This window comes from Brevundimonas sp. (genome assembly GCF_044336875.1).
In the GTDB taxonomy this organism is placed as follows: domain Bacteria; phylum Pseudomonadota; class Alphaproteobacteria; order Caulobacterales; family Caulobacteraceae; genus Brevundimonas.
In genome coordinates this window covers 1-111,397 of sequence record NZ_JBIIOP010000001.1, presented here as the reverse complement: position 1 = coordinate 111,397, position 111,397 = coordinate 1, and the positions used below count along the sequence as shown (strand labels likewise).

The window sequence follows — 111,397 nt, the reverse complement described above, 5'->3', positions numbered from 1 at the left end:
CCAGGCCCGTTTCGGTCCGCGCCAGGCGATAGCGTTTCACGGTCCGGTTCTCGTAGGGCTTGGCCAGGATGGTCGAGACGGCGCGCAGTTCGCCCACGACCTGGTCGCGATCCAGCGTCAGCAGGATGAACCCCTTGGCCGCCTGGTCGCAGAACTTGACCTCCTGCGGATTGGCGGCGGCCAGGGCGACGCCCAGCGGCAGTCCGCCGACCTGGTCGCCCGGCGAGGGGCTGGAGATCGACGAGGTTCCGAACTCGACCGCGCGACGTTCGCCGGCCGTGTCGTGCAGTTCGTTGACCCAGAAGGCGTGGCTGTCGCCAGCCAGGACGATCGGCTCGACCCCGGCCTGTTTCATCGTTTCGTACAGGCGGTCGCGGCCGGCGGGATAGCCGTCCCAGCTGTCCAGGTTGAACGGCAGGCCCAGCTTGAACAACTGGATCGCGGCCTCGACCTGGGGGCGGACGTCGGCGGGCAGGGTGGCCAGCAGGCCGGCGACCTGGTCGGCAGGCATCATCTGGTCGATGTTGGGGCCCTTGACCTTGGCCATGACCACCTGGTTGCCCAGGATCTGCCAGGGGCGGCCGTCCGACTTGGAACGGCTCATGGCCTCGCCCAGCCAGCGGCGCTGGTCCTGGCCCAGCAGGTCGCGCGAGGGGGCGTTGCGCTGGGCCTCGAAGGCGGCCACATCGGGCCGACCGTCCGCCGTCATCGGCAGTTTGGCGAAGTCCAGCTGCTCGTTCCGCGCCAGCAGACGCGTCTCGACCATGTGCAGGCTGGCCAGGTCGCCGAAGTGGAAGCTGCGGTTGATCGCCTCCTTCATGCCGCCGGCCTTCGGCTCGCGGATCGGCATCCATTCGTAATAGGCGAGCAGGGCGGCGGCCTTGCGGGTGGCGAAATCGCCCTCGGTCTCGGGCTGGTGGTTCTCGGCGCCCGTCATCCAGGTGTCGTTGGCGACCTCGTGGTCGTCCCAGACGCAGATGAAGGCGGCGCGGGCGTGGGCGGCCTGCAGGTCCGGGTCGGTCTTGTACTGGGCGTGACGCGCCCGATAGTCCGCCAGGGTGACGATCTCGTGCGGCGGCTCGGGGATGCGGTTCAGGGCCGCGCCGGCGGTCATGCCGTAGTCGTCGGGCTCGGCGCCATATTCGTAGATGTAGTCGCCCAGGTGGACGACGGCGTCGACCCGTTCCAGCTTCGACAGGGCGTCATAGGCGTTGAACAGGCCGCCGGGGTAAAGCTGGCAAGAGACCACCGCCAGGGCGACGTCCGGGGTCGCCCCCTGCGGCAGGGTGCGGACCTGGCCGATCGGCGAGGTCACGCCATTGGCGACGAACCGGTAGAAATAGGTCTTGCCCGGCTCCAGGCCCTGGCCGTCCAGGTCGTGCTTGACGGTGAAGTCGCGCTCGGCCGTGGCGCGCAGGCCGGTCGAACGACGAACCACGTCGGTGAAGGCGTCGTCGCGCGCCACTTCGAGCGTGACGGCGACCTCCCCGACCGAGGCGTCGGCCGGGGTTACGCGCGTCCAGAAGACGGCCGAGGTCGTGTCCGGATCGCCGCTGGCCACCCCGTGCAGGAAGGCGACCTGGCCCGAGTAAGCGGCCCTGGCGACGGCAGGCGAAGCGGCGCCTGCGCCGATGAGGCCGAGGAGGCTGCGGCGATCCAGTTTCATCGGTCGATCCTTAGAGCTTCAGCTTGAACACGAGACCATACGACGCCGGACGCCCCGCAATGAAGGTCGGCATGCCCAGGGCGTCGCCGGTGTTGCCGGCGTCCTTGATATATTCCTCGTCGAGGATGTTCTCGCCGAAGGCCTCTACGCCCCAGTTGGTCGAATCCGGGGTGTAGCGGATACGCAGGTTCAGCAGGCCGTAGGCGTCCTGGTATTCGTCCTGGAAGCTGTCGGCGACGATATTGCTGATCTGGAGGGCGGCGATGTCGTTGTCGTCGCTGAAGAAGACCTTCGACTGCCAGGTGTAGGTCGGCTGCACCTCGATCTCGCCGCCGGACACCGGCAGGCGCCAGGTCGCGCCGATCGAGGCGGCGTTGTCCGGCGACAGGCGGAAGCGGTTGCCGTCGTAGATGCCGTTCTCGAAGCGCGAGTGGTTGTAGGCGTAGGTGGCGAAGACGTCGAAGTTGGAGGTCAGGGCGAAGTTGGCCTGGCCCTCGAAACCATAGGACTTGGCTTCACCGGCATTGGTCGTGACGGGCGTGGTGCCGACCAGGACCGTCGTCTGGAAGTTCTCGTAGTTGTACATGAAGACCGCGCCGTCGACGCGCAGGCGGCCGTTCAGCAGGGCCGACTTGGCGCCGACTTCATAGCTGTCGACCGTCTCAGCATTCACCGGGGTGAAGCGGGCCGGACCGCCGGGCGCCGAGGGCGGCGCGGCGCTGATGACTTCCGGGCGACGACCGCGCGCATAATTGGCGTAGACATTGGTGTCGTCGGTGACGGCGTAACGCGCCGTCAGTCGCCAGGTCAGGCCGTCGTCCTCGGAGTCGTAGTAGTTGAAGTCGCCATTGTTGGCGGTCGGCTGCGCGGTCAGACCGAACAGCGGAACGGCGCTGGCTGGCAGGGCGAGATAGGCCGGGTTCGCCATGGCCGTAAGCAGGGGCAGGATCTGGGCGGGCGGCACTGCGCCGCTCTGGATCGCCAGCAGACCGCCGAGAACCGAACGGCTCTGAACCGAACTGCCGAAGCCCGTGGTTTTGTCGTCGCGGGTGTAGCGGACGCCGGCCGACACTTCGAACTTGTCGGTGAAGGCATAGGTAGCGTCGGCGAAGACATCATAGGACGTCAGTTCCGAACTGTTGGTCGGCGTCTCGATGTGCGCCGGTTTCAGGTTGGCGGCGATCGGCGTGGCGAAGGCGCCGGCGCCCAGAGGCGTCAGCAGGGCGGCCAGGGCGCCGCGCGCCACGGCAGGATAGTTGGCCATCGGCAGGGTGTTGTCGCCGACGCCGGCGGGCGAGCCGTCGAGCAGGCCGGCGATCTGCGCCAGGGCCAGCCGTTCGTCGAACTGGGTCGGGGTGCGCTGATAGCCTTCCTCGTGGAACCAGCCGGCGCCGACGAAGCCGGTCAGGCGGCCGCCGTTGTCGAAGCCCAGGCGCAGTTCCTGGCTCCATTGTTCACCGTGGGTGTCCTCCGCAGCCGTCAGGATCGGCAACGACACGCCGTCGGCGTCGAAGGTCTCGTAGTTGGTGAATTCACGATAGGCGGTGGTCGAGTTCAGCGTCCAGGCGGGGTTCAGATCGAACCGCGCCAGACCCGTCACGCCCCAGACTTCACGATCCAGGCCCAGCGACTTGCCGCCGTCGAAGGCGGCGCCCGGCGTCAGGGCCGCGCCTTCCCACGGTTCCTTGCCGCCCAGCACCGCGCCCGTCGTCGGATCGGCCGGCGCATAGGCGATCGACTTGAACGAGGTGCCCGAGGCCTTGTCCTGTTGATAGTTGGCGATCACGTCGAAGCGCATGGCGTCCGACGGCGCCCAGGCGCCTGACAGGCGGAAGGCCTGGGTCTCGATGGAGTTGTAGTCCTCGCCGCCCAGCAGGTTGTCGACGAAGCCGTCGCGGGTCTTCAGGCGTGTGGCCAGACGCAGGCCGGCGGTCTCGCCGACCGGCAGGTTCAGCGCGCCTTCGGCCATCACATAGCCCTGGTCGCCCGCCTCCATATTGGCATAGGCCTCGGTTTCGCCGATCTGGGCGCGGTTCTGCACCAGGTTCACCGCGCCGATCAGGGCGCCGCGTCCGTACAGGGTCGATTGCGGCCCCTTGGCGATCTCGACCCGCTCCAGGTCGAACAGTTCGACGAACGAGCCGCGCGACTTGGAGATCGACACCCCGTCCTGGAACACCGACACGCGCGGTTCGGCCGTGGCGGCGCCGGAATCAGAGGTGATGCCGCGCATCACGAAGCCGGGATTGTTCGGCGACTGGTTCTGCACCAGGAAGCCGGGCACGAAGGCCGACAGTTCCTCGAAGTCCTGGACGCCCAGGTCCTGCAGGAAGTCGCCCGAATAGGCGGTCAGGGCGAACGGCACGTCGATGGTCTTCTGTTCGCGCAACTGGGCCGTGACGATGATCTCTTCCAGATCGGTCGCCTGTGCGTCCTGCGCCTGCGCGCCCTGCGCCAGGGCCATCACGCCCGTCAGGGCCGCAGCGGCCATCAGCCGCGTCTTCAATTCGTTCGCCATTATATTTCCCCCAAAGCTTGGCCTGAATGGCGTTCAGTAACCGGCGGTGGTGTCGCTCAGACGACGCATCGGTTTCGTATCCGCGACGGTCTGGGCGCCGAAGCGTGACAGATCGTCCGTATGCGTCACGCGCGCCCCATCGCTTGATTCGGGCTGTCTGCGCCGCTGTGAAAGCTCTACAAATGGAGATGCCTCGGCGGGACGCGGTCCGGCCGGTTCTGGGGAGAAAGATGATGAGCGGAACGGTCCTGGTCGCCGGCGGGGCGGGCTATGTCGGCTCGCACGTCTGTCTGGCCCTGTCGCAGGCGGGGTTCAGCCCGGTCGTCTATGACAATCTGTCGAACGGCCACGCCGCCTTCGTCCAGTGGGGCGAACTGGAGACCGGCGACATCCGCGACGGCGTGCGGCTGGACGAGGTCATCGCCAAACACAAGCCCGTCGCCGTCCTGCATTTCGCCGCCCTGATCGAGGTCGGGGAATCGGTCAAGGAGCCGGGCCGCTTCTACGAGAACAATGTCGCCGGGGCGATCACCCTGATCGAGGCCGCGCGGCGCGGCGGGATCGAAGCCCTGGTCTTCTCCTCGACCTGCGCCACCTATGGCGATCCGGTGCGTCTGCCGATGGACGAGACCCATCCCCAGGCGCCGCTGAATCCCTATGGCCGGTCCAAGCTGATGGTCGAACAGGCCCTGGCCGACTATTCGACCTATGCCGGGTTCCGCTCGGTCTGCCTGCGCTATTTCAACGCCGCCGGCGCCGACGAGGAAGGCCGGATCGGCGAACGCCATCACCCCGAGACCCACGCCATCCCCCTGGCCCTGCAGACGGCCCTGGGCCAGCGGCAGGGGTTCAAGCTGTTCGGCGACGACTATGACACCCGCGACGGCACGGCCGTGCGCGACTACATCCATGTGATGGACCTGGCCGACGCCCATGTGCGGGCGCTGAAATATCTGCTGGACGGCGGCGAGACGACCGTCTTCAACCTGGGCACCGGCACGGGTACGACGGTCAAGGAACTGATCGACACCATCCGCCGCACCACCAACCAGCCCTTCCCGGTCGAGACCACTCCGCGTCGCCCCGGCGACGCCCCCTGTCTGGTGGCGAACAACAGCCGGGCGCGCGAGGTGCTGGGCTGGGCGCCGACCCGGACCCTGGACGACATCGTCCGCACGGCCTGGCGCTGGCACGCGGCGGAACGGGATCGCGCGGCGGGCTAGGCTTTCGGCGGCGCCGTCGAGCCGCGCGGGGCGAAGCCGAATTCCACCATGCTCTGGGCCGGCAGGTCCGGGTCGCCGGACTTGAAACGGATCAGCAGGTCGGCGGCGACGGCGCTCATCTCGGCGATCGGCTGGACGATGGCGGACATGTCGGCGAACCGGGCCAGGGGGGTGTTGTCGAAACTGATCACCGACAGGTCGGCGGGAACCGACAGGCCGCGCGCCTGGGCCGTGCGCAGGGCGGCGTGGGCCATGCGGTCGTTGCTGGCCACCACGGCGGTCGGCGGCGTGGGCAGGGCCAGCAGAGCGTCCATGGCGACGACGCCCGATTCATAGGTGAAGTCGCCCCGCCCGATCAGGGTCTCGTCCAGGCCCCGGGGAGAGGCCGACATGACCTGGCGATAGCCGGCCAGTCGCGCACCGCTGACCGCGTATTCCTCGCTGCCCGTGATGAAGCCGATGCGCGTGTGGCCCAGGCTCAACAGATGTTCGGCGGCGAAGGCGGCCGCCTTGGCGTCGTCCATTGAGACAGCGAAGCCGTCGCCCTCGGCGATGGAGGCGATCCGGGCGAAGGGCAGGCCCAACTGGCTGAGCAGGCCGGTGATGGCCGGGTTCTCGCTGTGCGGCGGGGTCAGGATGACGCCGTCGGGGTGCAGGGCGGCGATGGCGCCGCGCACGGCCGCATCGACATGGTCGGAATGGGTGTCGACCAGTTCGAAGATCATGCGGTAGCCGTGCGCCTCGCACTTCAGCATCCCGCCCATCAGCATCTGGTCGACCCAGTCGGTGCCCTCGCCGGACTTCCAGCCCTCTATGGTCCGGTCGCGGTCGTTCAGGGCCATCAGCAGATAGGAGCGGGATCCGCCCATGCGGCGCGCCGCCAGACTGGGGACATAGCCCAGCTTGGCCACGGCGGCGCGGACCCGCTCCTGCACGACCGGCCGTACGTTCGGCTCATTGTTCATCACGCGCGAGACGGTCTGGAGCGAGACGCCCGCCTCGGCGGCGACGTGCTTGATGGTGACCGCGCGGCGCAAACTGGTGACTTCCTTATCCCCGCGCCCATTGTGTCAGGCTTGACCGTGCCGAAGCAAGCATGGTCACGCCGGCAGGGGCTGCGGGATGGGCAGGTCGACGGTCGGGGCCGGGCAGTTGGCGTCCAGGAAGTCCTGGTGCGTCGGCAGGTCGCCGACGAAGGCGCGCAATATGTCGGCGGCCCGGTCCATCTCGCGCGTCAGGCCGGTGAAGTCGATCCGGTCCACCAGGGGCGGATAGGAGCGGGGCTTCACCCCCATGCCGTCCATCACCGCGTACCAGCTGACATTGCGGAACAGCGGATCCAGGGCCTCGACCAGGGCGCCGTTGGCGCGGAAGACCTCCAGCTTGTGTTGCAGACCCTCGGGCAGGACCATGTCCCGGCACCGGCGCCAGAAGTCGGTGTCGCCCCGTCGGGTCAGGGCGTAGTGCAGGATGATGAAATCGCGGATCTCCTCGTAATCCACGGTCATCCGCCGATTGTATTCCGCCGCCAGGTTCGGGTCGCAGTCCAGGTCCGGCATCAGGCGGAAGAAGAAGTCCATGCCGCGATAGATCAGGTGGATGGCGGTCGATTCCAGCGGTTCGATGAAGCCGCTGGCCAGGCCCAGGGACAGGACGTTCTTGTCCCAGATCCGCTCGCGCACCCCGGTCTTGAACGGCACCACCATAGGATTGACCACGGGCCGGCCCTCGACCTGGGCCATCAGGGTCGCGGTCGCCTCGTCGTCGGACAGATGCCTGCTGGAGAAGACATAGCCGTTGCCGGTCCGGTGCTGCAGCGGGATGCGCCAGCGCCAGCCGAAATCCTGGGCCTGGGCCAGGGTGTAGGGGGCGGGCGGGCCGACATTCTCGGTCTGGACGGCGATGGCCCGGTCGCACAGCAGCCATTCGGACCAGTCCGTGTATCCGACGCCCAGGGTCTTGCCGATCAGCAGGGCGCGGAAGCCGGAGCAGTCGATGAAGAAGTCCGCCTCGACCGTCCGGCCCGACTTGAGCTTCAGCGACTGGACGAAGCCGTCGGGCCGCGTCGCCACGTCCTCGACCATCCCCTCGGTGCGTTTGACGCCCCGCGCCTCGGCGAAGGCGCGCAGATAGGCGGCGACCCGTTTGGCGTCGACGTGGACGGCGTAGGCGGCGCCGCCGATGGGCGTCCGCGCCGCCTTGAACGGCAGCATGAACCGGCCCTGGTCCGCCATCTGGGCGGCGGCGGCGAAGTCCATCAGCGGCCGGTCGTAGCCGTTGGCCCGCGCCTTCAGCCAGACCTGATAGAATTCGCTGATGTCCACCGGGGCGCCGATGGCGCCGAAGGGGTGGAAATAGGTCTCGCCCTTCTCGGTCCAGTTCTCGAAGCGGATGCCCAGTTTGAAGCTGGCCTGGGTCTGCTGGATGAAATCCTGCTCGTTGACGCCCAGCCGTTTCAGCATTTCCAGGAAGGGCGGGACGGTGGATTCCCCGACGCCGATGGTGCCGATGTCGTCGGACTCGACCAGTTCGATCTCGGCTAAACGCCCCTTGAAATGTTCGGCCATCAGGGCGGCGGCGACCCAGCCGGCGGTGCCCCCGCCGACGATGCAGATCTCTCTCAGGGGGCGGCGGGGCTGGTCCATGGCGGGTCTCATGCGGCTTGGTCGCGGTCGAGGGCCGCGAGGAACTGGGCGTGGTCGGGGGTGCGGGCGACCAGGTCGGCGATGTTGCGGCGCATCTCGTCCAGACTGCGCGCCAGATAGGCCGGGTCCATGGCGTCGACCGCCGGGTCGTAGTGGTCGGGATAGAGGCCGAAGCCGTCGTAGATGGCCAGCCAGCTGGCCGGGTGGAACATCTCCCAGCGATAGCGGACGAACTGGCCCCGTGCGGTCCACAGGGCGATCTTGCGCTCCAGGGTCTCGGGGATCGCCATGGCGCGGCAGTCCCGCCAGAAGTCGGTGTCGTCGCGGCGGTTCAGCTTGTAGTGCAGGATGATGAAGTCGCGGACCCGCTCCATCTCGCGGGCCGACTGATCGTTGAACTCGTCCAGCACCGGCTGGGCGAAGCGGCGGTCGGGGAACAGGGACTTCAGCCGTTCGATCCCGTTCTCGATCAGGGCGATGCTGGTGCTCTCCAGCGGCTCCAGGAAGCCGGCCGACAGGCCGATGGCGACACAGTTCTTCGCCCAGGTCTGGGCGCGCCGACCCGGCCGGAAGGGTATGCGGCGCGGCTCCATCAGCGGATCGCCCAGCAGATGGGGCGTCAGTTCGGCCAGGGCCTGATCGTCGCTGATATGGGCGCTGGAGAAGACCAGGCCGTTGCCGGCCCGGTGGCGCAGCGGAATGCCCCACTGCCAGCCGGCCGACCGGGCGGTGACGCGGGTGAAGGGGGCGGGGGCGTCCTCGGGGCGGTTGGCGCTCTGCACCGCATAGGCGGCGTCGCAGGGGAGCCAGCGGCCCCAGTCCTCGAACGCAACCCCCAGGGCCTCGCCGATCACCAGACTGCGGAAGCCGGAGCAGTCGACGAACAGATCTCCCTCGACCTCGCGCCCGTCCTCCAGCGTCAGGGCGCGCACGAAACCGTCCTCGGGTCGCAGCTCGACCGAGCGGATGCGGGCGTCGATCCGGGCGCAGCCGCCCGTCTCGGCATAGGCGCGCAGATGCTGGGCGAACAGGGAGGCGTCCAGATGCAGGGCCCAGTCGAACACCGACAGCTGCGACGGCGGATTGGGCGAGGGCAGGGTGAATTTCCCGCCCTCCGCCAGCGACGCGCCCAATGACCAGGCCGCCAGGGGCGCCGTCTCGCCGGCGCGCTGCTGTTTCAGCCAGTAGTGATGAAAGCCGATCCCCTTCACGTCCTGGCCGTACAGGCCGAACGGATGGATGAAGTCCGAGCCCGGCCCGGACCAGTCGAGAAAACGGATGCCCAGTTTGCAGGTCGCCTGGGTCGCGCGCATGACGTCTTCGTCGCGCATCCCGAGCTGGGCGTAGAAACGGCGGATGGTGGGAATGGTCGCCTCGCCCACGCCGATCGTGCCGATCTCGCTGGATTCGACGACGGTGATCTTCAGCGGGGTGGTGCGGAAATGCTGGACCAGGGCCGCAGCCGTCATCCAGCCGGCGGTGCCGCCGCCCACGATGACGACGGAACGGATGCGAGGATCGTCGATCTCGTCCATGACCTGTCCAGACTATCGGAAAAATAAGGCCGGCGACACGTTTCCGCATCGCCGGCCAGTTTGCTCAGGATCGGATCAGAACCGCGCGCGCACGCCGATCATGTAGCGGGGCTCGAACTGGTTGCGGCTCTGGAACTGCTCGGCGCCTTCCTTGAACTGCAGATAGTATTCCTCGATCTCGCCGAAGACATTGGAGCCGTTGGCGTAGAGCGTGACCATGTCGTTGACGTCATAGGTCAGGTTCACGTCCACGTACTGCGACGTGTCCTGATAGATCGGGATCGAGCCGAAGGTGCTGCTCAGGCGCGGCGTCCGGTAGTTCCAGGCGACGCGAGCCTGCAGCTTGTCGCCCTGATACCAGACGGCGGCGTTCAGCGAGTGCTCCGAGTTGTCCGGGAAGGGCAGTTCGCTGCCGTCCAGCGCCGGCGAGTTCGACGAGCTGTCCGAGTAGGTATAGCTGCCGTCGAAGCCGAAATCGGACCAGATAGGCGTGTCGATGAAGTCCGACAGGCCGATCTTGGCGCCCAGTTCGACGCCCTGCAGCTCGCCGCCCTCGCCCTGGATCGGGCGATTGATGTCGACGCAGCGCCGGATGACGCCGTCGCCGTCGGGATATTCGGCGCCGCAGGTGACGGTGCCGCGCTGAATGAAGCTGTCGATGTTCAGGCGGAAGGCCGCCACGTTGAACATCGTCGCTGGGCCGTAATAATATTCCAGCGCCAGGTCGAAGTTGTTCGAACGCCACGGGTTCAGGTCCGGACTGCCGGCCAGGCTGGCGCCGGTCACTCGGCGGATGCCGACAGGCGGCGCGGTCGGATCCTCGGGGGTCGGGCCCAACGAGTCTGCGGTCGAGACGGTGACGCCGCCGCCGTAGTTGCCCAGATCCAGCGGGATCATGGTCTTGGCGAAGGCGGCGCGCAGTCTCAGCTTGTCGCTGAAGTCGTAGGCCAGGTTCACCGTCGGCAGCCAGTCGGTGTAGCTGCGGCTGGAGAGGGTGTCGCCGATGTCGTTGTTGGTGTCGCCATAGGCGCGGACATCGCCGGTCTGGTTCTGACGGACGCGCAGTTCGGTGCGGACCATGCGCACGCCGACGTCGCCGTGCAGTTGGCCGAACTCGATCGACCCGTTCACATAGGCGCTGTCCTCATAGAGGTCGACGTCATACGAGTTGCCGGGAATGATCACATCATAGGCGTTGCCGAACACCCGTTCCTGGAAGGCGCGGGGATCGTCGAAGTCGCGCGGATCCGCCACCCACACGCCCGGAATGCCCGAGGTGACCGAGCCGAAGTCGGTCAGGAAATAGGTGTTGTTGTTCTCGCGCAGCAGGGTCGGCCGGTTGACCGTATAGCCCTGGAAGCAGGTTGCGGCGTTCGGCACCGTGCCCGCCGTACAGCTGCCGGGGGTGGCGGCGACGGCCAGGGCGGGGTTGAAGCCGGGGTTGGTCACGAACTCGCCCGACTGGCACTGTGGATTGTCCATGACCACGTCGATGGCCTTCCACTGGGCCGAGCAGCCCGCCGGATTGCCCGCGCCCTGTCCGGCGTAGAAGTCCGAGAACAGGTGGAAGTTGGTGATCGACACTTCACGGGCGCTGTGGCGAACCCCGGCGTCGATCTTCTTGACGAAGCCGAACAGCGGCGTGTCCTGGAACTCGTAGCCGCCGTCGAAGCGGACCACGGTCAGGTCGGAGTTGTTGCGCTGGTTGCCTTCCGACGAATAGGCGCCGACCGTATAGCTGTCGAGATTGGCCATGTAGTCGGACAGCGGCACATTGCCGAGCCCGCCCACGATATTGTCGCCGAAGCCGCTCCAGGCCAGGGTCGAGCCGCCGACGTCGATGTGCAGTTGCGGATCGGCGCCATAACCCAGCGGGTTCGGATTGATGTAACGGCCGCCCTGGCTGCCGACCACGCCGTTCGAATATTGCGAAGCCGGATAGAGGGCTGCGATCGAGGCGGGATAGAAGGTGCCGCGCGTCCGGTCCGCGCCCTGACGGAACAGGGTGAAGGCCCGGTCCGGTCCGTACTGCCAGTTCGACAGATCGCCCTGGACCTGACCGTTCATGCTCAGCATGGAGGCGTCGGCCTTGATGGCGCGGGCGCTGAAGGTGAAGGGGCCGCCCTTGTCGTAGTCCAGTTCCAGGTTGAAGTTCTTGGCTTCGTTGTTGGTCACCCGGTTGACGGTGAAGGAGTTCAGCCACCAGACGTCCAGGTCGTATTCCTCGACATCCAGCCAGCCCAGGCCGGTGTCGGTGAACTCGGTCGGGGTGGTCCAGCCCAGGCCGCTCCAGCGGTTGGAGACGTTCAGGCCGGCGGCGCGGTTGTACTCGTCCTGCTTGGTGTAGAAGACCTCGCCGGTCAGGCGGATGCCGTCCTCGATGTCGAACTGGAAGGCGCCGTTCAGACCGATCCGGTCGCGCTCGACCTCGCGGTGGAACATCTCGTAGCCGTGCGGGGCCAGCCAGGCGTTGCCGCTGCCGCCCCAGTCGTTGCTGCCGAACAGGCTTCCGGCGGTGCCGGCGTAGTTGTTGCCCAGGTTCGAGTTGCTCAGCACGCCCGAAACCATCACGCCCAAACGATCGCCACGCCAGTTCAGCAGGCCGTTGATCAGATAGTCGTCGCCGCGCGTGCGTTCGCCGGACTGGTATTCGGCCGCGCCCGTGACGGTCGCGCCATAGTCGAAGTCCATCGGACGACGGGTGCGCAGGTCGATGGTGCCTGAAATGCCGGACTGGGCGTTGGACACGTCCTGTGACTTGAACACGACCAGCGAGCTCATCAGCTGCGACGGCACGTCGTTCAGGTTCGGCTGGGCGCTGCCCAGGTTTCCGGCGTTCAGATACTGTTCGCCGTTCAACAGGGTGACGACCTGCGGAAGGCCGCGGATGTTGACGGTCGAGCCTTCGCCGGCGGTGCGCCGGATCTGGATGCCCGCGATCCGCTGCAGGGCGTCGGCCACGGTGACGTCGGGCAGTTTGCCGATGTCTTCCGCCGAAATGGCGTCGACCAGGGCGGTTTCCTGGCGCTTGATGTTGATGGACTGGGCCTGGGACGCGCGGATGCCGGTGACGATGATCTCGTCGACCTCGGTCGCGTCCTGGGGCGCAGGGATCGGCGACTGTTCGGCGACCTGGGCGTAGGCCGGCGCCACAAGCGCCGAACTGGCCAGCAGGGCCGCCAGCATGGGCCTCTTGTAAATTCTCATCTCGTTTTCCCTCCTCTTTGGCGCCGCGTTTTTGTTGTGCGGCATTGGCTCAAGGCTTGATGGTGGTCCCTGAAAGCGTGGCGTTCGCGCTCAACCCCGCGTCTGCGGCGTCGCGGGCGACGGTGATCCGGTAGGTTTCGGAGGCGATGCGCCAGCCGGGCAGGGCCGTGTCGTAATCGGCCAGGATGCGCGGTTCGGCGGTCAGGACGACGCGGCGAGTCTCGCCCGGCGCCAGGGTCACGCGCGCGAAGGCGGCCAGGCGTTTCGGACGGTCGCCGCCGGCGACATACAGTTGCGGAACCTCGGCCCCGGCCCGGTCGCCGGTATTGGTCACGTCGAGGCTGACGCTCAGGCCGTCGGCGTTCGACACCGTCAGGTTCGAATAGGCGAAGCGGGTGTAGCTGAGGCCGTATCCGAACGGGAACAGGGGCTTTTTCCCTTCCCGTTCGTACCAGCGGTAACCGACGTCCGAGCCTTCCGGATAGTCGACGTGGAAGCCTTGCAACTCGCCGGCCTGGGGCGCGCCGGGATTGGCGGCGGCTGCGGCCTCGGCGCTTTTCAGCGCGTCTATGCCCGGCACGGTCGGGCGGGGCGGCTGGTCGGCCGAGGCGGGGAAGGTGATCGGCAGACGGCCCGACGGATTGACCTCGCCGAACAGGATCCGGGCGATGGCCTCGCCGCCGCGCTGGCCCGGATACCAGGCCTGGATCACCGCCGGGGTCTTGGACAGCCAGGGCGTCAGCACCGGGCCTCCAGTCTCCAGCACCACCACCGTCTTGCCGTTGGCGGCGGCGACCGCCTCGATCAGGGCGTCCTGACCGTCGGGCAGGGACAGGGTCTCGACGTCCTGGGCCTCGGTCGTCCACTGGGTGGCGAAGACCACGGCGATGTCGGCCGCCCGCGCCGCAGCCGCCGCGGCGGCCGGATCCTTGCCGTCGACATAGGTGACGGTCGCGTCCGGGGCGACGGCGCGGATGGCGTTCAGCGGCGACGAGGCGTGCCAGGTGACCCGCGCGAACGAGGCCGCCGCGCCCGAGGTCAGCGGGATCTCGACCGGCGCCCCGCCGACCGACCGCACCTGGGACGAACCGCCGCCCGACAGGACGCCGACGTCGGCATGTCCGCCGATCAGCACGATCCGCTTGGCCGTCTTGGCCAGGGGCAGGACGCCGCCCTCGTTCCTCAGCAGGACGATGCCGGCCTCGGCCGCACGCTGGGCCACCTCGGCGTTCTTCGCATAGTCGATGGGCTGTTCCGTCGTGACCACGGGCGCGTCCAGCACCCCCGTCTCGATCAGTCCGACCAGAACCCGGCGCACCATGTCGTCCAGTCGCGCCTCGGGGATCCGCCCGGCCGCCAGGGCCTCGCGGAACGGGGCTTCGAAATACAGGGCCCGATCCAGCTCCTGGCCCGAGGCCTGGTCGAGGCCGGCGAGGGCCGCCTTTTCGGTCGAATGGACCGCGCCCCAGTCGGACATGACCCAGCCGTCATAGGCCCAGTCCCGCTTCAGCACCTGGTTCAGCAGGAAGTCGTTCTCGCAGGCCCAGTCGCCGTTGACCTTGTTGTAGGCGCACATGACCGAGCCGGGGTTCCCGCGCTCGATGGCGATCTGGAAGGCCAGCAGATCGCTTTCGCGCAGGGCCGCCTCGTCCAGACGGGCGTCCATGATCATCCGCCCCGTTTCCTGCGAGTTGAAGGCGAAGTGTTTGACGGTCGAGACGATGTGGTTCGACTGGACGCCCCGGATATGTTCGCCGGCCATGATTCCGGCCAGCAGCGGATCCTCGCCCAGATATTCGAAATTCCGCCCGTTCCACGGATCGCGGGTCAGGTTCACCCCGCCGGCCAGCAGGATGTTGAAGGTCTTGGCCCGGGCCTCGGACCCGATCATGGCCCCGCCTGCATAGGCGATCTCGGGATCGAAGCTGGCGGCGGTGGTCAGGCTGGAGGGCAGGGCGGTGGCCGTATCGCCCTTGCGTTGCTCGACCTGGTTGGCCACGCCCAGGCTGGCGTCGCTCTCGCGCAGATTGGGTATGCCCAGGCGCGGAACGCCGGGGATATGCCCGGCCGAGGGGATCATGTCGGCCACCGGCGCGCCGGGGGTGCGTTCGGCGAAGGGCGGGAAATAGCCGTGGATCAGCTGCAGCTTCTCGTCCTGCGTCATCCGCGCCAGCAGGGCGTCGGCGCGCGCGGCGACGGCGGATGCGGCGTGCGGAGGCGCGGGGGAACGGGCGATGGCCGACAGGGGCGCGACGCCTATGGCGACCGCCAGAACCAGACTGCTGATCGACGATAACTTATTGATCACGAACTCGGATTCCCCCTGAAATCGAACACGTACAGGCGGTCGCGCCGCCGGACACATCAGTTGGAACAGGGACGAGCAAGACCGTCGGCGGCGGCGAGAGCCGGCGTCTGGACCCGTGGTTCAACGGGCGTTTCGGTCATGTCCGAGGATAGGACGCCTGAACGTCCTCACCGTCGGCCGCAAAGGCCTCCGATCATGTTTCGCTTCCCTGTCCGTGGAGACTCTTCGGCCTCTCACGTCTCGTGATTGACATGGATTGAGAGCGTTCACAACACAAATTGGCCACCATCGAACGCCGCTTTCCGGGGCGTGATGTTCACAACAGGTTTCAGGGCGACGTGGAAACCGGTGTCATCTCAGGGTTGCGGCGTCCTGACGGATTGCGTCCGGTTCCGACGTCTCCGTGGAGCATGGGAAAGCCGCCAAGCGGCTCCGAGATTGTGTGATCCATCAAGCGTCGGAGGCTGCTCTCATGACCAAAGTGCGCGAACTGCACGGATTACCCCCTGTTTTTCGGCGTTCCTGAATCGACAGGGGCCGGCGACGCCCTCGCGCCGCCGGCCCCCTTTGCTTCGTCAGGCGATGCTGGGGCTCAGAGCACCCCGATCATCGAGGCGACCAGCGGGTGGCGGACGATATCGCGTTCGGCCAGGCGAACCACGGCGATGTCGTCGATGGCCTCCAACCGCGCCGAGATGTCGGCCAGACCCGAGATGCCCGGCAGCAGGTCGGACTGCTGCGGGTCGCCGGTGACCACCATGGTCGAATGCCAGCCCAGGCGGGTCAGCAGCATCTTCAGCTGGACGTAGGTGCAGTTCTGCGCCTCGTCGACGACGATGAAGGCGTTGTTCAGGGTGCGGCCGCGCATATAGCCGATGGGGGCGATCTCGATCAGGCCCTCGGCCATCAGGGCCTTGACCCGTTTCATGCTCAGCCGGTCCGACAGGGCGTCGTAGAGGGGGCGCAGATAGGGGGCCAGCTTGTCCTCCATGTCGCCGGGCAGGAAGCCGATCGACTCCCCGGCCTCGACGGCGGGGCGGCTCAGCACGATACGGCCGACCTTGCCCGCCTCCAGCGCCTCGACCGCCTTGGCCACGGCCAGATAGGTCTTGCCGGTGCCCGCCGGACCGAGCGCCATGACCAGATTGTGGGCGTCGATGGCCTCCATCAGTTCGGTCTGACCCACCGACTTGGGCTTCAGCGTCTTGAGGTAGCCTTGTTCGCGGTCGTCATTCGACGGATGGGGCGACCAGCCCGACCTTTCATTGTGGGGGGCGTGGAGCCGACGCACTTTCGACTCCTCGATGAACTCCCGTGAATCGAGGATACCGTTCTCACGGGACTGACGCTTCATTGCCGCACGCTTGGTCATGGACGCCTCCAGGGCATGAAAAAAGGCGGACCCGAACGGGTTCCGCCTTGGCTGGTCTTGGGGAGGAAGAGGTCGCGGCCCGCGTCGCGGCGACCGCCCGGATCGACAGCAGGGCCGTCCGCAACGGAACAGGTCCGCCGCCGAACTACCGAACCAGGATCCCAACGCGCCACGCGAAAGCCCCGACGACTGACCGGACCGGGCTTGATCCGGCTTCGGATCCGAGCCGATATGTCGGTCTCGAATCACAGCAACAGTTTGATGCTAACGTGGTTTCTGAAAGCTTAAAGCGATCTTTTCGTGAAGATGATCGGTGAACGGATGACTGCATACGCCCTGGACGACATCAGTCCTCAGCTTCCCCCTGAGGGCGAATACTGGATCGCGCCGAATGCTTCGGTCATTGGAAACGTGATTCTGCACAGGAACGCCAGCGTCTGGTTCGGCGCCGTCCTGCGCGGCGACAACGAGCCGATCACGATCGGCCAGGACTCCAACGTCCAGGACGGAGCTGTGATGCATACCGACATGGGCTCGCCCCTGACCCTGGGGCGCGGCGTGACCATCGGGCACCAGGCCATGCTGCACGGCTGCGAGGTGGGGGACTACAGCCTGATCGGCATCGGCGCCGTGGTGCTGAACGGGGTGAAGATCGGCAAGAACTGCATCATCGGGGCCAACGCCCTGCTGACCGAGGGCAAGGTCATCCCCGACAACAGCCTGGTCATGGGCCAGCCCGGCAAGGTGGTGCGCGAACGGGATCCCGAGCTGATCTCGGTGCTGCAGATGTCGGCGGACCACTATGTGCAGAACTGGCGGCGGTTCGCAGCGGGCCTGCGCGCAGTCTGAGTTCTCTACTCTTCCTCGTCATCCTAGGCCTTGTGCCTAGGATCCAGACGCCCGGTGTTCAGAGCGTGGGCGCCGTCGTCGACCGTGTTTATGGATCCTAGGCACAAGGCCTAGGATGACGGAGCTCAGAGAGACGCGAGAACCTCGCGCGCGTCGTCCCCATCCTTGGCGATCTGGGCCTTCAGCGCCTCCAGACCGTCGAACCGTTCCTCGCCGCGCAGCCAGGCGATCAGTTCCACATCCAGGGTCTGGCCGTACAGATCGCCGTCGAAGTCGAACAGCCAGGCCTCCAGCAGCGGCGTCTCCAGCGCATACATGGGGCGCACGCCCAGGCTGGCGACGCCGCCGAACCGGCGTCCGTCCGGCAGACGGGCGCGGATCGCATAGACCCCGTAGGCCGGGCGCATATAGTCGCCCAGGTCGATATTGGCGGTCGGCACGCCGATGGTGCGGCCGCGCTTGTCGCCGTGGATCACCGCGCCCCGGATGGCGAAGGACCGGCCCAGGATGGCGGCGGCGCGGTCCATGTCCCCGGCCTTCAGGGCTTCGCGCGTCGCCGAGGACGACAGTTTCAGCCCGTCCGCATCGTCCTTGCGTTCGGCGGTCGAGACGGTGAAGCCCAGCCGTTCGCCATAGGTCCGCAGGGCCTCGGGCGAGCCGGTGCGGCCCTTGCCGAAGGTGAAGTCGAAGCCGACGGCGGCGTGGCGCACGCCCAGGCCTTCACCCAGAACCCGTTCGGCGAACTCGGCGTCGCTCATGCCCGCCATCTCGGCGTCGAACGGCAGCAGATACAGGACGTCCACCCCGAGCGGCTCCAGCGCCTCGACCATCTGGTCGGCGGTCATCAGCCGAAAGGGCGCAGCCTCCTTCTGGAAGAAGCGGCGCGGATGGGGATCGAAACTGACCACGCCCAGCGGCGCGCCCAGCCGTTCGGCGGCGGCGCGGGCGTCGGCGATGACGGCCTGGTGGCCCCGGTGCACGCCGTCGAAGGCGCCGACCGCGACCGCAGCGCCCTTCAGGGCCGCAGGCAGGTCGCGCCAGTCGCGAACGACCTGCATCAGCGTTGCGAGGGTTTGCGCCGGCGAGGAACGCGGACGACGGCGACGCCGTCCATGATCATGACGTCGTTGACGAAGCCTTCGCAGCTCAGCTTGACCCGCGCGCTCTCCGGCTCGACCTCGATCACGGTGATCAGGATGCGGACGATGTCGTCGATACGCACCGGCTGATGGAAGGCCAGGGTCTGGGAGATGTAGATCGACCCCGCCCCCGGCAGAATCGTTCCGACCACGGCCGATCCGAACGAGGCGCTGAGCAGGCCGTGCGCGATCCGGCCGCGATAGGCGGTCTTGGAGGCGAAGGCCTCGTCCAGATGGACGGGATTGAAGTCGTCGGAGGCTTCGGCGAACAGCCTGATGCGGTCCTCCGTGGCGGTGACGATTTTTTCGGCGGCCATGCCGACGTGAAGTTCGTCCAGGATGTAACCACCGGACGGATGTTGCTGAACCAGATCGACCATGGATCAGGCTTTAGCTGCGGTGCGACAAAATGGCGAGCCTTACCAGGCCAGATCGAGCGCGGCGTATCGCGCATATGTTGTTTCAGCCTTCAGCAGGTCGCCGGCGCGGGCCGGATCCAGAGCGCCGTCCGGCCCCTTGGCCTTGTCGCCATGGATGCCCTGGGCGATGAACAGGCAGTCCAGCGCCTGGGCGTTGGCGCCCATGACGTCGGTGACCACGCCGTCGCCGATGCACAGGACGCGCGACCGGTCGACCGGCCGGCCCAGCAGGGTTTCGGCTTCGGTCATCGCCAGATCATAGATCGGGGCATAGGGCTTGCCGGCCATGACCACCCGGCCGCCCATCGACTCATAGAGGTCGGCCAGAGATCCGCCGCAGTAGATCAGCCTGTCGCCGCGTTGCACGACCCGGTCGGGATTGGCGCAGATCAACTCCAGCCCGCGTTCGGCGCCGACGGCGAACCGTTCACGATAATCCTCGGGCGTCTCGACCTCGTCGTTCACAGGGCCGGTGACGGAGATGAAGGCGGCGTCGTCGGCGGCGTCGGCGCGGTCCAGGCCCAGGCCGGCGTACAGGGGGGCGTCGCGCTCGGGGCCGACGATCCAGGCCGGTCCGGGCGCGCGCTTGGCCAGTTCGGCGCGGGTGGCGTCGCCGGAGGTGACGAAGGCCTTCCAGCTTTCGCGCGGCACCTTCAGCCCGTCCAACTGGGCGATCACGTCAGAGGCCGGACGCGGCGAGTTGGAGATCAGCACCACATGGCCGCCTTCGCGGTTGAACCGGGCCAAGGCCTCGCAGGCCTCGGGCCAGCTTTCGCGGCCGTTGTGGATCACGCCCCAGACGTCGCAGAGCAGGATGTCGTAGTCGCCGGCGACGGCGCCGAGGTGGGGCAGGGCGTGGGGGAGGGTCATGGAGTGTGAGTAGCGGGTTGAGCGCCCCGGTTAAACCCTCTCCCGTCGGGAGAGGGTTTGAGCGCCCGAGAGCGTCAGCGATCGGTCTTGCGCGAAAGGGCGAGGGGCACGGCGGTGCGAACTGGCCCGCCGCTCGACCCTCATCCGGCCCTTCGGGCCACCTTCTCCCAACGGGAGAAGGGCGCTGTGTGCTTAGTTGAACCGCCGACGCTGCTCGGCGCTGCGCAGGGTCGAGCGCAGGAAGTCGGCGGGGGGATCGGTTTCGGCCAGCACCTGTTCCTTGATGGCGCGGGGCTCGCCGAACAGATGGCCCTGGCCCATCGCAACATCGAGTTCGAGGATGTCGACGATCTGGCGTTCGGCCTCGACCTTTTCGGCGATGACCTCGACGCCGTAGCGGCGGGTCAGGGCGGCGAAGTCGGCGGCCTGGATGTCGGGCATGGAGCGCAGCGGAGCGCCGCCGTCCAGATCCAGCAATTGCTCGATCAGCAAATCGGCCGAGACCTTGATGAATTTCACGTCCGACCGCTGGAGGTCCGAGAAGTCCAGATCCAGGGTCTGCACCTTGTCCAGCGAGAAGCGGAAGCCCAGGTCGGCCAGCTTGGCCATGTTGCGGGCCTCGATGGCGCCGCGGGCGTCGAAGGTGGCCTGACCCAGTTCGAAGATCAGGGCCTGGTTCAGGTCGCGGTTCTCGCTGAGGAATTCGAGGAACTGGGGGAAGAAGGTCTCGTCGCCCAGCGAGGTCAGGGCCACGTTGCAGAAGACCCCGACCTTGCGGTCCTGGCGGGCCAGGCGGCGCACGATCTGGGCGCAGCGGAACAGCAGCAGATTGTCGATCGCCGGCACCAGGCCCTCGCCCTCGGCCAGGGACAGGTATTCCGCCGGCATCATGACCCGGTCGGTGGAGTCGCGCAGGCGGGTGAAGCTCTCGTAGAAGATGGTCCGGCGCTGGGGCAGGGAGACGACCGGCTGCAGATACAGGTCGACGCGGCCTTCGCTGAGGGCGTCGTGGATGGTGCGCAGCAGGACGTTGGACTGGGCCTGGCGGCGACCCTCGAAGGTTTCGACTCCGATGTTCGGCGCGGCCGACAGGCGGTGGTCGATGCTGTCGCTCATCTGCTGGACCAGGGTCTCCAGCATCCGCACCTCGCCGGTCAGGGCGTCGGTGTCCGACAGGGCGCCGCTCTCGATGGCGTGGGCCAGTTCGGTCAGGGCGCCCTGGGTCGACTCCATCGCGTCGGCCAGCAGCCGGTGGGCCTCGCGGACCTGGTCGATTTCCTTCTTCAGGGCGCGGCGGGCGGCGATGCCGGTGACGATGCCGTGGAAGGCGCCCAGCAGGCCGAGCGCGCCGAGGGCCCCCGCAACGCCTGCGCCGGCGCCCAGACCTGCACGCCACAGGAAGGCGCCCACGGTCATGCCGAGGAACAGATAGGCGAAGTAGAGAAAGCCCGTGGTTACGTTACGCATCGGCTGGCGGTGGCCACTCCCGGATGGAATCGCCTGCGAGTATCAGGCTATCAATGTCATTCGGCTAGAGCGGGGGAACAAATATCCCCGCCAAATCCAAGGGGAGACGCAATGGAACTGTTCGATCTGACCGGCAAGGTCGCCATCATCACCGGATCGTCGCGCGGAATCGGCAAGGCGATCGCCGAAAGGCTGGCCGAGCACGGCGCCAGGGTGGTCATTTCCTCGCGCAAGGCCGGGCCGTGCGACGAGGTCGCGGCCGAGATCAACGGCAAGTACGGCGAGGGGCGGGCCATAGCGGTTCCGGCCAATATCGCCTCGAAGGAAGATCTGCAGCGGCTGGTGGACGAGACGAACGCGGCCTTCGGCAAGATCGACATCTTGGTCTGCAACGCCGCGACCAATCCCTACGCCGGACCGATGGGCGGGATCGCCGACGACCAGTTCGAGAAGATCCTGCAGAATAACGTCATCTCGAACCACTGGCTGATCCAGATGGTCGCGTCGCAGATGGTGGAGCGGAAGGACGGATCGATCCTGGTGATCTCGTCCATCGGGGGCTTGCGGGGCAACGCCCTGATCGGCGCCTACAACATCTCCAAGGCCGCCGACATGCAGCTGGTGCGCAATCTGGCGGTGGAGTGGGGGCCGTCGAACGTGCGGGTCAACTGTATCGCGCCGGGCCTGGTCCAGACCGATTTCGCCAAGTACCTGTGGGAGAATCCGGAACTGCTGAAGACGGTGACGGAGCCCGCGCCGCTGAAAAGGATCGGTCAGCCGGATGAAATCGCGGGCACGGCGGTCTATCTGTGCAGCCCTGCGTCGGCCTATGTGACCGGGCAGACCCTTGTGGTGGACGGTGGATTGACGATTGCCTGGTGAAGAAACGCGCTCGAGCAGCCCGCAGGGCGGCAGCGTAAAAGATACGCGGCAGGATCTGGTCTGGCGTCTGGAGGCCCTGGCCTTCCGGACGCTGTTCGGTTTTCTGCGCTTCCTCGGGGTCGAGCGGGCCTCGGGTCTGGGCGGCTGGCTGCTGCGCACCCTTGGGCCGCTGACCGGCACCCAGAAGACGGTGATGCGTAATCTGCGCATCGCCTTCCCTGACCTGAGCGAGGCCGAATATGCGGCCCTGGCGCTGGAGCAGTGGGACCGGACGGGCCGCACCTTCGCCGAACTGGCGGTGATGGACCGGCTGACGCCGGAGGGCGGCCGGGTCGAGGTGGTCGGGATGGAGCGGCTGCACGCCCTGCGCGACAGCGGCAAGGCGGCGGTGCTGATCTCGGGCCACCTGGCCAATTTCGAGGTGATGGCGGCGGTGATCATGGCCTCGGGCGTGCCGTGCCAGGTGACCTATCGCGCCGCCAATAATCCTTACGTCGACGCCCTGATCCGCCAGAGCCGCGAGCGCTACGGCATCCGCCTGTTCGCGCCCAAGGGCGACGGGACGCGGGAACTGATGGCGGGGATGAAGCGGGGGGATTCCATCGCCCTGCTGGTCGACCAGAAATACAATCAGGGGCCGGAGGTTGAGTTCTTCGGCGAGCCCGTCAACGCCTCGCCGGGGGCGGCGCGGCTGGCGCTGAAGTTCGGCACGGTCATGCAGCCCTTGTCGGTGGTGCGTCTGCCGGGCGTGCGGTTCCGGGTGACCGCCCACGAGCCGATCGTGGTGACCGAGACCGAGGACAAGGCCGGCGACGTCCTGGCCGGAATCCAGGCCGCCAACCGGTTCGTCGAGGATCGGGTGCGCGAGGTTCCCGAGGACTGGTTCTGGGTCCACAAGCGGTGGCCCGACAAGGTCTATGCGGCGTTGGACGCCCGTCTGGCGTCGGCGACGCGGCGGAACGGGCCCGCGTAGCCCGCGATCTCGCGGCGGCGACGGCAGGGGCCGAAATAGGTCTCGGTCTTCACGAAGGGGCGCGGCTTGAAGATGACCGCATTGATCCGGTCAATGATGGCCTTCGCCGTGATCGGCTTGACCAGGAATTCGGTGACGCCGGCGTCGCGGGCGGCGTAGACGCGGCTTTTTTCCGCATGGCCGCTCATCATGATGATGGGCAGGTAGATGTTGGCGCTCTGCGCGCTGGTGCGGACCATGCGGGTGAATTCCACCCCGTCCAGCGGGTACATATTGTAGTCGACGATGGCCAGGTCGACGGGGAATTGACGCAGGATGTCGAACGCCTCGGCGCCGTTGGTCGCCTCATGCACCTTGTGGATATTGGCCGAGTGCAGGACGGTAGAGGTTATGGCGCGCATATGCTGGTTGTCGTCGACGACCAGAACCTGCAGCGATTGAAGAGATGACACCGGAGCCCCCACCCGTAGTGAGGCGCGAAGATAGGTGTTTGTCCTTAGTCTGGCAAGCGACGGTCAGGTTCAGGCAAGCTTTTCCGGGGCGTGGGCGCCGACCATCAGGGACGGGTCCAGATTGCGGTCGCGCCATTTCATGCGCCAGCACAGGTGCGGGCCGGTGGCGCGGCCGGTCATGCCGACCCGGCCCAGGGCCTGGCCGCGTCGCACCGCCTGCCCGGTGGTCACGTCCAGTTGCGACTGGTGCAGATAGCAGCTGATCAGGCCCTGACCGTGGTCGATCAGGGTCAGGCCGCCCTCGAAATGCATGCCGGGTCGAGTGAAGGCGATGCGGCCGTCAGCCGGCGCCCGGATCACGGTCCCTGCGGGGGCGGCCAGGTCGATGCCGTAATGGGGACGGGCCGGCGTGCCGTTGAGAACGCGCTGCGCGCCCCACTGGCTGGAGACGCGATAGGTCGCCAGCGGCCAGACGAAGCCGTCGCGGAAATCATCGGCGTCGGCGCGGCTGGCGAAGCCCTCGGTCTTGAGGGCGATCTCCTGCTGAATGCGCGCGAGCAGGGCCGGGTCGCTGGGCTCGACCGTCGTGGGCGGCAGGCCGTCGACGCGGGTCGAGGGAAATTCGTGGGGCGCGATGTCGAGGGTGCGGCGGGTCGAACCGCCTTCGGCGCGCACCTCGATCTCGGCGCTGCCGGCGGCGTCGCGGTCGAATCCGACAATGAACAGACCGGCGGCCGAGGCGGTCGACAGGGCCTCGCCGTCGACGAAGACCAGGGCGCGCGGTTCGGTGCGCCCCATGGCGTAGCCCCCCTGACGCCAGGCGCCGTTGAGGGCGAGGGCCGGCTCCGCCCGCGCCTGCGCCGTCGCGCCGAGCATTCGAGGGGTGGCGAGCGCCGCGCTGACGCCGAGGACCAGCGCGCGGCGCGGGATCATGCGTCGGTCATCCGGGCGATGAATTCGGCCGGGCTGAAATAGGCCTCCTGCCGGGTCGGGCTCCAGTAACGGAGGATCTCCAGCGGGATGGGCTTGTCCGTGACGGCGCAGCGCACGAACCGGCCGGGTTTCAGCACGGCGAATTCGCCGTCGCCGTAGTGAAGGGCAGCCATTGCCGAGGTCGTCGCGTCCATGGGGTCCAGTTAAGGGTGATCAGCTTGCCAGGACAAGGGGTTCTGGCTTCGGAAAGGCGTCAGGCCGTCGCCGGATTGGGCGCGGCCAGCTCGGCCTTGCGGTCGATCGCCGCCTGATGCGCCTCGGGCGTGCCGGCCGCCGGGGGCTTCGGCCTGCCGCCCATCCGGTCGGTGAACAGGAAGACGAAGGGGTTCAGCGAGATCGACAGCAGGGCGGCGGCCAGGATCAGGTCGTGGGTTTCGCGGCTCATTGCGCCCAGGGTCACGCCGAGGGCGGCCAGGATGAAGGAGAATTCCCCGATCTGGGCCAGGGCGGCCGCGACGGTGAAGCCGGTCGGCCGGTCCAGCTTGAACACCTTGGTGATGACGAGGGCGGCCAGCGACTTGCCGACGATGACGATGCCGAGGACGCCGAGAACGGCCAGGGGCTGACGCACCAGGATCATCGGGTCGAACAGCATGCCGACCGAGACGAAGAACAGCACGGCGAAGGCGTCGCGCAGCGGCAGGGACCGTTCCGCTGCGTTGTGGCCCAGGGGCGAGGCGTTCATCACCAGGCCGGCGAGGAAGGCGCCCAGTGCGAAGGAGTGGAACAGGAAATAGGCCAGCCAGGCGATGCCCAGGGCGATCGCCAGGACGCCCAGGGTGAAGAGTTCGCGCGACCGGGTGTGGGCGATGCGGACCAGCAGCCAGGGCACCAGCTTGCCGCCGACGACCAGCATGCCGGCGACGAACAGAACCACCTTCAGCAGGGTCCAGCCGACGTTGATCCCCAGGGCCGTCAGGTCGGTCTGGGTTCCGGCCGGGACGATGATCATGGGCAGCATGACCAGGGCGATGACGATGACCAGATCCTCGACGATCAGCCAGCCGACGGCGATGCGGCCGATCTCGCCCTTGACCTGTTTGCGCTCTTCCAGCGCCCGCAGCAGGACCACGGTCGAGGCGACCGACAGGGCGAAGCCCATCAGCAGGGCCTCGACGTCGCCGAGGCCGAGCACGAACCGGCCCAGACCCCAGCCGAGCGCGGTGGCCACGGCGATCTGGACCAGGGCGCCGGGGATTGCGACCTTGCGGACCTGCATCAGATCCTTGGGCGAGAAGTGCAGGCCGACGCCGAACATCAGCAGGATGACGCCGATCTCGGCCAACTGGGGGGCCAGTTCGGTGTCGGCGACGAAGCCGCCGGTATAGGGACCGACCACGACGCCGGCGACCAGATAACCGACCAGGGGCGACAGTTTCAGACGGTTGGCCAACATGCCGAACACGAAGGCGAGGACGAATCCTCCGACCAGGGTGAGAATCAGGCTGTCGGCATGCGTCATCGAGGCTCCTGTCAGGGGCAAGGGGGTGGCTTTGGGTATGCTTTGCAGTTGGGGTCGCAAGGCCGATTTGGCAAGATGACGCAGTGTCGCGTCAGCGACAATCGGCGCCGCCGCCGCGGAAGGCGCAGGCCTTACCAGCCCCGGCCGCCGCGGCTCCAGCGATCGTCGCCGCGGTAGCGGTCGTCGGAGACGTAACGGCCGTCGCGGTCATACCAGCCGTAGCCCTGCTGGTAGCGGTCGTAGCCGTCCAACTGATAGCCATGGTCGGCATACTGGCCGTCCTCCGCCTCCCACCAGTCGCGGGGGTAGGGGGTGAGCTGGCAGTCATACTGGCCGTTGCCGCCGCCCCAGGACGGGGCGTAGCGGTCGCGGTAGCGGTTCTCGAACCGGGGGCGGCACAGGTCGCGCGACCAGACGCGGTTGCCGCGCGCCTGGATGGAGGCCCGCTCCTCGGCGTAGAGGGCGTCGCGGACGCCGGCGAAACTGTTGTTGGTGACCACGGCCCGACCCGAGGCGGCGGCGACCCCGACCTGGTTCACGCGAACGCGGTTCTGATCGAACAGAAGCTCGCCGTTGTAGAGGACGGCGCCCTTGTCGCCCTTGCAGATCCGGCTGTTCGAGACCGAGACCGAGGCGCCTTCGACGGCCACGCCTTCTACATAGCCGCAGATTTTGGCGTTGGTGATGGCCGCCTGGCCATAGTCGCGCGAGGCGCGGACGATGACGCCGATGGCGCGCGGGCCGAAGCTGTTGGGCTGTTCCGAACCGATCAGGGTCACGGACGACAGGGTGGACGGGCCGCCGGCGCCGGGGGTCAGTTCGACGCCCGACTGGGATCCGGTGACGGCGACCTCGTACAGGGTGGCCACGGTGCCGTCGGCGATGATGGCAGGGGCGACGGTGCGGGCGTCGATCAGGGCGTCGCGCAGGTCCAGCAGGCCGCCGTCGGCGTAGATGGCGGCCTCGTCCCCCGCATGGCGGAAGCCGACGCGGCTCATGACGATCTCGGCGCCATAGCCGACCACGCAGGCGGCGTCCCCGGCGCGGGGCGAGGCGAAGACCAGGTCGCGGACCTCGACCCGGACCCCCTGGGACACGGTCAGGCAGGGCAGGCCGTCCGGCGCCTGCAGCGTCGGCGTCGCGGCGTCCCAGCGGCGCGGGTCGAAGCCGCTGTCGCCGATGATGGTCAGGGGCTTATCGATGTTCAGCCAGCCGACGCAGGCGCCGGCCCGGGCGCGGATGATCAGGGTGCCGCCGGGACGGACCCGCTGGACCGCGCTCTCGATCGCGCCGGAGCCGGGATTGCCGCCGCAGTCGACCAGGACGACCTCTTCCTGCAGCGGCGGGCGGGGCAGGGGACGCCAGGCCGGGCCGCGATAACGGCCGTAGTCGTAGCGGCGGTGCGACCGGGCGCGGCTGCGGGTCGGCGGGTCCAGCAGGACGCCGAAGTTCGGCCGTGTCTGGGCCTCGACCCTGGCGGCGACCTGGGCGTCGGCCGTCTCGGGCAGGACGACGAGGGCGGCGGCGGCGAAGACCGTCAGGAGCGAGGCTTTCGCCAGCGAGCGGATGTTCATGCGACAGACCCTCCCTTTCAACGGCGCTGCTGGGCGCGGGACACCTGGGCCAGAAGGGCCTGCAGGCGCGAGGCCGAGGGGCCGAAGCCCGACAGCGCGGATTCGATGCGGTAGGCGACGGCGTCGGCCTTGTCCTGATCGGCCACCCCGGCGACGCCGAGGGCGAAATAGGTGGACATGGCGAACTTGGCCTCGGGGCTGCCCTGGCGGGCCGCCTCCTCGAACCATTTGAAGGCGCGGGCGTAGTCGGCGGGCAGGCCGATGCCCTCGGCGTACATGACCGCCAGGACCAGCTGGGCCTCGGACGAGCCGTTGACGGCGGCCAGCTGGATGGCGCGCACCCGTTCGACCGCCGACAGCCGGCTTTCGGTCGCATGGCCGATCATGGCCTCGAAGGCCTCGATCTGCTGCCGCGACAGCTGATCCGGGGCGGTCGCCGCCTCTGGTGTGACGCCGAGATAGCGCAGGGCGCGACCGACATGGACGAAGGGCAGTTCGCCCTGCATCCGCGACAGGGCGTATTCATAGGCGTCGCCACGCGGCCGGCTCTCGTCCGAGAAGGGCACGCCCGAGGCCGGAGCCTCCAGCGGATAGAATTCGAACGGCGGGGTCCACTGGCGGGCCTTGGCCTCGACGAAGCCCGAATACTGGGCGCGGCCGGGCGAGGAGCGTTCGAAATCCTTCATCAGCACATAGGCGCCGACGTCGCCGGTCTGGACCGCCAGATAGTTGTAGAGATAGGCGTCGACGTCGTTGCGCTGGAACAGGTTGACCGCCGCCCAATAGCCGCCGCGACGACGCTTCTGACCGATCCCATTGTTTTCGGAGGCGCGGCCGAAGGCCTCGCGCGCCTCGCGATTGTCCTCGGGCTCTCCGAACGGGCCGTAGAGGCCGTCGTGCAGCCGGGCCAGGGTGCGATAGCCGTCGGCGTCCTGGGTCGACAGGATGTAGATGACCCGGTCGCGCACCGCCTCCTGCTCCTGGCGGCTCATGCGCGACAGCTGGCGGTCCAGCACCTGATAGGCGCGGTGGCGTTCGAAGGCGCGGCAGTCGTCATACTTGGACAGGGAGCGCAGGCCGCCGCCGCCGAACAGGCCGGAGCCCTTGCGCTCCACGCCGTTGACCGGGGCGTAGCCCTGGGCGTTGGCCAGGGCCATGGCGTACCAGACCGAGCTTTCGATCGGGTCCTCGATATTCTTGTCGGTGGCGCGCGTCGCGGCGTAACGCGACCCCAACTCCAGCTGGGCGAAGACGTCGCCGCGGAAGGCGGCGCGGCGCAGATGGCGCAGGCCCGTCTCCTGGGCGTTGAACTCCGACCCCGTGACCGAGGCGGGGCGAGGGCAGGACAGGGCGGCCTCGTTCTGACCGCCGCGACGCCAGAAGGCGGGACGGCCGTCGCCACAGCTGGCCAGGACCAGTACGGCGACCAGCAGGACCACGACCGCCAGGACGCCGCCGGCCAGAGGCGCCCGGTTGCGATACAACCGGGAGGCGCCACGATCCGTGTTGTCGAACTCCCCCATCCGCATTCCCCAAAACGACAGGCCGACAACGACGGCGAGAGGGCGAACGCGGGCCGCTCAGGCCTGATCGTTCATCATGGTTAACGCTGTTTTGCGACAAAGCGGCGCCGCAGCAAGTCCCATTTTCGACCTTGAAGAACGTTGTTGTGTTAATTCCGATGGTTAGAATTTTCGCCTCTCGCGCGAAACCTCGCATCGGCGTCGTTGGCCGCCTATATCGGGCGCGAATCGAAGGAGCCGCCCATGTCATACGTCGCCCGCGACGACCGCCCCGCCGACAAGGCGGCCCGCTATGCCGAGGTCGAGGCCGAGGTCCTGGCGGTGCTGGACGGGGAGCCGAACCTGACGGCGCGGATGGCCACGACGGCCTCGATGCTGGCCGACGCCTTCGACCATTTCTTCTGGACCGGCTTCTATGTGGTGGCGCCGGACAAGGCGGATGAACTGGTGGTCGGGCCCTATCAGGGCACTTTGGGCTGTCTGCGGATCGCCTTCGGTCGGGGCGTGTGCGGAACCGCCGCCGCGACGAGACAGACCCAGTTGGTCGAGGACGTCCATGCCTTCCCCGGCCATATCGCCTGCGACAGCCGGTCGGAGAGCGAGATCGTCGTGCCGGTGCTGGACGCCGAGGGGCGTCTGATCGCCGTGTTCGACGTGGACGCCACGACCAGGTCCGCCTTCGACGCCGAGGATCAGGCCGGGCTGGAACGTCTGCTGGCGCGAGTCTTCGCTGCGGGCTGATCCGGGCCTAGTGTGGCCCAGGACTGGAGGACAACGACATGACCACGGAACGGGTGATCGCGATCACGGGCGGCCACGGGGCGCTGGGTCGGGCGGTGCTGGAGGCCGCGCTGGCGGCGGGACTGAAGGTCGCCGTCATCGACCATGCGGCGGGACACGCGGCTCCGGACGGAGTGCTGGAGGTCGGAGGGATCGACCTGACCGACGCAGGCCAGGCGGGCCAGGCCATGGCGGCCGTGGTCGGTCGGTTCGGGCGGCTGGACGCCCTGCTGAACATCGCGGGCGGCTTCGTCTGGCAGACGACCGAGGATGCGGCCCCGGCCTGGGACCGGATGCAGGCGCTGAACGTGACCACCGCCGTGAACGCCGTGCGCGCCGCCCTGCCGTCGCTGAAGGCGTCGCCCGAGGGACGGATCGTCAATGTCGGCTCGGCCGCGGCGCTGAAGCCCGGCGCCGGCATGGGCGCCTATGGGGCGGCCAAGCTGGGCGTCCACGCCCTGACCCAGGCCTTGGCGGAGGAGCTGAAGACGACCTCGGTGACGGTCAACGCCGTCCTGCCTTCGATCATCGACACCGCCGCCAACCGCAAGGACATGCCTGACGCCGATCCGGCGACCTGGGTCGCGCCTGCGGATCTGGCCGCCGTCATCCTGTTCCTGGCCGGGCCGGAGAGCCGGGCCATGACCGGGGCCCTGGTCCCGGTCACCGGACGGGTCTGATGCGGGCCGATCTGGTCCGCAGCGTCCTGTATCTGCCGGCATCGAACGCCCGGGCGATCGAGAAGGCCCGGACGCTGGGCTGCGACGTCGCCGTGCTGGACCTGGAGGACGCCGTTGCGCCCGAGGCCAAGATCGAGGCGCGCGCCGCCGCCGTCGAGGCGGTGAGGGCGGGGGGCTTCGGACCGCGGCTGGGGGTGCGGATCAACGCCCTGGACACCGAATGGGGCGAGGACGACCTGGAGGCCCTGGCCCAGGCCGGCGCGCGCCTGATCGTCGCGCCCAAGGTCGAGACTCCGGAGACGGTGCACGCCGTGACGGCCCGCCTGCCTCAGGCCGCATTGTGGGCCATGATCGAGACGCCGCGCGCCCTGATCGCCCTGAACGACATCGCGTCGGCCGGAGGCGCGCTGGACGCGCTGATGCTGGGCGTCAACGACCTGGCCAAGGCGCTGGGGACGGGGGCGTCGCCGGATCGCGAACCGTTCAAGCCCTGGCTGGCGGCCCTGGTCGTCGCCGCCCGCGCCCACGGCTTGCTGGCCATAGACGGGGTGTTCAACCGGATCGACGACGCCGGGGGCCTGGCGGCCGAGACGGCGCAGGGGCGGCTGTACGGTTTCGACGGCAAGAGCCTGATCCACCCGTCCCAGATCGCCGCCGCCAACGCCGCCTTCACGCCGTCCGAGGCCGAGGTCGCCCAGGCCCGCGCCGTCGTCGCCGCCTTCGCCACGCCCGAGGCCGAGGGGCGGGGCGCGATCCGGGTCTCGGGGGCCATGGTGGAGCGTCTGCACCTGGCCGAGGCCGAGGCCCTGCTGGCCCGACAGGCGGCTGCGACAACCTGACGGCGCATCCCATCCACAGTTCGCGCGTTTGTTAAGCATCCTGCCCGGTTGCGACATTCGCCCGGAAAGCGAATTGAAGCGGCCTGACGCTGATTGGGACGTTGATATGGACGACCATCGCCGAACGCTCCGGCGGATACTGGGCTGGGGCGGCGCGCTGATATTCTCGCTGTTCGCCTGGGCGGCCGTGTTCTGGCTGGTGGGCGCAATCGGCGCGCACGAGAGCCGGTGCGGCGCAATAGGCCCGAACGAGGCGGCGTCATCGGAATGCGTCGCTGCGGGGCGTTGGTAGGGGCTGACGCAAAAAGGACCCGCTGCGGCGTTCCCTAACGCCCCCGGACACGTTAGGAAGCCGGCCCTTCGAGGAGCCGGGTCATGACCACGCCACAACCGCTGACGATCGGCATCGACTTCGGCACGACGAACTCGGTCGTCGCCCTGGCCGACCCTGCGACCGGGGCCGAACTGGTGCGGTTCGTCGTCGAGGGCGTGGCGGTCACCACCTTCCGTTCGGCCCTGAGCTTCCAGTTCCATGCGGCGGAGGGCGACGGGCGGCCCGAACGGGTGGTCGAGGCCGGACCCTGGGCCATCGAGGCCTATGTCGACGATCCTCACGACACCCGGTTCATCCAGTCGTTCAAGACTTTCGCCGCCAGCGCCGCCTTCACCGAGACCCGCATCCACGACCGCCGCTATACGTTCGAGGACCTGCTGGCCGCCTTTCTGCTGAAACTGCGCCATCACGCGGGGGCGGCGATGTCGGACCTGCCGCCGCGGGTGATCGTGGGCCGGCCCGTGACCTTCGCCGGCAGTCGCCCGGACGAGGCCCTGGCCCTGTCGCGTTACGAGACCGCCTTCAAGCGGCTGGGGTTCGAGGACGTCCGCTACGCCTACGAGCCGGTCGGGGCGGCCTTCTATTTCGCGCGGACGCTGAAACAGGACGCGACGGTTCTGGTCGCCGACTTCGGCGGCGGCACCAGCGACTTCTCGATCATCCGGTTCGAACAGACGCCGGGCGGGCTGAAATCCACGCCTCTGGCCCGGTCCGGCGTGGGCGTGGCGGGCGACGCCTTCGACTATCGCATCATCGACAATCTGGTGTCGCCCGAACTGGGCAAGGGCAGTTTCTACAAGGCCCTGGGCAAGACCCTGCCGGTGCCCCAGCGCTATTATTCCGCCTTCGCCCGCTGGGACCAGCTGGCCCTGCTGCGGGCTTCGCGCGACATGCGCGATATTCGCAGCCTGGCCAACACCTCGCTTGAGCCCGAGAAGATCGACCGTCTGGTCGAGGTGCTGGACGACAACCACGGCCACGCCCTGTACCGCGCCGTCTCGACGCTGAAACAGGATCTTTCGCGTCAGGAAGAGGCCGAGTTCTCGTTCGTCGCCGGCGACGTGCGGATCGAGAAGCCCGTCAGGCGCGCCGAGTTCGAGGCCTGGATCGCGCCGGAACTGACCGCCATCGAGACGGCGCTGGACGAGGCGATGCGGCTGTCCGGCCTGTCGATGGACGGGATCGACCGGGTCTTCCTGACCGGCGGAACCTCGCTGACCCCGGCCGTGCGCGCCCTGTTCCACCGCCGTTTCGGCGAGGCGCGGATCGAGACGGGCGGGGAGTTCGAATCCATCGCCTCGGGCCTGGCCCTGATCGGGCTGGAGCCCGACGTGGAGCGCTGGACCGAGGCGACGGGGGGCTGAAGTCGTCGCAGCCCTGGCCGTGTTGTCAGCGGCGGACGCGGGTTTCCAGCTCGCCGATACGGCGGGTCAGATAGGACGACTCGTCCGACGACGGCGTGTAACGACCATAGGCCGCCTCAAGACGCAGCAGATCGCCCAGTTCGACCCGCACGTCGGCGGCGTCGGCGCGGCTAAGGGCGCCCGAGTGTTCAGCCGTGGTCACCGCCGTATCCAGGGCGGTCAGCCGGGCGCGGGGCGTGGCCGCCGGCGCGGGTTGGCGCTCAGACTAGGTCTTGCGAGCGTCGATCCGATGCAGTCATTATCAACAGAAATCCGATTTTCCGGCGATCCATGGCGCCGCACTCAGCGTGTTGGAATACGCCCGGATCGGCCGCCTAATTTGGGACGGGGATGCCCACAATGCCTCGGTCGTTTTGGATGCTGCGGCTACCAACAATCTCTTCCGCCTCTCTTCGCTTCGCCTCAATGAGGGCCGCGTGCTCTTCGGGCGTATAGCAGATACGCTGTTGCAGCCGGCGGCCTGTTGGCGCCCGAGTTTCGCAAATTCGGCGTGGGCGCTGCGGTTCGGCGCGCTGTAAGGCGCCGGCTGACTGAGGTGAAACTGGAGCTGAAGCTTCAACGCCTGGTGCTGCTGGGGTCTGGGCCGCCACCTGAAGCGCGAAGGCGGAGGCGATGATGGCTGGCGCAAAAAGCATGATTTTCTCCCTTGCCGACCAACATCTCATGAAGGCGATGTTGTGGCAACCTCCGAACGCGCTAGGCGCTACCTGATGATGTGTATCAGGCTGAGCCGATCTGACGCTGTCGCATGGGGGCGCTTTCGACCTTTTATCGGGCCGAGAGAACGGCGCTCCAACGAGATGGTTGCCGCCGCACGCCGACGGCGTGGGCCCGTCATTCAGAACCGCTCGGCGTCCAGTTCTTCCGTGATCCGTTCCACCAGATGGGTCAGGACACGATTGGCGGCCGCCAGATCCTCTTCCGGCACCCCGTCCAGAAGCCGTTCGCGCAGGGCCTTGGCGCGGGGCTCGTAACGGGCGATGGCGTCCTGACCTGCCGGAGTCAGCTTCACCAGCCAGGCGCGCCGGTCCCCGGGCATGCGACAGCGGGTGACCAGGCCCTTCCTGAGCAGGACGGAGACCATCCGGGCGGCGCTGGACTCCACGATGCTCATCCGGTTGGCCAGTTCGACCTGGGTCAGGCCCGACGGTCGGGCGGCGAGTTGGTACAGGGGGATCAGGGAATTCCGGTCGTTCCCGGTCGCGAGATTGAGGGCGTCCACGCAGGCGCGCCACCGCCGACTGGCCAACGCCATCTTCAACGCGAATCTGAGCCGGGAATCGCGGGTGTCCTCGGCCGCCGGAATCATGTGCTGGGTCCGGCGATGGAAACGGCAGGTCTGGTCCAGGGCATCGTCGTGATCCAATTTCCGCACCACCCCCCGTTTCACCTGGCGGCTCGCCAAGGTTGCAAGCTTGCGTGGTGCAGGGAGCATAAACGCGCCGGTAACGGTAACAGACTGAATGTTCGCGTGAAACATCCTTAAGAAACAAAGGGGGCAGGTTTCCGGGCTGCGGATTTCCGCTGCAACCCTGGGGTCTGCACGTGGCGTCGAGGGATGCTCGTCACCGACGATCCGCTTTGCGGACCGTCCTGAATTCGATGCGGAAGCCTATGATGAAGACCCAGCAGGAAGATCTCGATCCTATCGACGTCCATGTCGGCGCGCGCATTCGCGAACTGCGCGCGGAGCAAAGGATAACCCAGGCGCGACTGGCGACCAGCTTGGGCGTCACCTTCCAGCAGGTCCAGAAGTACGAACGCGGCGTGAACCGCATGGCGGCCTCGACCCTGGTCCGGGCGGCCTCGGCCCTGGGCTGCGAGATCGGCGACCTGTTCCCGCGAGAAGACGAGGCCGGTGCGGCCACGCCCGCCCAGGTGATCAAGGAGATCGAGGGCCTGTATACTCAGATGGGACCGCGCCAACGCGAAGCCCTGCTGGTCGCCGCGCGGGCGATGGTCTTCGGCAGGCCCTGAGGGCGGCGAAGGAGAGTGGTAGGCCCGGAGGGACTCGAACCCCCAACCAGACCGTTATGAGCGGTCGGCTCTAACCATTGAGCTACAGGCCCCCAAGCCAGCGAAATGCGCCGGTGCAGCGGGAGAGACGGCCTAGCAGGGGCGGGCGGCGCTTGCCAAGGGCCGCGTTGACGCCGTGACCATTTCGACGAATTCATCAAGATGAATGGAAACTGCCATCAAGGCGCGGGCGTTCGTTCAGGTGGAAAAGGCCAAGGTCGCGGCATGGATCGACACCCGTCGATCGGGGCCCGGCCGCCGGGATCATCCCACGGAGAACAAGAGACATGAGCCGTTCGATCAAGACCCTGATGATGGGCGGGGCCCTGACGGCCGCCGTCGCCCTGGCCGCCGTCGCCGCGCCCGCCTCGGCCCAGGTCGCCCAGCCGGGCGGCGTGCAGATGATGCAGCCCGCCCCGTCGCTGAACCTGTCGGCCTATGGCGAGGTCAAGGCCGCGCCGGACATGGCCACCATCACCTTCGGCGTCCAGACCGAGGCGACCACCGCCCAGCAGGCCATGCGCGACAATGCGACCCAGATGACCCAGGTCGTCGCCGCCCTGCGCCGGGCCGGGATCGCCGAACGCGATATCCAGACCTCGGGTCTGAACCTGTCGGCGCAATATGACTATGTGCAGAACGAACCGCCCAAGCTGCGCGGCTATCAGGCGGTCAACCGGGTGACGGTGGTCATCAACGACCTGACCAAGGTCGGCACGACGGCCGACGCCGTGGTCGCCGCCGGCGTCAACCAGATCGACGGCATCAGCTTCGGCCTGAAGGATCCGACGGCCGCCGAGAACCAGGCGCGCCAGCTGGCCGTCCGCGCCCTGCAGGCCAAGGCGCAGCTGTACGCCCAGTCGCTGGGGGTTCAGCTGTCGGGCATCCGCAACCTGACCGAAGGGGGCGGCTATGCGCCCCAGCCGCCGCAACCGATGTACGCCGTCCGCGCCATGGCCATGCGGGACGAAAGCACCCCGGTCTCGGCCGGCGAACTGACGGTCCGGGTCGACATCACCGGCGTCTACGACATCGGCCGCTGATCAATCGCGGAAACGAGAAAGGCCCGCCGGCGACGGCGGGCCTTTTGGCGTCCAGAACGCCCTCGCCGCAAAGGGCGAGGCGGCGCCGGCCGTCAGGCGGCTGCGCGCTTGATGTTGTTGTCGTCGTCCAGCAGGACCACGTTGGGGTTCCACTGGCGGGCTTCGGCGTCCGGCAGCTGGCCGTAGGTGACCACGATCACCTTGTCGTTCTTCTGCACCAGACGGGCGGCGGCGCCGTTGACGCCGATGACCTTGGAGCCGCGCGGGGCCTCGATGGCGTAGGTGGTGAAACGGGCGCCGTTAGTGATGTTCAGCACATCGACCTGTTCGTGCGGATAGATGCCCGCCGCGTCCAGCAGGTCCATGTCGATGGCGATCGAGCCCTCGTAGTCGAGGTCGGCCTGGGTCACCGTGGCGCGGTGCAGCTTGGACTTCATCAGGGTGACCAGCATTCGTGCGGTCTCCGGTATCGTGACGCGGGGCGATAGGCCCCCGCTCGCAGGCGGCTCATATAGTTAGTTCCGGGCGCCGCATCAATCGGGGCGCCGCGCCGCAGCAGGCCGGGTCGGCCTTGCGCCCAAGTTGCGCGACGTTCATTTGACGGTGACCGTTCGCGGCCTATGGTGAAGGCGAGCCATTTTCGGCCTTGAGAGCGCGCGCCTTCTCCCATGAAGCAATTCTTCCTGACGGTCCTGGGTGTCTTCACCGGGCTGATCCTGTTCGTCGTCGTCATTCCCGTGGTGCTGCTGACCGTGGCCATCGCCGGATCGTCAAAGCCGACGACGCCGGCGACGACGGTGCTGGAACTGGACCTGCGCGAGGGGATCACCGACCAGCCCTCGACCAATCCGTTCGCGGCCTTCGGCGGAGCCAGCCTGTCGGCGACCCAGGTGGTCGACGGCCTGGCCCAGGCAAGCGACGACAAGAGCGTCAAGGCCCTGCTGATCCGTCTGCCGGAAAGCGGCATGACTCCCGCGACGGCGGACGAGCTGCGCCAGGCGATCCGCCGCTTCCGCGCCTCGGGCAAGCCGGTGATCGCCCACAGCCAGGGCTTCGCGCCCGTGGGGGCGGTGATGTCGACCTATATGGTCGGCGCCTCGGCCTCTGAACTGTGGATGCAGAACACCGCCGGCTTCCAGGCGACCGGCTTCTCGGCCGAGAGCATGTTCCTGGGGCGGGCCTTCGAGAAGTACGGCGTGAAGGCCGATTTCGAACAGCGCTACGAGTACAAGAACGCCGTCAACGAATACACCCAGAGCGACTACACCGGCCCGCACCGCGAGGCGATGACGGCCTGGATGACCTCGATCTACGACAGCGCCCTGGCCAATGTGGCCCAGGATCGCAAGACGACCCCGGCGGCGCTGAAGACGGTGATCGAGGGCGGCCCCTATTCGGCCGCAGAGGCTCTGTCCAACAGGCTGATCGACAAGGTCGGCCAGGTCGAGGAGGCCGAGGCCGAGATCAAGCGGCGGGCCGGCAGGGGCGCCGAGATCGTCGAGTTCGGCAAATACACCTCGGACAAGGGCGAGCGGACCGGCTCGGGCAAGAACGCCATCGCCATCGTCGGCGGCGAGGGCGCCATCGTCACCGGCCGCAGCAGCGGCGGAAGCTTCGGCGGCGGGTCTTCGATCCATTCGGACGACACGGCCGAGGCCATCTATGACGCGATCGAGGACAAGGGCGTGAAGGCCATCGTCTTCCGCGTCTCGTCGCCGGGCGGTTCGCCGGAAGCCTCGGAACAGGTGCTGGCCGCCGTGCGCGCGGCGCGGGCGGCGGGCAAGCCGGTGGTGGTCTCCATGGGCGCCTATGCGGCCTCGGGCGGCTACTGGATCAGCTCGGAGGCCGACTGGATCGTGGCCCAGCCCTCGACCCTGACCGGCTCGATCGGCGTGTTCGGCGGCAAGTTCGTGCTGGCCGACGCCCTGGGGCGGTTCGGCGTCGATCTGCGCGACCTGTCCGTCGGCGGGCAATACGCCGACGCCTTCTCGCCCACGCAATCCTTCACGCCTGAGCAGCGGGCCGCCTTCGCCGGCTCGATGGACCGGATCTACGACGACTTCATCACGCGCGTGGCCACGGGCCGCAAGCTGGAGCCGGCCCGGGTGCGCGAGATCGCCAAGGGCCGCGTCTGGACCGGCGCCCAGGCCCTGCCCCTGGGCCTGGTCGATCAGCTGGGCGGCGTGACCGAGGCGGTGGCCAAGGCCAAGGAACTGGCCAAGATCCCGGCCGGCGAATCCGTGCGCTTCAAGCATTTCCCCAAGTCGAAGTCGCCGTTCGAGGCCCTGTCGGAAATGTTCGGCGTCCAGACCGAGGCGGCCAAGGCCCTGGTCATGCTGGGCGGCGTCATGGCCGATCCGCAGGCCCAGACGGTCATGCGCCGCCTTGAGGGCGAGCGGATGCGCAGCGAGGGCGCGGTGGTCCTGGCCGACCAGCCCGTGTTCTGAAAGGCGCACGCAGCCGTGACGTTTCGATCCATTGACCCGAAGGCCCGATGGACCGACATTGGCTTTTCGGCGTTCTTCGGAACGCCTGAAAGGATGACCCATGTTCCAGCCTGAACGTCTCGCCACCGTCGGTTTCACCGCCCGTCGCCGTCCCAACGGCCTCGTCGCCTCGGTGATGTGGGTGGCCAGCATGATCGCCGCCGTCGCCGCCATGGCTGTCGGCGCCATCCTGGCCGTCTTCACCGCCGCCGCCGTTGCCGTGATCGCCGTGATTGCGGGCGTGCTGGTGTTCCTGGTCGGTCTGGTGATGCGCGCGCGCCGCACCATGGCGCCGCGTCGTCGCGCCGGGGATCCCGACGTGATCGAGGCCCGCAAGGTCGACGGCGCCTGGGTCGCCTATGGCTGGGAGCAGCGCAACGGCCGCTGAGGCCGCCAGGCTCCACATCCCTCATGCTGTCCTTCATTCCGGCGCCGTCGCCGAACTTCAACGAACGCCGCGCGCCGCCGGACATGCTGGTGCTGCACTATACCGGCATGGAGAGCGGGCAGGCGGCCCTGGCCCGCCTGTGCGATCCAGAGGCCCAGGTCTCCGCCCATTATCTGGTCGAGGAAGACGGGCGGATCTTCCATCTGGTGCCCGAGGAACGGCGCGCCTGGCACGCCGGGCGGGGCGTCTGGCGCGGCGAGACCGACTGCAACGCCGCCTCCATCGGGGTGGAGATCGTCAATCCGGGCCACGAGTTCGGCTATCGCGCCTTTCCGGACGCCCAGGTCGCGGCCGTGATCGAGCTGATCGGCGACATCCGCGAGCGCTGGACCATCCCCGACAACCGCATCATCGCCCATTCCGACCTGGCGCCCGAGCGCAAGGAGGATCCCGGCGAACTGTTCCCGTGGAAACGTCTGGCCGAGGCCGGGCACGGCCTGTGGTTCGAACCGGCGGCCGAGCGGATCAAGGCCCTGGGCGGCCTGCTGCAGAAGGGCGACGAGGGGATCGGCGTGGTCGTCCTGCGCGCCGGCCTGCACCGGCTGGGCTATGGACTGAAGCCGGGCGGCGACTATGACGCCGAGACCGAGACCGCCGTCCGCGCCTTCCAGCGCCACTGGCGGCCGGGCCGGATCGACGGCGTCGCCGACGGCGAGACCCGCGCCCGCCTGGTCGGCCTGCTGCAGCTGGCCAGCGTCGAGAGCGTGACGGGCGTGCTGGACTAGAGGTCCGCGCGGTCCTGGAAGGGGCCGTAGATTCTCAGGATCGTGACACTGTGTTCGGCCTCGTTCCATTCGTAGAAGAGCCGGTATCCTTCGCAAACACGCTCTCGGACATTCGCGTTTTCACCGAACGGCCAGCGGCCCGGCGCCGTCCTCAGCCCCTGCAAGGCCTCCAGCAGGGAGGCGTAGCGGGATCGGCCGCGTGAACCGCTGCCGGGTTGGGTGAGCCATGTCCTGGCCTGATCAAGGTCGCGCCGCGCCCGTTCGGTGAGGATCAGGGCGTTGCGGCGACGCATTCATTGATCGTCGGCTGTCGCCCAGGCGATCTCGGCTTCAAGCCAGCGCTCGGCCTCTTCGCCTGAAATGACGCGGCCGGCGGCGATGTCTGCATAGGCTTCGGCCAGGAGCGCGCGCTCTTGAGCGAGGCGGCGTTCTCGCTGCTCGGGAGCTTCCTGCTTAAGCTTTGGGGCGGGTTCGGCCATGAGGCCATCATACCCCATTTCCGCCCTCTGAGCATCCGTCGGTTGACCTCGGCCCTTCGGCGGCGCATCTAGCGCGCGCCAGACGGCTGGGCGGTCGCGGCAGGGTTCGCCCCTGTCGAGGAAAGTCCGGGCTCCACGGTGAAAAGGCGGCGGATAACTTCCGCCCGGGGCGACCCGAGGGACAGCGCCACAGAAAGCAAACCTCCGGCCTCGCGAGGCCGGTAAGGGTGAAAGGGTGGGGTAAGAGCCCACCGCGTGCCTGGCAACAGGGACGGCATGGCAAGCCCCGCCTGGAGCAAGACCAAATAGGGACATCGCGCGGGTTCGCCTGCGGGGCTCACCGCCTCAGATGTCCGGGTAGGTCGCGAGAACCGCTCAGCAATGGGCGGTCCAGAGGAATGATCGTCGCCGCACCTTCGGGGGCGGAACAAAACCCGGCTTACAGGCCGTCTGGCATTATTTTTGGGCCTATCGCGCTTCGCGCTACTTGAGGCCCGGCAGGGGGCGATCGCCCTTCGCGCTGCTTGAGGCCCGGCAGGGGCCTATCGCCCTTCGCGCCACCTGAGGCCCCGCAGGGGCCTATCGCCCTTCGGCCTGCTTCAGGCCCGTGGGGTGGGCCTGCCGCGCTTTGCGTTGCTGCGGCCCGGCTTGGTGGCGGCGTCCGCGCCATTTATCGCGGCCTTGCCCCTTATCCCCGTATTCCGGTGTTCCGTTCGTGGGTCCACAGCCGGGGGCGGCGTTAACCGCCTGTACGGACGGGCAAGCTTAGACTCCTGCACAGGCTGTGAATACTTCGGTTGTTCTGTGTATGTTCCGTGCACGAAGTCGTGGTTAGGCCGCCACAGGTCAAAACATGGTTAAGTATCGTTCCCGATCCCATTGAGACCCATTTCGTCCCATGCTATCCCATTCCCATGATTTGGGGCTGAGAGGCGGGCGCGGCGGGCGTTCGTCAGGGCATCTAGGGACGGGCCGAAGGGTCCGATTGGGCAGGGCGTGTTTCTCTCGACCTACGAGAAGCAGCTGGACGGCAAGCGCCGTATCCTGATCCCCAACGATTTCCGCACGACCGAAAACGGCGCCGCCGGCGGCGTGTTCATCTTCCCCTCGATCGAGGCCGACTGTCTGGAAGCGGGCGGCGATCGCCTGTTCGCCGTCTATGCCGAGATGATCGAATCCCTGCCGTTCGGCTCGGAAGAGCGCTCGGCCCTGGAGTGGCAGGTGATGGGCGAGCAGGTGCGCCTGGCCTATGATTCCGGCGGCCGCATCACCCTGCCGGAGAACCTGTGCGCCGAGGCGGGGCTGGAGGACACGGTCGTCATCGTCGGCCTGAACGACCGGTTCCAGATCTGGTCGCGCGACAAATGGGCGGCTCGCCGCGCCGAACAGCGCGCCCTGGCCAAGGCCGGCATGGCCCAGATCGGCGCCCTGAAGCTGGCGGCCCAGATGAAGCTGGCGGGAGGCGGGTCGTGACCGAAGCCCCGCACGCTCCCGTCCTGCTGGCCGAGGTGATCGAGGCGCTGCAGCCCGGTCCCGGCGACGTGGTGATCGACGCCACCTTCGGCGCCGGCGGCTATACCCGCGCCATTCTCGCGACCGGCGCCGAGGTGATCGGCCTGGATCGCGACCCGACGGTCCAGCCGCACGCCGACGCCGTCGCCAATGATTTCGCCGGCAAGTTCCAACTGGTGCGGACGCCCTTCTCGGGTCTGGCCCAGGCCTTCGCCGACAGCGGCAAGGCGCAGCTGGACGGCGCCGTCTTCGACATCGGCGTCTCGTCGATGCAACTGGACCAGGCCGAGCGCGGCTTCTCCTTCATGCGCGACGGGCCGCTGGACATGCGGATGTCTGATGAGGGCGACACGGCCGCCGACATCGTCAACACCTGGGATCACGGGCCCCTGGCCCATATCTTCAAACTGTACGGCGAGGAGCGCCAGTCGGGCCGGGTGGCGACCGCCATCCTGCGTCGCCGCGTCGAACAGCCCTTCACCCGCACCCTGGATCTGGCCGAGACGGTCGAGAAGGCCCTGGGCGGGCGTCGCGGCGCGCCGATCCATCCGGCGACGCGGGTCTTCCAGGCCCTGCGGATCGCGGTCAATGACGAGCTGGGCGAGCTGGAGCGCGGGCTGGAGGCGGCCGAGGCGACCCTGGCGCCCGGCGGGCGTCTGGCCGTGGTCACCTTCCATTCGCTGGAGGACCGGATCGTCAAGGCCTTCCTGACCGAGCGGACGGGCAACGCCCCGGCCGGGTCGCGTCACGCCCCGATGGCGGTCGATCCGCGCAAGCCCAGCTTCACCCTGTCCTTCAAGGGCGCCCGCGAGGCGGGCGACGAGGAGCGCTCGACCAATCCCCGCGCCCGGTCGGCCAAGCTGCGCGCCGCCGTCCGCACCGAGGCGCCGGCCTGGGGCCGGATCGGCGGGAGGGTCGCCGCATGACCACCGCGCCCTTCTTCACCTATTCGCGCAACGCGGTGCAGCGCCTGTTCGACTGGAAGGTCCGCGGCGTGCGCTGGATCGAGATCATCGGCGTGGCCCTGGTCGCGGTGATGGTGGTGTCGGTCTATGCCGCCAAGGCCGCCGCCGCGCGCGAGAGCAGCCGCATCGCCCAGATCGAACAGGACATCCGCGAGAACGGCCAGCGGGTGCGCCTGCTGCGGGCCGAGGTCGCCCGCCTGGAACAGCCCGCGCGTCTGGAAAGCCTGTCGCGTCAGGTCGGACTGGCGCCGACCGACGTGAATCGCCAGGCCAGGGAAGGCCAGCTTCCCGAGCTGAAGCCCGCCCCGGCGCCCCAATCCGGCGTCGCTGCGCCCATCGCCGCTGCGCCCGTCGTCGCCGCGCCTGTCGAGGATGCGGCACCCGCGCCGGAGGCGGTGCGATGAGCGTCCAGGACCATCGCTATCACCGGCCCGCGCCGGGCGTCGATCTTCAGGGCCGACTGTCGCCCTTCTGGCGCTGGCTGTCGGAAACCGTCTGGCGGCTGGAGCACGGCTTCGAACGGGCGCGCGCCGATGCCCGGCCGGAAGAGGACACGCGGGTCCGCATCTTCCTGATCCTGATCGTCTTCTCGTGCGTGTTCGGCGGCCTGGCCATCGGCGCCTCCTACAAGGCCCTGTTCGCCCACGCGGGCGGCCGCTGGGCCGGCGCCAATCCGAACGCCCTGGTGCGCGGCGACCTGACCGATCGTAACGGCGAACTGCTGGCGACCAATATCGTCCACTACGGCCTCTATATCGATCCGGCCGAGATCTGGGACGACGATCTGGCCTTCCGGCAACTGCGCCGCGCCCTGCCGCGCCTGTCGGCGACGCGCCTGCGCAAGGTGTTGTCGGGCGAGCGTCGTCTGATCGTGCTGAACGGCCTGACGCCGCAGGAAAAGGCCGCCGTCCACGACCTGGCCCTGGGCGGCGTCACCTTCGAGCCGGAAGACCGCCGCGCCTATCCGCTGGGAACCTCGGCCGTCCATCTGATCGGCGACGCCGACACGGGCGGGCAGGGGGTTTCGGGCGCCGAGCTGGCCTTCAACGACGAGATCCGCGCCGCCGGTCAGCGCGGCGAGGGCTTCCCCCTGTCGATCGACCTGCGCATCCAGGGCGTGGTCGAGAACGAACTGGCCGCCGCCGCCATCAAGGCCCAGGCCAAGGGCGCCGTCGCCATCGTCACCGACGTCCAGACCGGCGAGATCCTGGGCATGGCCAGCTGGCCGAACTTCAGCCAGTCGAACCGCGGCGCCGCGCCGGACGGGGCGACGCTGAACCGCGCCGTCTCGGGCCACTATGAAATGGGCTCGGTGTTCAAGACCTTCACCGTCGCCGCCGGTCTCGACACCGGCCGGGCCGACATGAACACCCTGTTCGACGCCTCCCAGGCCTTCCAGATCGGCGACCGCAAGATCAAGGACTTCCACGCCCAGAACCGGGTGATGACGCTGGAGGAGGTCTATCTCCACTCGTCCAACATCGGCACCTCGCAACTGGCGGTGCAGATGGGGCCCGACACCATGCGCGACTATTTCCGCCGCATGGGCCTGCTGGACGCCTCGACGGTGGAGCTGAAGGAATCGGCCCGCCCCGTCGTGCCGCGCCGCTGGGACAACTCGACCCTGGCGTCCCTGTCCTTCGGCTACGGCATCATGGTGACCCCGGCCCAGGTGATCCAGGCCATGGGCGCCCTGACCAACGGCGGCCGGATGGTGCCCCTGTCCCTGCGTCGCGGCGGCGCGCGCGGGGCCAAGCCGCAGCAGATCGTCACCGAAGAGACCTCGCGCACCCTGCTGGACCTGATGCGCCGCAATGTGGTCAAGGGCTCGGGCGGTTTCGCCGATGCGCCGGGCCTGCGGGTCGGGGGCAAGACCGGTTCGGCCAACAAGCTGGTCAACGGCCGCTACGACCCCAGCCATGCGGTCGGCTCCTTCGCCGCCGTCTTCCCGGTCGACGGGCCGCTGGACGCCAAACGCTACGCCATCCTGATCGTGATGGACGAGCCGGGCGCCTATCCCAAGACGGGCGCCTATGTGGCCGCGCCCGCCGTGAAGAACATCGCTGACCGCATCGCCGGCTTCCTGGGCGTCGAGCGCCGCGACGATCGCTGGCGCACGGCCTCGGGCGAGAAGATCCCGCAATACCAGGACGTGGCGGGGGACGGCCTGTGAGCGCGCTCCACCTGTCCGAACTGCTGCGTCGCGACGTCGCCAGCGACCCCATCATCACCGGCGTCACCTCCGACAGCCGCAAGGTCGCCCCGGGCGTCCTGTTCGTCGCCCTGCCGGGCACGGCCGCCGACGGCCGCGCCTTCATCCCCCAGGCCCTGGCCCAGGGCGCCGCCGCCGTGCTGGCGCCGACGGACACGCCGGACAGCGCCGCGCCGGTCCTGGTCACCTCGGGCGACGTGCGCCGGGCCTACGCCATCGCCGCGCGCGGCTTCTACGGGGCCCAGCCCAAGACCTGCGTCGCGGTGACGGGCACCAACGGCAAGACCTCGGTCGCCACCTTCTGCCGCCAGATCTGGGCCGGCCTGGGCCACAAGTCGGCCAGCATGGGCACGCTCGGCGTCGTCGGCCAGAAGGGCGAGCGCACATACGCCCTGACCGGCCCCGGCCTGACCAGCCCCGACGCCGCCGAGGCTGCGCGCCTGATGGCCGAACTGGCCAAGAAGGAAGTCACCCACGTCGCGCTGGAGGCCTCGTCGCACGGCATTGACCAGCGGCGTCTGGACGGGGTGGCGCTGAAGGCGGCCGCCTTCACCAACCTGACCCAGGACCACCTCGATTATCACGGCACGATGGAGGACTATCGCGCCGCCAAGCTGCGCCTGTTCGAGACCCTGCTGCCGCGCGGCCGGACGGCGGTGCTGAACGCCGATTCCGACGCCTATTCCGCCTTCGCCTCGGCCTCGATCATGGCGGGTCTGGGCGTGTTCGGCGTGGGCGAGCGCGGCCGCGACCTGACCCTGATCGGCCGCCAGGCCACGCCGGAAGGCCAGCGCCTGACCCTGGACGTGCGCGGCGAGGTGCGCGAGATTCTGCTGCCGCTGGCCGGCGCCTTCCAGGCCTCGAACGCCCTGGTGGCGGCGGGCCTGTGCATCGCCGCCGGCGAAAAGCCTGACGCCGTCATCGGCGCCCTGGAAGGTCTGGCGGGCGCGCAGGGGCGTATGCAACGGATCGGCGCCACGCAGTCAGGTTCTGGGGGCGAGGTCTATGTCGACTACGCCCACACCCCGGACGGGCTGGAGACGGTGCTGAACGCCCTGCGTCCCCATGCGACGGGTCGTCTGATCGTGGTCTTCGGCGCCGGCGGCGACCGGGATCGCGGCAAGCGCCCGCTGATGGGCCAGATCGCCGGTCGTCTGGCCGATGTGGCCATCGTCACCGACGACAATCCCCGCTCGGAAGACCCGGCCGCCATCCGCGCCGAGGTCAGGGCCGGCTGCCCGGAGGCGCTGGAGATCGGCGACCGCCGCGCCGCCATCGAGGCGGCCGTGGAAATGATGCGCGACGGGGATGTGGTGGTCATCGCCGGAAAAGGGCATGAACAGGGGCAGATCGTCGCCGGGGTGACTCATCCCTTCGACGACGCCACCGTCGCGTCCGAGGCCCTGTCGCTGAATGCCTGATACATCCGCCCGCCCGCTCTGGACGGCCGCCGAAGTCGCCGCCGCCACGGGCGGCGCGCTGCACGGCGACGACCGCCCGATCACCGGCCTGACCTACAACAGCCGCGAGATCGTCGCCGGCGACCTGTTCCTGGCCCTGAAGGGCGCCCGGGACGGGCATGAGTTCGCAGCCAGCGCCTTCGCCGCCGGGGCCGCCGCCGCCCTGGTCGAGCACGCGGTCGAGGGCGGACCCTATGTCGTGGTCGAGGACACGCTGCACGGTCTGGAGCGGCTCGGCGTCGCCGCACGCGAGCGGGCGCCCCATGTGAAGCGGGGCGCCGTCACCGGCAGCGTCGGCAAGACCAGCGTGACCCAGGCGATCAAGGCCGGCCTCGACCTGGCCGGTCCGGCCCACGCCTCGATCAAGAGCTACAACAATCATATCGGCGTGCCCCTGACCCTGGCGCGGATGCCGGTGGAGACTGAACGCGCCGTCTTCGAGATCGGCATGAACGCCCCGGGCGAGATCGCCCCCCTGTCCAAGTTCGTCGCCCCCCACGCCGCCTGCGTCACTACGGTCGGCCCGGTCCATATCGAGGCCTTCGCCGACGGCGAAGCCGGGGTCGCGCGCGAGAAGGCCTCGATCTTCCACGGTCTGGTTCCCGGCGGGACGGCTGTGGCCAATGGCGATGTCGCCTTCTCCGGCGTCCTGTGCGACGCGGCCAAGGCGGTCGGGGCGCGGCTGGTCACCTTCGGGACCGATGCGGGCCACGACGCCCGCCTCAAGGACTTCCGCCCCGACGCCGAGGGCGCGACCGTCGTCGCCGAACTGTTCGGCAAGCCGCTGGAGTATCGCCTGGCCCAGTCCGGCGCCCACTGGGGGCTGAACAGCCTGTGCGTCCTGCTGATGCTCGACGCCCTGGACGTGACGCTGGACACCGGTTTGCAGGCCCTGGCCGGCTTCCAGCCCCTGGCGGGACGGGGCCAGACCCGCACCGTCACCGTGCCGGGCGGCGCCTTCACCCTGATCGACGAGAGCTACAACGCCAATCCGCTGTCGATGTCGGCCGGGTTCAAGAGCCTGGGCGCCCGCCCGACCTCGGGCCGCCGCATCGTGGTCCTGTCCGACATGCTGGAACTGGGCGACCAGAGCCGCGCCCTGCACGAGGGCCTGGCCCTGCCGATCGAGGCCGCCAACCTGGACCTAGTTCACGCCGCCGGACCCGAGATGCGCTGGCTCTACGACGCCCTGCCGGTCTCGCGACGCGGCCTGTGGCGCGAGACGGCGGCCGAACTCGCCGCCGAGGTGTCTCTTCTGGCCGCGCCCGGCGATATCGTCATGGTCAAGGGATCGAACGGATCCAAGGCGTCGCTGGTGGCCAAGGCCCTCGCGGACCTGAACAGCGCCGAAGAGGGCGCCTCACCCTCAAGCAGCGGCGCGCCGCGCGCGACGCGGTAGGGAACAAAGAATGTTTTATCTTCTCTATCTCCACTACGCCGACGTCGCGCACCAGTATCCGCTGCTGAACCTGATCCAGTATCAGACGGTCCGCACCGCCCTGGCCCTGGCCACCGCCGCCATCGTGGCCGTGGCCATGGGCAGCCGGTTCATCAACTGGATCCGCACCAAACAGGGCAAGGGCCAGCCGATCCGCGACGACGGCCCCGTCTCCCACCTGTCCAAGGTCGGCACCCCCACCATGGGCGGTCTGATGATCCTGGCCGGCATCGGCGCGGCGGTCTTCCTGTGGGGCGACCTGACCAATCCCTATATCTGGATCGTCTCGGGCGTGACCGCGGCCTTCGGCGTGCTGGGCTTCATCGACGACTACGCCAAGGTGACGAAACAGACGTCGGCCGGCCTGACCTCGAAACAGAAGCTGCTGGCCCAGACCGTGGTGGCCGTGGTCGCGGGCGTCCTGACCGTGTTGTGGATGACGACATCCCCGACCTCGCCGGGGCTTGAGACCTCGATCGCCTTCCCCTTCTTCAAGGCCGTGCTGCTGAACATCGGCTGGTTCTATGTGGCCTTCGCCGCCTTCACCATCGTCGGCTTCTCCAACGCCGTGAATCTGACCGACGGTCTGGACGGCCTGGCCACCGTGCCGGTGATGATGGCCGCCGGGGCCTTCGGCGTGATCTCCTATCTCGCCGGCAATTTCGTCTTCTCCCAGTATCTGCAGATCCACCACGTCCCCGGATCCGGCGAACTGGCCATCTTCTGCGCCGCCATGATCGGCGGGGGCGCGGGCTTCCTCTGGTACAACGCCCCGCCGGCCAAGATCTTCATGGGCGACACCGGCTCCCTGGCCCTGGGCGGCGCGCTCGGCGCCATCGCCGTGACGACCAAGCACGAGCTGGTGCTGGGCATCGTCGGCGGTCTGTTCGTGATGGAGGCCGCCTCGGTCATGATCCAGGTCGGCTATTTCAAGCTGACCAAGAAACGCATCTTCCTGATGGCGCCGATCCACCACCATTTCGAGAAGATGGGCTGGCCGGAATCGACCGTGGTGATCCGCTTCTGGATCATCGCCGGCGCCCTGGCCCTGGTCGGGCTGTCCACCCTGAAGCTGCGTTGACGCCATGATCCCTGTTCCCGGCTATGAGGGCAGGCGGGTCGCGGTCTTCGGCCTGGGACGGTCGGGGATCACGGCGGCGCGCGCCCTGAAGGCCGGGGGCGCGGTCCCCATCCTGTGGGACGACGGCGTCTCGGGCCGGCTGCAGGCCCAGGCCGAGGGTTTCCTGGTCGAGGACCTGACCACGGCCGACTGGTCGGGCTTCGCCGCCCTGGTCCTGTCGCCCGGCGCCCCCCTGACCCATCCCAAGCCGCACTGGACCGTGGACCGGGCGCGCGAGGCCGGCGTGCCGGTCGTCGGCGACGTCGAACTGTTCGCCCGCGCCCTCGACGCCCTGCCGCAGGGCCGGCGTCCGAAGGTGGTCGCCATCACCGGCACCAACGGCAAGTCGACCACCACGGCCCTGATCGGCTGGGTGCTGCAGCAGGCAGGCCTGACCGTCTATGTCGGCGGCAATATCGGCATCGGCGTCCTGGCCCTGCCGGAGCCGACGCCGGACGCCGTCTATGTGATCGAGGTCTCCAGCTACCAACTGGACCTGACCACCGGTTTCGCCCCGGACGTGGCCATCCTGACCAATGTCTCGCCTGACCATCTGGACCGCCACGGCGGCATGGAGGGCTATGTCGCCGCCAAGCGCCGCATCTTCCAGAGCCAGGGTCCGGACGGCGTGGCCCTGATCGGGGTGGACGAGGATTGGGGGCGTCGAACGCTCAATAGCCTTGAGGACCGCACGGGGCGTGTGACGACCGTGATGACGAATGTCATCGCTATAGGCGGTGGCCGCCGAGGCGGGGTTGCGCCGGAGGCAATTGCCGAGAGGCTGTCTGCTGCACGAGCTAAGCTGTTCGCTGAAGGAAAGTTCCTGTCATTGGAGGCGACGGACGGGGAATTGACCGGTGACGCTATAGCGTTGGCCGACCTGTCCGCCGCCCGCTCTCTTCCCGGCCGTCACAACGCCCAGAACGCCGCCTTCGCCTATGCCGCCGCCCGGGCGCTTGGGGTGTCGCACGACGCCGCCGTGCGGGGCCTGCTCAGCTTCCCCGGCCTGGCCCACCGGATGGAGGCCGTCGGCCATATCGGTCCGGTCCGTTTCATCAACGACTCCAAGGCCACCAACGCCGACGCGGCGCGTCAGGCCCTGGCCTCCTATCCGTCGGTCTTCTGGATCGCGGGCGGCAAGCCCAAGGACGGCGGCATAGACGACCTGACCGACCTCTTCCCCCGCGTCGCCAGGGCCTATCTGATCGGCGAGGCCGCCGAGGCCTTCGCGACCACGCTCGGCGACACCCCCCACGTCATATCGAAGACGATGGACGCCGCCGTCGCCGCCGCCGCCGCAGACGCGGCCTCCGCAGGCGGCGACCAGATCGTCCTGCTGTCGCCCGCCTGCGCCAGCTTCGACCAGTATCCCGACTTCGAGGCCCGGGGCGAGGCGTTCCGCGCCGCCGCCCTCAGCCTTGGGGCCGCCCCGGAGACCGTGCGATGAGCGCCTCCTACACTCCCGCCTTCTCGCGCAACGATCAGAGCCTGATCGCCCGATGGTTCTGGACCGTGGATCGCGGCCTGCTGGGCGCGGCCCTGGCCCTGATGGGGCTGGGCGTGGCGCTCAGCTTCGCCTCCAGCCCGGCGGCCATCCTGGCCGATGAATCCATCACCGACCCCTTCCACTATTCCTGGCGGATGATGGTCTTCTCGGGCCTGGGCCTCAGCCTGATGCTGACCAGTTCGCTGCTGTCGCCGCGCGGGGTCAGGCGGATCGCCGTCCTGGCCCTGTTCGGCGCCATTCTGGTGATGATGGCCCTGCCCTTCATCGGCGACACGGTGAAGGGGGCCGCCCGCTGGGTCAATTTCGGCCCGTTCAGCCTGCAGCCGTCCGAGTTCGCCAAGCCGGGCCTGATCGTCTTCGCCGCCTGGATGTTCGCCGAGGCGCAGAAGGGGCAGGGGGTGCCGGGCGTGACCATCGCCTTCGGCTTCTACGCCCTGACCGTCTGTCTGCTGCTGATCCAGCCGGACATCGGCCAGACCCTGCTGATCACCACCACCTTCATGGCCGTCTTCTTCATGGCGGGCGTGCCGTTCAAATGGATGGCGGTCCTGGCCAGCGCCGGGATGGCGGGGCTGGTGTCGCTGTATTTCGTCTTCGGCCATATGCGCGACCGCCTCAGCCGCTTCTTCTCGCCCGAGACCACCGACACCCACCAGATCGACAGCGCATCCGAGGCTATCCGCGCCGGCGGCCTGGTCGGACGCGGGGTAGGCGAGGGGGTGATGAAACGCCACGTCCCCGACCTGCACACCGACTTCATCTATTCCGTCGGCGCCGAGGAGTTCGGTCTGGTGCTCAGCCTGACCATGATCGGCCTCTACGCCTTCATCGTGGTGCGCGGGATGCGCCGGGCGATGAAACTGACCGACCCGTTCGAACAGACGGCGGCGGCGGGCCTGTTCATGCTGATCGGCCTCCAGGCCTGCATCAATGTGGCGGTGAACCTGAACCTGATCCCGACCAAGGGGATGACGCTTCCCTTCATCAGCTACGGCGGCTCCTCCATGCTGGCCATGGGGCTGACGATGGGGTTCGCCCTGGCCCTGACGCGGCGTCGTCCGGGCGCCTATGAGCCGGGCGCCAGCCTGGGGCAGGGGCGGCGGCTGATCTAGGCGGGGGAGGTTTCGTCCCCGGCTTGTAGCTTGACGTCTCCTCCCCGTTGCGAAGCAATGGGGAGGGGGACCGCGAAGCGGTGGAGGGGTTCCTGGGGTCGGAGGATCTGTTTCGTGCGCCCGCGTCCAGCGACGCACCCTGACGCCATCCCTAGCGTCACTTAGGGGCAGTTTTTAGCGTCATGGGCGCAAGCTGAAACTACCGGCCAATCTTTATAGAGCTGGTAGAACGAGGGGCCGCGCCAAATCAGATACGCGACCAACAGGATGGCGGCGATACTCAGGAGGAGACGTGTCCGCTGCTTCATATGCTCTAAGCTATCGATGCCAGCGTCCGCTTTCCACCCTTGGTTGACATGACCTGCGTCCGCTTCAAGCCCAAGTGTGAGCTACGCAGGGATTTAGGCGCGCTGAACACGTCCATCGCACATAAAATCCCACCCCGACCTTCGCGTTTTCAACCGCTTGGCGTCCGCCATCGCCAAACTGCCCGCCTGACCTGAAACCCGTGCGATCCTTCCGCCCCGCGCAACGCCGCGCCGAGGAGGGACGACCGCCATCGATGGATTTCGGACATTTCGGACAGTTTTCCATCCGCCTGTCCGGATTTCGGACATTTCGGACTATTCGGACTCTCTTTTCCGCCTGCCCTCGTCCGGATTTCGCACTATTCAGACTCTGTTTTTCGGAGACGCCTTCATGTCCAAGCTCTGCGTCGTCGCCGCCGGCGGCACCGGCGGCCATATGTTCCCGGCCGAAGCCTTGGCGCGGGAACTGGCGTCGCGGGGCTGGCGGGTGGTCCTGGCCACCGATCACCGCGGCGAGCAGTACGCCCACGCCTTCCCGGCCGAGGAACGGCTGGCGCTGGACGCCGCGACCGGCTCCGGCCCCCTGGGCCTGGTCAAGGCCGGGGTGCAGATCTTCAAGGGGGTGATGCAGGCGCGGGCCGCCTTCGACCGGCTGGGCGCCGACGTCGTGGTCGGGTTCGGCGGCTATCCCTCGGCTCCGGCCCTGGTGGCGGCGGTGACTGCGCAGCGCCCGACCGTGATCCACGAACAGAACGCGGTGCTGGGCCGCACCAACCGCATCCTGGCCCCCTATGTCGGCCAGGTCGCCTCGTCCTTCCCGACGCTGGAGAAGGCGCCGGCCAAGGTGCAGGGCCGTTCCCACGTCGTCGGTTCGCCGGTCCGGGCCGAGATCCGCGCCCTGTTCGATCGTCCCTATGCCGCGCCGGTCGACGGCGGTCCGATCCAGGTTCTGGTCACCGGCGGCAGCCAGGGCGCCCGCATCCTGTCCGAGACCACGCCCCGCGCCCTGGCGGCCCTGCCCGAGGCCCTGCGTCGTCGCCTGAAGGTGCAGCAGCAGTCGCGGCCCGAGACCCTGGAGGCCGCCCGCCAGATCTATCTGGAGGCCGGGATCGAGGCCGAGGTCGCCCCCTTCTTCCGCGACATGGCCCAGCGCCTGTCCGCCGCCCATCTGGTGGTCGGCCGCTCGGGCGCCTCGACCTGCGCCGAGCTGGCGGTGGCGGCTTTGCCGTCGGTGCTGATCCCGCTGAAGATCGCCATGGACGACCACCAGCGCCTGAACGCCAAGGCCCTGGTCGACGCCGGCGCCGCCGAGATGGTGCTGGAGGAAGATCTGACGGTCGAGGGCCTGACCGCGACCCTCGACGCCCTGCTGTCCGACCCGGCCCGCCTGTCGGCCATGTCGGCGGCGGCCAAGTCCGTCGCCATCCCCGACGCCGGGGCGCGGCTGGCGGATCTGGTGGAGGCGACGGCGAAGGCGCGCTGACCCTTCTCCCTCCCCGTCCCGGGGAGGGTCGTCGCGCAGCGACGGGGTGGGGGCGGCCCCGGCAGGGCCGCACCTGCCTGATGCGGGACGGGTCTGTGGGGCGTCGGCCTGCCGCCCCCACCCGACCTCGCTTCGCTCGGCCACCCTCCCCGAAGCGGAGAGGGAGAGGATGGGTCCAAGCTTTGCGGGAACCCATCCGGCGTTCATGCGTCCCTTATGGATGCCTCCCGAAATCTCCAACCTGACCCGTCAGGTCCATGATCTCTGGCGCCAGTTCGACTGGCTGCCGGAGTGGGCCGTTATCCTTCTGGTGACGGCCGCCTTCGTCGGCGGCGGCTGGATCACCCACAAGATCGTCTTCGCCGTCCTGCGGCGCATCGTGAAGAACAAGGACGTCTTCTGGCGCGGCGTGGTCGAGCGGGCGCGGATGAAGCTGCGGATCATGCTGATCCTGATCGGCGTCGGCATCGGGGTGACCGTCTCGCCGATGGACCCCGGCCCGTCCGCCGAGATCCGGGCCGTGCTGCGGTTCCTGTTCATCCTGACCATAGGCTGGCTGGCGTCCGGCGTGCTGGACATGTGGTCGGTGATGCACCTGCGGCGCTACAATATCGCCGTCGAGGACAATCTCCTGGCCCGCAAACACCTGACCCAGACCCGCATCCTGCAGCGGGTGGCCAAGGTGATCCTGTTCATCGTCACCATCGGCCTGGCCCTGATGACCATCGCCGGCTTCCGCCAGTGGGGCGTCAGCCTGCTGGCCTCGGCGGGCGTGGTCGGCATCATCGCCGGTCTGGCCCTGCAGCCGATCCTGACCAATATGGTCGCCGGCATCCAGATCGCCCTGACCCAGCCGATCCGCCTCGATGATGCGGTGATCGTCGAAAACGAGTGGGGCAATGTCGAGGAAATCACCTCCACCTATGTGGTGGTCAAGCTGTGGGACTGGCGGCGGATGGTCCTGCCCCTGTCCTATTTCATCACGACGCCCTTCCAGAACTGGACCCGCGAGAACGCCCGTCTGATCGGCACGGCCTTCTTCTACGTCGACTACGAGGCCCCTATCGACCGGCTGCGCGAGGCGTTCGAAGGCATCGTGAAGAGCTCGAAACTGTGGGACGGCGACGTCCAGGTGATGCAGGTGACCGACATCACCGAACGGGTGCTGCAGGTCCGCACCCTGGCCAGCGCCCGGTCGGCGCCAGTGGCCTTCGACCTGCGCTGCGAGATCCGCGAGAAGCTGATGGCCTTCATGCGCGACGAATGCCGCGAGGCTCTGCCGCGGGACCGTCTGGAATGGCCGCAAGGCGAAGACAAGCCCATGCCTCTCCCTCCCCGTTCCGGGGAGGGTGGCTGAGGCGAAGCCGAAGCCGGGTGGGGAGGGCAGGGTGACGTCCCATAGACCTTGTTCGCATCTGGCCGGTGCGCCCCTGGCGGGCCTGCCCCACCCGGTCTCGCTGCGCTCGACCACCCTCCCCGGAACGGGGAGGGAGGGATGTCGTGCTCAGTCGGCCAGAGCGGCCTGACCTTCCCGGATCGCCTGTTCCAGGCTGAGGCCCGCCGGGTCGGGCGCGCCGACGCAGGCCTTCAGCAGCAGTTCCAGTTCGTCGCTGCCGGGCGCGGCCTCATAGGGCGGGGCGGCGTCGGGCGTCGAGGGGCCTTCGGTCAGGTCGGACTTCACCGAGGCGAAGTCGAGCCGATCCGCCGTGCGCGCCCCGCAATCGAAGGCCCAGCGCGACCAGCCGCCGACATAGGCGGCGTCGCCGACGGTGAAGCCGTCTTCCGCCACCTGAAGCGAGCGGATCCAGGCCGCGTCCGGCGCCTCGCGCCGGATGGTCGCCGTGTCGGCATAGATGGCGAACCGGCCGACCCCGACCTGAACCAGTTGCGGCTCGCTCAGCAGGGCCAGGGTGAGTGCGATCATGCGACCAGGGTCTCCGCCTGGTGCAGGTCCACGCTGACCAACTGGCTCATGCCGCGTTCGGGCATGGTGACGCCGTAGAGGCGGTCCATGCGGCTCATGGTCACCGGGTTATGGGTGATGACGATGAAACGGGTGTCGGTGCGGCCGCGCATCTCGTGCAGCATCCGGCAGAAGCGGTCGACGTTGGCGTCGTCCAGCGGGGCGTCGACCTCGTCCAGCACGCAGACGGGCGCCGGGTTGGCCAGGAAAACGCCGAAGATCAGGGCCGCCGCCGTCAGGGCCTGTTCGCCGCCTGACATCAGGCTCATGACTGACAGCCGCTTCCCGGGCGGGCAGGCGTAGATCTCCAGCCCGGCCTCCAGCGGATCGTCGCTCTCGACCAGTTTCAGCTCGGCCTGGCCGCCGCCGAACAGGGCCTCGAACAGGGTCTTGAAGTTGGTGTTGATGACGTCGAAGGCGGCGATCAGCCGCTCGCGGCCCTCGGCGTTCAGTTCGTCGATGCCGTCGCGCAGCTTGGCGATGGCCTGGGTCAGGTCGATCCGTTCCGACTTCATGCTGTTCAGCCGGTCGCCGTATTCGACGGCCTCGTCCTCGGCCCGCAGATTGACGGCGCCCAGGGCCTCGCGCTCGCGCTCCAACCCGTAGAGCAGGCTCTCGGCGCCGGCGGCGTCGGGCGGGCGGGCGATGGCGTCGTCCGTCAGTTTGCGGCCCAGTTCCTCGGGCGACATCTGGGCCGTCTCGCGGACGGTGTTCTCGGCCTCGGCCAGTTTCTCGGCGGCGGCCTCGGCGCGGGCGGACAGGCCGGCGCGGGCCTCGCGGGCCTGAGATGCGGCGGTCTCGGCGGCGCGTGAGGCGCGGTCGGCGTCGCCGGCGGCGGTCTCGGCCTGGGCCATCGCGTCGGACGAGGCCTGTTTCCGCTGTTCGGCGGCGGTTAGCGCATCCAGCAGCTTGCTGCGTTGTTCGGCGAAGCCCTGGGGCGCTATCTCGGCCTGTTTCAGCAGGGCGGCGGTCTTCTCGGCATCCTTTGTCAGGGCCGCGACGCGGGCGGCGCTGTCCTTGGAACGGCTGACCCAGCCGTCGCGGGCGCGGGTCAGGCTGCCGTGGCGTTGTTCGCGGCCCTGACGGTCGCGGGCCTCGGCGTCGCGGTCCGAGCGGGCGGTCTGGGCGGCGAGGCGGGCCGCGTCGGCGGCGGCGCGGGCGGCGGTCAGCTCGTCGCGCAGGCCGGCGATCGTCTCGGACGGGGCGTCGGTCGTCTGGGCGGCGTCCAGCGTCGTCTGGGCCTCGGCCACCTCGGCGGCGAGCCGCGTCACGGTGTCGTCCAGGGCCTGGGCGCGGGCCTCGCGGCGGGCCTGGTCGCGGGCCAGGGTCTCGACCCGGTCGCGGGCGGCGGTGGCGGCCTTGTCGGCGGCGAAGGGTTTGAGGCGGGCCGTCTTCACCTCGTCCTCGGCGGCGCGGAAGGCCTCGGTGGCGGTCTTCTGCTGGGCCTGGGCCTGGTCGAGGGCGGGCTTGCCCCTGTCGATGTCGTTTTCCAGCTCGGCGAGACGGGTGCGTTGGGCCAGGCGGACGGCGGCGGGGCGGGGCGCCTCGGCGCGACTGACGAAACCGTCCCAGCGATAGAGGTCGCCCTCGGTCGTCACCAGGCGGGCGCCTGGAGGCAGACCCAGAGCCAGCCCGGCCGCATCAGCCTGGGGCGCGACGCCGCACAGAGCCAGTCGCGCCGCCAGTTGATCCGGCGCCTGGACATGGGGCGACAGGGGCGTGACCCCGGCGGGCCAGGACGGGGCAGGGGGCTGGGCGCCGCCCCAGTAGGCGGCGGCGCGGGCGTCGAGCGCCGCGTCCAGATCGTCGCCCAGGGCGGCGGCGAGGGCGGCTTCGTACCCCTTGTCGGCGCGCACCTTGTCGAGAGCGGGGGGATGGTCGCGCTTGCCGGTGACCAGCAGCTGGGCCAGGCCGCGCGCCTCGGTCTGAAGACGGCCCAGCCGGTCCTCGGCGGCGCGGGCGGCGGTGCGGGCCTCCTGTTCGAGGCGGGCCAGGTCGCCGCGTTTCGCCTCGGCGGCCTCGACGGCCTCGCGGGCGGCGGTCAGTTCGGCCTGGGCCGTCTCCAGCGCCTGACGGGCGGCCTCCAGTTCCGGCGTCTCCAGCGGCCCCAGGGCCTCGCGTTCGCGCTTCGCCTGATCGTGCTGGGCCGTGACGCGGGCCAACCGGGTCTCGGCGTCGCGCTTGCGGGCCGTCTCGGCGTTGGCGCGGGCCTCGACGGCGGCCAGGGTTCCGGCCAAGCGTTCGACCTCGCCGTCGGCGGCCTTGCGGGCGTCCTCGGCGGCGGTCAGGGCCTTGTCCAGTTCGGGGCCGCGTTCGGGGGCGGCGGCGATCTCGGCCTTCAGCCGGGTCAGTTCGTGGTCCAGCCGGTCCAGTTCGCGCCTGGCGTCGGCGGCCATATTCTCCTCGCGCTCGGCGTCGGCGGCGATGCGGGCGGCCTCGGCCTTCAGCCGCTCAACCTCGGCGCGGGCGGCCTGTTCGGCCATGTCCAGGCGGTCGCGCTCCAGACTGGCGCGATGCAGCAGGGCCGAGGCGACGGCGTCCTCTTCCCGCGCCGGCTTCAGGGCCTCCTGGGCGGCAAGCGCAGCGGTCTGGGCGGCGGCGGCGGCGGTCGTAGTCTCGGCCACCGCCCGGTCGGCGGCGCGCAGTTCTTCGGCCGAGGTTTCGGCCGCCAGCTTGGCGTCGTTCCAGCGGACGTAGAGCAAGGCGGCCTGAAGGGCGCGGATCTCGGCGGAGATCTTCTTGTATTTCTCGGCCTGACGCGCCTCGCGTTTCAGCCGGTTCAGGGCCGTCTCCAGCTCGCGGCCGATGTCGTCGAGCCGGTCGAGGTTGGTCTCGGCGGCCTTCAGGCGCAGCTCGGCCTCGTGGCGGCGGGTGTGCAGGCCGGCGACGCCGCCCGCCTCTTCCAGGATACGCCGGCGGTTCTGCGGCTTGGCGGCGATCAGTTCGGAGATCTGACCCTGACGCACCAGGGCGGGGGAGTTGGCGCCGGTCGAGGCGTCGGCGAACAGCAGCTGCACGTCGCGGGCGCGGACCTCCTTGCCGTTGATCCGGTAGGTCGAGCCCTGGCCCCGGTCGATGCGGCGCGACACCTCCAGCACCGGACTGTCGGTGAAGGGCTGGGGCGCGCGGCGTTGCGCATTGTCGATGGTCAGCTGGACTTCGGCGTGGCTGCGCGGGGGACGGCCCGCCGCGCCGGCGAAGATGACGTCGTCCATGCCCTGGCCGCGCATGGCCTTGGCCGAGTTGGCGCCCATGACCCAGCGCAGGCTTTCCAGGACGTTGGACTTGCCGCAGCCGTTGGGGCCGACGACCCCGGTCAGGCCGGATTCGATATGCACCTCCGCCGGGTCGACGAACGACTTGAAGCCGACGAGCCGGAGGCGCTGGAACTGCATCGCCCGGACGGACTACCGGCGCAGCAAGGGGTCGATGGCGGCGGCCAGACCCTGGATCGACGAATCCTCGACCCGACGGCCGTTGACGAAGAAGCTGGGGGTGCCCTGCACACCGGCGGCCTGGGCCCCGGCGATCTGGGCGTCGAGCGCGGCCTGGGTGGCGTCGTCAGACATGCAGGCGCGCAGTTCGTCGTTGGTGCGGCCCGAGGCGGCGGCGCCGCGCTGGAAATAGACGCCCGTGCCGATGATGCGGATCGAGGCCTGGGCGGCGAAGAAGGCGTCGATGGTGTCGAAGAACTTGCCCGGGGCGGCGCACTGGGCGACGCCGGCCGCCGCGCCGGCGACGTCGGCGGGCGGGGTCGGCAGGGTGCGATAGACGAACCGCACCTTGCCGGTCTCGATATAGCGCGTCTTCAGCTCGGGCAGGACGGTGTCATGCCAGACCGCGCAGTGAGGGCAGGTCAGGGAGGCGTATTCGACCACAGTGACCGGGGCGTCGGCCCGGCCCAGGAAGTGGTCCGCAGGCGTCACAGCCGGCAGGCCGCCAGCGGCGATCGCGGTGGAGGCCGCGCCCGCGAGGGCGACGGCCAGAACCACAGCCTTCAGCATCCCCGACCGCATCATCCTACTTGGCCAGTTCGGCGTCGATCGCCGTCGACAGGTCGGCCAGGCTGGCGCCTTCGCCGCCGGGGCTGATGACCTGGGTGTCGTTGACGTAGAAGGCCGGGGTGCCGCTGACGCCCTGGGCCTGGGCGAACTGGACGCGTTTCTCCATGGCGGCGACGGCCTCCTTGTCGGTGACGCAGTCGTTGAACTGCTGCTCCGACATTCCGGCGGCCTGGGCGGTGCGCAGCAGCCAGTCGCGCGGCGACGAGGTGATCATCTCCTGCTGAGTGGCCATCAGCTGGTGGACGACGTCGAAATACTTGTCCGGGCCGGCGCAGCGGGCGACCAGGAAACCGGCGGTGGCGGCGTCGACCGGCGGGGTCGGCAGTTCGCGGAAGACGTAGCGGACCTTGTTGGTGTCGACGTATTTGGCCTTGAAGGCGGGCCAGGTGTTCTTCTGCCACAGGGCGCAGTGCGGGCAGGTGACCGAGGCGTATTCGACCACGGTGACCTTGGCGCCTTCGGCGGCGCCCAGGCCCATGTCGCCCTCGGCCACGCCCTTGGAGCCGCCGCATGCGGCCAGGGCCATGGTCGCCATGGCGGCGCCGGTGATGGCCGCGCGCCGGCTCATGCGGGCGAAACGGGATTCAATCTTGGTCATCGGACGTCCTTGGGCGAAGCGCTTCATGATGATCGCGCGATTCCCCCGGAACGGCGCGTATCGATAGTTGTCGAGAACAGGTGCGGCGAAGTTTTGTCAATCTCGGCTGTTCGGCCGCGACATCGCCGCACGGCCCAGTTTGGCCAGGGCCGCCTTCAGTTCGTCGGGGGCGTCGGCGATGGAGGCGGCCAGATCGGCCTCGGCCGAGGCCGACAGGGGCGGGGGCGGCGCGGACCGTTTGGGGCGGGTCGCGGCCTCGGGCAGGGGCTTGATCGGGCCCTGGGCGATGCGCAGACGGTCGACCGATCCGGCCCCCAGGAAGAGGTTGACCCGGGCGAGGATGTCTTCCGACTGATGCTGGACCAGAAGGGCTGCGGCGCCGGCGACGCGCAGCTCCAGCACGCCGGGCTGGCCGCCCTTGCCCTTGGTCAGTTTCTGGGGGCGGGTGACGCGGGCCAGACGGTCGCCGACGATCTCGCGCCAGCGGGGCTCAAGCGCGCCGGCGCCGCGTCCGAACTGTTCGTCCAGCTTCTTGATCAGGGGCGTCAGGGCCTTGCCCGCGCGGGGCGGCGCCCGGAAGACCGGACGGGTGCGACGGCGAGACAGGATCTCGCGCGCTTCGGCGTCGGTGGGCAGGGGGCGGCGCATGGGCCTATATAGCCCGATCCCATGCCTGACGTCTCTCTGATCCGTTCCGAATTGCTCGCCTGGTACGACGCCCATGCGCGAAGCCTGGTCTGGCGTGCGCCGCCCGGCGCCGAGGGGCGGAGCGAGCCCTATCGCGTCTGGCTGTCCGAGGTGATGTTGCAGCAGACGACGACGCCGCACGCCACGCCCTATTTCCTGAACTTCACCGCGCGCTGGCCGACCGTGTCGGATCTGGCGGCGGCCGAGGACGCCGATGTCATGGCCGCCTGGGCGGGGCTGGGCTACTACGCCCGGGCTCGCAATCTGCTGGCCTGCGCCCGTGCCGTGGCGGGGGAGCATGGCGGGGTGTTTCCGGATACCGAAGCGGGGCTGCTGGCCCTGCCCGGAGTGGGCGCCTATACGGCCGCCGCCGTGGCGGCCATCGCCTTCGACCGGGCGGCCAATGTCGTGGACGGCAATGTCGAGCGGGTCATGGCCCGGCTGTTCGCGGTCGAGACGCCGGTTCCAGCGGCGCGGCCTGAACTGAAGCGGCTGGCCGAACGGTTCGTCACCGACTGCCGGCCGGGCGACTGGGCTCAGGCTTTGATGGATCTGGGGGCGACCGTGTGTCGGCCCAAGTCGCCGCTGTGCGGCTCATGTCCGGTGACGAACCAGTGTCTGGGCTTCGCCGGAGGGACGCCGGAGCGGTATCCGGTCAAGCTGAAGAAGGCCGAGCGGCCGCACCGCAAAGGCTTCGCCTGGGTGATGATCGACGGGCAGGGGCGCGCAGCGTTGCAGCGGCGGCCGGACAAGGGGCTGCTGGGCGGGATGTTGGGCCTGCCGACCTCGGACTGGAGCGCGGAGCCCGATGGGAGCCCGCCGGTCGCCGCCGACTGGCGCGAGGCCGGGGCGATCGAACACGTCTTCACCCATTTCAGCCTGACCCTGACGGTGCGGGTGGCCCATGCGGCGCCGGACGGCGACTACGAGTGGCGGGATTTCGAGACCGCGCGGGCGGCCTTGCCGACCGTCTTCGCCAAGGCCCTGGATCGGGCCGGAGAACCGGCCCTGATCTAGGCGGCGTCGACGATCTAGCGATTTGAACCGCATCATGACGGCGTCGGGGTGGTAAGCTTGACTTTAAAAGCTGACGGGTGACGTCTTCCGTGGCGATGCGGGGCTGCAGTCGATGGAGGCGGCCATGAGGGGGAAGGCATGGATCGCTTTGAATATCTGATCGGGCTGGTGTCGCTCATCGTCGGCCTCGGGCTGGCGGATCTGGCCACGAGCCTGCATCGGCTGATCAAGCAGCGCGCCCGGACAAAATGGGACGCCCTGACCCTCGCCACCGCCGCATTGGCCGCATTCACCCTGATCTGGATCTGGTACAACGTCTGGGATCTGAGAAGCTTTCCGGGCGTCGGCGGCTTCTGGTTCTACCTGTCGCTTCTGCTGGAAATGACGCTGCTGTATCTCGCCGCCGCCGCCAGCCTGCCGGACGAGGCCGAGCTTGCCGAAGGCGAGGGGCGGGATCTGACCGCCTACCTCGCGCGCCACCGTCGCTACATCTGGATACTGTTCGGCCTGTTCTTCACATCCTACAGCCTGCGATCCGTCTATTTCGTCAGTCGCGACGGCGTATTCGCGCCGCAGGAGCTGCTCTGGATCGCCATGACGTGCATTCCCATCGTGCTCTCCGTCGCCTCGGCCTTCGCCCGACGCAGGTCAGCCCAGTGGATATTGCTCCTGGCCCTGAGCGGGTGGGCGGTCTTCTCGGCGATCGGACTGAGTATCTAGAACCTACTGCATCCCGGCGCGGATTTCGGCGCGCAGGGCGTCGATGGACTTCAGGCCCTGGTCGGTCTTGAAACGCCAGTAGGTCCAGCCGTTGCAGGCCGGGGCGTTCTCGAACAGGGCGCCCAGTTTGTGGATCGAGCCGGTCAGCGAACCGGCCACCAGCGAGCCGTCGGCGCGGACCCGGGCCTCGCGCTCGCCCTTGGGGCAATACAGGCGGTCGCCGGGGTGCAGCAGGCCGGCCTCGACCAGGGCGCCGAAGGGCACCTTGGGCTCGGCGCGCTTGGAGCCCATGACCACCAGGTCTTCGGGATTGGCGGGGATGACCGAGGCGATGCGGGTCTGGGCCACGTCGGCATAGGTCTCGTCACGCTCGATGCCGATATAGTGGCGGCCCAGCCGCTTGGCGGCGGCGCCGGTGGTGCCGGTGCCGAAGAAGGGATCCAGGATCACGTCGCCGGGACGGGTGGCCGACAGCAGCACGCGGTGCAGCAGGGCCTCGGGCTTCTGGGTCGGATGGGCCTTCTTGCCGTCGGCGTCCTTGATCCGCTCCTCGCCGGTGCACAGGGCGAAGGTCCAGTCCGACCGCATCTGGGTGTCTTCGTTGAAGGCTTTCAGGGCGTCGTAGTTGAAGGTGTAGCGTTTCTGATCGCGCGACCTGGCGGCCCAGATCAGGGTCTCGTGGGCGTTGGTGAACCGGGTGCCCTTGAAGTTCGGCATCGGGTTGGACTTGCGCCAGATGATGTCGTTCAGCACCCAGAAGCCCAGGTCCTGGATCGCCGCGCCCAGGCGGAAGACGTTGTGATAGGAGCCGATCACCCAGATCGAACCCTCGGGCTTCAGCACGCGGCGGCATTCCGTCAGCCAGGCGCGGGTGAAGGCGTCGTATTCGGCGAAGCTGCCGAACTTGTCCCAGTCGTCGTCGACGGCGTCGACCTTGGAATTGTCGGGACGCAGCAGGTCGCCGCCCAGCTGCAGATTATAGGGCGGATCCGCAAAGACCATGTCGACCGAGGCGTCGGGCAGGCTCTTCAGCACCTCGATGCAGTCGCCACGGTGAATGACGTCGGTCTTGAGATCGGACATGGAAACGCGGCCCCGGAACTGGTGAGAGCGCTTATGGTGAATCCTTACGGTTAAGGCAGTGTTGATTCCGGCGTTAATCGTGCGCTCGGGTTTCGCGCGGTGAACGGCAGGCGTGCGGAAACCCCGACGCGGCGGGGCCGGGACGGTGGAGGGCTGGGCGGAGCGCCGGGCCTTCGCCCGGAGTTTGGTTAGTGTGTTACCGTTTCGACGAAGGCTGACGCTCCGCGCGAGTGGTGTGCTTCAAGCCGGGGATGTTGAGGCGGCAGTCTTATATGCCTCCTCCCCAAGGCCCGAGACGGGTCGGCGGTCCCTGCGAAGGACCGTCCCGAGTGCGTGTCGAGTTCCCACCTCGACCCTTCGCCGCCGTTTCAGACGCGGGATGTGCCCACCGATGCGCCGTCATGCGACACGGGGGAATCCCACCCCCGCCCCCGTTCCATCCGCTCTCGCCGCCGCAAGGTCGCAGGCCTTACGAGCCCTCCGGTGCGACGAGACGGGAGTATTATGAGGCGGTTCCCAGCTCAGGCTGGGAAATAGGGTCGAGAAAAGCGCAAGTCGTTGAAGACGCTGGGAATGGACCAGCGTCATTATGATAGTTGGCGCGAGAAACCTCGCACGCCTCTTCCCTCTCCCGGTGGGAGAGGGTGGCCCGCAGGGCCGGGTGAGGGACCGGCGGCGGGCCAGGCCCACGGGCGAACCCTCACCTTTTCGCGCGAAGACCGATCGCTGCGCTCTCGGGCGCTCAAGCCCTCTCCCGACGGGAGAGGGGGGGGGAATCCTAGCTCCGGACGACCTTGACCCGGGCTGCGGCTTCGCGAGCGCGGGCGCGGGCTTCGTCGGTGTCGGCGCCGCGAGCAGTGGCGACGCCCATGCGGCGGCGCTCATAGGCTTCGGGCTTGCCGAACAGGCGCAGGTCAGCGGTGGGGACGGACAGGGCCTCGGCGACGCCCTCGAAGACGACGCCCTGGGCTTCCAGGCCGCCGTAGATGACGGCGCTGGCGGCCGGGTCGCGCTGAGACACATCGACCGGCAGGCCCAGGATGGCGCGGGCGTGGAGCGCGAACTCGCTCATCGTCTGGCTGGCCAGGGTGACCAGGCCGGTGTCGTGCGGGCGGGGCGAGACTTCCGAGAACCAGACTTCGTCGCCCCTGACGAACAGTTCGACGCCGAAGACTCCGAGGCCGCCCAGGGCCTCGGTGACCTTGCGCGCGATGTCCTGGGCCGATTGCAGGGCGGCGGGCGTCATGGCCTGGGGCTGCCAGCTCTCGACATAGTCGCCCTTGACCTGGCGGTGGCCGATGGGGGCGCAGAAGGACGTGACGGTCGCGCCCTCGGCGTCCAGCGAGCGGACGGTCAGCAGGGTGATCTCGAAATCGAAGTCGATCCGGCCCTCGACGATGACGCGGGCGCCGGCGACGCGGCCGCTTTCCTGGGCGTAGGTCCAGGCGTCGGCGATCTGGTCCGGGCTCTCGACGAAGGACTGGCCCTTGCCGGACGAGGACATGACCGGCTTGACGAAATTGGGATAGCCGACCGTCTCGGCGCCTGCCGCCAGTTCCTCGGCCGAGCCGGCGAAGGCGTAGGGGCTGGTCGGCAGGCCCAACTCCTCGGCGGCGAGGCGGCGGATGCCCTCGCGGTTCATGGTCAGTTGCACGGCGCGGGCGGTGGGGACGACGCGGGCCAGGCCGGCGGCCTCGATATCGGCCAGGATCTCGGTGGCGATGGCCTCGATCTCGGGCACGATGATGTGCGGGGCCTCGGCCATGATCAGGCCGTTCAGAACCTGAGGATCGGTCATCGGGATGACATGGCTGCGGTGGGCGACCTGCATGGCCGGAGCGTTGGGATAGCGGTCCACGGCGACGACCTCGACGCCCAGCCGCTGAAGCTCGATGGCGACCTCCTTGCCCAGTTCGCCCGAGCCCAGCAGCATGACGCGGACGGCGGTGTCGGAAAGCGGGGTGCCGAGTTTCATGGGCGTCAGGCTCCGGTAGCGGGTTCGATCAGGTCCCAGGCGTTGCCGTAGAGGTCTTCGAAGACCACCACCTTGCCATAGGCTTCGTGACGCGGGGTTTCGCGGAAGACGACGCCGGCCGCAAGCCAGGCGGCGTGGTCGCGCATCAGGTCGTCGGTTTCGAGGAACAGCCAGACGCGGCCGCCGGCCTGGTTCCCGACCTGGGCCTTCTGGGCGTCGGTCGTGGCGCGGGCCAGAAGCAGGCCGGTCTCGCCGCCTTTGGGCGTGACGCGGACCCAGCGTTTGCCGCCGCCCATGTCCGTGTCCTCGCTGAGATCGAAGCCCAGCTTGCCGACATAGAAGGCGACGGCCTCGTCATAGTCGTGGACCAGCAGGCTGATCAGTCCGATGCGGCTCATTGAGCCGGGACCGCATAGAGCCGGCGGAAGGCGTCCAGGGCCGCGCCGTGGTAGATGGTGGCGTGGGTCTCGGTCGGGCGGGGCGTGAAGCTCCAGGTCACGCCCGGCATGGCGAAGTCGCGCAAGTTTCCGGTCAGGACGTCCATCGGCGCCTGCATCTCCGGGCCTTCGTCGCCCAGGGTCAGGATCAGGGTGCGCGGGGCGTTGGACTGGTCGCGCAGATGGGCGCCCGACTGGCGCGCCAGGACGCCGCCGTCCCACCACAGGCTGGGGCTGACGGCGACATAGGCGTCGAACATCGTCGGCTCCTTCAGGAAGGTCTCGACCACGAACAGACCGGCGAGGGATTCGCCCATCAGGGCCGTCTCGCCGCTGGTGCGGAAGCGGGACTGGATGAAGGGCTGGACCTCGTCGCGCAGGAAGAGGCGGAACCGTTCGGACTGACCCTGGGTCGGGTAGCGGGCGATCAGGTCGGAATCGGTGGTCGGCAGGGCCAGTTCGTTGCGGCGGTCGACCGAGGCGATCCCGACCACGATGACGTCGCGGGTGGTGCCGACGACCGTGCCCAACTGGGCGATGCCGGAGATGTGGTGGAAGTCCTGATCCTGACCGCCGTCGAGGACATAGAGGACGGGATAGGTCTTGCCGCTGTCGGCGTAGCCGGGGGGCAGCCAGACGTTGATCTCGCGCGTCGCGCCCATGACGGTCGAGGGCAGGGCGTAGGAGCGGCCGATAACGATGGGGGTTTCGACGGGGGCGGGGGTCTGTCGTGCGGTCTGGGCGTGGGCCAGAGGGGCGGTGAGCGCCAGAAGAAGACCGAGGAGGGCGGATTTCATCGGGGCTCCACACGTCTCCCTCTCCCGCCGGGAGAGGGCTTGAGCGCACGGCGGCGGAGCCGTCGTTCTTGCGCGAAAGGGTGAGGGTCGGACGGTGCGAACTGGCCTGCCGCCCGACCCTCATCCGGCCCTTCGGGCCACCTTCTCCCAATGGGAGAAGGGCAGGTTTGTTACAGCCGCGCCTTGGCGGCCGCGACGACGGCTTCGGTGGTGATGCCGAACTTGTCGTACAGGACCTCGGCCGGGGCCGAGGCGCCGAAGCCGGTCATGCCGATGAAGGCGCCGTCCTCGCCGATGAACCGTTCCCAGCCCTGCTTGATGGCGGCTTCCACGGCGACGCGGATCGTGCCGCGGCCGATGACCGAGGCCTGGTAGGCGGCGTCCTGCTGTTCGAACAGCTCGAACGACGGGACCGAGACGACGCGGGTCGCGACGCCTTCAGCTTCCAGGGTTTCGGCGGCCTTCAGGGCCAGGGCCAGTTCCGTGCCGGTGCCGAACAGGGTGACCTTGGCCTCGGACGAAGCCGCCTTGATCTCATAGGCGCCCTTGGCGGACAGGTTTTCGGTCGCGGCGACGGTGCGGACGGCCGGGGTCTTCTGGCGCGATAGGGCCATGGCCGACGGGGTGGTCTTGGACTGGAGCGCGATCTGCCAGCATTCCATCGCCTCGATCGTGTCGGCGGGGCGGAAGACGTTCAGGTTCGGGATGGCGCGCAGGGCGGCCAGATGTTCGACCGGCTGGTGGGTCGGGCCGTCTTCGCCCAGGCCGATCGAGTCGTGCGTCAGGACGTGGATGGCGCGGACCCCCATCAGGGCGCCCAGGCGGATGGCCGGACGGCTGTAGTCCGAGAAGACCATGAAGGTGCCGGCATAGGGAATGACGCCCCCGTGCAGGGCCAGGCCGTTCATGGCCGCGGCCATGCCGAACTCGCGGATGCCCCAGTTGACGTAGCGGCCCTCATAGGTCGGGGCGTCCAGGATCGGGGTGCCGGCGACGAAGGTGTTGTTCGAACCGGTCAGGTCGGCCGAGCCGCCGATCAGTTCGGGGATGGCGGCGAAGACCTGGTCCAGGGCGGCGCCGGAGGACTGGCGCGTGGCCTGGGCGGGCTTGGTCTCGACCAGTTCGGCGATCTTGGCGTTCAGGGCGTCGAAGGCGGATTCCGGCAGGTCGCCCTTCATGGCGCGGGTGAAGTCGGCGGCCTGACCCGAGGCGGCGAGGCGGGCCTCCCACTTCTTGCGGTCCTTGGCGCCGCGACGACCGACCTTCTGCCAGGCTTCGGCGATGGTCTTGGGCATTTCGAAGGGGTCGTGATCCCAGGCCATGCCCAGGCGGGTGGCGGCGATCTCGGCCGCGCCCAGGGCGGCGCCGTGGGTCTTGTGGCTGCCTTCCATGGTGGCGGCGCCCTTGCCGATCTTGGTCTTGCAGGCGATCAGGGTGGGCTTGTCCTGGCGGGTCGCCCACTGCATCGCGGACTTGATCGCCTTCAGGTCGTGGCCGTCGACGGCCTTGACCGCCCAGCCGGCGGCCTTGAAGCGGGCCTTCTGATCGGTGGCGTCGGACAGGGAGACCTTGCCGTCGATGGTGATCTCGTTGTCGTCCCACAGGAGGTGAAGCTTGTTCAGCTTCAGGCGGCCGGCCAGGGCGATGGCTTCCTGGGACACGCCTTCCATCAGGCAGCCGTCGCCGGCGATGACCCAGGTGCGGTGGTCGACCAGGTCGTCGCCGTATTTGGCGGCGAGGTGACGTTCAGCCAGGGCGAAACCGACCGAGGTGGCCAGGCCCTGACCCAGGGGGCCGGTGGTGACCTCGACACCGGGCATATGGCCGTATTCCGGGTGGCCGGCGGTCTTGGAGCCCCACTGACGGAAGTTGGACAGTTCTTCCTTGGTCGCGGCCTTGTAGCCGGTCAGGTGCAGCAGGGCGTAGATCAGCATCGAGCCGTGGCCGGCCGACAGGATGAAGCGGTCGCGATCGGCCCAGTCGGGGCGGCTGGCGTCGAACTTCAGAAACTTGGAAAACAGGACCGTGGCGACGTCCGCCATGCCCATCGGCATGCCCGGGTGACCCGACTTGGCCTTTTCGACGCCATCCATGGCGAGGACGCGAATGGCGTTGGCCATCTGCTCGGGAGTGGCCTTGGGTGCGGATTTGGCGTCGGTCACGGGGAAAGACCTTTCGGACGATACAGAGATTCAGGGGCGGCGCCGCTTTACCCCGGCGCGTCCTCGGGTTCTATACGCAATTTGAAGGAGCGACCGATGGCAGACGCCACCACGGCCGCACGGGCCCGTATCGACAGGGCCCTGGCCGAACTTGAACGCAAGATCCTGGAGCTGAAGGCCCGTCCCGCCTCGGCCCCGCCGATCGCTGACGACGACTTGTTCGCGCCCAAGGTCGGTGATCCCGCGCGGGTGGCCGAGCTGGAGGCCGCCGGACGCGAGGCGTCGGATGCGCTTGCCCGGGCGGCCGAGGCCGTGCGCGAGGTGCTGGCGGAAACCGAGAGAGAGGCCGGCTGATGGCGACGGTGACGGTGGAGGTGAACGGCCGCCCCTATGCGGTGGGCTGCGCCGACGGGCAGGAGGAGCGGGTCCGCATCCTGGCCAAACAATTCGACAACCAGGTCCGGGCCGTGGCCCAGGACGTGGGCCATGTCGGGGATCTGCGGCTGTTTCTGATGTCGGCTCTGATCCTGTCGGACGAACTGCACGAGGCGCGGCTGAACGGCGGCGTGGCCGGCCCGGCTTCGTTGGCCCAGGCCCCGGCCTCGACCGATGGCGTGGCCGAGGCGCTGAACGCGGTCGCCGCCCGTATCGAGAAGATCGCCCAGAACATCTGACGGGCGCCACTGGCGCCGAGGCGGGCAAGGGACTATCTTGTCAAACGGCGGGTCCTGCTGCGGCTCACGTCGAAGACAACATATCCTTCTGACCTTAATTCACTCTACGGGATCTGTCCCTGTCCGGGCTCGAGGGCCTGGGCATATGGAGCCCACCTGGCTACCCAGGTCGAGAGGATTTAAACGTTCTTCACGGTTCGCGCGGCGCCGCCACCTTCCCCCTTCCTTCCGCCCCGTCTTTCGCCATTGTCCGGCGCGTCTGACGCGCTCCAGCCGAGCGTCCGATGTCCGACAAGTCCGAAGCCCGTTCCGCCGCGCGGGCGCTGCGCAAACGTCTGGCCGAGGCCGATCCGCTGGCGGCGAGCCGCGCCGCTGATCACGCGGATGATCTGCCGGAGGGCCGGGCCGTCGCCCTGTATCGCGCCATGGGCTCGGAGTTGGATACGGACGCCCTGGGCGTGGTGCTGGAAGCCGCCGGCCGCCGGCTGTGCCTGCCCGTGGTGCTGGAACGGGACGCCCCCATGATCTTCCGCGCCTGGTCGCCGGGCGAGCCGCTGGAACTGGACGCCGCCGGCTGTCCCGCGCCCCTGCCGCTGGCCGAGGTCGTCGAGCCCGATCTGATCCTGACGCCCCTGTTGGCCTTCGACGGGTTTGGCGGACGCTTGGGGCAGGGCGGCGGCTATTACGACCGGACCTTCGCGGCGCGGCCGGACGTGGTGCGGATCGGTTTCGCCTATGCGGGACAGGCGGTCGAGCGGTTGGCGCTGGAAGACCATGACGTGCCGCTACACGGGGTGCTGACCGAGGCTGGGTATCGGGCGTCTTTAGGTATATCCCATTGACATATGCCTGCATCGGGTCGATAGCGACGCCATGAGCGCGCCCCTGAAAGCCACAGTCTTCAAGTCCAATCGCTCGCAGGCCGTGCGGCTGCCCAAGGCCGTGGCCTTTCCCGACGATGTGAAGGAGCTACGCGTCATCAAGGAGGGCAAGAGTCTGCGCCTGGTGCCGGTCGACGCCCTGTGGGACGATTTCTTCGACCGGCCCGGCATCCCGGACTGGCCGGATCGCGAGCCGCAAGGCGAATGGCCGGAACGCGAGCCTTTCTGAGGTGACGGATTATCTGCTTGATGCGGATATCTGCATCCATGTTCTGCGTCGTCGCGGGCCGGATCTGCGCGACAGGTTTTCCGAGGCTGTGGGCCGGATATCGATGTCCACGGTCACACTGACCGAACTGCTTGTCGGTGTCGCCAAATCGCAAAATCCTGTCTTGCGACATGATGAGTTGCTGAGGTTTCGGGCGCGTCTGGATCTGTTGGACTTTGACGAGCAGGCGGCGGCCCATGCTGCGGATATTCGGGCGACTCTGGAACGAAGCGGCCAGAAGATCGGGCCGTTGGATACTCTATTGGCCGGCCAGGCGCGCAGCCTCGGCCTCACAGTCGTGACGGCGAACGTCCGGGAGTTCTCGCGTGTCGAGGGGCTGCGGGTAGAAAACTGGCTTGGCCAGGGACAAGGCGTACAAGAATGAGACTGGCGTTTTTCGGCGATGTTATCGGCAAGTCCGGCCGTGACGGGATCAGCGACCATCTTCCGGGCCTGAAGCGCGACCTGAAGCTCGACTTCGTGGTCATCAACGCCGAGAACGCGGCGGGCGGGTTCGGCATCACCGAGAACACCGCGCGCGAGCTGTTCATGGCGGGCGCCGACTGCCTGACCCTGGGCAACCACTCCTGGGACCAGCGCGAGGCCCTGACCTATATCGTGCGAGAGCCGCGCCTGATCCGGCCGGCCAACTATCCGCGCCTGATGGATGCGCCGGGCGCCGGGGCCAATCTGTTCGAGACCGACACGGGCCGCACCGTCCTGGTGATGAACGTGCTGGGGCGGGTGCACATGGATCCGATGGACGACCCGTTCGGGGCCGTGGAGCGCGAACTGGCGGCCGCGCCCCTGGGCGCCGTCGCCGACGCGGTCATCGTCGACATGCATTGCGAGGCCACCAGCGAAAAGATGGCCATGGGCCATTTCTGCGACGGGCGCGCCTCTCTGGTGGTGGGCACCCACACCCATGTTCCGACCGCCGACTGCCAGATCCTGCCCGGCGGCACGGCCTATCAGACCGACGCCGGCGGCTGCTGCGACTACGACAGCGTTATCGGCAATGAGAAGGAAGAGCCGCTGCGCCGGTTCACCACCCGCATTTCGGGCGGGCGCTATATGCCGGCGTCCGGTCCCGCGACGATCTGCGGCGTCTTCGTCGAGACCGACGACCGGACAGGGCTGGCCACGCGGGTCGAACCGATCCGGGTCGGTGGACGTCTGAGCCAGGCGATCCCGGTCGTCTGAGGCGTCAGGCGGCGGTTCTTCGCCGTTCGATCACCGTCTGGCGGACCTGTCGCAGGTCCGCCGCCCGGCGCTGGGGCGTATGGGCTTGCAGGACATGGGTCTGGGCTGCGCTCGACAGGGCCAGGCGTTCGGCCGGATCGCGGATCAGCCGCTCCATCGCCGCCGCCAGGGTCTGAGGCGTGATCTCGTCCACATAGAGGGCGTGAGGGCCGCTGGCCTCGCGCAGGCCGCCGCGCCCTGACGAGATCAGGGCGGCGCCGGCCGCATGGGCCTCGATGGCCGTCAGGCCGAAGGGTTCGTCCCAGACCGAAGGCGCCAGGGCGATGGCCGCCGACTGCATCCGGCGGCGCACCTCGGCCAGGGGGGCGGACTTCAGCACCTCGACCCGGTCGCCATAGCGGGCCAGCGGTGCGATATGGGGCGTCGCCCAGGCGGCGTGCCGGTCCCAGTCGTTCAGCATCAGCACCGCGCGCCAGTCCGGATGGGCGTCCAGCACGGCGGGCAGGGCGGCGCACAGGACATCCACGCCCTTTTCGGCCATGGCGCGGCCGGCGAAGGCGATGACGGGGCGGCGGTCCTCGGGCGCGGCGAGCCAGGCGGTCGCGTCGATGGGGTTGGGCACGGCGAAGGCGCGGTCGGCCAGGCGCGGAAAGGTCTGCGCGAAGGCGGCGCTTTCGGCGGCACTGACGAAAACGAAGCCGTCTATGCGCCGGTAGCGGGTGTCGTAACGCCAGCGGTCGAGGCGGTGGCCCGGAGGCTTCAGGGCGTTGTGGCGATAGAGCAGATGGGGCCTGTCGGGAAAGGCGCTCTGGACCGTCAGCGCCTGTTTCACTTGCTGATGGTGTTCGATCACATCCGGCTGGAAGGCGCGCAGCCGCTCGATCAGAGCCTGCATCCGTCCTCGCCCGCCCGGCAGGGCGTCGACGCCCGGCGCATTATGATCGTCCGCGCCCTGGCAGCAGAAGATGCGGGTCTCGTCGCTCTGGTCGGCGCCGGCCAGGGTGCGGACCACCGTCTCCATGGAGTTCGGCTGGGCCTCGGAAAAGAGGCATCCCGGAGGAAGCAGGACGGCGGTGCGCAAGGGACGGGTCCAGTGAGAAAGGTCGCAATCCATAGGCGGTTTGGCGGACGACCGCGACGGCCTTGTTCGCCTCAGGACGGCCTGCGGGCTCTCAGCCTCAATCGCATGGGCTCGCGGCTGCGCAGGGTGATCTGGTGGACGGGGCGGGGTTCGAGCGTGGTCAGGGGCTCGACCTCGGCGGCGCGGAGGATGGCGGCCAGGGCGATCATCGCCTCCTGCATCGCAAAGGCGGCGCCGATACAGACGCGGGGGCCGGCGCTGAAGGGGATGTAGGCGTAGCGGTCCACGGACTTGCGGTTCTCGGGCAGGAAGCGTTCGGGCCTGAAGGCGTCGGGATCGTCCCACAGCAGTTTGTGCCGCTGCAGGATCCACGGGGAGATGATGACGGTGGCGCCGGCCTTGATCGGCTGGCCGCCGATCTCGTCGTTCGCCAGGGCCTTGCGGGCCATGGTCGGCGCGGGCGGAAACAGGCGCATCGTCTCCTCCAGCACGGCGCGGGTCCAGGGCAAGCCTTCCGCCCATTTCGGATCGGAGACGTCGAAGGCGTCGGCCTCGGCCTGGAGCCGGGCCAGATATTCGGGCTGCCGCGACAGCAGGTGCAGAGTCCAGCCCAGGGCGCGGGCCGTGGTCTCGTGCCCGGCCAGGATGAAGGTCAGGATGTTGGAGGCGACCTCCGCATCGGACAGGCCGGGACCGCCGTTGTCGTCGCGGGCCAGAAGCAGGGCGCTGAGCAGGTCGTCGGGCGGGGCGTCGCCGGTCTCGATCCGGGTGCGGCGGGCCTCGACCAGACGGGTGACGCGCTGTTCGAAGAAGCGGGCGGACCGGAGGCTGGCCAAGCGGCCCAGGCGTGGGGCCCAGTCGGGCGCGCCGAGCACGTCCAGCGGGTCGATGCGGGCGCCGTTGGCCAGGAACTGGTTCAGGTTCCGCTCGAAGTCCCGCGCCTCGCCGCCCAGCTCGCCCGAGAACATGGTGGCGGACAGGATGTCGAAGGTCAGGCCGGACATCTCGCTGTCCACGTCCAGCACCCGGCCGTGGGCCGACAGGGACCAGGCGGCGACGCGGGCGCGACAGACCTCGGCCATACGCGCATTCAGCGTGGCCATCTTGGCCGGGGTGAACAGGGGGGCGAGGATGCGGCGGGCGCGCCGCCAGGTTTCGCCCTCGGTCAGCAGCAGGCCTTCTGCCAGCATCGGCCCCAGCACCCGGCGCTGCAGGTCGCCCTTCACATAGTTGGCGGCGTTCTCGGTCAGGACATGGCGGACCCCGGCCGGGTGGCTGACCACGAGGATCTCGCCCAAGGCGCTGTCGCCGTGAAGCTGGGGCTCGGTGAAGTGGCGCTCGGACCACATGCGGATCGGGTCGCGCCAACTGATCCAGAGGAAGGGCAGCAGCGGCAGGGGGCCGCCCGTGCGGCGCGGCGGCACGGCGGGGCGGAAGACGGTGTCGGCGGTCGTCGCGTCCATCAGACGCTCCCTGTGCAAATCGCCGGTTCAGCCGGGCGCACCGTCCCTGAAACGCCTAATATAGCGCATGCGTTCATGCATGGGCCAGCGCAACTTCAACGGGAAGGCGACGCCCTGCTGATGGCGCCGAGCAGCCGCGCCATATCCTCAGCGGCCAAATCCTTCGCGCGTTGGCTTGTGACCGCAGGCTTCAACACCGGAGCCGCCGCCGCAGGGCCCGTTTGAGAGGCTCTGCGCTTTTCGCGCCGCTCGAACAGAAAGCGTTGAAGACCCCAGACGAGGTGAGGCGTCCACGGTTGGCCGCAGGCGGTTTTCTTCCCCGATTTGTTCAGGAGGCCGGCGACCTCGTTGGGCCTGGTGAAGCCGCTCTTGAAACAGGCGCGGAGCAGAGGGTCGAGCTCGTCCAGAAACGCCTCCTTGGCGCGATCGCGAAAGGCGAAATGCTTCAGTTCGTCTCTCGTGATCTGCGAAGGTTTGGACGGCGTGCGTCCGACGGGCCGCTCAGGCTTCTGCGCTCGGGAGCGTCCCGCCGGCGTCGCCTTGGCACGGGTGGAACCCGCCGGCTTTCCGCCGTCGCGATATGATCCCTTGGCCAAGTTCAGTTCGCCGGAGGGACGGTCGGCGCCCAGGCCTTCATCTCGGCGATCTCGCGTGTCTGAGTGTCGACGACGACCTGGGCCATGCGGCGGATTTCGGGGTCGCGGCTGTCGCGCAGGGCGACTTGGGCCATGGCGACGGCGCCTTCGTGGTGGGCGATCATCTTGGCCACATAGGCCTGATCGACGGTCTGGCCGGATGCGGCGGCCATCTTCTCGTGCATCTCGGCTTCGGACGCGGCGAAGGCCCGGTCGCCGTGTGTGGGGCCGGTCTTGTCGTGACCGGTGTGGCTGGCCTGGCTCTCGGCCGTGGTGCGGGCCGCCGCCGCATGGTTGGCGGCAGACGTGTCGCGCAACGCCTGCTGCACCGGATCGCCGCCCCCGTCGCAGGCCGCAAGGAGTGCGACAAACGCGACGGACAGGGCGGCGCGGATCATGCGGCGTCGCCCAGCCAGCCCGGCATCCAGCCCTCGTGCCATTCGCGCAGATGGGCGACGGGGATGCTGAACAGGTCGCCCTTGTCGCCCTTGGAGGCGAAGGCGTCGCCGCCGGCGTGGCCGACGATCGAGGCGTGCAGACCGGCCTCGCGCGCCTTGGCGATCAGGGCGTCGGCGTCGGGCACGGCGACCAGATAACGGGCCTGGTCCTCTCCGAACAGGAAGATGTGGGCGTGGGCGGCGCTGGAGGCGTCCAGGGTCACGCCGACGTCCGAGGCCAGGACCAGGTCGGCGGCGGCGCAGATCAGTCCACCGTCGGACAGGTCGTGGACCACGGTCAGCTCGCCGGCCTCGATCAGGTCGCGGACGAAGTCGCCCGTTTGCTTCTCCAGCTTCAGGTCGACGGGCGGCGGGGCGCCGTCCTCGCGGCCCAGAACCTCGCGCAGATAGATGGAGGCGCCCAGTTCGCCGTGGGTCTGGCCGATCAGGACCAGGGCGTCGCCCTCGGCCATGGTCGAGAAGTTGGTGACCACGTCATAGTTGGACAGCAGGCCCACGGCGCCGACGGTCGGGGTCGGCGGAATGGCGACGCCATTGGTCTCGTTATAGAGGCTGACATTGCCTGACACGACCGGGAAGACCAGTTCGCGGCAGGCCTCGGCCATGCCGTCGATGGCGCGGACGATCTGGCCCATGATCTCGGGGCGCTGCGGATTGCCGAAGTTCAGATTGTCGGTGATGGCGATCGGACGCGAACCCACGGCGGTCAGGTTGCGCCAGGCCTCGGCCACCGCCTGCTTGCCGCCCTCGTAGGGGTCGTTCTGGACATAGCGCGGGGTGCAGTCCGAGGTGACGGCCAGACCCTTGTCCGTGCCGTGGACGCGAACCACGCCGGCGTCGGCGCCGGTGGCCGAGTCCTGCAGGGTGTCGGCCATGACGTGGCGGTCGTACTGTTCCCAGATCCAGCGCTTGGAGGCCATGTCGGGGCAGGCGACGACCTTCATCACCGCATCGGCCCAGTTCGCGGGCGCGGGGATCTCGGCGTGGTTCAGTTTCGGCTGAAGCTCGGGCTGGACCCAGGGGCGGTCGTACAGGGGCGCGTCGTCGAACAGGGGCGCAAGCGGCACGTCGCAGACGGTCTCGCCGTGATGCTTCAGCACCAGACGGCCGGTGTCGGTGGTCACGCCGATGACGGCGGCGTCCAGACCCCATTTCTGGAAGATGCGGTGACCGTCTTCCTCGCGGCCGGGCTTCAGGACGGCCAGCATCCGCTCCTGGCTTTCCGACAGCATCATCTCATAGGCGGTCATGCCCTCTTCGCGCTGGGGCACGGCGTCCATGTTCAGCTCGATGCCGACGCCGCCCTTGCCGGCCATTTCGACCGAGGAGGAGGTCAGGCCGGCCGCGCCCATGTCCTGGATGGCGGCGACGGCGCCCGAGGCCATCAGTTCGAGGGTGGCCTCGATCAGCAGCTTCTCGGCGAAGGGATCGCCGACCTGGACGGTGGGACGTTTCGATTCCGACTCGTCGTCGAACTCGGCCGAGGACATGGTCGCGCCGTGGATGCCGTCGCGGCCGGTCTTGGAGCCGAAATAGACCACCGACAGGCCCGCAGAGGGGGCGGCCGAGTAGAAGATGCTGTCCGACTTGGCCAGACCGACGCACATGGCGTTGACCAGGATGTTGCCGTTGTAGCCGGCGTGGAAATTGGTCTCACCCGCCACGGTGGGCACGCCGACGCAGTTGCCGTAGCCGCCGATGCCCGAGACGACGCCGGTGACCAGACGCTTGGTCTTCTCGTGCGACGGGTCGCCGAAGCGCAGGGCGTTCAACAGGGCCACCGGGCGCGCGCCCATGGTGAAGACGTCGCGCATGATGCCGCCCACGCCCGTCGCCGCGCCCTGATAGGGTTCGATGTAGGAGGGGTGGTTGTGGCTCTCCATCTTGAAGATGCAGGCGTCGCCGTCGTCGATGTCGATCACCCCGGCGTTCTCGCCCGGACCGCAGATGACGCGCTCGCCGGTGGTCGGGAACTTGCCCAGGTGGATCTTGGACGATTTGTAGGAGCAGTGCTCGGACCACATGACCGAGAAGACGCCCAGTTCGACATGGTTGGGCTCGCGGCCCAGCCGGTCGAGGACGACCTGATATTCGTTCGGGGCCAGGCCGTATTCGGCGGCCAGTTCGGCCATCGTTTTGACGGGGGTCTTTTCAGGAGCGCTCATGGCCCGGCCTTCTAGCGACTGATGGGCCGATAAGCTACATTCCAGACAGGATTTTGGGCGTTCTGGCATGGGTCTCGGCGTCGATCCGCCCGATACCGAGCGAATGGCCCGGGCCTTTGGCCCGCAGATGGGGGCGGCCTGCCCCAGGCGCTCGACATCAACCTGGCGTCAAGTGGAAGGATCTGACCACCAACGGGGCCGGAGCCGAACCGACGGGGATGCGCAAGCCGCCGCTGTTCAAGGGTGAGAATCGCTCGTGGGCCGACATGGCGATCACGATCTGCGAGGCGGCCGGAACCGCTGATGCGGCGGCCCATTTTCCAGATCACAGCCACGGAGGTTCATCATGACCCGTCCCCCAACCGAATCCGCCGAGCCCGAGGATGACGGACCCGACATCGCCGCCGACGACGCCGGCGCCTCCGCCATGGCCGAGCGGGCCGGAAAAGAGGCTGAACATGAGCCGGAGGAGACGGACTGATGCGTTCCAGCACACATACCGAGGTCACCCCGGCAAGCGGACAGCAGATGGATCGGTCGAACGATCCCGACACCACGCGCGAACTGGATCAGGCTGCGCCCGAGGCCGCCATGGCCAGCCGCCGACAACGTCTGACGGGTCAGGCGACCGGCGTCGGCAGCGTCGGCTTTGACGAGAGCGGGGCCTTTGATGTCGGCGACGGGGAGCATCAACCCCCGGACGAGGCCGTGACCCCGCCCTTGCGAGGCGAATAGGTCAGACGGCGCGATCGACGCCCGGTTTCAGCCGGAAAACCAGCAGGATCCCGCCGACCAGCAGGGCGACGGCCGCCGCCAGGGCGGTGAAGGCCGCCGCCGGATTGTCCGTCTGTTCCGCCACGAAGGCGCCCAGCAGGCCCCATGCCGCAGGCAGGGGATAGGCGAGGGTTCTAAGCGCCATGGTGACCGCGAGCGCGACGCCGGCGGTCGCGACGACCGCCAGCATGGCCCAGAGTGTCGGCGACAACAGTTCGGGCAGAGCCTGAAGGGCGGTCAGGGTCGTGATCAGATTGAGCGGCGCGGCCACGGTGAGCCAGCCGGCCAACGCCGCCAGGGGCCAGACCAGCAGCAGACGGTCGCGCTCGGTCCGGCCCAGGGCGCGAATGCTGCGCGACAAGGCCAGAAGCGGCGCCAGCAGGGCGATCAGCGACGCGAAGATTATGACGACGCTGGCGACCTTCAGGTTCAGGGCGGCGATGATGATCCAGAAGCCGATGCCGAAGAAGGTCACGACCGAAGGCCAGCCCATGCGGTTGACCAGGATGCTTTCACCGGTCTGGGGCAGGGCCTGTCGGACCGCGTAGGCGAGGATGCCCAGATAGATCAGGCCCCAGATCGAGAAGGCGTATCCGGCGACCCGCAGCGTGCCGTCGCCTTCGGCGGCGAACTCGGCCTGCGTCAGGCCCAGACCCGCCAGATTCTGGATCAGAGGGACCGCGATGGCGAAGACGGCGGCCGCCAGCACGGCCAGGCGGCGGGTGCGTTGCGCCGGCGTGGGGCGAAGGATGGAGGACATGCGGCTTCCGATACGACACTGTTCAGGGTGTCAGTACGCGCCGGGCGTCCGGAAGGTTCACCGGCGCGATTCGAAATGTGAAGCTTGCCTTGGCGCTCACAGACGTGCTGGCTTTCCGGCCATGAGCTACGTCGCCCGAATCCTGCTTGCCTGTTTGGTCGCCGCCGGTGCGAGCTCGATCGCCGCCGCCGGTCGGACGCAGACGACTCCGTCGACGGCGATAATGACGACCACGGCGCAGGCCGCCTGGGCCCGCGTACGCCAGGCGCAGACGCCGCCGCAGCAGGCCGCCGAGGTGCGCGGCTTCCTGGCGGTGTTGGCGACGGGGAACGGCCGGCGGATCATTCCGGCGCTAGACGCGCGCGACATCGCCTCGGGCAGGGCCGTCTCGCTGGACGATCCCGTCCTGGTCCAACGGCCCCAGGCGCACGAGGTGACGGTCGCCGTCGCCGGCCAGTTCCTGGTGTTCAGGCCGCTGTCTCGCGCGAGCCTGGACCCCTTCCTCGGTCGTTAGGGGGAACCGGCGATCATGCCATCGGTTGTGTGATTCAGACGTATTGGAGACGACCATGGCCGAACAACCCACGACGACCCCGACCTTCGAGACGGACGAGGTCGAGGCCAATCGCGCCATCGAGAACGGCCAGGGCGTCGGCGCGCGCGAACTCGCCGCCCAGCGCGAGCCGGGCGGCGTGATCACTGAGGACGAGGATCCGGAAATGGAGAACGGCGAGTCGTCTAACGACGGCTGAGCCGACTCGGCTAGTTCGCCATTCTGAAGTTCACGGCGAACAGGATCATTCGGCCCGCCAGCGGACGGCCGCTGGCAGCGCCCTGTTCCGTCAGTTGAAGCCGGGCGCGCGGCAGGGCGCGGTCAACCGATTGCCCCAGTCCATAGCCGGCCGGCTGTTCGCTCTCGGTCTGGCATTCCGTAAGACCGCCATCCTCTTTCGCTACGCACGAAAATACCGCGTAGCCTTCTCGTGGACTCCGCCCGTTGACCGGTGACGGGAAGGATGGGCGTGGGGCGGTCCGCCAGGCGACGGCGTCAGGGAGACCGTCCTGACCATTGCCTTCGATCTCTTCCGAACGCACCTCGCGCGGATCGATCAGGGGTCTGCCGCATGTCGTCAAGGTCTGTTCGATTGCTGTGCTCGACGGCGCGACATCCATGACATAGCGCGTGCGTCGGCCACCTTCGCGCTCGGCCGGGACGAGGATCTGCAGCTTGCCGCCTTCGGCCAGATTTCGGGCGACCATCGCAGGGACACGGCTGAAGGCGGCGGTTCGTTGGCTGCCGACGGTCCAGACTGTGGTCTTCAGCTCTCCCTCGTCGCCAACCTGGATGGCGAGGTCGCGCGTGGTCTTGTTGCGCGAGACTTCGGGCAGGCCATTGACGAAGAGGTCGTAAACGCCCGTCTGGCATCGCGCGACTAGGGTCAGACCACTGGTGAATTCGAGGGTTGCGACGATGGTGTCGGCGTCCTGAATACGGATCAATGACCAGTCGAGCGGCGATTCGTCCTGAGCCAAAGCGATTGACGGCGCGACTGCCGGGACAAGGATCAGGAATGCGGAGAGGAAGCGTATCATACGCTTATCTCGCTTCAACTATCGGTTGCCGTCAAGCCGCCGCGTAGACGCTCTGGAACAGGGTGGCGCCGTCGGCGGAACCCAGCTCGGCCTCGAAGGCGCGGTCGGGGTGGGGCATCATGCCCAGCACATTGCCGCGCGCGTTCTGGATGCCGGCGATGTCGTTGACCGAGCCGTTGGGGTTGTCGACGTAGCGGAAGACCACCTGGCCCTCGCCCTCGATCCGGGCCAGGGTCTCGGCGTCGGCGAAGAAGTTTCCGTCGCCGTTGCCCTGGGTCATGACCACCTCGCGCTGGCCCTGATAGCCGGCGGTGAAACGGGTCTGGCCGTTGGCGACCGTCAGAGCGATGGGCTTGCAGACATATTTCAGGCCCTTGTTGCGCAGCAGGGCGCCGGGCAGCAGGCCGGCCTCGCACAGGATCTGGAAGCCGTTGCAGATGCCGACCACGGCGACGCCGTCGTCTGCGGCCTTCTTGACCGCCTGCATCACCGGCGACTGGGCCGCCATGGCGCCGCAGCGCAGATAGTCGCCGTAGGAGAAGCCGCCGGGAATGACGATCAGGTCCAGCCCCTTGGGCAGTTCCGTCTCGGCGTGCCACACCATGGACACGGGCTCGCTCGTGGAACGTTCGACGGCGACCTTGCAGTCGCGATCGCAGTTGGAACCGGGGAAGACGATGACGGCTGCGCTCATGGCGCGGGGCTCTAGCACCGTTTTCGGGAAATGTCAGCGTGTGGGTTCGAGAAGTCCGAGACGATTCTCGATTCGGGCCAGGCGGGCGTCCTGGCGGTCCAAGATTTGGCGGAGGTTGGCGATGTCCCGGCTCGGGCCGTGCAACTGAAGGCGCACAGATCGAGGCTCATTCCTGATTGACGCCGGTGTCTGAGACGACGGCGCCCAACTGCTGATCCATGGTGACCAGAAGGGCGAGAATTTGAGTTTCTGTCACCTCGCCCATGGCTGCTGATACCATGAGCGAACGACCCTGTTCAGCCCTGCAGCCGGCTCCGTCCCGTCAACCAGGCCACGACGAAGATGGCGAAGCCGCCCAGGGTCAGGCCGACGCCGACCCAGGCGGTCGAGGTCCAGCCATAGCCCGCCGCCACCGCCATGCCGCCGAGCAGGGGGCCGATGGCGTTGGCGGTGTTGAAGGCCGAGTGATTCAGGGCCGCCGCCAGGGTCTGGGCGTCGCCGGCGACGTCCATCAGCCGGGTCTGCAGGATCGAACCCAGGCCGCCGCCGCCGCCGATCAGGAAGACCACGACCATCATGGCCCAGATGTTGGAGGCCGCGAACGGATAGAGGGCCAGGGCTGCGGCGCTCCACAGCAGCAGGCCGCCCGCCGCCGGGAAACCGATGCGATCGGCGGCCCAGGCGCCCAGGATATTGCCCAGGAACATGCCGACGCCGAAGACGGCGAAGACCCAGGGCAGGATCTCCGGCCCCGCGCCGGTCACCGCCGACAGGGTCGAGGCCAGATAGGCGTAGACGGCGAACATGCCGCCGAAGCCGATGGCGCCGACGCCCAGGGTCAGCCAGACCTGGGCGTGCTTCAGGGCGCCGAGCTCGCGCAAGGGGCTGGCGTCGATATGGGCCGGATCGCGCGGGGCGAACAGGGCGACCAGGACCATGGTGATGACCGCCAGGATGCTGACGATGCCGAAGGTCCAGCGCCAGTCGAAGACGTGGCTGACGATATTGGCGAAAGGCACGCCGATGATGGTGGCGACCGTCAGCCCCATCAGCACGGTCGAGACGGCGCGGGTGCGCAGGTGGCGCGGTACGGTCGAGGCGGCGACCAGGGCGGCGACGCCGAAATAGGCGCCGTGCGGCACGCCGCTGAGGAAGCGGAAGACCAGCATCCAGTTGTAGGTCGGGGCGAGGGCCGACAGGGCGTTGCCGACGGCGAACAGGGCCATGAAGCCGATCAGCAGAAGCCAGCGTGGCGACCGCGCGCCCAGCACCGCCAGAATCGGCGCCCCGACGACCACGCCGGCGGCATAGGCGCTGATGACATGGCCGGCGGTCGGTTCGTCCACGCCCAGACCCTTGGCGAAGTCGGGCAGGATGCTCATGGCCGCGAACTCGGTCACGCCGATGGCGAACCCGCCCATGGCCAGAGCGATCAGGACCAGGGCCACCTTTCCGGCGGCCATGGGTTCATGAATGCCGATGTCGGAATCGGCGACGGCGCCGCTGGTGGCCATGGCGGGGAGGTCCGGGAAGGGAGGGCAATGCTGCGGCGCAACATAGGCTCGCTTCCCGGAGGATCAACTGTATCAGCCGTGGTTTTCGTAAGTGGCGGTGATCGAGGCCTTGGCCAGGGTGTGGAAATGCAGGTTGAAGCCGTAGATGGCGCCCGAATTGTCGGCGTTCACATCCAGGCTTTCGACGTCCACGGCGAAAACGGTGAAGATGTAGCGGTGCGGGCCGTGGCCGGGGGGCGGGGCGGCGCCGCCGAAGCCGGGCGCGCCATAGTCTGTGCGGCCCTGGATAGCGCCCTTGGGCAGGTCGCCGCCGGGCGAGCCCGCGCCGGTCGGCAGTTCGGTCACGTCGGCGGGGATATTGGCCACGGTCCAGTGCCAGAAGCCCGAGCCGGTCGGAGCGTCGGGATCATAGCAGGTGATCGCATAGCTCTTGGTCCCCTCGGGCGCGCCGGTCCAGGACAGTTGGGGCGAGACATTGCCTTTGGCCTGGACCTGTGCGTCGGGCAGCAGGCCGCCGTCCTGAATGTCGGTGGAGGTGAGGGTGAAGATCATGGGCGCTCCGTCAATCAAGCCGTCAGCTTAACTAGGGGCGTGGGAAAGGGATGCAACCGCCTCTTCCCCGCGAAGGTGGGGAAGAGGCGAAATGCGTCAGGCCGCCTCGATGCGGTAGCCTTCGATCACCGTATTGGCGAGCAGCTGCTCGCACATCTTCTTGGCCTCGACCTGCGGGTCCTCGACGCCGGCGAGGTCGAACTCGATCAGCTTGCCGACGCGGGCGTTCGACACGCCCGACCAGCCCAGACCCTGCAGGGCGCCTTCGACGGCCTTGCCCTGGACGTCCAGAACGCCGGGCTTGAGGAAGACGTGAACTTTCACCTTGGCCATTAGTGCAGACCTCCCTGAATTACGGTGGGCATGCCCTTCATGATGCCCAGGCGACGGGCGACTTCGGTGTAGCTTTCGATGACATTGCCCAGGTCGCGGCGGAACCGGTCCTTGTCCAGTTTCTCGCCGGTGGTGGAGTCCCACAGGCGGCAGGAGTCGGGGCTGATCTCGTCGGCCAGGATGACGCGGCTGAAGTCGTTTTCCCAGATGCGGCCGAACTCGATCTTGAAGTCGACCAGCTGGATGCCGACGGCGCCGAACATGCCTGACAGATAGTCGTTCACACGAACGGTCATGGCCAGGATGTCGTCCAGCTCCTGGGTCGAGGCCCAGTTGAAGGCCGTGATGTGCTCTTCGGTGACCATCGGGTCGTTGAGCTCATCCTTCTTGTAATAGAATTCGATGATCGAGCGGGGCAGGGGCGTGCCTTCCTCGATGCCCAGGCGCTGGCTCATCGAACCGGCGACGATGTTGCGGCAGACGACTTCCAGCGGAATGATCTCGACTTCGCGGATCAGTTGTTCGCGCAGGTTCAGGCGCTTGATGAAATGGTTGGTCACGCCGATGCCGTTCAGGCGGGACATGATGAATTCGCTGATCTGATTATTGACCACGCCCTTGCCTTCGAGGACCGCCTTCTTCTGCGCGTTGAACGCGGTGGCGTCGTCCTTGAAATACTGGATCAGGGTGCCGGGCTCCGGTCCTTCGTACAGGATCTTGGCCTTGCCTTCGTAGATCTTCTTGCGCTTGCTGTTCATCTTCCGGTCCCGGCTTACGGGCGCCTTCCAGAAACAAAAATCGCGCGGCCATGTGTGGATGGGGAAGACCCGGTCCTGGCGGCGCGTTTCGGAATCGTTCGGGCAGTCAATCTCGTTCGGGGTCTCCTTAGCCGAACGCGGCCTCCGATACAAATAAGGATGGGGCCTGAAGATGGTTCAAACCGGGGGACAGCCGGGCGGCCGCGAAGGAAGTCATGTTGCGTTCGGGCGCGGGGGGGCTATAGACGGCGCTTGCCCCGACGTTAGCGGGGTGCGGAGCTGTGCTGAGCGACATGACGACCTTCGACGATCGGGAAAAGGCCTTCGAGGCCAAGTTCGCCCTCGATCAGGAGCAGGAATTCAAGGCGATCGCCCGCCGCAACAAGATGCTGGGCCTGTGGGCCGCCGAAAAGATGGGCCTGTCGACGGACAGCGCCGAACAATACGCCGCCGCCGTTGTGCGCGCCGACATGGAGCAGCCGGGCGACGAGGACGTGTTCCGCAAGGTCGCCGGCGATTTCAAGGGGTCGGGCCTGACCGTGTCGGACGGCGAGATCTATTCCAAGATGGATGAACTGGCCTCCATCGCCCGCGAACAGATTCGCGCGGGCGAATAAGCCGTCGGTCTTCGGGCCGATCCTGAAATTCGAAAGGGCCGCACCCGGGGGAAAGTGCGGCCCTTTCTTTTTTGCCGGGGACGTTGGGGGATGTCTCACCCGGCGTACTGTGCGTCTCGCGCCCTTGAAGAACACGAGCGCACAGATTTGGTTTCAGCCCGATCCCGTCGAACTGAAATTATTTTTTAGGGCATCAGAACCGTGTCCACGACGTGGACCACGCCGTTCGACTGACCCACGTCCGCCTGAGTGATGGTGGACTTGCCGCCCTTGGCGTCGGTGATGACCCAGGTGTCGTTCGGGCCGGCCGAAACCTTCAGATCCTCGCCCTGAACCGTCTTCAGCGTGGCGGTTCCGCCATTAGCCTGAGCCTGAGCGGCGATGTCGGCGGCGGTCAGGCGGCCCGAGACCACGTGATAGGTCAGGATCTTGCTCAGGTCAGCCTTCATGGCCGGCTGCATCAGGCTGGTGCGGGTGGCCGCAGGAATCTTATCGAAGGCCGCGTTGTCGGGAGCGAAGACGGTGAAGGGGCCGGGGCCCTGCAGGGTCTCGACGAGGCCGGCGGCCGTGACGGCGGAGACCAGGGTGGTCAGGTTCGACGCCTTGGACGCATTGGCGACGATGGTGTCTTTCGGGCTCATCGACGCGCCGCCGACCATGGGATCCGGGGCCATCGGGGCCATGGCGGCGCCGGAGGCCGGAGCCATGGCGGTCGTCTCGGCCGGGGCGGTCGCGGCCGGTTCGTTGTCGCCACAGGCGCCGAGCGCCATCAGCGCGCCGCCGGATACGGCGACGAGCATGAGATTGCGAAGATTGGTCATTGTAATTCGTCCCTAAGGTTCCGCTCTCGTGGCGGTAACAGGAACGTTACGTTTGGGCCGGGGGAAAGGATGCGGCTGCGCGACAAGAATTCGCAGCTTCACCATTCAGTCTTCGAACACGACGGTCTTTGTGCCGTGCAGCAAAACCCGGTCTTCCAGGTGACGCCTGACGGCGCGGGCCAGGACCCGGCGTTCAATGTCTCGACCCTTGCGGATCAGATCTTCGGGTGTGTCGCGGTGGCTGATGCGTTCGACGTCCTGTTCAATGATCGGGCCTTCGTCCAGGTCGGGGGTGACATAGTGGGCGGTGGCGCCGATCACCTTCACGCCTCGCGCATGGGCCTGGTGATAGGGGCGGGCGCCCTTGAAGCCGGGCAGGAAGGAGTGGTGGATATTGATGCAGCGTCCCTCCAGCTGGCGGCTGAGGTCGTCGGACAGGATCTGCATGTAGCGGGCCAGGACGACCAGTTCCGTTCCGGTCTCCTCGATCAGCCGCAGCAGTTCAGCCTCCTGCGCCGGCTTGTCGGCGGCGCTGACCGGAAGGTGGTGGAACGGCAGGTCGCTCAGTTCGACGTGGCCGATCTGGTCGCGTGGATGGTTGGAGACGATGGCCGTCACCTGCATCGGCAGTTCGTCGATGCGCCAGCGATACAGCAGGTCCGCCAGACAGTGATCGAATTTGGACGCCAGGATCATCACCCTGCGGGGTTCCGGGCCACGCAGGGTCCAGTCCATGGCGAACTGCTCGGCCAAAGGGGCGAAAGCGTCGCGGATGGCGGTCTCGACGTCGCCGTCGGACGGTTCGAACACCACCCGCATGAAGAAGGTGGCGCTGGAGGCGTCGCCGAACTGTTGGGCGTCCGAGATGTTGGCGTCCCGCTGCAGCAGGAAGGCGGAGACGGCCGCAACTATGCCGTGGCGGTCGGGGCAGGACAGGGTCAGGATCATCAGGCGGCAGGCTTATCCGGGAGAAACTTCCCCAGTATGGCCCAGGTTTCCGCCTTTGCCGACAAGGATATGGCGTGGGCCGGGCTGGAGGACGGCAGGTCAATCAGGGCGACGCCTTCCAGATCGGTCAGGATACGGCGTCCCATCCTGGCCGCCAGCCCACCGTTGAAGGCGACGGCGCGCAGGTCGGGCAAGCGTTCGACCAGGCCGCGAAGGTCCGCGGCTTCCGGCGATCGGATCGCCGCGTCCAGGCTGCCGGATCTATCGGCCGAGGCGATGACATCCCACAGGCCGACGCGGCGAGCCTTCAACCGTTCCAGCCTTTGCTCATAAGGCGAGGCGACCAGATTTTCGTTCAGCATGCCGCCGATAAGCGGCCAAAAGCCGTTGCGGGGATGGGCGTAATACTGTGCCGCCTTCAGCGAGGCTTCACCCGGTAGGCTGCCGAGGATCAGCAGCCGTGTGCCCGCATCGACGACGGGTGCGAAGCCGATGCGGCGGGGCTCGTCGGTCACTTGAACGGCGGATCGTCGCGCAGCCAGCCCGTGATCGATCGCCGCTTACCCCCGGCATAGGCCGCCACCGGAGCCACCGAATGCATCCGCGGGGTCTTGAAGACGGTCCACAGGTTGAAGCCGGGCTTGAAGCCGCGTTCGATGTCGCCCGCTTTGTCGTGGAACATCAACTGGCCGCCCCAGTCGGATCGCCAGTCGCGGGTCAGGCCCAGCGTATAAGCGGCGCGGCGCTCGCCTTCGCCGGTGTCGTCATGCAGGGTCAGAAAATCGCCTGGCCGGAACCAGGTGGCCTGGGCGTCGATCTTGGTGACGCCGGTCTCGCCGGTCACCGCCTTGGCGAATTCGATGAAGGGGATGTCGTTGAAGAACTGGACTAGGGCGTGAGTGGCGTGCCCCTGTTCCTGCCCCGCCAGGAAGGCCTTGATGACGGGGTAGGATAGATAGAGGAAAGAAAAGCCGTCGCGGCCCTCCAGCAGGGCCTTCTGCATCCGGGTGGCAAGAGCCTCGCGACCCAGGGCGGCCATTTCCTGGGGTGACAATAGGGCGCCGCCCGCGGGCGTTTTCAGGGACAGGCTCCAGGGCGTGTCGTGTTCGAGCGCCAGCGCCAGCCAGTCGGCGCTTTCGGCCTCCAGCAGATGGGGCACCTGCACCATACCGTCGCGCGCATAGGCCGCGGCATAGTCGCGGGGATCGAGCCGGGGATTGAGCCGGATCGTGCGCTCGGTCATGGTTCAGTCTCCGAACACCCGCTTGAACACCACGTCGACGTTCTTGGTGTGATAGCCGAGGTCAAACAGGGCTTCGAGCTGTTCGGCCGGCAGGGTGACGCGTTCGTCGGCCTTCAGGAAGTCCAAGAAGACGCCTTCACCGCGCCAGACCTTCATGGCGTTCTCCTGCACGGCGGCATAGGCCGCCTCGCGCGAGATGCCCGCCTGGGTCAGGGCCAGCATGACACGTTGCGAGTGAACCAGACCGCCCAGGCGGTCGATGTTCTTCTGCATGTTCTCGGGGTAGACGTTCAGCCGCTCGACCACATTGGCCAGACGCTGCAGGGCGAAGTCCAGGTGGATGGTGGCGTCCGGGCCGATGCCGCGCTCGACCGACGAATGGCTGATGTCCCGCTCATGCCACAGGGCGACGTTCTCCATGGCCGGGGTCACGGCCGAACGGACCAGACGGGCCAGGCCGGTCAGGTTCTCGGTCAGGATCGGGTTGCGCTTGTGCGGCATGGCCGACGAGCCCTTCTGGCCCTTGTCGAAGAATTCCTCGGCTTCGAGGACTTCGGTGCGCTGCAGGTGGCGGATCTCGACGGCGAGGCGTTCGACCGACGAGGCGACGACGCCCAGGGCGGCGAAGAAGGCGGCGTGGCGGTCGCGCGGGATGACCTGGGTCGAGACCGGCTCGACCTGCAGGCCCATCTTGTCGGCCACATACTGTTCCACGGCCGGGTCGACATTGGCGAAGGTGCCGACGGCGCCGGAGATGGCGCAGGTGGCGATCTCTTCCTTGGCGGTGATCAGCCGGCGTTTGGCGCGCTGGAATTCAGCGTGATAGCCGGCCAGCTTGAGGCCGAAGGTCACGGGCTCGGCGTGGATGCCGTGCGAGCGGCCGACGGTCGGGGTGTATTTATGCTCCTTGGCGCGCTTCTCCAGCGCAGCCAGGACGCGGTCGACGCCATCGATCAGCAGGTCCGAGGACCGGGCCAGCTGGACGGCGAAACAGGTGTCCAGCACGTCCGACGAGGTCATGCCCTGGTGCAGGAAGCGGGCTTCCTCACCGACGATTTCCGACACATGGGTCAGGAAGGCGATGACGTCGTGCTTGGTGGTGCGTTCGATCTCGTCGATACGGTCGGCGTCGAAGGTCGCGTCCTTGCCCTTGGACCAGATGGCCTCGGCCGCCTCGGTCGGGATCACGCCCAGTTCGGCCATTTTCGTGGCGGCGTGGGCCTCGATCTCGAACCAGATCTTGTACTTGGTCTCTTGCGACCAGATGGCGGCGGCGTCGGGGCGGGAGTAGCGCGTGATCATGGGCGGGTCGTGTCGGTCCGGGAGGGCCTCGAGTCAAGGTTTTGCGCCGCTAGACGACGGTTTTGCCTGTGGCTGTCCCTTTAAGGGCGTGATTTCCCACCGTGGTTCAGCCGAACGAGGGCAGGGATCGCTTGCGGCGCGAACGCGACGAGGATGATGAGGAAGACCGCTTGCGCGTCGCGATTTCAGTCAGGGCGATAGTGATCAGCAGGAAGACCCAGACGATGACGTCACGGTCGAACAGACCGGATTCCGTCATGTTGTGGCCTGCGCAGAAGACGATCATGCTGACCAGCAGAGCCCCGCGCCAGCGTGGTAGCGACTGGCTCGTCAGAAGTTTGTACAGCGGGATGACGAAGGCGGCGAGGACGGCCACGATGAGCCCTGGGAGCCCAATCTGCGAGGCAAGGTCCAGATAGCCGTTGTGGCCGCTGGAAATCGTCGACACCCAATTCTTCGAGTAGGCATAGATCGGACTGCTGTCGCCGATGTTCCAGAAGGCCCCGTATCCTGTTCCGGTCAGCGGATGATCTTGGATGTAGGAAACAAGGTGCGGCCAAATCTGCACGCGTCCTGTAAAAGCAGTGGGCTTGGCGAATGGACCGATTGCCTCTTTCCAGGTCCCTGCCCAGTAAAGCATTCCGATCATGCTAGCCAAAACTGCTACAGGAATCGCATACATGCGAGCGCGAGGACTTAGCGATAAGTACACGAGGCCGGAAGTGAGTCCGAGAGCTACCATACCCGCAGAGGTTTTCGATCCTGATTTGTAAAGAAATATGGCCGATGCCAGTATGATTGAGGACCGAATTGCATTTTCGATGGAGAGGTATTCAGATATACCTTTCTTCTTTGGTGGATTGTTGGTCGTTTTTGTTCTTCTTTGATAGAAGAAGAACAAAATTATCGTGAATGCACAAAATTCGCCAGTGTAGTTCTTCTGCGGTAGGATTCCCCTCCAGTCGCCGACAAGATTCCGGTCTTGTTGTTCTGCTACTTGGTGAATAGCGGTAGACGGAGAAATGAATACGGCTGCGAAATTTACGACCAAAAGGACGGCTAGGCTTAGCATCAGCGTCCTCACCGTTCGATCGTATCCACAATCGTCTACGAGCAAAAACACAGTCCAGATGATCATGGTCGTGAGCAATACGCGGCGGGCGCTGATCATGGGAACGATCGACCAACTCAAGCTGATCCAGCACCAAGCGATTGCGATCAGCATTCCGATAGGGACGACAAGAAGCTTGGAGGGCTTCTTGAACACTCCGGAAATCCACATCGTCGCCAACAACAGCACCGTGTAGATGGATTGCCTTATGATGTTCCCGCTGGGCGGGCCGCCTTCCGTCATGGCGGGGGCCATGACTACAAGCGCCATCAAGACTACAAGGGCCGCCATCCCTGGAATCAGAAAGGCGCGGCCGCCCAGCTTCTGATGCGAATTCTCACCTGCCGTCATGGTCATGCGTTGAAGGCTCCATCAGGCGACATGGTGGATTTCTCGATTTCGCGAGGCCGGAAGCGTCCGGTCCAGGCAAAATAAAGGGGGCCAGGGGTCTCTGCGGGTCTGCGCGTGGCGATCACGATCAATGCTAGGGTGAGCATGAAGAACACCTGCACGATGGAATCCCGGTCCATCAGGCTGCTTTCCGTAAAATTGTGACCGATGCAGAAGAACAGCATTGCGATAAGCAGGGCGCCCTGCCTTCGGCTGATCGTACGGCTCCAGAACAATCGAGATAGTGGAGCGACGATCAGGGCCAGAACCGTAAGCGACAAACCGATGATCCCGACCGCTACAAGCATGTCGAGATAGCCGTTGTGGCCGGACCCGATCAATCGAACCCAGCTTGCAGTGTAATAGTAGACGGGGCTTTCCGCACCGATATTCCAGAACGAGCCGTACCCCGTTCCCAGCAGCCAATGATCGTTCGCATAGGCCACGAGGACGCCCCAGATCATGCCTCGTCCAGTCAGGGCGCTGCCTTGGCTCAGGCTCGAGATTGCTTCCACCCAGTAGAACTGTCCGAACAAGACTATCAAGGCCCCGCCGATGATGGCCAAGGGAACGACGAGTGCCCTGAACCTCGGACTGTACCCAAGATACAGGCAGCCAAGTCCGAGACCGGCGATGAACAAGGCGAGCGAGGTCTTGGAGCCGGTTTTGTAGAGGAAGAAGGTCGCCATCAGCATGAGGACGACGCGAAATAGCGGTTGAAGCCATCCGCCAGCGAACGCCAGTAGCAGCAGGGTGAAGGTGCAGACCGCTCCGGTAAAGTTCTTTTGCGGCAGGGCGCCTTTCCAATCCCCCGCTAGGTTGGGATCCAGGACGTCGCTTGCCTGATGTATGCCGACGCCGGGCGCAAGGATGACCACCACATAGTTGATCGCCAGAATCATCAAAAGGGTGACGAGCGTCGTCCTTATGGTCCGTTCATATCCGGCGCGCTCCACAATCATGAAAACGGTCCAGATGATGATGGTGGTCAGCAGAAGACGCCGCAGCGCGATGCTTGGTTCCAGCGACCACGACAGACTGATCCAGCACCAAGCGATCAATAGCCATAGCGTCGGGGGGGGCGCCAGAAAGATGCGAGGCGCCTGAAGTCCCTTGGCAGCGACCACGACGAAGCCAAACACGAGAATGAACAGAGCTTGCCGAAGAATATTGCCTTCACCCGTCGACGCCATCGTCTTCTGAGCCTGCAACGGCCCGAGACCGATGATGACGACCAGCAGGAGGGCTGCGAGTGCTGCACCGCAGAGCTTTGCGGACAGATCGTGGTTGGCGTTGGCAGGAAGTGGGGCGGCAAGCATCATGTTTCCGTCCGCGAATACGCTTCCGTATGACGACGGGGATGCAAGCTCAAGGGTGATGCGTTCAACAATGCTGAAGACGTCAAACTGCGAGAGCCGCGTAGGCGGCGAACATCCTGTCGTAGGTGGCCTCGGAGCCCAGTTGCGCAGCACGGTCGGCGTAGTCACGATATCGCAAGGGATTAGCTAGAAGCGCTTCGATTTCTCTCGCCAGAGCCACGTCGTCTGTGACGCCGACCACCACGCCGCAGAGATGGCCGCCGATGTTGGTCACACCCTCAATCTGGACCGGCGCATCGGACACCACCAGGGGAAGACCAAGATGGGCGGCTTCGATCAGCGCTAGGCTGTGGCCTTCAAACAGACTTGGCTGAACGAAGATATCGGCTTCCGCCAATAGGGCGAGGGCGTCGTCGCGAGGATGGAAGCCTACGAAATGAACCCTGTCAGAAACGCCCAGATCGGCCGCCAAGGCGTGCAGGGCGGCCTCATCCGGCCCAGCACCTATGATCTTGATGGTGGTGTCGCTGTCGAGGTGAACGGCGGCGCGCACGAGGGTGGGGTAGTTCTTCTGGGGAACCAAGCGCCCCGTCGCGACGACGACTTTCCCTCGGGCGACATCCCGTGCGCGTTGACGGTGCAGCGTGTTGATCTTGGCCTCAATCCTGGGCGGCAGCGCGTTCAATATCGTGCGCAACTTCGCGCGATAGGCCGAGGTCTTTTTATGGTGCGACCGCGCGACCGTATGGGATACGGCGACGATGTCGCTCACCGACGGCAGAATTCCGACAAGGCCGTCGATCAGGTTCAAAAGCGGATTATAGGTCTCTGAGGGAGAGTGGTGGGAAGTGACGACACGGGTCGGCACTCGCGCGATCATAGCGGCGATCGGCAGCAGGATGTTGGCGGCCGGGAGAGCAGTGAAGACGACATCGGGGCGTTCTTCTGAGAGAAACCGCACAAGGTTTCTCAAAAGACCGAAGACTTCGAAAGGTCGTTTGGGGCGACGCTCCGCCATGTTGGTCCACGGCAGGCCGCGTGGCGTGTCCAGCCGCGATTCTCTGGAAGGATACAGTACGGCCAAGGTGACATTGTCACCTCGCGCCTGAAATCCTTCCGCCAGATTGGACCAGATTTCTTGGGCTCCGCCGGCGTTCGAGTGCGTGACGAAGAACACGACGCGACGAGATTTCGAGGCGCCGGGGATCGTCGCCTCGGGTGCGCCTTTGCGACGATCAGCGGGCGTCGTCTTGCGGTTAACGCCGAGCTGTCTAAGGGGGGCTGTCATTGCGATGTCCCGGCCGTTTTTTTCCGATGGCCGGTCGGTGGTCTGGGTGAGCAGGTAATAGGTCGCTGGAAGATTGGTCGTCAGATAGCGACGCCCCAGTCGGAGGGGTTCATTCAGGCTGCGATGGAGCCATTCCATGCCGATGCTTTGCATCCATGCCGGCGCGCGTTTGAACTTGCCCGAATAATGGTCGAACATGCCTCCACAAGTGCGGATCCAGGCGAGCCCCTGCAGCCGGTGCTGATTGCGAACGGCAAAAAACTCCTGCAGCGGGCTGCCCAGGCCGATCCAGAGAACGTCAGCGCCCGAGGCGCGTATCTCTTCACATATTCCGGCCTCGTCTTCCGGACGGAAATAGCCATGCCGGACACCAGCGATCTGAAGGTTCGGATACAGGGTGCGAAAGTGAGCGGCGGCGGTTTCCGCCACGCCGGGTTTGGCACCCAGGAAATAGAAGCGGACGCCTTCTCGCGCTGCGGCTTCGGCGGCGTCATTGATAAAGTCGGTGGTGGCGACGCGCTCCTCTAGCGGCACGCGACAGAGGAGGCGTGTCGCCATGACAAGGGGCATGCCGTCCGCGTCTATCACGTCCGCTTTCAGCAGTGCGTCACGGAAGGTTGGATCGCGGTGGAAGTCGGCGATAACCGCACCGTTGGATGAGACGATAAGCTTGGGCGCGGGCAATAGACCGGCCCTGGCCAGTCTGCAGTCTTCAACCATCAACCTTGCCAATTCAGCCCGGGTGATCCTTGTCGTGGGGACGCCGCCGACAAGCAGGCTCGGCAGTTTGTTCGAGCTGTCAGTCATGAGGTCCCGAAGGCGGTGGCGACATCGCCAATTCGTGGCCGTACCGATGTGGCAGGGAGCCAGTGCCAGACGTGAATGGAGCGCACAGCGAAATTTCGTCCCTCTCGCCTTTGCGGCGCAAAACAATAGGCGCGCCCCGGTGGCGCTGAGATAACGACGTCGTAGCTCGGACGTCTGTTTTACTTGGTAAATATCGCACCGGCGATACGCGAAGTTACGGTGATGTGCTTTTGGATGGAGATCAGAAGGGGAATTCGGGGCGGTTAGGTCTCAATTCGAGCGTCGTCCCTTGCCGTATGCAAATTGCAGACCCAGCAGATACGCCCAAAAGGCCGCTATGGATGGCACTTGGAGGGCGTAATCGGTCATTCCGTGTGCCAAAATAACCAGATTGGCCGCAATCAAGCCTCTTTGAATGGTGGCGCCTGTGTTGAGGCGGCCCGAGCGGCGTACGGCTCTGGTTATGATGAGGGCGATTAACGCGAACATAGGCACTGCGCCGAGCAGGCCAGCCTCCTCTAACCACTGTATGTAGACGTTGTGCGTCGATCGGATTGTACGCAGGGCGCCGTAGTTTTCCGGAGTCATCTGCTGGTTGTTGATCGCCGTGAAGCTGCCCAAGCCGTGACCGAAGATGGGGGATTCAAGGAACGCCCTCCAATGAGCGGCGAAGATAATCCCTCGGTTGGCCGCGTCCGCATCGACGGTATCGAGGCGTGCCCACAGCGTATCCGCTCCCGCAATGCCCACCATCGCTACGGCGATCCCCAGCACAGTGAGACTGATTGTGCGGTTGGAGGGCCGCTTCTTGCGGCTTAATGCCTCCCACGCCAAAAAGAAGATGACGGCCAAAGCTGTGGCGACCACTCCCATCCGTGATGCTGTCGCCAGAAGACAGCCGGTGAATAGTGCTACGCAAAAAAAGGCGGCCCCGAGCGCAGTCATTCGGTGAGGGCGGCGGTCGAAGCGCAGACTGCGGCTCACGCGGGCCAGAACAGCGACGGAAAGGACAAGCAGGATCCCGTAGACGGTCGCGCCGCTGTTCGCGCTCAGGAAGCCGCCGGTCAACCGCCCGCCGAGGCGGGTTTGCAGACCTAAGGCCAGAAGGATGACGCCTATTGTCGCCCAAACTACGCCGACTGTGAGCGTGGCCCGAATGCTAGCCGTGGCGCGGCGCGTTCTAATTCCTTCGAAGCAACCCAGGAAGAAGACGCTCGCCAATCCGCACAGCTTGATGATTTCGACCAGTGTTGAAGACTGGTCCAGAGTGATGGCGGCGCGTCCCTCCTGTTCCCCCCCAGACATGCTGGTGGCGCCCGAAGCCGGTGCGACCAACGTCCAAGCCGCCACGACGAGCACGGCCGCAAACAAGATAATCAGCGTGCGGCCTGGCCAGACCAGCGGCAGGTCATGCTGGCGTGCTTCCAGCGCGGCCAGAATCGGCAGGGCCGCCGCGGCGACTGCCGTGAACCATAGGGCGGCAGTTGGATTTGCAGCCCCGCCGAGGAGATGGGCGATGCAGAACAGCGCCATGGGGCCGGCCAGCGGAAGATAGTCCGCCGGGCGAAGTCGGCCCGTGCGACCTTTGAAGCGTAGCCTGTTCGAATGACGTCCGACGCGTCTCGGCCCCACCACCGGCGTCGCGGCCCGGCAGTCGGTATCGTCCATGCCGCGCTGCCGCCTTCGGTCGTCAGAATTGCGCGACGAGGGAGACGTAGAGCCGGGTCACATCATAGCTGGGGCCGCTGAAGGCGCCGTCGGAAGCCTGGTCGATATAGGCCAGGCTGGTGGTTACGCCGTAGTTGCGGTTGATCAGATAGGTCCCGGACAGCGAGGCGTTCAGGCGTTGATCATTGCGGTCGATGCCGTTGTACTCGTCTTCATTATAGGTGAGCTGCGCGGTCAGGATCAGGTTGCGCAGCAGCTCGTGATCGACCTTTCCGCCGACCTCTGAACTCAGATACCCGGCGGCGCCGATGATCCCGGCGTCCTGGATGGTGCGCGACACCGACGCCGTGACGGTGGTCAGTTCGGTCGGGAACCACTCGATTTGAGCACGACCGCCGAAACCGTCGATATCGGTGTAGGCGGCGTCGTCATAGCTCTGGCTGATATAGCCTGCGGCGACTTCGCCACGGCTGACCGCGCCGAGTTCGAAATTGACGCCGACCAGGGCTTCGTAGCCCGAAGAGTCGCGAGGTGGCACGATGCTGGTGGCGCTGCTGTCGTAAGCGCGGTCGTTGCCGGTGATCTGGCCGAAGACGGCCGTCGCGGGACTGACGGCGTAATCCACTCGCCCCGCGACATTATAGACGGTGCGATTGCGGTCGCTCTGGTCGATCGCCGCGCCGGCGGCCGTGCGGCCGTTGTCATAGTCGAAAGAGCGCACGTCCGCGCGACCGGACAGCCGGATGCGGCCCACGGCGCGAACGGCACCGACATAGGCCGAGGCCATGTCGAACTCGATCGGGCTGGCCGCAGTCTGTGCGGTGTTGGTCGAGGTGCGGGGTTCGAAAGTATGAACGAACTCGGCGCCGCCGGTGATGTTCGAACCGCGCACGACGTCGAGGCGACCGGAGGTGCCGACGGTCCATTCCGTCACGTTCTCGCTGTCGAAATCGACATTCTGATTGAACGTAGTCCGCCCGTACGCCTGGACGTAATGGCGCGACCAGTCGGACTCGGCCAGGACTTCCGGGCGGATGCGGAAGATGACGTCGTCCTGCTTGTTCGTCTCCACGGCGAAGACGTTGTCGTTGTATTCCGCGTCGACCTGGATCTTCGGAAAGACGACGAAACCGCCGGTGGGAATGCCAAGCGCTTCATATTCCGGACGCGAACGCTCGCGAACCCCCACGCCCCGATCGCGCGAAAACATGTCGCCGGACCGGTCCTGCGCCGCGCGAACGGACTGGGCCTCGACCCCTGTCGCCAACGCCCCGGCGCTGATCGCGACGACCGAGGCTAAGCCGGCTCGCAGAAATGCCTGGCTGCTTTTGCTGCGCATGATCTTGTTAGTCCTTGAAAGCACGAATCCGGGGGAGGAGATGGCTTTGGGCCAATTTTGCGCCCGAGCCTAGACGGTGACGTCAGACGGGCGGCGCGTAGTCCGGACCGCCGCCGCCCGATCCGGAAGTGGGGGGCGCGCCGAAGGCCGGCAGACCGTTCTCCGCCCCAGTCGCGGCGGGCGCCTCCTGCTGCATGGCTTCGCGGATGCGGGCCAGAAGCTGGATGATCGCCGCCTCGGCCGGGGGGGGCAGGGTGCCGGCGGCCTTCATCTCGGCCTGCGTGGCTTCCAGGGCGTCGATCGCAGTCTGGGGCGCAGCGCCGCTGGCGACGATGGCGCCTTCCAAGCCAGCCACATAAGCGGACTGGGCGTCGGCGTCCGCAACAATGCGGCCGGCGAGGCCGCCGGTCGTCTGCGTGATCGAGGCCTTCAGCTGAACCGCAAGGGCCGCGACCGATTCCGGCGACGAAACGGTCTCTTGCGCGTCGGCGACGCGCCAGATGGCGGCGGTCACCGGCCCGGCGACCAGCGTCAGCACGGCGACAGCGATCACGGACCGGGCCGTGGAGCGTCCGAACTTGAGTGTCTTCATGACTTCCCCCTCCAGCGCGTCGGATGACCTGCAGTCCGCGTGCTCTATTCGGTTAATAAAATACAGCCGTTTATGGTAAAAAGCTAGGATTAAAGATCGTCGTTACATTTCAGCGATTCTGGCGTCGGCGCGCTGAGCCGTCGTCGCGTCGGTTTCGGCTATATCCATGTAAACGTGTCGGATCGTCAGCTTCGCCGCCAATCGTCCCGCCGGGTTCTGGATGGAGTTCACCAGGGCGCCGCTACCGGTCTGGTAGGCCGCGAATACTCTCAGTTCATTCAGGGCTGCGGCTCGAATAGTCGGCGTCAAGCTGGGCCAGTTTTCGAACACGAACCGAAGCCGCCACCGGCTTACGGCCGGGCCCAGCGGCGCCACGCGATAGGACATGTCGAGATCGCGAAGGGCGTCGGCGTCCAGCGCGCCGGCGGTCTGTGTGCGAATGTAGGATGCACGCAGCCAGGCGCTCGCCGTCATGGGGGCGGACTCCAGCACCTTGGCGTTTTCGATCGCCGCGCGCTCCAGGCCGGGCGATCCGTCCCGGTCGTTCGACAGCGCCTCGTCCGCGCGCTGTTCGTGCTGGGCCGCCAGGGTCAGCGGCGTGCTCGCGCCGGGCCAGGTCAGGCCCGAAGCCAGGATGGCGGCGAATGCAGCCGTGAGGACGCCGACGGTCAGGATCGCGGGCACGAACCAGCGACCGCCGTTAGGGGCGGGCCTCCGTTTCGAGCGTCTGTGCGACTTGCGTATCATTTTGGCACGTCTTAGGCGGCAATACCGCGTTCCGCCACGACTGTTTCAAAAGCTGGGCCGTTCGACCGTTCCATTTCTGGGACGACACGGTTCCGGAATGAATGTCACGCAGCGGTCTTCTTCCCGCACGTCGAGGGCAGGGGGGCGGAATGGGGCGTGACCGCCCGAATGCGCGTGCGGAAAAGGGCTAGAGCTGGCCCATCGTATTGTCGTGGTCGACAGCCTGCCGCTTCAGCCAGTCCACGAAGGCCGTGGCGCTGGGCGAGGGCGGGCGGTCGCGGGGCTGGACGACATAATAGGCGAAGCCGACCGCTTCTGACCCGTCGGGGAAGGGGGCGACCAGACGGCCGGAGGCGAGGTCGGCCTGGGCCAGGGTGCGTTTGGCCAGGGCGACGCCGCGCCCGGATATGGCGGCCTCGATCAACAGGCTGGACTGGTTGAAGCGCGAGCCCCGGCGCGGGTCGGGATGGCGCACGCCGCGCGCCTTCAGCCACATGGCCCAGTCGGGGCGGCTGGGGTCGCCGTCGTTTGACATGTCGTGCAGCAGGGTGTGGCGCATCAGGTCGGCCGGTTTGCGGATCGAGTGTTCGCCGTCCATCACCGAGGGGGCGCAGACAGGCAGGACCGTCTCGGTCATCAGCCGGTCCACGGTCAGGCCGGGATAGTCGCCGGGACCGTAGCGGACGGCCAGGTCCACCTTGCCCTCGGTCAGGTCGGCCGGCTCCATGTCGGCCGAGATCCACAGTTCGATCTCGGGATGGGACGTGTGGAAATCATCCATGCGCGGCATCAGCCATTTGGAGGCGAAGCCGGGGGCGACGCTGATCGACACCTGTTTGCGCCGCGGCGGCTCGCGCAGCAGGGCGGAGGCGTCCATCAGCCGCTCGAAGCCTTCGCGCAGCAGGGGGACGGACGACCGGCCCAGGTCGGTCAGTTGCAGGCCGCGCGCCTCGCGCACGAACAGCGGCCCGCCGACGATGTCTTCCAACAGGCGGATCTGCTGACTGACCGCGCCCGGCGTCACCGCCAGCTCGTCGGCGGCGCGCGAGAAATTCAGATGACGCGCGGCGGCCTCGAAGGCGCGAAGGGCGTTGAGCGGGAGCAGGGAGCGGACCATCGCCGTTAGAAATCCTATCAACGAGACAAAGGCAATCTGGTTTGCGGCCCTGGACGCGGAAGCCGAAGGTTCCTGACCTGCCGTCGTCCCTGTTTCCCCTCCCGACGGCCCTGAAAGCAAGACGATGCGTGTATTCCTCGCCTCCATTCCGCTGGAGGCCGAAAAGATCGTGATCATCGGCGGCGGGGAACCGGCGCTGGCGAAGCTGCGACTGTTTCTCAACACGCCGGCGACGGTCGCCTGGTTCGCGCCGGACGGCGCACCCGAACGGATCGAGACGCCGCTGACGGCGCCCGAGCCGGTTCTGCGGTCGCCCGAGGCGGCGGATCTGGCGGGCGCGCGTCTGGTCTTCATCGCTCTGTCGGATCTGGATGCGGTCAAGCGGCTGGCGGCCCTGGCGCGGGCGGCGGGGGCTCAGGTCAATGTGGTGGACCAGCCGGCGTTGAGCGATTTCCAGACCCCGGCCCTGATCGACCGGGATGAGGTCGTGATCGGGGTGGCGACGGGCGGATCGGCCCCGATCCTGGCGCGCGACATCCGCACGGCCATCGAAGGCGTGCTGCCCGCCGGTCTGGCCAATGTGGCGCGGATGGCGCGCGAGCTGCGCGACACGGTCAAGGCCAGCGTGCCGGACTTCATGGCGCGGCGCCGGTTCTGGGAAAAGGCGTTCCGCGGTCCGGCGGCGGTGCTGGCGGCCGAGGGGCGGACGGCCGAGGCGCGGCGCGAGATGCTGCGCCTGCTGAATGTCGCCGCCCCGGAGACGGGCGTGGTCCATATCGTCGGCGCCGGTCCGGGCGACCCGGAACTGCTGACGCTGAAGGCGCTGCGGGTGCTGCAGGACGCCGATGTCATCATTCACGACCGTCTGGTGCCCGAGGCGGTGCTGGAACGGGCGCGACGCGACGCCAAACGCCTGTATGTCGGCAAGGCGCGCGACAACCATTCGGTGCCCCAGGACCAGATCGAGGCCCTGATGATCGAAGAGGCTCGCGCCGGCCACCGGGTCGTGCGGCTGAAGGGCGGCGATCCCTTCGTCTTCGGACGGGGCGGCGAGGAACTGGACGCCATGCGGGCGGCCGGAATCCCGGTCTTCGTCGTGCCGGGCGTGACGGCGGCCCTGGCCTGCGCGGCCTCGGCGGGCATCCCCCTGACCCACCGCGACCATGCCCAGGCGGTGACCTTCGTCACGGCCCAGGCCAAGCCGGGCGGCGTCGACGCCGACTGGGCGCGGCTGGCCGCGCCCAATCACACCCTGGCCATCTATATGGGCGCGGACCGGGCCGAGGAGACGGCGGCGAAACTGATCGCGGCCGGACGTCCGGGCTCGACCCCGGTGGCTATCATCGAGAACGGCAGTCGGCCGGACGAACGGGTTCTGACCGGTCGGCTCGACGGACTGGGCGCTCTGGTGCGCGGCGCCGACCTGACCGGTCCCGCCCTGTTGTTCGTCGGCGAGACGGCGGCCTTCTCGGCGTCCCAGCTGGATGTCCGGGCGGAGTTCGCGGCATGAAGATCGTTACCGCCAACCGCCTGTCGGACGGGCGCGTCATCTACGCCGGGGTCGACAACCAGCCGGTCGAGGGCATCGACCAGGCCTCGGTGCTGGACGAGGCGGCGGCCGAAATCGTGCTGGCCGAGGTCGCCGGCCGACCGGATGTCTTCGTGAACCCCTATCTGGTCGAGGTGCAGGACCACACGCCTTCCGGCCGCGACCGACTGAAGGAGCGGATCCGCTCGGCCGGACCGACCGTCGGCCACAGCCTCGATCCCTCCATGTGGCGGGAGAACGCCTGATGTATCGCTATGATGAATTCGACCACGCCCTGGTGCGTGAACGGGTCGAGGAATTCTCGGACCAGGTGGCGCGACGCGCGTCCGGCGCCCTGACCGAGGACGAGTTCAAACCGCTGCGGCTGATGAACGGCGTCTATCTGCAACTGCACGCCTATATGCTGCGGGTCGCCATTCCGTACGGCACCTTCAGCAGCAAGCAGATGCGCCAGCTTGGCCATATCGCCCGCACCTACGACAAGGGTTACGGCCATTTCACCACGCGCACCAATATCCAGTACAATTGGCCGGCCCTGACCGACCTGCCGGCGATCCTGAGCGACCTTGCCGATGTCGAGATGCACGCCATCCAGACCTCGGGGAACTGCATCCGCAACACCACCACCGACGTCTTCGCCGGCGCCGCCGACGACGAGATCGAGGATCCGCGTCCCTGGTGCGAGATTATCCGCCAGTGGTCGACCATCCACCCCGAGTTTTCGTTCCTGCCGCGCAAGTTCAAGATCGCGGTGATCGGGGCCGAGAAGGATCGTGCGGCGATCCGCACTCACGACGTCGGCCTGCAGATCGTCAAGGGCGAGGACGGCGGAACCGCCTTCCGCGTCTTCGTCGGCGGCGGTCAGGGGCGTCTGCCCCATATCGGTCAGGAGATCGCCTCGGCCGTGCCGGCGGCGGACCTGCTGGCCTATCTGACCGCCATACTGCGGGCCTGGAACCTGCTGGGGCGGCGCGACAACATCCATAAGGCGCGGATCAAGATCCTGGTCGCCTCGGTCGGGATCGACGCCTTCCGCGAGGAGGTGGACAAGCACTACGCCACCCTGCGCCGCGAGGATCTGCAAATCCCCGAGGAAGAGGCTGCGCGGATTCAGGCCTATTTCGCCCCGCCGGCCTTCGAGACTCTGCCCAAGGCCAGCGCCCCGTTCGACCGCGCCTTGCTGGCCGATCCCGACTTCGCCCGGTTCGCCCGCAACAACGTGCGCCGTCACCGCCAGTCGGGCTACGCCTCGGTGGTGGTGTCGCTGAAGCCGGTCGGCGGCGTGCCCGGCGACATCACGGCGGACCAGATGGACGCGGTGGCGGACCTGGCCGAGCGCTATTCGTTCGATGAACTGCGCGCCGCCTACGAGCAGAACATGGTCCTGCCCCATGTGAAGCTGGACGATGTGCCGACGATCTGGCGGGCGTTGCGCGAGGCGGGGCTGGCCACGGCCAACGCCGATCTGGTCACCGACGTCATCGCCTGCCCGGGGCTGGACTACTGCAGCCTGGCCAACGCCCGGTCGATCCCGGTGGCCCAGGCCCTGTCCAAGCGGTTGGCGGACATGGACTATCAGGAGAAGCTGGGGCCGGTCCGCATAAACATGAGCGGCTGCATCAACGCCTGCGGTCACCACCACGTCGGCCACATCGGCGTGCTGGGCGTCGATCGCAAGGGCGAGGAATATTACCAGATCACCGTCGGCGGCTCGCCCGACGAACAGGCGGCCCTGGGCGACATCGTCGGCAAGAGTCTGCCGGCGGACGAGGTCGCGCCCGCGATCCAGCGCACGCTGGACCGCTATCTGCAAATCCGTACGGACGGCGAGCGGTTTATCGACACTGTGCGCCGTGTCGGTCCCGATCCCTTCCGCGACGCCATCTATGAGACGCTCGATGCAACGGCTTGAAGGCATTCAGAACGGGCTGCGCCTGTCTGTGACCACTCCCCTGGAGGAGGTCGAGGCGGCGGCCGCCAAGGAAGAGACCCTGGTGCTGGAGTTCGACGCCTTCCGCGACGGGCGGGGCTTCTCGCTGGCGGCGGTGCTGCGCGAGCGCGGCTATGCCGGGCGGCTGATCGCGGCGGGCAAGCTGCTGCCGGACCAGGCGCGGCACCTGCGCCGCTCGGGTTTCGACGCGGTCGAGCTGGGCGAGGGGGCGGATAAGGCCGCCTGGGACCGGATGGACCAGGCGTTCAGCGGCGCCTATCAGCCCGCCGTCGACACCGCGCCGACCATCTGGCAGCGGCGGCAGGCGGCCTCGAACGACCGCGACCTGCAGGGCCTGGCCGACCGATTGAACCGCGAGACCGAGGGCAAGGACGCTGAGGACATCCTGAAGGCGGCCCTGGATCCCGCCCTGGGCCTGAAGGTCGGGGCCATCTCGTCCTTCGGCGCGGAATCGGCGGCTCTGTTGGATCTGATCGCCAAGGAAGATCGCGACACGCCCGTGGTCTTTCTGGAGACCGGCCAGCATTTCCTGCAGACCCTGTCCTATCGCACCCAGCTGACCAAGGCCCTGGGCCTGACCGACGTGCGGCTGGTCACGCCGGACGCGGGCGAGAAGGCGACGCTGGATGCGCGCGACGACCTGTGGAAGACCGACGCCGACGCCTGTTGCGACCTGCGAAAGGTGCGGCCCCTGGCGCGGGCGACGGCGGGCTTCAACGCCGTCATCACCGGTCGAAAGCGATATCAGGCGACGACGCGGGCCCGGCTGAAGCCGTTCGAGGTGCTGGACGGGGTGCTGCGGATCAATCCGCTGGCGAACTGGGACGGCGACGACGTCGAGGCCTGGCTGGACCGGAATGACCTGCCGCGTCATCCACTGGTTGAGCAGGGTTATCTTTCCATCGGGTGCTGGCCGTGCACGCGGGCGGTTCAGGACGGCGAAGATGCGCGCGCAGGACGCTGGTCGGGTATGGACAAGGTGGAATGCGGCATCCACCTAGGCAAACGTCAGGTCGCCGCCTGACCTTCCCTTCGACCGCCTCCGCCTGAAAGCTTTTATGTCCGTCACTCCGACCGTCATCGACCTGATCGGCCATACGCCGCTGGTCCGCCTGAACCGCCTGTCCGACGAGACGGGGTGCGAAATCCTGGGCAAGGCCGAGTTCATGAACCCGGGCGGCTCGATCAAGGATCGCGCGGCCCTGTCGATCGTCCAGGGCGCGCGGGCATCTGGGGCGCTGAAGCCCGGCGGGACCATCGTCGAGGGCACGGCGGGCAATACCGGCATCGGCCTGGCCCTGGTCGGCGCAGCCCTGGGCCATCCGGTGGTGATCGTCATCCCCCGCACCCAGTCGGAAGAGAAGAAGTCGGCCATCCGTTCTCTGGGCGCACGCCTGGTCGAGGTGGACGCCGCTCCCTTCTCCAGCCCCAACCATTTCGTCCACTACTCCGGACGTCTGGCGGCCGAGCTGAACGACAGCGAGGAAGCGGGCGCCATCTGGGCCAACCAGTTCGACAACACCGCCAACCGCGACGCCCATTACACCACCACTGGACCCGAGATCTGGGAACAGACGGGCGGCACGGTCGACGCCTTCGTCTCGGCCGTGGGCTCGGGCGGCACCATTTCCGGGGTCGCGGCCTATCTGCGCGAACAGAAGCCCGACGTGACCATCGCCCTGGCCGACCCGGCCGGCGCGGCCATGTTCAACTGGTTCACCAAGGGCGAGATGACCGGCGAAGGCTCCTCGATCACCGAGGGGATCGGGGTGGCGCGGATCACCGGCAATCTGGAAGGCTTCAAGCCCGACTACGCCTATCGGATCGAGGACGCCGAGTTCCTGCCGATCCTGTTCGATCTGGTGAAGCACGAGGGGCTGTCGCTGGGCGGTTCGGCCGGGGTGAATATCGCCGGGGCCGTGCGTCTTGCGAAAGAGATCGGGCCGGGCAAGACCATTGTCACCTGCCTGTGCGATCCTGGATCGCGCTATGCGTCCAAGCTGTTCAACCCGGCCTTCCTGACGTCGAAGGGGCTGCCGGTTCCCGACTGGGCGTGATGTTCCAGACCTTCTCCCGCTTGCGGGAGAGGTGGCCCGGTGTCCGGCGCAGCCGGACCAGGGTCGGAGAGGGAAGTCTTCCTAGGAAGGTGAACTCCCCCCATCGTCAGGCGTGTCGCTGCGCGCCACGGCCTGACACTTCCCCCGCAAGCGGGGGAAGGTCTATTTCTGCTCCGCGATCCAGGCGTCCATGCGCCGGTCCAGCAGGTCCAGCGGCAGCGGGCCTTCGGTCAGCAGGGCGTCGTGGAAGGTCCGGACGTTGAACTTCGGCCCCAGTTCGCGCTCGGCCCGGGCGCGGATCTCGCGCAGTCGGATCTCGCCGATCTTGTAGGCCGTGGCCTGGCCCGGCCAGCCGATATAGCGCTGCAGTTCGGTCTCGATATTGTGCGGGGCCAGGGCCGAGTTGTCGCGGAAACAGGCGCGCGCCTGTTCCTCGGTCCAGCCCATCCAGTGCAGGCCGGTGTCCGCCACCAGGCGGCAGGCGCGCCACATCTCGTAGGACAGGCGGCCGAACCGCTCATAGGGGGTGCGATAGAAGCCCATCTCCTCGCCCAGATATTCGGCGTACAGGCCCCAGCCCTCGGTGAAGGCGCTGACATTGGCCTGACGCCGGAAATAGGGCTGGCCCTCGGCCTCCTGCTGCAGGGCGATCTGGACGTGGTGGCCGGGCACGGCCTCGTGCAGGGTCAGGGCGGGCAGTTCGTAGAGCGGGCGCTGGTCCAGCTTGGACGTATTGACGATATGGTGAGCCGAGACGCCGTTCTGCATCGAGCCGCCGTTGTAGCGGCCGGTGGTGTAGTTCTCCTCGATCTGCGGCGGGACCGGCTGCACGTCATAGGGCAGGCGGGGCAGGGTGGCGAACAGGGCGGGCAGGCCGCCGTCCGCGCGCTTGGCCATTTCTGACGCCTTTTCCAGCAGTTGTTCGCGGCTGGTCGCATAGAATTGCGGATCGGCGCGAAGGAAGGCCAGGAAGCCGGCGAAGTCGCCGGTCCAGCCGGCGGCCTTCATTTCCACATCCATGCGGGCGCGGATGCGGGCGACTTCGGACAGGCCGATCTGGTGAATCTGGTCCGGCGTCAGGTCGGTGGTGGTGTGGCCCCGCACCAGATAGGCGTAGAGCAGTTTGCCGCCGGGGCGATTGCCGACGCCCGGCTCGACCGGCGCCTTGGGCAGATATTCGGTCTCGAGGAAGGTCAGCCAGGCCTGACGCGCCGGGACGATGGCCGAGGCGACCGCCGATGCAGCCTCGGCGGTCAGCCGGTCCCTGTCCGCCTGGGACACGGCCGCGGGCAGGGTGGACAGGGGCTTCAGCAGGGGCTCGGCGTCGGGCGTGATCGCGACATCGTTGCGGGCCAGGGCGACGGCGCTTTCGGTGACGGACCTGGCCTGGATCAGGCCGGTCTCCAGCCCGCGTCGGGCGTTGGCCGTGGTCTGGTCATAGATCGTGCCGAAGCCCCGGAGGCGGCGGATGTAGGCCTCGGCCTCCGCGACGGAGTTCAGGCGGGTGCCGCTGCCGATATAGAGGGCCCAGGTTCCCGGCCCGCCTTCGCTGTCGAAGGCCAGCCGGCCGGTGTCGTAGTCCAGCCCTTCAATGCTTCGGTTCAGGCTGTAGAGCAGGAAGGCGTGGTTGATGCCGCCGGCGTGGGAAAGACTTGCCGGGTCTATGGCCCGGAGACGACGCACGAAGGCTTCCAGAGGTTCGCGCTGGCCCAGTTCGAAGGCGCGCGACAGGTCGGGCAGGCGGCCCATGGCCTCGACATCGCCTTCGCCGCCGGCCGAGAAGGGATCGATCGACTTCAGATAGGTCTCGTAGTCGGCGATCAGGGCGTTCAGCGCCACGTCGCCGGGACTGGGCGCGACGGCGGCGGGCGTTGTCTGGGCGCCGGCCTGGGCCAGAACAGCCGTCGGCGAGGCCGCGGCAAGAACGGCCGCGACGGCCAGGTAAGAGATTTTCATGACGCCCTCCAGAACAGCCTGCACAGGCAAGCGGAGCGGGAGGGACGCGTCAACCGCTAATGGGCCGCCCGTCAGCCGCAGGCGGCGAAGAAGCGTTCGATGTCGGGCTTGGACGCGGGATGGGCGGCATAGGTTTCGCGGTCATCGCCCTGCCAGGCGGCGATCCAGCCCAGGCGGCGGAACCGCTGGAACACCGGATCCTTGGTCTGGGCGTCGGCGCTGACATATTCGCCGTCGTTGATCCCGGCGGCCTCGGACCGCGCCGGATAGCGTTCCGTGTCGCCGCCCGATTCCAGATACAGTTCGCGCATCGGCTTGTCGGCGATGGCGCCGAGCTCCAGCCGGCCCGATCCGGTGCGGCAGACCAGTTGCAGCTTCAATTCGTCGCTGTTGGCGAGGCCATAGGCCAGGGTGTCCTCGCCCGGCTCCTGATGCAGGTGCCAGTCGTAGTTCGCCACAGGCGCAGGCGCGCCCGCATCCGCCACGGATGTCGAAACGGGCGCCGGGGTGGCGCAGGCGGCGAGGGCCGACAGGGCGAGCAGGGCCGGGACGGTCTTGGTCGCGTGCATGGTCGGGTTCCTCATCCGGCGCAACGGTCGGCGAAGCGGCGCAGTTTGGCAAGGTGGGGGCGTTCGACCTTGATGGTGCGGGTGCGGTCGCCGGCCATCAGGGTCAGGTCGCCGCCGCCGACGAAGGATGTGAACACCGGATGGTCGGTTCTCAGGGTGACCGCCAGGCGCCCCGCCCGGCTCGCGCGCATCTCGCTGGTCGCCGAGGCCGATCCCGACGTCAGTCGGGCGAAACCGGCCGGCGGTGCTGCCTCGGCCGGCGTCTGGGATGCGGGCGGAGCCTCTTCATAGACCGTGATGTCGATGACGCTGGACCGTGGATCGCATTGCAGCGTGGCGCGCAGATTGGCGGTGTCCGGAACCTCGTTGGCGAGGACGACCGGACCGTCGCCTTCGTACAGGGTCCAGGTCCAGCTGGCCGGCGGCGTCTGACGACCGTTGAGGGCGAGCGCAAGCGCGGCCGCTAAAAGAAGACTCATCGATCAGCCCCCGCTGACAGCGTGACGCGAAGCGGCGTCCCCGCCTCTTTCGTCAAGCGCGCGACGATCCGCAATAGGAAAGGAAGCCCGCGATCATACGCCGCTCGTCCGGCGTGGCGGTCAGGACGAACTGTCCGGCGTCGCCGTTGACCCGCATCGAGCCACGCGAAGCCAGTCCGGTCAGGCTGGCGTCCTGCAGGGACAGGCGTGTCTCCGTCGCTTCGCCCTCGCTCATGGGGTCGATCGGCGCGGGACCGTTCGAGGCGGCGATCAGGCGAGGCGAGGCCGGCTGGACGTCGCCATAGACGACAGCTGTGGAATCGCCCGGGGCGCAGGTGACCATCAGGGCCAACTGATCGGAATTCTCGACCCCATAGGCCAGCTTGGCCATCGCGCCCTCGTGGCTGATGTGCCAGGCCATGGCGGGTGCTTCCATCTGGGTAACGGAATCGACCGGCTGCGTCCTGGCGGCGAAGGCGACCAAGGCGATTGAGGCGGCGGCGGGGATCAGAACCTTGAACATGGGGAACACTCGCGTCTGACAGGCAAACGCGGTGATCCATTAACGGTTCACGGCTCCGCTTCCGTTCACGGAACAGTGTCGCCGCACCGCCACATCAGAACGGGCTGAACCGCTCGACCAGGCTCTGCGCCGCCGGGGTGGCCTGCATCCGGCTGATGTCGCCGCGACCGCCGTAGGAAATGCGCGCCTCGGCGATCTGGGTGTGATTGATCGAGTTGGCCGACGAAATGTCCTCGGGGCGCACGATGCCGGCGATGGTCAGCTCGCGGACCTCGCGGTTGGTGCGCACTTCCTGCCGACCTTGAATGACCATGTTGCCGTTGGCCAGAACGTCCGTGACCACGGCGGCGACGGTCAGGGAGACCTTCTCCGACCGGTTGACCGTGCCCGAGCCTGCGGCGTTGGCGCTGCCCTGGGTGCCGACCATGTTGGCGGGGTCGAAACCGCCAGGGAAGGCTCGGCCCAGGCTGTTCTCCAGGCCGAAGAAGTTGGTCACGCCGCCCGAGGCGTCGTTGGTGCGCGACCGCTGGGTCGAGTTCTGGGTCTGGGCGCGGTCGTCGATATTGATCTGGACGGTCAGGATGTCGCCGATGTGGCGGGCGCGCTGGTCGCCGAAGAAGGTGCGGGCGCCGACGCGCCACAGGCTGTTGGCGCTGGCCGAGGACGATTCCTGACGGATCGCGGGCGGCGCCATATAGGCCTGCTGCACGGGAACCAGGGCGGCGGGATAGCCGATGGGCGCCAGTTCAGGGCCGCGCACGGCCTCGATGGCGGTGGAGCAGGCGCCCAGAGAGGCGGCGGCGGAGACGGCGGCGACGAGCAGGATCTTACGCATGACTGGGTTTCCCTAGCGGGCGGCGAACTGTTGAGGATTGGCGCGGGCCATGTCGGCGGCGGGACCGGCGACAGCCTGGCCCGGACCCGACGCGACCGCGTCGATGACGCGGTTGGAGTTGGTGTTCAGCACGGCGACGGGCTCGCCCAGCGCGGCGTTGCGCATGGCCTTGCCCATGACGGTCAGGTTCACGCCGCCGACCTGATAGGTGACGCGCACCATGTCGTTGCGGGCGATGACCTGCTGGCCTGCGCCGGCCGGACGGAAGGTCGGACGGGCCTGGGGCGTGACGGTCGAGGCGAACTCGGCCGGCGCCTCGGTCTGAACCGGGCCGGTCGAGCGACGCACGGCGACGCGACGCAGGCCGGAGGCGTTGGTCCAGTCCAGCCCGGCCTGACGGGCCTGGGCCTGCAACTGGCCGGCTTCCAGCACGACCGAGGGGCCGCTGCGCTGGGCCACCACGACCCCGGCGGCCGATCCGGCGCCGTCGAAGATGTCGCCCAGGGTGACATCGCCGTCATCGTCGACCGGGTTCGACTTGAGGGTGACGGGGCCCGCCCAGGCCGCGCCGGCGAGGGCGCCGGCGACGGCGGCGAGAGCGAAAGAACGGCGGATCAGGGTCATGATCTAGCCTTTCACCTGGGCGGTTACGGACAGCATCTCGTCGGCGGTGGAGATGACCTTGGAGTTCATCTCGTAGGCGCGCTGGGCGATGATCAGGGAGCTGATCTCGGCGACCGCATCGACGTTCGAGGCCTCGGTGTAGGCCTGCAGGATCTGGCCGAAGCCGACGTCGCCGGGCGTGCCGACATTGGCGGCCCCGGAGGCGGCGGTCTCCAGCAGCAGGTTGTCGCCGATGGCTTCCAGACCGGCCTCGTTGAAGAAGGTCGCCAATTCGATCTGGCCGATCGTCGTCGGCGCCGTCTGCCCGGCCTGGGTCGCCTGGACCAGACCCGACTTGGAGATCGTCAGCTTGGTGGTGTCCTGCGGGACGGTGATCGCCGGCTCCAGCAGATAGCCGTCATCGGTGACGATCTGGCCTTCCTGATTGACCTGCAGATTGCCGGCGCGGGTGTAGCCGATCTCGCCCGAGGGCAGGGTGATCTGGAAATAGCCCTTGCCGTCGATGGCCATGTCGTAGGGATTGCCGGTCAGCTGCGGCGTGCCCTGTTCGGTGACGCGATAGACGGCGCTGGCCTTGACGCCCGCGCCGATCTGGATGCCGGTCGGGACGACGGTGCCCTGGCTGGACGACTGCGCGCCCATCCGTTCGACGTTCTGGTAGAGCAGGTCCTGGAACTCGGCGCGCTGCTTCTTGAAGCCCACCGTGTTCATGTTGGCGATGTTGTTGGAGATGACCTCCACGTTCAGCTGTTGGGCGGCCATGCCCGAGGCTGCGGTTCTGAGCGCGC

108 protein-coding genes, 1 tRNA gene and 2 other RNA genes (1 of these 111 cut by a window edge) are annotated in these 111,397 nt (G+C 67.7%); 44 read left to right on the top strand and 67 right to left on the bottom strand.

Going from position 1 to position 111,397, the window contains the following annotated elements:
- Positions 1-1,666 carry the 5' portion of an alkaline phosphatase D family protein gene (locus tag ACIQ1T_RS00555; protein ID WP_395942540.1) on the bottom strand. It extends 32 nt beyond the left edge of the window, so 1,666 of the gene's 1,698 nt are visible here — the first part of the coding sequence; it begins with the start codon at positions 1,664-1,666; its stop codon lies beyond the left edge, outside the window.
- Positions 1,667-1,676: 10 nt separating this feature from the next.
- A complete protein-coding gene (locus ACIQ1T_RS00550) occupies positions 1,677-4,184 on the bottom strand; it encodes a TonB-dependent receptor (RefSeq protein WP_395942539.1) in 2,508 nt (835 codons plus the stop codon).
- A 233-nt stretch (positions 4,185-4,417) separates the two neighbouring features.
- Here ACIQ1T_RS00550 and galE point away from each other — a divergent pair, with 233 nt between their 5' ends.
- Positions 4,418-5,407, top strand: coding sequence for a UDP-glucose 4-epimerase GalE (gene galE / locus ACIQ1T_RS00545; protein ID WP_395942538.1), 990 nt, complete (start codon positions 4,418-4,420; stop codon positions 5,405-5,407).
- Here galE and ACIQ1T_RS00540 read toward each other — a convergent pair.
- The 6 genes from ACIQ1T_RS00540 to ACIQ1T_RS00515 form a co-directional block, all read right to left on the bottom strand.
- The gene (locus tag ACIQ1T_RS00540) at positions 5,404-6,444 is read right to left on the bottom strand and encodes a LacI family DNA-binding transcriptional regulator (RefSeq protein WP_395942537.1); all 1,041 of its coding nucleotides are present in this window, start codon (positions 6,442-6,444) and stop codon (positions 5,404-5,406) included. The two genes, galE and ACIQ1T_RS00540, sit on opposite strands and share 4 nt — an antisense overlap.
- 63 nt (positions 6,445-6,507) lie before the next feature.
- Positions 6,508-8,052 carry a tryptophan halogenase family protein gene (locus ACIQ1T_RS00535; protein ID WP_395942536.1) on the bottom strand — a complete coding sequence of 515 codons (1,545 nt, stop codon included), beginning with the start codon at positions 8,050-8,052 and terminating at the stop codon, positions 6,508-6,510.
- Between the two features lie 8 nt (positions 8,053-8,060).
- Positions 8,061-9,587: a tryptophan halogenase family protein gene (locus ACIQ1T_RS00530; protein ID WP_395942534.1), complete on the bottom strand. Its 1,527-nt coding sequence runs from the start codon at positions 9,585-9,587 to the stop codon at positions 8,061-8,063.
- A 75-nt stretch (positions 9,588-9,662) separates the two neighbouring features.
- Entirely contained in the window at positions 9,663-12,794 is a 3,132-nt protein-coding gene (locus tag ACIQ1T_RS00525) for a TonB-dependent receptor (protein WP_395942533.1), read from the bottom strand.
- A 49-nt stretch (positions 12,795-12,843) separates the two neighbouring features.
- Complete coding sequence (locus ACIQ1T_RS00520; RefSeq protein WP_395943098.1) at positions 12,844-14,958, bottom strand: beta-glucosidase; 2,115 nt, start codon at positions 14,956-14,958, stop codon at positions 12,844-12,846.
- A gap of 736 nt (positions 14,959-15,694) precedes the next feature.
- Positions 15,695-16,486 (bottom strand): PhoH family protein, encoded by a 792-nt coding sequence (locus ACIQ1T_RS00515; RefSeq protein ID WP_395943097.1) that lies wholly within the window; start codon positions 16,484-16,486, stop codon positions 15,695-15,697.
- Between the two features lie 309 nt (positions 16,487-16,795).
- Between ACIQ1T_RS00515 and ACIQ1T_RS00510 the strand changes: the two genes are divergently transcribed.
- Entirely contained in the window at positions 16,796-17,323 is a 528-nt protein-coding gene (locus ACIQ1T_RS00510) for a gamma carbonic anhydrase family protein (protein ID WP_395942532.1), read from the top strand.
- Between the two features lie 125 nt (positions 17,324-17,448).
- Here ACIQ1T_RS00510 and ACIQ1T_RS00505 read toward each other — a convergent pair whose 3' ends face one another.
- The 4 genes from ACIQ1T_RS00505 to ACIQ1T_RS00490 form a co-directional block, all read right to left on the bottom strand.
- Positions 17,449-18,381 (bottom strand): bifunctional riboflavin kinase/FAD synthetase, encoded by a 933-nt coding sequence (locus tag ACIQ1T_RS00505; protein ID WP_395942531.1) that lies wholly within the window; start codon positions 18,379-18,381, stop codon positions 17,449-17,451.
- Positions 18,381-18,842, bottom strand: a complete 462-nt coding sequence (locus ACIQ1T_RS00500; RefSeq protein WP_395942530.1) for a MaoC family dehydratase — start codon at positions 18,840-18,842, stop codon at positions 18,381-18,383. Before ACIQ1T_RS00500 ends, ACIQ1T_RS00505 begins: the two co-directional genes overlap by 1 nt.
- Before the next feature lie 39 nt (positions 18,843-18,881).
- The gene (locus ACIQ1T_RS00495) at positions 18,882-19,751 is read right to left on the bottom strand and encodes a TIGR01459 family HAD-type hydrolase (protein ID WP_395942529.1); all 870 of its coding nucleotides are present in this window, start codon (positions 19,749-19,751) and stop codon (positions 18,882-18,884) included.
- A 192-nt stretch (positions 19,752-19,943) separates the two neighbouring features.
- Positions 19,944-21,218 (bottom strand): EAL domain-containing protein, encoded by a 1,275-nt coding sequence (locus ACIQ1T_RS00490; protein ID WP_395942528.1) that lies wholly within the window; start codon positions 21,216-21,218, stop codon positions 19,944-19,946.
- A 111-nt stretch (positions 21,219-21,329) separates the two neighbouring features.
- Between ACIQ1T_RS00490 and ACIQ1T_RS00485 the strand changes: the two genes are divergently transcribed.
- Entirely contained in the window at positions 21,330-22,100 is a 771-nt protein-coding gene (locus ACIQ1T_RS00485; RefSeq protein ID WP_395942527.1) for an SDR family NAD(P)-dependent oxidoreductase, read from the top strand.
- Entirely contained in the window at positions 22,090-23,073 is a 984-nt protein-coding gene (locus ACIQ1T_RS00480) for a lysophospholipid acyltransferase family protein (RefSeq protein WP_395942526.1), read from the top strand. The genes ACIQ1T_RS00485 and ACIQ1T_RS00480 overlap by 11 nt, the downstream gene beginning before the upstream one ends.
- Here ACIQ1T_RS00480 and ACIQ1T_RS00475 read toward each other — a convergent pair.
- From ACIQ1T_RS00475 to ACIQ1T_RS00450, 6 genes are all read right to left on the bottom strand, one after another.
- The gene (locus ACIQ1T_RS00475; RefSeq protein ID WP_395942525.1) at positions 23,016-23,525 is read right to left on the bottom strand and encodes a response regulator; all 510 of its coding nucleotides are present in this window, start codon (positions 23,523-23,525) and stop codon (positions 23,016-23,018) included. The genes ACIQ1T_RS00480 and ACIQ1T_RS00475 overlap by 58 nt on opposite strands.
- Positions 23,526-23,594: 69 nt before the next feature.
- Complete coding sequence (locus ACIQ1T_RS00470; protein WP_395942524.1) at positions 23,595-24,458, bottom strand: M23 family metallopeptidase; 864 nt, start codon at positions 24,456-24,458, stop codon at positions 23,595-23,597.
- Positions 24,455-24,631 carry a DUF2093 domain-containing protein gene (locus ACIQ1T_RS00465; RefSeq protein WP_395942523.1) on the bottom strand — a complete coding sequence of 59 codons (177 nt, stop codon included), beginning with the start codon at positions 24,629-24,631 and terminating at the stop codon, positions 24,455-24,457. Before ACIQ1T_RS00465 ends, ACIQ1T_RS00470 begins: the two co-directional genes overlap by 4 nt.
- Positions 24,632-24,711: 80 nt before the next feature.
- A complete protein-coding gene (locus ACIQ1T_RS00460; protein WP_395942522.1) occupies positions 24,712-25,980 on the bottom strand; it encodes a cation:proton antiporter in 1,269 nt (422 codons plus the stop codon).
- Between the two features lie 131 nt (positions 25,981-26,111).
- Positions 26,112-27,554, bottom strand: coding sequence for a hypothetical protein (locus tag ACIQ1T_RS00455; protein ID WP_395942521.1), 1,443 nt, complete (start codon positions 27,552-27,554; stop codon positions 26,112-26,114).
- Positions 27,555-27,571: 17 nt separating this feature from the next.
- Positions 27,572-29,077, bottom strand: coding sequence for a tetratricopeptide repeat protein (locus ACIQ1T_RS00450; protein WP_395942520.1), 1,506 nt, complete (start codon positions 29,075-29,077; stop codon positions 27,572-27,574).
- A gap of 243 nt (positions 29,078-29,320) precedes the next feature.
- Here ACIQ1T_RS00450 and ACIQ1T_RS00445 point away from each other — a divergent pair, with 243 nt between their 5' ends.
- From ACIQ1T_RS00445 to ACIQ1T_RS00430, 4 genes are all read left to right on the top strand, one after another.
- Positions 29,321-29,818: a GAF domain-containing protein gene (locus tag ACIQ1T_RS00445; protein ID WP_395942519.1), complete on the top strand. Its 498-nt coding sequence runs from the start codon at positions 29,321-29,323 to the stop codon at positions 29,816-29,818.
- A gap of 38 nt (positions 29,819-29,856) precedes the next feature.
- The gene (locus ACIQ1T_RS00440) at positions 29,857-30,537 is read left to right on the top strand and encodes an SDR family NAD(P)-dependent oxidoreductase (RefSeq protein ID WP_395942518.1); all 681 of its coding nucleotides are present in this window, start codon (positions 29,857-29,859) and stop codon (positions 30,535-30,537) included.
- Positions 30,537-31,376 (top strand): HpcH/HpaI aldolase/citrate lyase family protein, encoded by an 840-nt coding sequence (locus ACIQ1T_RS00435; protein WP_395942517.1) that lies wholly within the window; start codon positions 30,537-30,539, stop codon positions 31,374-31,376. Before ACIQ1T_RS00440 ends, ACIQ1T_RS00435 begins: the two co-directional genes overlap by 1 nt.
- A gap of 375 nt (positions 31,377-31,751) precedes the next feature.
- Positions 31,752-33,074: an Hsp70 family protein gene (locus ACIQ1T_RS00430; protein ID WP_395942516.1), complete on the top strand. Its 1,323-nt coding sequence runs from the start codon at positions 31,752-31,754 to the stop codon at positions 33,072-33,074.
- A gap of 25 nt (positions 33,075-33,099) precedes the next feature.
- Here ACIQ1T_RS00430 and ACIQ1T_RS00425 read toward each other — a convergent pair whose 3' ends face one another.
- Both ACIQ1T_RS00425 and ACIQ1T_RS00420 read right to left on the bottom strand, forming a co-directional pair.
- Positions 33,100-33,276: a hypothetical protein gene (locus ACIQ1T_RS00425; RefSeq protein ID WP_395942515.1), complete on the bottom strand. Its 177-nt coding sequence runs from the start codon at positions 33,274-33,276 to the stop codon at positions 33,100-33,102.
- A 696-nt stretch (positions 33,277-33,972) separates the two neighbouring features.
- A complete protein-coding gene (locus ACIQ1T_RS00420) occupies positions 33,973-34,500 on the bottom strand; it encodes a MarR family winged helix-turn-helix transcriptional regulator (RefSeq protein WP_395942514.1) in 528 nt (175 codons plus the stop codon).
- Between the two features lie 248 nt (positions 34,501-34,748).
- Here ACIQ1T_RS00420 and ACIQ1T_RS00415 point away from each other — a divergent pair, with 248 nt between their 5' ends.
- Positions 34,749-35,111 carry a helix-turn-helix domain-containing protein gene (locus ACIQ1T_RS00415; RefSeq protein WP_395942513.1) on the top strand — a complete coding sequence of 121 codons (363 nt, stop codon included), beginning with the start codon at positions 34,749-34,751 and terminating at the stop codon, positions 35,109-35,111.
- Between the two features lie 16 nt (positions 35,112-35,127).
- Here the strand turns inward: ACIQ1T_RS00415 and ACIQ1T_RS00410 are convergent.
- Positions 35,128-35,203: transfer RNA gene (locus tag ACIQ1T_RS00410), tRNA-Ile, on the bottom strand.
- 234 nt (positions 35,204-35,437) lie between these two features.
- Between ACIQ1T_RS00410 and ACIQ1T_RS00405 the strand changes: the two genes are divergently transcribed.
- On the top strand, positions 35,438-36,193 hold the full coding sequence (locus ACIQ1T_RS00405; RefSeq protein ID WP_395942512.1) for an SIMPL domain-containing protein: 756 nt from the start codon (positions 35,438-35,440) through the stop codon (positions 36,191-36,193).
- Between the two features lie 92 nt (positions 36,194-36,285).
- Here ACIQ1T_RS00405 and panD read toward each other — a convergent pair whose 3' ends face one another.
- Positions 36,286-36,645, bottom strand: coding sequence for an aspartate 1-decarboxylase (gene panD, locus ACIQ1T_RS00400; protein ID WP_395942511.1), 360 nt, complete (start codon positions 36,643-36,645; stop codon positions 36,286-36,288).
- Between the two features lie 216 nt (positions 36,646-36,861).
- On the opposite strand from panD, the gene sppA reads away from it, so the two are divergent.
- From sppA to ACIQ1T_RS00385, 3 genes are all read left to right on the top strand, one after another.
- Positions 36,862-38,640: a signal peptide peptidase SppA gene (gene sppA / locus ACIQ1T_RS00395; protein WP_395942510.1), complete on the top strand. Its 1,779-nt coding sequence runs from the start codon at positions 36,862-36,864 to the stop codon at positions 38,638-38,640.
- A 100-nt stretch (positions 38,641-38,740) separates the two neighbouring features.
- The gene (locus ACIQ1T_RS00390; RefSeq protein WP_395942509.1) at positions 38,741-39,067 is read left to right on the top strand and encodes a hypothetical protein; all 327 of its coding nucleotides are present in this window, start codon (positions 38,741-38,743) and stop codon (positions 39,065-39,067) included.
- A gap of 23 nt (positions 39,068-39,090) precedes the next feature.
- Positions 39,091-39,852: an N-acetylmuramoyl-L-alanine amidase gene (locus tag ACIQ1T_RS00385; protein WP_395942508.1), complete on the top strand. Its 762-nt coding sequence runs from the start codon at positions 39,091-39,093 to the stop codon at positions 39,850-39,852.
- On the opposite strand, the gene ACIQ1T_RS00380 is transcribed toward ACIQ1T_RS00385, so the two are convergent.
- The gene (locus tag ACIQ1T_RS00380) at positions 39,849-40,145 is read right to left on the bottom strand and encodes a type II toxin-antitoxin system RelE/ParE family toxin (RefSeq protein WP_395942507.1); all 297 of its coding nucleotides are present in this window, start codon (positions 40,143-40,145) and stop codon (positions 39,849-39,851) included. The two genes, ACIQ1T_RS00385 and ACIQ1T_RS00380, sit on opposite strands and share 4 nt — an antisense overlap.
- On the bottom strand, positions 40,146-40,331 hold the full coding sequence (locus ACIQ1T_RS00375) for a hypothetical protein (RefSeq protein ID WP_395942506.1): 186 nt from the start codon (positions 40,329-40,331) through the stop codon (positions 40,146-40,148).
- A gap of 78 nt (positions 40,332-40,409) precedes the next feature.
- On the opposite strand from ACIQ1T_RS00375, the gene rnpB reads away from it, so the two are divergent.
- Positions 40,410-40,789: RNase P RNA component class A (rnpB, locus tag ACIQ1T_RS00370), an RNA gene on the top strand.
- A 699-nt stretch (positions 40,790-41,488) separates the two neighbouring features.
- Here the strand turns inward: rnpB and ACIQ1T_RS00365 are convergent.
- Positions 41,489-41,557, bottom strand: coding sequence for a hypothetical protein (locus ACIQ1T_RS00365; protein ID WP_353781517.1), 69 nt, complete (start codon positions 41,555-41,557; stop codon positions 41,489-41,491).
- Between ACIQ1T_RS00365 and ACIQ1T_RS00360 the strand changes: the two genes are divergently transcribed.
- The 11 genes from ACIQ1T_RS00360 to ACIQ1T_RS00310 all read left to right on the top strand — a co-directional run bounded on the left by ACIQ1T_RS00360 (position 41,556) and on the right by ACIQ1T_RS00310 (position 54,805).
- Positions 41,556-41,804, top strand: a complete 249-nt coding sequence (locus ACIQ1T_RS00360) for a division/cell wall cluster transcriptional repressor MraZ (RefSeq protein ID WP_395943096.1) — start codon at positions 41,556-41,558, stop codon at positions 41,802-41,804. The two genes, ACIQ1T_RS00365 and ACIQ1T_RS00360, sit on opposite strands and share 2 nt — an antisense overlap.
- Positions 41,801-42,769 (top strand): 16S rRNA (cytosine(1402)-N(4))-methyltransferase RsmH, encoded by a 969-nt coding sequence (rsmH, locus tag ACIQ1T_RS00355; RefSeq protein ID WP_395942505.1) that lies wholly within the window; start codon positions 41,801-41,803, stop codon positions 42,767-42,769. Before ACIQ1T_RS00360 ends, rsmH begins: the two co-directional genes overlap by 4 nt.
- Positions 42,766-43,212: a cell division protein gene (locus ACIQ1T_RS00350; protein ID WP_395942504.1), complete on the top strand. Its 447-nt coding sequence runs from the start codon at positions 42,766-42,768 to the stop codon at positions 43,210-43,212. Before rsmH ends, ACIQ1T_RS00350 begins: the two co-directional genes overlap by 4 nt.
- Positions 43,209-44,981 (top strand): peptidoglycan D,D-transpeptidase FtsI family protein, encoded by a 1,773-nt coding sequence (locus tag ACIQ1T_RS00345; protein ID WP_395942503.1) that lies wholly within the window; start codon positions 43,209-43,211, stop codon positions 44,979-44,981. The genes ACIQ1T_RS00350 and ACIQ1T_RS00345 overlap by 4 nt, the downstream gene beginning before the upstream one ends.
- Entirely contained in the window at positions 44,978-46,441 is a 1,464-nt protein-coding gene (locus ACIQ1T_RS00340) for a UDP-N-acetylmuramoyl-L-alanyl-D-glutamate--2,6-diaminopimelate ligase (RefSeq protein WP_395942502.1), read from the top strand. The genes ACIQ1T_RS00345 and ACIQ1T_RS00340 overlap by 4 nt, the downstream gene beginning before the upstream one ends.
- Positions 46,434-47,879: a UDP-N-acetylmuramoyl-tripeptide--D-alanyl-D-alanine ligase gene (gene murF / locus ACIQ1T_RS00335; protein ID WP_395942501.1), complete on the top strand. Its 1,446-nt coding sequence runs from the start codon at positions 46,434-46,436 to the stop codon at positions 47,877-47,879. The genes ACIQ1T_RS00340 and murF overlap by 8 nt, the downstream gene beginning before the upstream one ends.
- Positions 47,880-47,889: 10 nt before the next feature.
- The gene (mraY, locus tag ACIQ1T_RS00330) at positions 47,890-48,999 is read left to right on the top strand and encodes a phospho-N-acetylmuramoyl-pentapeptide-transferase (protein ID WP_395942500.1); all 1,110 of its coding nucleotides are present in this window, start codon (positions 47,890-47,892) and stop codon (positions 48,997-48,999) included.
- Positions 49,000-49,003: 4 nt separating this feature from the next.
- The gene (gene murD / locus ACIQ1T_RS00325; RefSeq protein ID WP_395942499.1) at positions 49,004-50,485 is read left to right on the top strand and encodes a UDP-N-acetylmuramoyl-L-alanine--D-glutamate ligase; all 1,482 of its coding nucleotides are present in this window, start codon (positions 49,004-49,006) and stop codon (positions 50,483-50,485) included.
- Positions 50,482-51,657 (top strand): FtsW/RodA/SpoVE family cell cycle protein, encoded by a 1,176-nt coding sequence (locus tag ACIQ1T_RS00320; protein WP_395942498.1) that lies wholly within the window; start codon positions 50,482-50,484, stop codon positions 51,655-51,657. Before murD ends, ACIQ1T_RS00320 begins: the two co-directional genes overlap by 4 nt.
- A 699-nt stretch (positions 51,658-52,356) precedes the next feature.
- On the top strand, positions 52,357-53,448 hold the full coding sequence (murG, locus tag ACIQ1T_RS00315; RefSeq protein ID WP_395942497.1) for an undecaprenyldiphospho-muramoylpentapeptide beta-N-acetylglucosaminyltransferase: 1,092 nt from the start codon (positions 52,357-52,359) through the stop codon (positions 53,446-53,448).
- Between the two features lie 205 nt (positions 53,449-53,653).
- Entirely contained in the window at positions 53,654-54,805 is a 1,152-nt protein-coding gene (locus ACIQ1T_RS00310) for a mechanosensitive ion channel family protein (RefSeq protein WP_395942496.1), read from the top strand.
- Positions 54,806-54,952: 147 nt separating this feature from the next.
- Here ACIQ1T_RS00310 and ACIQ1T_RS00305 read toward each other — a convergent pair whose 3' ends face one another.
- From ACIQ1T_RS00305 to ACIQ1T_RS00285, 5 genes are all read right to left on the bottom strand, one after another.
- Entirely contained in the window at positions 54,953-55,372 is a 420-nt protein-coding gene (locus ACIQ1T_RS00305; protein WP_395942495.1) for a hypothetical protein, read from the bottom strand.
- Positions 55,369-58,806: a chromosome segregation protein SMC gene (smc, locus tag ACIQ1T_RS00300; protein WP_395942494.1), complete on the bottom strand. Its 3,438-nt coding sequence runs from the start codon at positions 58,804-58,806 to the stop codon at positions 55,369-55,371. Before smc ends, ACIQ1T_RS00305 begins: the two co-directional genes overlap by 4 nt.
- A gap of 12 nt (positions 58,807-58,818) precedes the next feature.
- Complete coding sequence (locus tag ACIQ1T_RS00295) at positions 58,819-59,430, bottom strand: thioredoxin domain-containing protein (RefSeq protein ID WP_395942493.1); 612 nt, start codon at positions 59,428-59,430, stop codon at positions 58,819-58,821.
- A gap of 1 nt (position 59,431) precedes the next feature.
- Complete coding sequence (locus ACIQ1T_RS00290) at positions 59,432-60,073, bottom strand: DsbA family protein (protein ID WP_395942492.1); 642 nt, start codon at positions 60,071-60,073, stop codon at positions 59,432-59,434.
- Positions 60,074-60,169: 96 nt separating this feature from the next.
- Positions 60,170-60,721 carry a DUF721 domain-containing protein gene (locus tag ACIQ1T_RS00285; RefSeq protein ID WP_395942491.1) on the bottom strand — a complete coding sequence of 184 codons (552 nt, stop codon included), beginning with the start codon at positions 60,719-60,721 and terminating at the stop codon, positions 60,170-60,172.
- Positions 60,722-60,742: 21 nt separating this feature from the next.
- Between ACIQ1T_RS00285 and mutY the strand changes: the two genes are divergently transcribed.
- Together mutY and ACIQ1T_RS00275 are read left to right on the top strand one after the other, a co-directional pair.
- Entirely contained in the window at positions 60,743-61,777 is a 1,035-nt protein-coding gene (gene mutY, locus ACIQ1T_RS00280; protein ID WP_395942489.1) for an A/G-specific adenine glycosylase, read from the top strand.
- Positions 61,778-61,915: 138 nt separating this feature from the next.
- On the top strand, positions 61,916-62,497 hold the full coding sequence (locus ACIQ1T_RS00275; protein ID WP_395942487.1) for a hypothetical protein: 582 nt from the start codon (positions 61,916-61,918) through the stop codon (positions 62,495-62,497).
- A 3-nt stretch (positions 62,498-62,500) separates the two neighbouring features.
- On the opposite strand, the gene ACIQ1T_RS00270 is transcribed toward ACIQ1T_RS00275, so the two are convergent.
- From ACIQ1T_RS00270 to tkt, 5 genes are all read right to left on the bottom strand, one after another.
- Complete coding sequence (locus tag ACIQ1T_RS00270; protein ID WP_395942485.1) at positions 62,501-63,580, bottom strand: site-specific DNA-methyltransferase; 1,080 nt, start codon at positions 63,578-63,580, stop codon at positions 62,501-62,503.
- A 778-nt stretch (positions 63,581-64,358) separates the two neighbouring features.
- The gene (gene purT / locus ACIQ1T_RS00265; protein ID WP_395942483.1) at positions 64,359-65,555 is read right to left on the bottom strand and encodes a formate-dependent phosphoribosylglycinamide formyltransferase; all 1,197 of its coding nucleotides are present in this window, start codon (positions 65,553-65,555) and stop codon (positions 64,359-64,361) included.
- 5 nt (positions 65,556-65,560) lie between these two features.
- The gene (locus tag ACIQ1T_RS00260; protein WP_395942482.1) at positions 65,561-65,953 is read right to left on the bottom strand and encodes a VOC family protein; all 393 of its coding nucleotides are present in this window, start codon (positions 65,951-65,953) and stop codon (positions 65,561-65,563) included.
- Entirely contained in the window at positions 65,950-66,789 is an 840-nt protein-coding gene (locus tag ACIQ1T_RS00255) for an alpha/beta hydrolase (protein WP_395942481.1), read from the bottom strand. The genes ACIQ1T_RS00260 and ACIQ1T_RS00255 overlap by 4 nt, the downstream gene beginning before the upstream one ends.
- 170 nt (positions 66,790-66,959) lie before the next feature.
- Entirely contained in the window at positions 66,960-68,909 is a 1,950-nt protein-coding gene (tkt, locus tag ACIQ1T_RS00250; RefSeq protein ID WP_395943095.1) for a transketolase, read from the bottom strand.
- A 138-nt stretch (positions 68,910-69,047) separates the two neighbouring features.
- On the opposite strand from tkt, the gene ACIQ1T_RS00245 reads away from it, so the two are divergent.
- From ACIQ1T_RS00245 to ACIQ1T_RS00215, 7 genes are all read left to right on the top strand, one after another.
- Positions 69,048-69,305: a hypothetical protein gene (locus ACIQ1T_RS00245; RefSeq protein ID WP_395942480.1), complete on the top strand. Its 258-nt coding sequence runs from the start codon at positions 69,048-69,050 to the stop codon at positions 69,303-69,305.
- A complete protein-coding gene (locus ACIQ1T_RS00240; protein WP_395942479.1) occupies positions 69,305-69,625 on the top strand; it encodes a cell division protein ZapA in 321 nt (106 codons plus the stop codon). The genes ACIQ1T_RS00245 and ACIQ1T_RS00240 overlap by 1 nt, the downstream gene beginning before the upstream one ends.
- Before the next feature lie 51 nt (positions 69,626-69,676).
- Positions 69,677-69,837, top strand: a non-coding RNA gene (gene ssrS / locus ACIQ1T_RS00235) — 6S RNA.
- Positions 69,838-69,909: 72 nt separating this feature from the next.
- On the top strand, positions 69,910-70,467 hold the full coding sequence (locus ACIQ1T_RS00230; RefSeq protein ID WP_395942478.1) for a 5-formyltetrahydrofolate cyclo-ligase: 558 nt from the start codon (positions 69,910-69,912) through the stop codon (positions 70,465-70,467).
- Between the two features lie 31 nt (positions 70,468-70,498).
- On the top strand, positions 70,499-70,735 hold the full coding sequence (gene vapB / locus ACIQ1T_RS00225) for a type II toxin-antitoxin system VapB family antitoxin (protein ID WP_395942477.1): 237 nt from the start codon (positions 70,499-70,501) through the stop codon (positions 70,733-70,735).
- A 1-nt stretch (position 70,736) separates the two neighbouring features.
- A complete protein-coding gene (locus tag ACIQ1T_RS00220; protein WP_395942476.1) occupies positions 70,737-71,159 on the top strand; it encodes a PIN domain-containing protein in 423 nt (140 codons plus the stop codon).
- Positions 71,156-71,977, top strand: a complete 822-nt coding sequence (locus tag ACIQ1T_RS00215) for a YmdB family metallophosphoesterase (protein ID WP_395942475.1) — start codon at positions 71,156-71,158, stop codon at positions 71,975-71,977. The genes ACIQ1T_RS00220 and ACIQ1T_RS00215 overlap by 4 nt, the downstream gene beginning before the upstream one ends.
- 4 nt (positions 71,978-71,981) lie before the next feature.
- Here the strand turns inward: ACIQ1T_RS00215 and ACIQ1T_RS00210 are convergent, their stop codons facing one another.
- From ACIQ1T_RS00210 to purL, 5 genes are all read right to left on the bottom strand, one after another.
- The gene (locus ACIQ1T_RS00210; RefSeq protein ID WP_395942474.1) at positions 71,982-73,058 is read right to left on the bottom strand and encodes a glycosyltransferase family 4 protein; all 1,077 of its coding nucleotides are present in this window, start codon (positions 73,056-73,058) and stop codon (positions 71,982-71,984) included.
- Between the two features lie 71 nt (positions 73,059-73,129).
- Positions 73,130-74,521, bottom strand: coding sequence for a cytochrome P450 (locus ACIQ1T_RS00205; protein WP_395942473.1), 1,392 nt, complete (start codon positions 74,519-74,521; stop codon positions 73,130-73,132).
- Between the two features lie 95 nt (positions 74,522-74,616).
- Complete coding sequence (locus ACIQ1T_RS00200) at positions 74,617-75,117, bottom strand: hypothetical protein (RefSeq protein ID WP_395942472.1); 501 nt, start codon at positions 75,115-75,117, stop codon at positions 74,617-74,619.
- Positions 75,118-75,119: 2 nt separating this feature from the next.
- Complete coding sequence (locus ACIQ1T_RS00195) at positions 75,120-75,554, bottom strand: DUF305 domain-containing protein (RefSeq protein ID WP_395942471.1); 435 nt, start codon at positions 75,552-75,554, stop codon at positions 75,120-75,122.
- Positions 75,551-77,779, bottom strand: coding sequence for a phosphoribosylformylglycinamidine synthase subunit PurL (gene purL, locus ACIQ1T_RS00190; RefSeq protein ID WP_395942470.1), 2,229 nt, complete (start codon positions 77,777-77,779; stop codon positions 75,551-75,553). Before purL ends, ACIQ1T_RS00195 begins: the two co-directional genes overlap by 4 nt.
- A gap of 346 nt (positions 77,780-78,125) precedes the next feature.
- Here purL and ACIQ1T_RS00185 point away from each other — a divergent pair, with 346 nt between their 5' ends.
- Both ACIQ1T_RS00185 and ACIQ1T_RS00180 read left to right on the top strand, forming a co-directional pair.
- Positions 78,126-78,260 (top strand): hypothetical protein, encoded by a 135-nt coding sequence (locus tag ACIQ1T_RS00185; RefSeq protein ID WP_395942469.1) that lies wholly within the window; start codon positions 78,126-78,128, stop codon positions 78,258-78,260.
- Entirely contained in the window at positions 78,260-78,514 is a 255-nt protein-coding gene (locus ACIQ1T_RS00180) for a Tat pathway signal protein (protein ID WP_395942468.1), read from the top strand. Before ACIQ1T_RS00185 ends, ACIQ1T_RS00180 begins: the two co-directional genes overlap by 1 nt.
- Position 78,515: 1 nt before the next feature.
- On the opposite strand, the gene ACIQ1T_RS00175 is transcribed toward ACIQ1T_RS00180, so the two are convergent.
- Positions 78,516-79,313 (bottom strand): hypothetical protein, encoded by a 798-nt coding sequence (locus ACIQ1T_RS00175; protein WP_395942467.1) that lies wholly within the window; start codon positions 79,311-79,313, stop codon positions 78,516-78,518.
- 121 nt (positions 79,314-79,434) lie between these two features.
- Here ACIQ1T_RS00175 and ACIQ1T_RS00170 point away from each other — a divergent pair, with 121 nt between their 5' ends.
- Entirely contained in the window at positions 79,435-79,827 is a 393-nt protein-coding gene (locus ACIQ1T_RS00170) for a hypothetical protein (protein ID WP_395942466.1), read from the top strand.
- Between the two features lie 55 nt (positions 79,828-79,882).
- Positions 79,883-80,065: a hypothetical protein gene (locus tag ACIQ1T_RS00165; RefSeq protein ID WP_395942465.1), complete on the top strand. Its 183-nt coding sequence runs from the start codon at positions 79,883-79,885 to the stop codon at positions 80,063-80,065.
- Positions 80,066-80,075: 10 nt separating this feature from the next.
- Here ACIQ1T_RS00165 and ACIQ1T_RS00160 read toward each other — a convergent pair whose 3' ends face one another.
- The 6 genes from ACIQ1T_RS00160 to purC all read right to left on the bottom strand — a co-directional run bounded on the left by ACIQ1T_RS00160 (position 80,076) and on the right by purC (position 84,757).
- Positions 80,076-80,906 (bottom strand): hypothetical protein, encoded by an 831-nt coding sequence (locus tag ACIQ1T_RS00160; protein ID WP_395942464.1) that lies wholly within the window; start codon positions 80,904-80,906, stop codon positions 80,076-80,078.
- A 31-nt stretch (positions 80,907-80,937) separates the two neighbouring features.
- Positions 80,938-81,600 (bottom strand): phosphoribosylformylglycinamidine synthase subunit PurQ, encoded by a 663-nt coding sequence (gene purQ / locus ACIQ1T_RS00155; RefSeq protein WP_395942463.1) that lies wholly within the window; start codon positions 81,598-81,600, stop codon positions 80,938-80,940.
- Between the two features lie 296 nt (positions 81,601-81,896).
- Positions 81,897-83,114 (bottom strand): MFS transporter, encoded by a 1,218-nt coding sequence (locus ACIQ1T_RS00150; protein ID WP_395942462.1) that lies wholly within the window; start codon positions 83,112-83,114, stop codon positions 81,897-81,899.
- Between the two features lie 72 nt (positions 83,115-83,186).
- Positions 83,187-83,666, bottom strand: a complete 480-nt coding sequence (locus ACIQ1T_RS00145; protein ID WP_395942461.1) for a YbhB/YbcL family Raf kinase inhibitor-like protein — start codon at positions 83,664-83,666, stop codon at positions 83,187-83,189.
- 96 nt (positions 83,667-83,762) lie between these two features.
- Positions 83,763-83,999 (bottom strand): phosphoribosylformylglycinamidine synthase subunit PurS, encoded by a 237-nt coding sequence (purS, locus tag ACIQ1T_RS00140; protein WP_395942460.1) that lies wholly within the window; start codon positions 83,997-83,999, stop codon positions 83,763-83,765.
- On the bottom strand, positions 83,999-84,757 hold the full coding sequence (gene purC / locus ACIQ1T_RS00135) for a phosphoribosylaminoimidazolesuccinocarboxamide synthase (RefSeq protein WP_395942459.1): 759 nt from the start codon (positions 84,755-84,757) through the stop codon (positions 83,999-84,001). The genes purS and purC overlap by 1 nt, the downstream gene beginning before the upstream one ends.
- 293 nt (positions 84,758-85,050) lie before the next feature.
- On the opposite strand from purC, the gene ACIQ1T_RS00130 reads away from it, so the two are divergent.
- Positions 85,051-85,374 carry a DUF1476 domain-containing protein gene (locus ACIQ1T_RS00130; protein WP_395942458.1) on the top strand — a complete coding sequence of 108 codons (324 nt, stop codon included), beginning with the start codon at positions 85,051-85,053 and terminating at the stop codon, positions 85,372-85,374.
- Positions 85,375-85,559: 185 nt separating this feature from the next.
- On the opposite strand, the gene ACIQ1T_RS00125 is transcribed toward ACIQ1T_RS00130, so the two are convergent.
- From ACIQ1T_RS00125 to gcvA, 13 genes are all read right to left on the bottom strand, one after another.
- The gene (locus ACIQ1T_RS00125; RefSeq protein ID WP_395942457.1) at positions 85,560-86,195 is read right to left on the bottom strand and encodes a fasciclin domain-containing protein; all 636 of its coding nucleotides are present in this window, start codon (positions 86,193-86,195) and stop codon (positions 85,560-85,562) included.
- A gap of 105 nt (positions 86,196-86,300) precedes the next feature.
- Positions 86,301-87,143 (bottom strand): formyltetrahydrofolate deformylase, encoded by an 843-nt coding sequence (purU, locus tag ACIQ1T_RS00120; protein WP_395942456.1) that lies wholly within the window; start codon positions 87,141-87,143, stop codon positions 86,301-86,303.
- On the bottom strand, positions 87,143-87,658 hold the full coding sequence (locus ACIQ1T_RS00115; RefSeq protein ID WP_395942455.1) for a DNA-deoxyinosine glycosylase: 516 nt from the start codon (positions 87,656-87,658) through the stop codon (positions 87,143-87,145). The genes purU and ACIQ1T_RS00115 overlap by 1 nt, the downstream gene beginning before the upstream one ends.
- Positions 87,655-88,386, bottom strand: coding sequence for a 2OG-Fe(II) oxygenase (locus ACIQ1T_RS00110; RefSeq protein WP_395942454.1), 732 nt, complete (start codon positions 88,384-88,386; stop codon positions 87,655-87,657). The genes ACIQ1T_RS00115 and ACIQ1T_RS00110 overlap by 4 nt, the downstream gene beginning before the upstream one ends.
- A 3-nt stretch (positions 88,387-88,389) precedes the next feature.
- A complete protein-coding gene (purB, locus tag ACIQ1T_RS00105; RefSeq protein WP_395942453.1) occupies positions 88,390-89,688 on the bottom strand; it encodes an adenylosuccinate lyase in 1,299 nt (432 codons plus the stop codon).
- 106 nt (positions 89,689-89,794) lie between these two features.
- Positions 89,795-91,156 (bottom strand): O-antigen ligase family protein, encoded by a 1,362-nt coding sequence (locus ACIQ1T_RS00100; protein WP_395942452.1) that lies wholly within the window; start codon positions 91,154-91,156, stop codon positions 89,795-89,797.
- Complete coding sequence (locus ACIQ1T_RS00095) at positions 91,153-92,511, bottom strand: O-antigen ligase family protein (protein WP_395942451.1); 1,359 nt, start codon at positions 92,509-92,511, stop codon at positions 91,153-91,155. The genes ACIQ1T_RS00100 and ACIQ1T_RS00095 overlap by 4 nt, the downstream gene beginning before the upstream one ends.
- 79 nt (positions 92,512-92,590) lie before the next feature.
- Positions 92,591-94,603, bottom strand: a complete 2,013-nt coding sequence (locus ACIQ1T_RS00090) for a WecB/TagA/CpsF family glycosyltransferase (RefSeq protein ID WP_395942450.1) — start codon at positions 94,601-94,603, stop codon at positions 92,591-92,593.
- Positions 94,604-94,873: 270 nt separating this feature from the next.
- A complete protein-coding gene (locus ACIQ1T_RS00085) occupies positions 94,874-96,271 on the bottom strand; it encodes an O-antigen ligase family protein (RefSeq protein WP_395942449.1) in 1,398 nt (465 codons plus the stop codon).
- Between the two features lie 22 nt (positions 96,272-96,293).
- Positions 96,294-97,481 carry an outer membrane beta-barrel protein gene (locus ACIQ1T_RS00080; RefSeq protein WP_395942448.1) on the bottom strand — a complete coding sequence of 396 codons (1,188 nt, stop codon included), beginning with the start codon at positions 97,479-97,481 and terminating at the stop codon, positions 96,294-96,296.
- A gap of 211 nt (positions 97,482-97,692) precedes the next feature.
- A complete protein-coding gene (locus ACIQ1T_RS00075) occupies positions 97,693-98,202 on the bottom strand; it encodes a hypothetical protein (protein WP_395942447.1) in 510 nt (169 codons plus the stop codon).
- Positions 98,203-98,304: 102 nt separating this feature from the next.
- On the bottom strand, positions 98,305-98,949 hold the full coding sequence (locus ACIQ1T_RS00070; protein ID WP_395942446.1) for a hypothetical protein: 645 nt from the start codon (positions 98,947-98,949) through the stop codon (positions 98,305-98,307).
- A gap of 187 nt (positions 98,950-99,136) precedes the next feature.
- Positions 99,137-100,066, bottom strand: coding sequence for a transcriptional regulator GcvA (gene gcvA / locus ACIQ1T_RS00065; protein ID WP_395942445.1), 930 nt, complete (start codon positions 100,064-100,066; stop codon positions 99,137-99,139).
- 124 nt (positions 100,067-100,190) lie between these two features.
- Here gcvA and cysG point away from each other — a divergent pair, with 124 nt between their 5' ends.
- The 5 genes from cysG to ACIQ1T_RS00040 are packed head-to-tail and all read left to right on the top strand — an operon-like array spanning position 100,191 to position 105,623.
- A complete protein-coding gene (gene cysG, locus ACIQ1T_RS00060; protein ID WP_395942444.1) occupies positions 100,191-101,576 on the top strand; it encodes a siroheme synthase CysG in 1,386 nt (461 codons plus the stop codon).
- The gene (locus tag ACIQ1T_RS00055) at positions 101,573-101,860 is read left to right on the top strand and encodes a DUF2849 domain-containing protein (RefSeq protein WP_395942443.1); all 288 of its coding nucleotides are present in this window, start codon (positions 101,573-101,575) and stop codon (positions 101,858-101,860) included. The genes cysG and ACIQ1T_RS00055 overlap by 4 nt, the downstream gene beginning before the upstream one ends.
- A complete protein-coding gene (locus tag ACIQ1T_RS00050; protein ID WP_395942442.1) occupies positions 101,860-103,527 on the top strand; it encodes a nitrite/sulfite reductase in 1,668 nt (555 codons plus the stop codon). The genes ACIQ1T_RS00055 and ACIQ1T_RS00050 overlap by 1 nt, the downstream gene beginning before the upstream one ends.
- Positions 103,514-104,590, top strand: a complete 1,077-nt coding sequence (locus tag ACIQ1T_RS00045) for a phosphoadenylyl-sulfate reductase (RefSeq protein ID WP_395942441.1) — start codon at positions 103,514-103,516, stop codon at positions 104,588-104,590. Before ACIQ1T_RS00050 ends, ACIQ1T_RS00045 begins: the two co-directional genes overlap by 14 nt.
- 34 nt (positions 104,591-104,624) lie before the next feature.
- Entirely contained in the window at positions 104,625-105,623 is a 999-nt protein-coding gene (locus ACIQ1T_RS00040; protein WP_395942440.1) for a cysteine synthase A, read from the top strand.
- Between the two features lie 162 nt (positions 105,624-105,785).
- Here ACIQ1T_RS00040 and ACIQ1T_RS00035 read toward each other — a convergent pair whose 3' ends face one another.
- The 7 genes from ACIQ1T_RS00035 to flgG form a co-directional block, all read right to left on the bottom strand.
- Entirely contained in the window at positions 105,786-107,579 is a 1,794-nt protein-coding gene (locus tag ACIQ1T_RS00035) for a DUF885 domain-containing protein (RefSeq protein ID WP_395942439.1), read from the bottom strand.
- Between the two features lie 71 nt (positions 107,580-107,650).
- Positions 107,651-108,148, bottom strand: a complete 498-nt coding sequence (locus ACIQ1T_RS00030; protein WP_395942438.1) for a hypothetical protein — start codon at positions 108,146-108,148, stop codon at positions 107,651-107,653.
- Positions 108,149-108,159: 11 nt separating this feature from the next.
- The gene (locus ACIQ1T_RS00025) at positions 108,160-108,627 is read right to left on the bottom strand and encodes a hypothetical protein (protein ID WP_395942437.1); all 468 of its coding nucleotides are present in this window, start codon (positions 108,625-108,627) and stop codon (positions 108,160-108,162) included.
- Positions 108,628-108,679: 52 nt separating this feature from the next.
- Positions 108,680-109,150 (bottom strand): hypothetical protein, encoded by a 471-nt coding sequence (locus ACIQ1T_RS00020; RefSeq protein WP_395942436.1) that lies wholly within the window; start codon positions 109,148-109,150, stop codon positions 108,680-108,682.
- Between the two features lie 94 nt (positions 109,151-109,244).
- Positions 109,245-109,985, bottom strand: coding sequence for a flagellar basal body L-ring protein FlgH (gene flgH / locus ACIQ1T_RS00015; protein ID WP_395942435.1), 741 nt, complete (start codon positions 109,983-109,985; stop codon positions 109,245-109,247).
- Between the two features lie 12 nt (positions 109,986-109,997).
- Positions 109,998-110,609: a flagella basal body P-ring formation protein FlgA gene (locus tag ACIQ1T_RS00010; RefSeq protein ID WP_395942434.1), complete on the bottom strand. Its 612-nt coding sequence runs from the start codon at positions 110,607-110,609 to the stop codon at positions 109,998-110,000.
- A 3-nt stretch (positions 110,610-110,612) separates the two neighbouring features.
- Positions 110,613-111,397, bottom strand: a 785-nt coding sequence (flgG, locus tag ACIQ1T_RS00005; protein ID WP_395942433.1) for a flagellar basal-body rod protein FlgG, incomplete at its 5' end; no start/stop codon positions are given.

Coding starts and splice junctions, on each gene's coding strand:
- ACIQ1T_RS00375 (WP_395942506.1), bottom strand. CDS start 40,331: ATGGCCGAACCCGCCCCAAAGCTTAAGCAGGAAGCTCCCGAGCAGCGA.
- flgH (WP_395942435.1), bottom strand. CDS start 109,985: ATGCGTAAGATCCTGCTCGTCGCCGCCGTCTCCGCCGCCGCCTCTCTG.
- ACIQ1T_RS00245 (WP_395942480.1), top strand. CDS start 69,048: ATGGCAGACGCCACCACGGCCGCACGGGCCCGTATCGACAGGGCCCTG.
- ACIQ1T_RS00040 (WP_395942440.1), top strand. CDS start 104,625: ATGTCCGTCACTCCGACCGTCATCGACCTGATCGGCCATACGCCGCTG.
- ACIQ1T_RS00110 (WP_395942454.1), bottom strand. CDS start 88,386: ATGACCGAGCGCACGATCCGGCTCAATCCCCGGCTCGATCCCCGCGAC.
- ACIQ1T_RS00455 (WP_395942521.1), bottom strand. CDS start 27,554: ATGAACATCCGCTCGCTGGCGAAAGCCTCGCTCCTGACGGTCTTCGCC.
- purT (WP_395942483.1), bottom strand. CDS start 65,555: ATGAAACTCGGCACCCCGCTTTCCGACACCGCCGTCCGCGTCATGCTG.
- ACIQ1T_RS00465 (WP_395942523.1), bottom strand. CDS start 24,631: ATGGCTGCCCTTCACTACGGCGACGGCGAATTCGCCGTGCTGAAACCC.
- ACIQ1T_RS00505 (WP_395942531.1), bottom strand. CDS start 18,381: ATGCAGGTCGTTCGCGACTGGCGCGACCTGCCTGCGGCCCTGAAGGGC.
- ACIQ1T_RS00305 (WP_395942495.1), bottom strand. CDS start 55,372: ATGATCGCACTCACCCTGGCCCTGCTGAGCGAGCCGCAACTGGTTCAG.
- ACIQ1T_RS00290 (WP_395942492.1), bottom strand. CDS start 60,073: ATGACCAAGATTGAATCCCGTTTCGCCCGCATGAGCCGGCGCGCGGCC.
- ACIQ1T_RS00450 (WP_395942520.1), bottom strand. CDS start 29,077: ATGGGGGAGTTCGACAACACGGATCGTGGCGCCTCCCGGTTGTATCGC.
- ACIQ1T_RS00160 (WP_395942464.1), bottom strand. CDS start 80,906: ATGATACGCTTCCTCTCCGCATTCCTGATCCTTGTCCCGGCAGTCGCG.
- ACIQ1T_RS00310 (WP_395942496.1), top strand. CDS start 53,654: ATGCGTCCCTTATGGATGCCTCCCGAAATCTCCAACCTGACCCGTCAG.
- ACIQ1T_RS00085 (WP_395942449.1), bottom strand. CDS start 96,271: ATGGACGATACCGACTGCCGGGCCGCGACGCCGGTGGTGGGGCCGAGA.
- ACIQ1T_RS00385 (WP_395942508.1), top strand. CDS start 39,091: ATGCTGTCCTTCATTCCGGCGCCGTCGCCGAACTTCAACGAACGCCGC.
- ACIQ1T_RS00345 (WP_395942503.1), top strand. CDS start 43,209: ATGAGCGTCCAGGACCATCGCTATCACCGGCCCGCGCCGGGCGTCGAT.
- ACIQ1T_RS00435 (WP_395942517.1), top strand. CDS start 30,537: ATGCGGGCCGATCTGGTCCGCAGCGTCCTGTATCTGCCGGCATCGAAC.
- ACIQ1T_RS00430 (WP_395942516.1), top strand. CDS start 31,752: ATGACCACGCCACAACCGCTGACGATCGGCATCGACTTCGGCACGACG.
- ACIQ1T_RS00295 (WP_395942493.1), bottom strand. CDS start 59,430: ATGATGCGGTCGGGGATGCTGAAGGCTGTGGTTCTGGCCGTCGCCCTC.
- purQ (WP_395942463.1), bottom strand. CDS start 81,600: ATGAGCGCAGCCGTCATCGTCTTCCCCGGTTCCAACTGCGATCGCGAC.
- purU (WP_395942456.1), bottom strand. CDS start 87,143: ATGATCCTGACCCTGTCCTGCCCCGACCGCCACGGCATAGTTGCGGCC.
- purS (WP_395942460.1), bottom strand. CDS start 83,999: ATGGCCAAGGTGAAAGTTCACGTCTTCCTCAAGCCCGGCGTTCTGGAC.
- ACIQ1T_RS00230 (WP_395942478.1), top strand. CDS start 69,910: ATGTCCGACAAGTCCGAAGCCCGTTCCGCCGCGCGGGCGCTGCGCAAA.
- ACIQ1T_RS00510 (WP_395942532.1), top strand. CDS start 16,796: ATGACTGCATACGCCCTGGACGACATCAGTCCTCAGCTTCCCCCTGAG.
- ACIQ1T_RS00255 (WP_395942481.1), bottom strand. CDS start 66,789: ATGAAATCCGCCCTCCTCGGTCTTCTTCTGGCGCTCACCGCCCCTCTG.
- ACIQ1T_RS00205 (WP_395942473.1), bottom strand. CDS start 74,521: ATGGACGCGACGACCGCCGACACCGTCTTCCGCCCCGCCGTGCCGCCG.
- purL (WP_395942470.1), bottom strand. CDS start 77,779: ATGAGCGCTCCTGAAAAGACCCCCGTCAAAACGATGGCCGAACTGGCC.
- ACIQ1T_RS00320 (WP_395942498.1), top strand. CDS start 50,482: ATGAGCGCCTCCTACACTCCCGCCTTCTCGCGCAACGATCAGAGCCTG.
- cysG (WP_395942444.1), top strand. CDS start 100,191: ATGCGTGTATTCCTCGCCTCCATTCCGCTGGAGGCCGAAAAGATCGTG.
- ACIQ1T_RS00095 (WP_395942451.1), bottom strand. CDS start 92,511: ATGATGCTTGCCGCCCCACTTCCTGCCAACGCCAACCACGATCTGTCC.
- murD (WP_395942499.1), top strand. CDS start 49,004: ATGATCCCTGTTCCCGGCTATGAGGGCAGGCGGGTCGCGGTCTTCGGC.
- ACIQ1T_RS00130 (WP_395942458.1), top strand. CDS start 85,051: ATGACGACCTTCGACGATCGGGAAAAGGCCTTCGAGGCCAAGTTCGCC.
- murF (WP_395942501.1), top strand. CDS start 46,434: ATGCCTGATACATCCGCCCGCCCGCTCTGGACGGCCGCCGAAGTCGCC.
- ACIQ1T_RS00495 (WP_395942529.1), bottom strand. CDS start 19,751: ATGACCCTCCCCCACGCCCTGCCCCACCTCGGCGCCGTCGCCGGCGAC.
- ACIQ1T_RS00080 (WP_395942448.1), bottom strand. CDS start 97,481: ATGTTTTCGCGCGATCGGGGCGTGGGGGTTCGCGAGCGTTCGCGTCCG.
- ACIQ1T_RS00525 (WP_395942533.1), bottom strand. CDS start 12,794: ATGAGAATTTACAAGAGGCCCATGCTGGCGGCCCTGCTGGCCAGTTCG.
- ACIQ1T_RS00490 (WP_395942528.1), bottom strand. CDS start 21,218: ATGCGTAACGTAACCACGGGCTTTCTCTACTTCGCCTATCTGTTCCTC.
- ACIQ1T_RS00440 (WP_395942518.1), top strand. CDS start 29,857: ATGACCACGGAACGGGTGATCGCGATCACGGGCGGCCACGGGGCGCTG.
- ACIQ1T_RS00020 (WP_395942436.1), bottom strand. CDS start 109,150: ATGTTCAAGGTTCTGATCCCCGCCGCCGCCTCAATCGCCTTGGTCGCC.
- ACIQ1T_RS00035 (WP_395942439.1), bottom strand. CDS start 107,579: ATGAAAATCTCTTACCTGGCCGTCGCGGCCGTTCTTGCCGCGGCCTCG.
- ACIQ1T_RS00145 (WP_395942461.1), bottom strand. CDS start 83,666: ATGATCTTCACCCTCACCTCCACCGACATTCAGGACGGCGGCCTGCTG.
- ACIQ1T_RS00535 (WP_395942536.1), bottom strand. CDS start 8,052: ATGGACCAGCCCCGCCGCCCCCTGAGAGAGATCTGCATCGTCGGCGGG.
- ACIQ1T_RS00350 (WP_395942504.1), top strand. CDS start 42,766: ATGACCACCGCGCCCTTCTTCACCTATTCGCGCAACGCGGTGCAGCGC.
- tkt (WP_395943095.1), bottom strand. CDS start 68,909: ATGGCCAACGCCATTCGCGTCCTCGCCATGGATGGCGTCGAAAAGGCC.
- ACIQ1T_RS00485 (WP_395942527.1), top strand. CDS start 21,330: ATGGAACTGTTCGATCTGACCGGCAAGGTCGCCATCATCACCGGATCG.
- purB (WP_395942453.1), bottom strand. CDS start 89,688: ATGATCACGCGCTACTCCCGCCCCGACGCCGCCGCCATCTGGTCGCAA.
- ACIQ1T_RS00215 (WP_395942475.1), top strand. CDS start 71,156: ATGAGACTGGCGTTTTTCGGCGATGTTATCGGCAAGTCCGGCCGTGAC.
- gcvA (WP_395942445.1), bottom strand. CDS start 100,066: ATGGTCCGCTCCCTGCTCCCGCTCAACGCCCTTCGCGCCTTCGAGGCC.
- ACIQ1T_RS00520 (WP_395943098.1), bottom strand. CDS start 14,958: ATGACGCAGGACGAGAAGCTGCAGCTGATCCACGGCTATTTCCCGCCC.
- ACIQ1T_RS00050 (WP_395942442.1), top strand. CDS start 101,860: ATGTATCGCTATGATGAATTCGACCACGCCCTGGTGCGTGAACGGGTC.
- ACIQ1T_RS00405 (WP_395942512.1), top strand. CDS start 35,438: ATGAGCCGTTCGATCAAGACCCTGATGATGGGCGGGGCCCTGACGGCC.
- smc (WP_395942494.1), bottom strand. CDS start 58,806: ATGCAGTTCCAGCGCCTCCGGCTCGTCGGCTTCAAGTCGTTCGTCGAC.
- murG (WP_395942497.1), top strand. CDS start 52,357: ATGTCCAAGCTCTGCGTCGTCGCCGCCGGCGGCACCGGCGGCCATATG.
- ACIQ1T_RS00100 (WP_395942452.1), bottom strand. CDS start 91,156: ATGACCATGACGGCAGGTGAGAATTCGCATCAGAAGCTGGGCGGCCGC.
- ACIQ1T_RS00090 (WP_395942450.1), bottom strand. CDS start 94,603: ATGACTGACAGCTCGAACAAACTGCCGAGCCTGCTTGTCGGCGGCGTC.
- ACIQ1T_RS00415 (WP_395942513.1), top strand. CDS start 34,749: ATGATGAAGACCCAGCAGGAAGATCTCGATCCTATCGACGTCCATGTC.
- ACIQ1T_RS00445 (WP_395942519.1), top strand. CDS start 29,321: ATGTCATACGTCGCCCGCGACGACCGCCCCGCCGACAAGGCGGCCCGC.
- ACIQ1T_RS00185 (WP_395942469.1), top strand. CDS start 78,126: ATGACCCGTCCCCCAACCGAATCCGCCGAGCCCGAGGATGACGGACCC.
- vapB (WP_395942477.1), top strand. CDS start 70,499: ATGAGCGCGCCCCTGAAAGCCACAGTCTTCAAGTCCAATCGCTCGCAG.
- ACIQ1T_RS00150 (WP_395942462.1), bottom strand. CDS start 83,114: ATGGCCACCAGCGGCGCCGTCGCCGATTCCGACATCGGCATTCATGAA.
- ACIQ1T_RS00530 (WP_395942534.1), bottom strand. CDS start 9,587: ATGGACGAGATCGACGATCCTCGCATCCGTTCCGTCGTCATCGTGGGC.
- ACIQ1T_RS00010 (WP_395942434.1), bottom strand. CDS start 110,609: ATGACCCTGATCCGCCGTTCTTTCGCTCTCGCCGCCGTCGCCGGCGCC.
- mutY (WP_395942489.1), top strand. CDS start 60,743: ATGCCTGACGTCTCTCTGATCCGTTCCGAATTGCTCGCCTGGTACGAC.
- ACIQ1T_RS00460 (WP_395942522.1), bottom strand. CDS start 25,980: ATGACGCATGCCGACAGCCTGATTCTCACCCTGGTCGGAGGATTCGTC.
- ACIQ1T_RS00070 (WP_395942446.1), bottom strand. CDS start 98,949: ATGATACGCAAGTCGCACAGACGCTCGAAACGGAGGCCCGCCCCTAAC.
- ACIQ1T_RS00195 (WP_395942471.1), bottom strand. CDS start 75,554: ATGATCCGCGCCGCCCTGTCCGTCGCGTTTGTCGCACTCCTTGCGGCC.
- ACIQ1T_RS00030 (WP_395942438.1), bottom strand. CDS start 108,148: ATGCACGCGACCAAGACCGTCCCGGCCCTGCTCGCCCTGTCGGCCCTC.
- ACIQ1T_RS00360 (WP_395943096.1), top strand. CDS start 41,556: ATGGGCGAGCAGGTGCGCCTGGCCTATGATTCCGGCGGCCGCATCACC.
- ACIQ1T_RS00285 (WP_395942491.1), bottom strand. CDS start 60,721: ATGCGCCGCCCCCTGCCCACCGACGCCGAAGCGCGCGAGATCCTGTCT.
- ACIQ1T_RS00470 (WP_395942524.1), bottom strand. CDS start 24,458: ATGATCCCGCGCCGCGCGCTGGTCCTCGGCGTCAGCGCGGCGCTCGCC.
- purC (WP_395942459.1), bottom strand. CDS start 84,757: ATGAACAGCAAGCGCAAGAAGATCTACGAAGGCAAGGCCAAGATCCTG.
- galE (WP_395942538.1), top strand. CDS start 4,418: ATGAGCGGAACGGTCCTGGTCGCCGGCGGGGCGGGCTATGTCGGCTCG.
- ACIQ1T_RS00125 (WP_395942457.1), bottom strand. CDS start 86,195: ATGACCAATCTTCGCAATCTCATGCTCGTCGCCGTATCCGGCGGCGCG.
- ACIQ1T_RS00380 (WP_395942507.1), bottom strand. CDS start 40,145: ATGCGTCGCCGCAACGCCCTGATCCTCACCGAACGGGCGCGGCGCGAC.
- ACIQ1T_RS00240 (WP_395942479.1), top strand. CDS start 69,305: ATGGCGACGGTGACGGTGGAGGTGAACGGCCGCCCCTATGCGGTGGGC.
- ACIQ1T_RS00500 (WP_395942530.1), bottom strand. CDS start 18,842: ATGGTCGATCTGGTTCAGCAACATCCGTCCGGTGGTTACATCCTGGAC.
- ACIQ1T_RS00260 (WP_395942482.1), bottom strand. CDS start 65,953: ATGAGCCGCATCGGACTGATCAGCCTGCTGGTCCACGACTATGACGAG.
- ACIQ1T_RS00270 (WP_395942485.1), bottom strand. CDS start 63,580: ATGTCCGATCTCAAGACCGACGTCATTCACCGTGGCGACTGCATCGAG.
- sppA (WP_395942510.1), top strand. CDS start 36,862: ATGAAGCAATTCTTCCTGACGGTCCTGGGTGTCTTCACCGGGCTGATC.
- mraY (WP_395942500.1), top strand. CDS start 47,890: ATGTTTTATCTTCTCTATCTCCACTACGCCGACGTCGCGCACCAGTAT.
- ACIQ1T_RS00025 (WP_395942437.1), bottom strand. CDS start 108,627: ATGAGTCTTCTTTTAGCGGCCGCGCTTGCGCTCGCCCTCAACGGTCGT.
- ACIQ1T_RS00175 (WP_395942467.1), bottom strand. CDS start 79,313: ATGTCCTCCATCCTTCGCCCCACGCCGGCGCAACGCACCCGCCGCCTG.
- ACIQ1T_RS00045 (WP_395942441.1), top strand. CDS start 103,514: ATGCAACGGCTTGAAGGCATTCAGAACGGGCTGCGCCTGTCTGTGACC.
- ACIQ1T_RS00275 (WP_395942487.1), top strand. CDS start 61,916: ATGGATCGCTTTGAATATCTGATCGGGCTGGTGTCGCTCATCGTCGGC.
- ACIQ1T_RS00180 (WP_395942468.1), top strand. CDS start 78,260: ATGCGTTCCAGCACACATACCGAGGTCACCCCGGCAAGCGGACAGCAG.
- ACIQ1T_RS00550 (WP_395942539.1), bottom strand. CDS start 4,184: ATGGCGAACGAATTGAAGACGCGGCTGATGGCCGCTGCGGCCCTGACG.
- ACIQ1T_RS00075 (WP_395942447.1), bottom strand. CDS start 98,202: ATGAAGACACTCAAGTTCGGACGCTCCACGGCCCGGTCCGTGATCGCT.
- ACIQ1T_RS00390 (WP_395942509.1), top strand. CDS start 38,741: ATGTTCCAGCCTGAACGTCTCGCCACCGTCGGTTTCACCGCCCGTCGC.
- ACIQ1T_RS00170 (WP_395942466.1), top strand. CDS start 79,435: ATGAGCTACGTCGCCCGAATCCTGCTTGCCTGTTTGGTCGCCGCCGGT.
- ACIQ1T_RS00165 (WP_395942465.1), top strand. CDS start 79,883: ATGGCCGAACAACCCACGACGACCCCGACCTTCGAGACGGACGAGGTC.
- panD (WP_395942511.1), bottom strand. CDS start 36,645: ATGCTGGTCACCCTGATGAAGTCCAAGCTGCACCGCGCCACGGTGACC.
- ACIQ1T_RS00055 (WP_395942443.1), top strand. CDS start 101,573: ATGAAGATCGTTACCGCCAACCGCCTGTCGGACGGGCGCGTCATCTAC.